The sequence below is a fragment of the Desulfosediminicola flagellatus genome (assembly GCF_005116655.2).
Classification (GTDB): Bacteria; Desulfobacterota; Desulfobulbia; order Desulfobulbales; family Desulfocapsaceae; genus Desulfopila; species Desulfopila flagellata.
On the sequence record NZ_CP050698.1, the window covers coordinates 4,380,001 to 4,495,343 of the forward strand.

Annotated in this window: 91 protein-coding genes (1 of these 91 running past the window's edge); 44 read left to right on the forward strand and 47 right to left on the reverse strand. The window is 44.2% G+C overall.

Going from position 1 to position 115,343, the window contains the following annotated elements:
* Positions 1–886, reverse strand: the 5' portion of a protein-coding gene (locus FCL46_RS18060) for a two-component system sensor histidine kinase NtrB (protein ID WP_136810396.1). 677 nt of this gene lie to the left of the window's left edge; the window shows 886 of its 1,563 coding nt (coding positions 1–886); the start codon lies at positions 884–886; its stop codon lies beyond the left edge, outside the window.
* Positions 887–2,100: 1,214 nt separating this feature from the next.
* Here FCL46_RS18060 and FCL46_RS18065 point away from each other — a divergent pair.
* From FCL46_RS18065 to FCL46_RS18075, 3 genes are all read left to right on the forward strand, one after another.
* Positions 2,101–3,660 carry a cytochrome ubiquinol oxidase subunit I gene (locus FCL46_RS18065; RefSeq protein ID WP_136810395.1) on the forward strand — a complete coding sequence of 520 codons (1,560 nt, stop codon included), beginning with the start codon at positions 2,101–2,103 and terminating at the stop codon, positions 3,658–3,660.
* Entirely contained in the window at positions 3,657–4,685 is a 1,029-nt protein-coding gene (cydB, locus tag FCL46_RS18070; RefSeq protein WP_136810394.1) for a cytochrome d ubiquinol oxidase subunit II, read from the forward strand. Before FCL46_RS18065 ends, cydB begins: the two co-directional genes overlap by 4 nt.
* A 273-nt stretch (positions 4,686–4,958) precedes the next feature.
* On the forward strand, positions 4,959–5,135 hold the full coding sequence (locus tag FCL46_RS18075) for a hypothetical protein (protein WP_153307151.1): 177 nt from the start codon (positions 4,959–4,961) through the stop codon (positions 5,133–5,135).
* Positions 5,136–5,685: 550 nt separating this feature from the next.
* Here the strand turns inward: FCL46_RS18075 and FCL46_RS18080 are convergent.
* From FCL46_RS18080 to FCL46_RS18095, 4 genes are read right to left on the reverse strand one after another with little or no spacing between them, the layout of a single operon-like run.
* On the reverse strand, positions 5,686–6,945 hold the full coding sequence (locus tag FCL46_RS18080; RefSeq protein WP_136810393.1) for a metal ABC transporter permease: 1,260 nt from the start codon (positions 6,943–6,945) through the stop codon (positions 5,686–5,688).
* Positions 6,945–7,712: a metal ABC transporter ATP-binding protein gene (locus tag FCL46_RS18085; protein WP_136810392.1), complete on the reverse strand. Its 768-nt coding sequence runs from the start codon at positions 7,710–7,712 to the stop codon at positions 6,945–6,947. The genes FCL46_RS18080 and FCL46_RS18085 overlap by 1 nt, the downstream gene beginning before the upstream one ends.
* Complete coding sequence (locus FCL46_RS18090) at positions 7,702–8,202, reverse strand: hypothetical protein (RefSeq protein WP_136810391.1); 501 nt, start codon at positions 8,200–8,202, stop codon at positions 7,702–7,704. Before FCL46_RS18090 ends, FCL46_RS18085 begins: the two co-directional genes overlap by 11 nt.
* 9 nt (positions 8,203–8,211) lie before the next feature.
* Positions 8,212–9,138: a metal ABC transporter solute-binding protein, Zn/Mn family gene (locus tag FCL46_RS18095; protein WP_136810390.1), complete on the reverse strand. Its 927-nt coding sequence runs from the start codon at positions 9,136–9,138 to the stop codon at positions 8,212–8,214.
* A gap of 278 nt (positions 9,139–9,416) precedes the next feature.
* Between FCL46_RS18095 and FCL46_RS18100 the strand changes: the two genes are divergently transcribed.
* Positions 9,417–10,682, forward strand: a complete 1,266-nt coding sequence (locus tag FCL46_RS18100; RefSeq protein WP_136810389.1) for a diguanylate cyclase — start codon at positions 9,417–9,419, stop codon at positions 10,680–10,682.
* An 85-nt stretch (positions 10,683–10,767) separates the two neighbouring features.
* Here the strand turns inward: FCL46_RS18100 and FCL46_RS18105 are convergent, their stop codons facing one another.
* The 5 genes from FCL46_RS18105 to tdh all read right to left on the reverse strand — a co-directional run bounded on the left by FCL46_RS18105 (position 10,768) and on the right by tdh (position 16,812).
* Positions 10,768–12,543 (reverse strand): amino acid ABC transporter permease, encoded by a 1,776-nt coding sequence (locus FCL46_RS18105; RefSeq protein ID WP_136810388.1) that lies wholly within the window; start codon positions 12,541–12,543, stop codon positions 10,768–10,770.
* Positions 12,544–12,620: 77 nt separating this feature from the next.
* Positions 12,621–13,448: a transporter substrate-binding domain-containing protein gene (locus FCL46_RS18110; RefSeq protein ID WP_136810387.1), complete on the reverse strand. Its 828-nt coding sequence runs from the start codon at positions 13,446–13,448 to the stop codon at positions 12,621–12,623.
* A gap of 87 nt (positions 13,449–13,535) precedes the next feature.
* Complete coding sequence (locus FCL46_RS18115; protein ID WP_136810386.1) at positions 13,536–14,264, reverse strand: amino acid ABC transporter ATP-binding protein; 729 nt, start codon at positions 14,262–14,264, stop codon at positions 13,536–13,538.
* A 290-nt stretch (positions 14,265–14,554) separates the two neighbouring features.
* Positions 14,555–15,784, reverse strand: a complete 1,230-nt coding sequence (locus FCL46_RS18120) for an aminotransferase class I/II-fold pyridoxal phosphate-dependent enzyme (RefSeq protein ID WP_136810385.1) — start codon at positions 15,782–15,784, stop codon at positions 14,555–14,557.
* Positions 15,781–16,812, reverse strand: a complete 1,032-nt coding sequence (tdh, locus tag FCL46_RS18125; RefSeq protein ID WP_136810405.1) for an L-threonine 3-dehydrogenase — start codon at positions 16,810–16,812, stop codon at positions 15,781–15,783. Before tdh ends, FCL46_RS18120 begins: the two co-directional genes overlap by 4 nt.
* A 270-nt stretch (positions 16,813–17,082) precedes the next feature.
* Here tdh and FCL46_RS18130 point away from each other — a divergent pair, with 270 nt between their 5' ends.
* The gene (locus FCL46_RS18130) at positions 17,083–19,317 is read left to right on the forward strand and encodes an ATP-binding protein (protein WP_136810384.1); all 2,235 of its coding nucleotides are present in this window, start codon (positions 17,083–17,085) and stop codon (positions 19,315–19,317) included.
* Between the two features lie 65 nt (positions 19,318–19,382).
* On the opposite strand, the gene FCL46_RS18135 is transcribed toward FCL46_RS18130, so the two are convergent.
* Both FCL46_RS18135 and FCL46_RS18140 read right to left on the reverse strand, forming a co-directional pair.
* The gene (locus tag FCL46_RS18135; protein ID WP_136810383.1) at positions 19,383–20,297 is read right to left on the reverse strand and encodes a homocysteine S-methyltransferase family protein; all 915 of its coding nucleotides are present in this window, start codon (positions 20,295–20,297) and stop codon (positions 19,383–19,385) included.
* A 300-nt stretch (positions 20,298–20,597) separates the two neighbouring features.
* On the reverse strand, positions 20,598–21,920 hold the full coding sequence (locus FCL46_RS18140) for an APC family permease (RefSeq protein WP_136810382.1): 1,323 nt from the start codon (positions 21,918–21,920) through the stop codon (positions 20,598–20,600).
* Between the two features lie 871 nt (positions 21,921–22,791).
* Here FCL46_RS18140 and FCL46_RS18145 point away from each other — a divergent pair.
* On the forward strand, positions 22,792–23,223 hold the full coding sequence (locus FCL46_RS18145; RefSeq protein ID WP_167506079.1) for a hypothetical protein: 432 nt from the start codon (positions 22,792–22,794) through the stop codon (positions 23,221–23,223).
* A 171-nt stretch (positions 23,224–23,394) separates the two neighbouring features.
* Here FCL46_RS18145 and FCL46_RS18150 read toward each other — a convergent pair whose 3' ends face one another.
* From FCL46_RS18150 to FCL46_RS18165, 4 genes are read right to left on the reverse strand one after another with little or no spacing between them, the layout of a single operon-like run.
* Positions 23,395–24,246: a metal ABC transporter permease gene (locus FCL46_RS18150; protein WP_136810380.1), complete on the reverse strand. Its 852-nt coding sequence runs from the start codon at positions 24,244–24,246 to the stop codon at positions 23,395–23,397.
* Positions 24,239–25,000, reverse strand: coding sequence for a metal ABC transporter ATP-binding protein (locus tag FCL46_RS18155; protein ID WP_228723245.1), 762 nt, complete (start codon positions 24,998–25,000; stop codon positions 24,239–24,241). The genes FCL46_RS18150 and FCL46_RS18155 overlap by 8 nt, the downstream gene beginning before the upstream one ends.
* A gap of 14 nt (positions 25,001–25,014) precedes the next feature.
* Positions 25,015–25,896: a metal ABC transporter solute-binding protein, Zn/Mn family gene (locus FCL46_RS18160; RefSeq protein ID WP_167506078.1), complete on the reverse strand. Its 882-nt coding sequence runs from the start codon at positions 25,894–25,896 to the stop codon at positions 25,015–25,017.
* Positions 25,897–25,918: 22 nt separating this feature from the next.
* Complete coding sequence (locus tag FCL46_RS18165; RefSeq protein ID WP_136810377.1) at positions 25,919–26,191, reverse strand: CopG family transcriptional regulator; 273 nt, start codon at positions 26,189–26,191, stop codon at positions 25,919–25,921.
* Positions 26,192–26,382: 191 nt separating this feature from the next.
* On the opposite strand from FCL46_RS18165, the gene FCL46_RS18170 reads away from it, so the two are divergent.
* Positions 26,383–26,853 carry an HAD family hydrolase gene (locus FCL46_RS18170; RefSeq protein WP_136810376.1) on the forward strand — a complete coding sequence of 157 codons (471 nt, stop codon included), beginning with the start codon at positions 26,383–26,385 and terminating at the stop codon, positions 26,851–26,853.
* Between the two features lie 258 nt (positions 26,854–27,111).
* Here FCL46_RS18170 and FCL46_RS18175 read toward each other — a convergent pair whose 3' ends face one another.
* From FCL46_RS18175 to FCL46_RS18190, 4 genes are all read right to left on the reverse strand, one after another.
* Complete coding sequence (locus tag FCL46_RS18175) at positions 27,112–27,627, reverse strand: hypothetical protein (RefSeq protein ID WP_136810375.1); 516 nt, start codon at positions 27,625–27,627, stop codon at positions 27,112–27,114.
* A gap of 268 nt (positions 27,628–27,895) precedes the next feature.
* On the reverse strand, positions 27,896–28,456 hold the full coding sequence (locus FCL46_RS18180; protein WP_167506077.1) for a hypothetical protein: 561 nt from the start codon (positions 28,454–28,456) through the stop codon (positions 27,896–27,898).
* Positions 28,449–29,012, reverse strand: coding sequence for a PspA/IM30 family protein (locus tag FCL46_RS18185; RefSeq protein ID WP_136810374.1), 564 nt, complete (start codon positions 29,010–29,012; stop codon positions 28,449–28,451). The genes FCL46_RS18180 and FCL46_RS18185 overlap by 8 nt, the downstream gene beginning before the upstream one ends.
* 55 nt (positions 29,013–29,067) lie before the next feature.
* A complete protein-coding gene (locus tag FCL46_RS18190) occupies positions 29,068–30,510 on the reverse strand; it encodes a vWA domain-containing protein (RefSeq protein ID WP_136810373.1) in 1,443 nt (480 codons plus the stop codon).
* A 227-nt stretch (positions 30,511–30,737) separates the two neighbouring features.
* Between FCL46_RS18190 and FCL46_RS18195 the strand changes: the two genes are divergently transcribed.
* From FCL46_RS18195 to FCL46_RS18215, 5 genes are all read left to right on the forward strand, one after another.
* Complete coding sequence (locus tag FCL46_RS18195; RefSeq protein ID WP_136810372.1) at positions 30,738–31,439, forward strand: response regulator transcription factor; 702 nt, start codon at positions 30,738–30,740, stop codon at positions 31,437–31,439.
* Positions 31,426–33,432, forward strand: coding sequence for a sensor histidine kinase (locus FCL46_RS18200; RefSeq protein WP_136810371.1), 2,007 nt, complete (start codon positions 31,426–31,428; stop codon positions 33,430–33,432). Before FCL46_RS18195 ends, FCL46_RS18200 begins: the two co-directional genes overlap by 14 nt.
* A 335-nt stretch (positions 33,433–33,767) precedes the next feature.
* A complete protein-coding gene (locus FCL46_RS18205; protein WP_136810370.1) occupies positions 33,768–34,670 on the forward strand; it encodes an ACT domain-containing protein in 903 nt (300 codons plus the stop codon).
* A gap of 2 nt (positions 34,671–34,672) precedes the next feature.
* Complete coding sequence (locus tag FCL46_RS18210; RefSeq protein ID WP_136810369.1) at positions 34,673–34,993, forward strand: P-II family nitrogen regulator; 321 nt, start codon at positions 34,673–34,675, stop codon at positions 34,991–34,993.
* A gap of 316 nt (positions 34,994–35,309) precedes the next feature.
* Positions 35,310–35,786, forward strand: coding sequence for a DUF8082 domain-containing protein (locus FCL46_RS18215; protein WP_136810368.1), 477 nt, complete (start codon positions 35,310–35,312; stop codon positions 35,784–35,786).
* 158 nt (positions 35,787–35,944) lie between these two features.
* On the opposite strand, the gene FCL46_RS18220 is transcribed toward FCL46_RS18215, so the two are convergent.
* Complete coding sequence (locus FCL46_RS18220) at positions 35,945–36,826, reverse strand: Tll0287-like domain-containing protein (RefSeq protein ID WP_167506076.1); 882 nt, start codon at positions 36,824–36,826, stop codon at positions 35,945–35,947.
* A 230-nt stretch (positions 36,827–37,056) separates the two neighbouring features.
* On the opposite strand from FCL46_RS18220, the gene FCL46_RS18225 reads away from it, so the two are divergent.
* Positions 37,057–38,103, forward strand: a complete 1,047-nt coding sequence (locus FCL46_RS18225) for an REP-associated tyrosine transposase (protein ID WP_228723246.1) — start codon at positions 37,057–37,059, stop codon at positions 38,101–38,103.
* Positions 38,104–38,348: 245 nt separating this feature from the next.
* On the opposite strand, the gene FCL46_RS18230 is transcribed toward FCL46_RS18225, so the two are convergent.
* Entirely contained in the window at positions 38,349–40,184 is a 1,836-nt protein-coding gene (locus FCL46_RS18230) for an SLC13 family permease (RefSeq protein WP_167506075.1), read from the reverse strand.
* A 1,190-nt stretch (positions 40,185–41,374) separates the two neighbouring features.
* Here FCL46_RS18230 and FCL46_RS18235 point away from each other — a divergent pair.
* Positions 41,375–42,427 (forward strand): GNAT family N-acetyltransferase, encoded by a 1,053-nt coding sequence (locus tag FCL46_RS18235; RefSeq protein ID WP_167506074.1) that lies wholly within the window; start codon positions 41,375–41,377, stop codon positions 42,425–42,427.
* A complete protein-coding gene (locus FCL46_RS18240) occupies positions 42,412–43,590 on the forward strand; it encodes a hypothetical protein (protein ID WP_136810364.1) in 1,179 nt (392 codons plus the stop codon). Before FCL46_RS18235 ends, FCL46_RS18240 begins: the two co-directional genes overlap by 16 nt.
* A gap of 244 nt (positions 43,591–43,834) precedes the next feature.
* Here the strand turns inward: FCL46_RS18240 and wtpA are convergent, their stop codons facing one another.
* Both wtpA and FCL46_RS18250 read right to left on the reverse strand, forming a co-directional pair.
* A complete protein-coding gene (gene wtpA / locus FCL46_RS18245; RefSeq protein WP_136810363.1) occupies positions 43,835–44,821 on the reverse strand; it encodes a tungstate ABC transporter substrate-binding protein WtpA in 987 nt (328 codons plus the stop codon).
* 435 nt (positions 44,822–45,256) lie between these two features.
* Complete coding sequence (locus tag FCL46_RS18250; protein WP_136810362.1) at positions 45,257–46,051, reverse strand: GspE/PulE/PilB domain-containing protein; 795 nt, start codon at positions 46,049–46,051, stop codon at positions 45,257–45,259.
* Between the two features lie 791 nt (positions 46,052–46,842).
* Between FCL46_RS18250 and serB the strand changes: the two genes are divergently transcribed.
* A complete protein-coding gene (serB, locus tag FCL46_RS18255; protein ID WP_136810361.1) occupies positions 46,843–48,066 on the forward strand; it encodes a phosphoserine phosphatase SerB in 1,224 nt (407 codons plus the stop codon).
* Between the two features lie 100 nt (positions 48,067–48,166).
* Here serB and FCL46_RS18260 read toward each other — a convergent pair whose 3' ends face one another.
* Entirely contained in the window at positions 48,167–48,778 is a 612-nt protein-coding gene (locus FCL46_RS18260; protein ID WP_136810360.1) for a fumarylacetoacetate hydrolase family protein, read from the reverse strand.
* A gap of 113 nt (positions 48,779–48,891) precedes the next feature.
* Positions 48,892–50,916: an NADPH-dependent 2,4-dienoyl-CoA reductase gene (locus tag FCL46_RS18265; protein ID WP_136810359.1), complete on the reverse strand. Its 2,025-nt coding sequence runs from the start codon at positions 50,914–50,916 to the stop codon at positions 48,892–48,894.
* Positions 50,917–51,084: 168 nt separating this feature from the next.
* On the opposite strand from FCL46_RS18265, the gene FCL46_RS18270 reads away from it, so the two are divergent.
* Positions 51,085–51,954 carry a radical SAM protein gene (locus tag FCL46_RS18270; protein WP_136810358.1) on the forward strand — a complete coding sequence of 290 codons (870 nt, stop codon included), beginning with the start codon at positions 51,085–51,087 and terminating at the stop codon, positions 51,952–51,954.
* A gap of 84 nt (positions 51,955–52,038) precedes the next feature.
* Here the strand turns inward: FCL46_RS18270 and FCL46_RS18275 are convergent, their stop codons facing one another.
* The 7 genes from FCL46_RS18275 to FCL46_RS18305 all read right to left on the reverse strand — a co-directional run bounded on the left by FCL46_RS18275 (position 52,039) and on the right by FCL46_RS18305 (position 59,684).
* Positions 52,039–53,283, reverse strand: a complete 1,245-nt coding sequence (locus FCL46_RS18275; RefSeq protein WP_136810357.1) for an OmpP1/FadL family transporter — start codon at positions 53,281–53,283, stop codon at positions 52,039–52,041.
* A 289-nt stretch (positions 53,284–53,572) separates the two neighbouring features.
* Positions 53,573–53,974 (reverse strand): acyl-CoA thioesterase, encoded by a 402-nt coding sequence (locus FCL46_RS18280; RefSeq protein ID WP_136810356.1) that lies wholly within the window; start codon positions 53,972–53,974, stop codon positions 53,573–53,575.
* Positions 53,975–54,303: 329 nt separating this feature from the next.
* Positions 54,304–54,615: a hypothetical protein gene (locus tag FCL46_RS18285; RefSeq protein ID WP_136810355.1), complete on the reverse strand. Its 312-nt coding sequence runs from the start codon at positions 54,613–54,615 to the stop codon at positions 54,304–54,306.
* A 55-nt stretch (positions 54,616–54,670) separates the two neighbouring features.
* Positions 54,671–55,585, reverse strand: a complete 915-nt coding sequence (locus FCL46_RS18290; RefSeq protein ID WP_136810354.1) for an electron transfer flavoprotein subunit alpha/FixB family protein — start codon at positions 55,583–55,585, stop codon at positions 54,671–54,673.
* Between the two features lie 9 nt (positions 55,586–55,594).
* The gene (locus FCL46_RS18295; protein WP_136810353.1) at positions 55,595–56,368 is read right to left on the reverse strand and encodes an electron transfer flavoprotein subunit beta/FixA family protein; all 774 of its coding nucleotides are present in this window, start codon (positions 56,366–56,368) and stop codon (positions 55,595–55,597) included.
* 59 nt (positions 56,369–56,427) lie between these two features.
* Complete coding sequence (locus tag FCL46_RS18300) at positions 56,428–58,407, reverse strand: heterodisulfide reductase-related iron-sulfur binding cluster (protein ID WP_136810352.1); 1,980 nt, start codon at positions 58,405–58,407, stop codon at positions 56,428–56,430.
* A 131-nt stretch (positions 58,408–58,538) separates the two neighbouring features.
* A complete protein-coding gene (locus FCL46_RS18305; protein ID WP_136810351.1) occupies positions 58,539–59,684 on the reverse strand; it encodes an acyl-CoA dehydrogenase in 1,146 nt (381 codons plus the stop codon).
* Between the two features lie 368 nt (positions 59,685–60,052).
* Between FCL46_RS18305 and FCL46_RS18310 the strand changes: the two genes are divergently transcribed.
* The 3 genes from FCL46_RS18310 to FCL46_RS18320 all read left to right on the forward strand — a co-directional run bounded on the left by FCL46_RS18310 (position 60,053) and on the right by FCL46_RS18320 (position 63,264).
* Positions 60,053–60,454, forward strand: coding sequence for a helix-turn-helix domain-containing protein (locus tag FCL46_RS18310; RefSeq protein ID WP_136810350.1), 402 nt, complete (start codon positions 60,053–60,055; stop codon positions 60,452–60,454).
* 316 nt (positions 60,455–60,770) lie between these two features.
* Entirely contained in the window at positions 60,771–61,922 is a 1,152-nt protein-coding gene (gene ercA, locus FCL46_RS18315) for an alcohol dehydrogenase-like regulatory protein ErcA (protein ID WP_136810349.1), read from the forward strand.
* Complete coding sequence (locus tag FCL46_RS18320) at positions 61,906–63,264, forward strand: hybrid sensor histidine kinase/response regulator (RefSeq protein ID WP_136810348.1); 1,359 nt, start codon at positions 61,906–61,908, stop codon at positions 63,262–63,264. Before ercA ends, FCL46_RS18320 begins: the two co-directional genes overlap by 17 nt.
* A 137-nt stretch (positions 63,265–63,401) precedes the next feature.
* On the opposite strand, the gene FCL46_RS18325 is transcribed toward FCL46_RS18320, so the two are convergent.
* Together FCL46_RS18325 and FCL46_RS18330 are read right to left on the reverse strand one after the other, a co-directional pair.
* On the reverse strand, positions 63,402–65,309 hold the full coding sequence (locus tag FCL46_RS18325; protein ID WP_136810347.1) for a biotin/lipoyl-containing protein: 1,908 nt from the start codon (positions 65,307–65,309) through the stop codon (positions 63,402–63,404).
* A 188-nt stretch (positions 65,310–65,497) separates the two neighbouring features.
* Positions 65,498–66,940, reverse strand: coding sequence for an acetyl-CoA carboxylase biotin carboxylase subunit (locus FCL46_RS18330; RefSeq protein ID WP_136810346.1), 1,443 nt, complete (start codon positions 66,938–66,940; stop codon positions 65,498–65,500).
* A gap of 445 nt (positions 66,941–67,385) precedes the next feature.
* Here FCL46_RS18330 and FCL46_RS18335 point away from each other — a divergent pair, with 445 nt between their 5' ends.
* From FCL46_RS18335 to FCL46_RS18365, 7 genes are all read left to right on the forward strand, one after another.
* Positions 67,386–67,949 carry a hypothetical protein gene (locus tag FCL46_RS18335; RefSeq protein WP_136810345.1) on the forward strand — a complete coding sequence of 188 codons (564 nt, stop codon included), beginning with the start codon at positions 67,386–67,388 and terminating at the stop codon, positions 67,947–67,949.
* A gap of 3 nt (positions 67,950–67,952) precedes the next feature.
* A complete protein-coding gene (locus FCL46_RS18340; protein ID WP_153307150.1) occupies positions 67,953–68,093 on the forward strand; it encodes a hypothetical protein in 141 nt (46 codons plus the stop codon).
* Between the two features lie 1,218 nt (positions 68,094–69,311).
* Entirely contained in the window at positions 69,312–70,967 is a 1,656-nt protein-coding gene (locus FCL46_RS18345; protein ID WP_136810344.1) for a hypothetical protein, read from the forward strand.
* A 687-nt stretch (positions 70,968–71,654) separates the two neighbouring features.
* Positions 71,655–72,083 (forward strand): universal stress protein, encoded by a 429-nt coding sequence (locus FCL46_RS18350; protein WP_136810343.1) that lies wholly within the window; start codon positions 71,655–71,657, stop codon positions 72,081–72,083.
* A gap of 279 nt (positions 72,084–72,362) precedes the next feature.
* Entirely contained in the window at positions 72,363–72,758 is a 396-nt protein-coding gene (locus FCL46_RS18355) for a pyridoxamine 5'-phosphate oxidase family protein (RefSeq protein WP_136810342.1), read from the forward strand.
* 208 nt (positions 72,759–72,966) lie between these two features.
* On the forward strand, positions 72,967–74,169 hold the full coding sequence (locus tag FCL46_RS18360) for an NAD-dependent epimerase/dehydratase family protein (protein ID WP_136810341.1): 1,203 nt from the start codon (positions 72,967–72,969) through the stop codon (positions 74,167–74,169).
* Between the two features lie 112 nt (positions 74,170–74,281).
* Positions 74,282–75,553 (forward strand): putative sensor domain DACNV-containing protein, encoded by a 1,272-nt coding sequence (locus tag FCL46_RS18365; RefSeq protein ID WP_136810340.1) that lies wholly within the window; start codon positions 74,282–74,284, stop codon positions 75,551–75,553.
* A gap of 43 nt (positions 75,554–75,596) precedes the next feature.
* Here the strand turns inward: FCL46_RS18365 and FCL46_RS18370 are convergent, their stop codons facing one another.
* Complete coding sequence (locus tag FCL46_RS18370) at positions 75,597–76,217, reverse strand: trimeric intracellular cation channel family protein (RefSeq protein ID WP_217909462.1); 621 nt, start codon at positions 76,215–76,217, stop codon at positions 75,597–75,599.
* Between the two features lie 463 nt (positions 76,218–76,680).
* On the opposite strand from FCL46_RS18370, the gene FCL46_RS18375 reads away from it, so the two are divergent.
* The 7 genes from FCL46_RS18375 to dsrP all read left to right on the forward strand — a co-directional run bounded on the left by FCL46_RS18375 (position 76,681) and on the right by dsrP (position 86,120).
* Positions 76,681–79,314 (forward strand): hybrid sensor histidine kinase/response regulator, encoded by a 2,634-nt coding sequence (locus tag FCL46_RS18375; protein WP_167506073.1) that lies wholly within the window; start codon positions 76,681–76,683, stop codon positions 79,312–79,314.
* A gap of 304 nt (positions 79,315–79,618) precedes the next feature.
* A complete protein-coding gene (locus FCL46_RS18380; RefSeq protein WP_136810338.1) occupies positions 79,619–79,867 on the forward strand; it encodes a hypothetical protein in 249 nt (82 codons plus the stop codon).
* A 7-nt stretch (positions 79,868–79,874) separates the two neighbouring features.
* A complete protein-coding gene (locus tag FCL46_RS18385; protein WP_136810337.1) occupies positions 79,875–82,193 on the forward strand; it encodes a molybdopterin-dependent oxidoreductase in 2,319 nt (772 codons plus the stop codon).
* Positions 82,190–82,855, forward strand: coding sequence for a nitrate reductase cytochrome c-type subunit (locus FCL46_RS18390; RefSeq protein WP_167506072.1), 666 nt, complete (start codon positions 82,190–82,192; stop codon positions 82,853–82,855). The genes FCL46_RS18385 and FCL46_RS18390 overlap by 4 nt, the downstream gene beginning before the upstream one ends.
* An 11-nt stretch (positions 82,856–82,866) precedes the next feature.
* Entirely contained in the window at positions 82,867–83,517 is a 651-nt protein-coding gene (locus FCL46_RS18395; protein WP_167506071.1) for a hypothetical protein, read from the forward strand.
* Between the two features lie 153 nt (positions 83,518–83,670).
* Positions 83,671–84,636, forward strand: coding sequence for a 4Fe-4S dicluster domain-containing protein (locus FCL46_RS18400; RefSeq protein WP_136810334.1), 966 nt, complete (start codon positions 83,671–83,673; stop codon positions 84,634–84,636).
* A 263-nt stretch (positions 84,637–84,899) separates the two neighbouring features.
* Positions 84,900–86,120 carry a sulfate reduction electron transfer complex DsrMKJOP subunit DsrP gene (gene dsrP, locus FCL46_RS18405; RefSeq protein WP_136810333.1) on the forward strand — a complete coding sequence of 407 codons (1,221 nt, stop codon included), beginning with the start codon at positions 84,900–84,902 and terminating at the stop codon, positions 86,118–86,120.
* Positions 86,121–86,222: 102 nt separating this feature from the next.
* Here the strand turns inward: dsrP and FCL46_RS18410 are convergent, their stop codons facing one another.
* The 9 genes from FCL46_RS18410 to FCL46_RS18450 form a co-directional block, all read right to left on the reverse strand.
* On the reverse strand, positions 86,223–87,401 hold the full coding sequence (locus tag FCL46_RS18410) for a 4Fe-4S binding protein (RefSeq protein ID WP_136810332.1): 1,179 nt from the start codon (positions 87,399–87,401) through the stop codon (positions 86,223–86,225).
* 206 nt (positions 87,402–87,607) lie between these two features.
* Positions 87,608–89,308, reverse strand: coding sequence for an acyl-CoA dehydrogenase family protein (locus tag FCL46_RS18415; RefSeq protein WP_228723247.1), 1,701 nt, complete (start codon positions 89,306–89,308; stop codon positions 87,608–87,610).
* A gap of 93 nt (positions 89,309–89,401) precedes the next feature.
* A complete protein-coding gene (locus FCL46_RS18420; protein WP_136810330.1) occupies positions 89,402–89,920 on the reverse strand; it encodes a DUF4442 domain-containing protein in 519 nt (172 codons plus the stop codon).
* The gene (locus tag FCL46_RS18425; protein WP_136810329.1) at positions 89,920–91,920 is read right to left on the reverse strand and encodes an oxidoreductase; all 2,001 of its coding nucleotides are present in this window, start codon (positions 91,918–91,920) and stop codon (positions 89,920–89,922) included. The genes FCL46_RS18420 and FCL46_RS18425 overlap by 1 nt, the downstream gene beginning before the upstream one ends.
* 3 nt (positions 91,921–91,923) lie before the next feature.
* Entirely contained in the window at positions 91,924–92,874 is a 951-nt protein-coding gene (locus FCL46_RS18430) for an MBL fold metallo-hydrolase (protein ID WP_136810328.1), read from the reverse strand.
* Positions 92,875–93,121: 247 nt separating this feature from the next.
* Entirely contained in the window at positions 93,122–94,900 is a 1,779-nt protein-coding gene (locus tag FCL46_RS18435; RefSeq protein WP_136810327.1) for an acyl-CoA dehydrogenase family protein, read from the reverse strand.
* Between the two features lie 88 nt (positions 94,901–94,988).
* Entirely contained in the window at positions 94,989–96,161 is a 1,173-nt protein-coding gene (locus tag FCL46_RS18440) for a thiolase family protein (protein ID WP_136810401.1), read from the reverse strand.
* Between the two features lie 62 nt (positions 96,162–96,223).
* A complete protein-coding gene (locus FCL46_RS18445; protein ID WP_136810326.1) occupies positions 96,224–98,611 on the reverse strand; it encodes a 3-hydroxyacyl-CoA dehydrogenase/enoyl-CoA hydratase family protein in 2,388 nt (795 codons plus the stop codon).
* A complete protein-coding gene (locus FCL46_RS18450) occupies positions 98,608–100,464 on the reverse strand; it encodes an AMP-dependent synthetase/ligase (protein WP_136810325.1) in 1,857 nt (618 codons plus the stop codon). Before FCL46_RS18450 ends, FCL46_RS18445 begins: the two co-directional genes overlap by 4 nt.
* 192 nt (positions 100,465–100,656) lie before the next feature.
* Here FCL46_RS18450 and FCL46_RS18455 point away from each other — a divergent pair, with 192 nt between their 5' ends.
* The 6 genes from FCL46_RS18455 to FCL46_RS18480 all read left to right on the forward strand — a co-directional run bounded on the left by FCL46_RS18455 (position 100,657) and on the right by FCL46_RS18480 (position 108,412).
* On the forward strand, positions 100,657–101,946 hold the full coding sequence (locus tag FCL46_RS18455) for a thiolase family protein (protein ID WP_136810324.1): 1,290 nt from the start codon (positions 100,657–100,659) through the stop codon (positions 101,944–101,946).
* A gap of 476 nt (positions 101,947–102,422) precedes the next feature.
* A complete protein-coding gene (locus FCL46_RS18460; protein ID WP_136810323.1) occupies positions 102,423–103,508 on the forward strand; it encodes an ABC transporter substrate-binding protein in 1,086 nt (361 codons plus the stop codon).
* The gene (locus tag FCL46_RS18465) at positions 103,508–105,841 is read left to right on the forward strand and encodes an ATP-binding protein (protein ID WP_136810322.1); all 2,334 of its coding nucleotides are present in this window, start codon (positions 103,508–103,510) and stop codon (positions 105,839–105,841) included. Before FCL46_RS18460 ends, FCL46_RS18465 begins: the two co-directional genes overlap by 1 nt.
* A gap of 159 nt (positions 105,842–106,000) precedes the next feature.
* Complete coding sequence (gene ybaK, locus FCL46_RS18470; protein ID WP_136810321.1) at positions 106,001–106,474, forward strand: Cys-tRNA(Pro) deacylase; 474 nt, start codon at positions 106,001–106,003, stop codon at positions 106,472–106,474.
* A 293-nt stretch (positions 106,475–106,767) separates the two neighbouring features.
* On the forward strand, positions 106,768–107,463 hold the full coding sequence (locus tag FCL46_RS18475) for a DUF554 domain-containing protein (RefSeq protein ID WP_136810320.1): 696 nt from the start codon (positions 106,768–106,770) through the stop codon (positions 107,461–107,463).
* A 19-nt stretch (positions 107,464–107,482) separates the two neighbouring features.
* Positions 107,483–108,412: an AEC family transporter gene (locus tag FCL46_RS18480; RefSeq protein ID WP_217909463.1), complete on the forward strand. Its 930-nt coding sequence runs from the start codon at positions 107,483–107,485 to the stop codon at positions 108,410–108,412.
* Positions 108,413–108,576: 164 nt separating this feature from the next.
* Here the strand turns inward: FCL46_RS18480 and rsgA are convergent, their stop codons facing one another.
* Both rsgA and FCL46_RS18490 read right to left on the reverse strand, forming a co-directional pair.
* Entirely contained in the window at positions 108,577–109,689 is a 1,113-nt protein-coding gene (gene rsgA / locus FCL46_RS18485) for a ribosome small subunit-dependent GTPase A (protein WP_228723248.1), read from the reverse strand.
* 225 nt (positions 109,690–109,914) lie between these two features.
* Positions 109,915–111,210: a TAXI family TRAP transporter solute-binding subunit gene (locus FCL46_RS18490; protein ID WP_167506070.1), complete on the reverse strand. Its 1,296-nt coding sequence runs from the start codon at positions 111,208–111,210 to the stop codon at positions 109,915–109,917.
* Between the two features lie 520 nt (positions 111,211–111,730).
* On the opposite strand from FCL46_RS18490, the gene FCL46_RS18495 reads away from it, so the two are divergent.
* From FCL46_RS18495 to FCL46_RS18510, 4 genes are all read left to right on the forward strand, one after another.
* Positions 111,731–112,180, forward strand: a complete 450-nt coding sequence (locus FCL46_RS18495) for a DUF1499 domain-containing protein (protein ID WP_136810318.1) — start codon at positions 111,731–111,733, stop codon at positions 112,178–112,180.
* Between the two features lie 654 nt (positions 112,181–112,834).
* Positions 112,835–113,767, forward strand: coding sequence for a universal stress protein (locus FCL46_RS18500; RefSeq protein ID WP_136810317.1), 933 nt, complete (start codon positions 112,835–112,837; stop codon positions 113,765–113,767).
* A gap of 4 nt (positions 113,768–113,771) precedes the next feature.
* Positions 113,772–114,245: a phosphate-starvation-inducible PsiE family protein gene (locus FCL46_RS18505; RefSeq protein ID WP_136810316.1), complete on the forward strand. Its 474-nt coding sequence runs from the start codon at positions 113,772–113,774 to the stop codon at positions 114,243–114,245.
* Between the two features lie 49 nt (positions 114,246–114,294).
* Positions 114,295–115,176, forward strand: coding sequence for a universal stress protein (locus FCL46_RS18510; protein WP_136810315.1), 882 nt, complete (start codon positions 114,295–114,297; stop codon positions 115,174–115,176).
* The last annotated feature ends 167 nt before the right edge of the window (positions 115,177–115,343 follow it).

Below are 115,343 nucleotides of genomic sequence, written 5' to 3' on the forward strand. Positions count from 1 at the left end.
AGTCATGCGCGATGCCTCCTGCAAGTGTGCCGATAGCCTCCATTTTCATGGCCTGTTGCAACTGACGTTCTAAAGTATCTTCTCGTGTTACATCCCGTTTAGTTGCAAAAAAATTGGTCACTTCACCCGCATTATTTACCAGTGGGCTGATCGTAGCTTCTTCTCGAAATAACATTCCATCTTTCTTTCGATTGGTAAACTGGCCATGCCAGACTTTACCTGCGAGTATTGCAGTCCATATTTCCTGATAGAATTCGCTATTATGAGCACCGCTCTTGAGGATATTCGAGTTTCTGCCTATAGCCTCATCCCTGCTATAGCCTGTTGTCTTGCAAAACTGCGGGTTCACATAGACAAGCAGACCATCACGATCGGTTATCATCACGCTGTCGTTTGACTGCTTAACAGCTTGCAGCAACAGATCCGTCTCATTATCTCCAGAAATTTTTAGTGAATTCTCGTGATTGGCTACTAGTGATTTTTCTTTTCCTCCCAAGCCTGTGTTAATTGCTATCCTCGGGTATAAGGACATAACCATCCTATCAAGATTGCCATTTTCCGAATTTAAAACAGGTTCCAGCACGAGCTGAAATTGTTTTTGCCCATCGTTCCCGTTTTTCAACCGGATATCGATAAAGATTGGTTGCGATAAATTTGAAACCAATTCAGAAAATAGCTGTTCTGCAATCACACTATTCTGCAACTGCCAGATATCTTGCCCAAGCTGCCCCCAATAAAGTCCATTGATATCAGCCGAAACAATCTTGGTCATCTGAGAATCACACCAGCTAACACAACCATCAGGTTGTAGAAGTGCAAGACCGATCTGAAACGTAGAATATTTCTGAGATGATTCTTCTGATGACATATTTTTTTCAGGTATCATTGAAATACCTGCCAAATTATTAACAGACGAGACTCTCCCTTCTACTTTTTGAGTTACGTATAGGAGCCTGCCGGATTGATCAATTTTTCGATTCCAATCAAGGTATTGTTCAAATCTTCACCACAATCACATAGCTCAAACCTAAGAGACAAATCTCCTCGGAATGTCAATTTACTAACGATAACAGATAGTTAAAAAAATCAGAGAGCAGCCAGACATCTCGTTGATTTTTCCTACTCTTTAAAGCTAACAAAATGGCATCTGAAAAATCAAATCTATCTTCGAAACAAACAACACCGATTTGAACAAAATTTGATAATCGCAACTGAGAAACTCAACATAAATATCTATTCCACTGACAATACACTGTCGCATTTACGTACATTCCTCTTCTGTAAAATCATCATATTCTTAGCCACATAGACAACAGGTATCGGCACCACAGGAACTATTCAACCAGCTATTGGAGGGATAATCATTTGAAGACATGCATAGTAACTGTAATAAAAACGTAATAATAGTGAGTTAATATCTATCTACAGTATTTGTCTTCAGATATGTCCGACAACGAGATCACAAAAACAACCACAGCTCCATATTACATTCAGAATTGAAGAATAAGGGAATACATAAGGCCATATCCCCCCCTGTTTCTTCTTAAAGGAAGGGTCAGCGCCGACCCTTCCTTTCTTATCTACCACTACCCTTCTTCATCACCTCGATTTCAGGTCATGTGAAGCCTAAGTAGCGTTGACTATAATTTTCCCCTAAGCAAGTGATTACCGAAAAACTGCTCTAGAGAATACTTTATTACTGCAAGTAGTATGTCTGTATTTGAGATTGTAGGGAGAACTTACGCGTCAACAATACAACCGATATACTACGACGTTTCAGCAACAGTCCCTAACTAGTTCTCATCCGAAAACAGTGCGTTACACCCAACTCTTCGTTACTCTCAAAATCTTATCCTTTCAATATCATGCATATGGCTGTGGTAAAATTTATCAAGCACCTTGATTTAGAAGAAAATCCCGCGTTTCGGGATGAAAACTAACTATATATCTGAATATACATACCTAATCAGATTTTTATTGGTAATACGGAAACCTTTACACATGCACCTACAATCAGATAGGATATACTACTTACAATTCATAAGCAATTTCAGCGTTTCATATTTTTCGTAACTGATATACCACTTTGGAGGAATCGTTATGGACGTTGTTCTCTTGTCACGATTGCAATTTGCTTTCACCATTATGTTTCACTACATCTTCCCTCCCCTGACCATCGGACTTGGGATCATTCTTGCTTACCTCCAGACCCGCCATTATTTTACGAAAAAACCTATATTTGCAGTTGCCTGCCAGTTCTGGACCAAAATTTTCGTTCTGAACTTCGCCATTGGGGTATCGACTGGCATTGTCATGGAATTTCAGTTTGGAACTAATTGGGCGACGTACTCCCGTTTTGTCGGTGATGTTTTCGGTAGTGCTCTTGCTGCAGAGGGTATTTTTGCATTCTTTCTCGAATCAGGTTTTTTAGCAGTAGTTGCTTTTGGCCGAGAACGCGTCAGCGCAGGTTTGTATCTCTTCAGTGTGTATATGGTGGCTATTGGTTCAGTGTTTTCTTCTGTCTGGATCGTGGTCGCAAATAGCTGGCAACAGACTCCTGCCGGTCATCATATTGTTGATATTCTGCGTTCAGGTACGCTTGCAGACGGTACCACCGGCATGGTCCCATGGGTTGTCGACGGGGTAGTCCAGCGACGAGCCGAAATCGTCAACTTTCTCGATTTGGTTTTCAACCCGAGCACTGTTCAGCGTCTTAGCCATGTATTGCTGGGTTGCTGTGCTGTCGGTGCATTCTTCGTGCTCTCAATATCCGCATATTACCTGCTCACTAACACACATAAAGAATTTGCCCGTCACTCTTTTAACGGTGCCCTTCTTTTTGGGTTGGCCGCCTCTCTAGGGCTTGGCATTAACGGCCATACACAAGCACAGAATGTCTACAAATATCAGCCGGCAAAACTTGCAGCCTTTGAGGGGCATTTCGAAACCGGACGGGGAGATCTTAACCTTATCGGCTGGCCAAACGCCAAAGAAGAACGTATTGATTTCGGGTTGTATATCCCTGGTGGACTGAGCTTTATGGTCTTTGATGACCTCACCTTCAGCAAACAGGTAGTAGGGTTGGATCGGTTTAAAGATGAAGATCAGCCACCACTTGTAATTCCATACCTTTCCTGGCGTTCAATGGTCGGCCTTGGCGGCTTAATGATCGCCATCTGCGGACTCGGCCTCTATTTCAGGGTTCGTAATCAGCTAGATGAAAAGCGCTGGTTACTCTGGACTTTTGTTTTTGCCATCGGCTTTGTAATGATCGCCAATCAATCCGGTTGGATTGCAGCGGAAGTCGGTCGCCAGCCGTGGACTGTTCATCCGCCCATTGTCTGGAATGAAGACGGTTCAGATCTTAAAACTGCCGAAGATGGTTTATATCAATACGATGAAAAGGAGGGGTTGCGAACCAGCGATTCCATAAGTGTTGCTGTCAGTGTATCAGAAGCAAAAACATCGCTTATATTATTTATGCTTCTTTACCTTTCTTTAGCTGCCGTCTGGATATTGGTACTCGACAGAAAAATACGTCAAGGTCCCAAACCACTCTCTGAGAGTGGAAAGGAAGAGCATGGCTTTCGACAATCGACAATTGATCGACAGCATGCGAAACTCAGCGAAGAACACAATTCTCGTGGAGGTGCAATATGAGTCCGGAAATACTCTCTATTATCTGGTTTATACTGCTCAATGTCCTTCTTATCGGTTACGCAATATTGGATGGTTTTGATCTGGGCGTGGGAATACTCCACCCCTTCGTTGCAAAAACTGACGAAGAACGCCGTCTTGTTATGAATAGCATAGGCCCCCTCTGGGATGGAAATGAGGTATGGCTTGTCACTTTCGGAGGAGCACTCTTTGCCATGTTTCCAAATGGTTATGCTTCTATTTTCAGTGCGTTTTATCTACCTTTCGTTTTCCTGCTTTTCGCTCTCATCTTTCGCGCTGTCTCACTTGAATTTCGCTCAAAACGCATCCACCCCGCCTGGCGGTCATTCTGGGATATTACGTTTTTTATCGGCTCAACCTTAGCAGCCTTACTATTTGGCATTGCAGTCGGTGCCCTTATGCAGGGATTAGAAGTATCCGCCCTCGGTGATTATCAAGGAACAATGCTTGATATGCTCAATGGTTTTAGCCTCTGTGTCGGTGTATTTACAGTTTCTCTTCTAGCAATGCACGGTTCAATATATCTCTATATGAAAACAGAAAGTGAGTTGCAGGACCGCCTCTTTGGCTGGATGAAACTTACGTATTATGTATATCTCGGACTTTTCATCCTGGTTTCAGGCTGGTCTACACTCTTTGTTCCTGCATCATTACAACACTTTGGTGATTATCCAATTCTGTGGCTCGTGCCCCTTCTCAACGTTGCAGCAATAGCTAATATCCCCCGGGCAATAAATCAGCGCCGTCCGTTATATGCATTCTTAAGCAGTTGCTGCACTATAGCAGCACTCGTTTTTCTTTTTAGTGCTGCGCTCTATCCGGACCTTTTGCCGGCTACCAATAACCCGGAATACAGTATCACTATTTTCAATGGTGCCTCCAGCCCACTCACGCAAAAAATCGGCCTTATCATCGTCGCTATAGGCATGCCTATGGTTGTTTCGTATACAGCCTTGATTTACTGGACGTTTCGGGGGAAGGTGCAATTAGGTGAGCATAGCTATTAGAAGGCTCTGGCTAGAATACCAGCCCAGGCGTAATGTCATTTTCTTCGACTCTCGCAACATTTTGGGATATCTCAATCATGAGATAGCATTTTCGAACATGAGCTACAGCAAATTCCCACATAAGGCAATATTATATAACCATTATACATATCATCACCTTGACATCTTCTTTTACGACGTGCTAAAAATAGTAATATTATATGAATATTACTCATTTTTTTTGCTACTTAATTTGGCGTAATGCCATAAATTATTCGATGACTGGAGGCTGTAATGGCTAAGGACAAGAAGAAAAAGGGCGATAAGGAAGACAGCAAGAAAAAAGATCTGAAGAAAGAAAAGAAGAAGAAGGACAAGAAGAAGGATTTGAAAAAAGCCAAAAAGAAAGATCTCGAAAAAGGTAAGAAAAAAGATTCGAAGAAAGAAAAAAAGGACAAGAAAAAGAAATAATTCTGCTAGGAGTCTGTCGGGGTATAGCATTTTTTCCACAGATCAAGGCATTTACGAAAAATCAAACACAGCCATATAGTTGATATTGCGAGTATTGATTTTTTGAAAATAACGCCGAGATGGAGAAAAAGAGTATAATCCGACAGGCTCCTAGACCTTTCATAAGATATACAAAATGGGCTGCCTCTCCGGCAGCCCTTTTCTCGTCAGTCTCTAGGAGTCTGCCGGGTTATAGCTATTTTTTCACAGATCAAGGCATTTTTAAAAAATCAAGCAGAGCCATATTGTTGATAATGCGAGCATTGATTTTTAGAAAATAACGCAGATATGGCGAAAAAGGGCATAATCCGACAGACTCCTAGCGATTCTTTGAATGTGTGCGTATCCCCAATCCTGATTTATTCGATTTATGTTATTCTATTTTCCTTCGTCGCCATGCCACACACGAAATTTTCACCCTGAGCCTGGACAAAAAACACGCTCTATTCTCAAGCTTTTTGAAAAAAGTATAACAATTAATAACAATCGGCCACTTGAAGCCAGCCCTATCTCAAGGTATCACCTTTCCATGGGGGTCTGTACTCGGATTACCAAGTTTCTCATCAAGATAATCAACAGTGCCACCTTCACGGATATGTTCAAGCTGATGGGCTGTTTTATGCAACTCATCTTCAGGTGTTCCTATCTGTTCAAGATACGCTTCCCATAGACGATGAGCTCGCAGTACCTTGTCGGCTTCTTTTCTTCCGTCTTCTGTAAGTTGATACCCCTCTTCGGATTCAATCAGAAAACCATCATGGACGATTCGTTGTAATGCTTTCGCGAGTTTCTTCGGCTCTTGTTCCACATATTTCTGGATAATAGAAATCGGCGTTACAGTGTCATTTCTAAGAATAGTTGTCAGAATATCTTCTACAACCTGTTGCGGGATAAGACGTTTTAAACGAAGCCACCGAGCCATTAAACCGTACTTAGGGGCAACAGCCAAAACCACTAAAAACTGCAAAGTACAAAAAAGCATAATCGCCCCGCCACCAGCGGAATCGAGCCACACACACAAATAAAGACCCCCGACAACACTTGTTACACCAAAAACGCCTGCAAGCATCATCATCCGGTCAAGCCTGTCGCAAAGCAGATAGGCAGTGGCAGCAGGAGTAATAAGTAACCCAACCACCAAAATTACACCAACCATGCTCACAGCACTAACCACCACCAGTGAAACACAGGTGGTAAGCACATAATCAAGTAACAAAACCGGCAAGCCAATTGAAGCCGCCATTACCGGATCAAAGGTAGCAATCTGGAAATGTCTGAAAAAGAGAATCAGGATAGTCAAGACAATGGCCGCTGTAAAAGCACTGACCCAAAGATCACTATCAGCCACACCAAGGATATCGCCCATAATAAAATGCATCAGGTCAATATGGATGTAGTGTCGAAATATCGATACAGCCACGACACCAAGAGCAAAGATACCGGTGTACATAATGCCGATGGTAGTATCCTCTTTAATCCGCGACACTCGTGATACAAAACTGATGAGCGCCACAGTGGTAATGGCTGCTATAAGCGAACCAAGCAGCATTCCGGGTGCATGGGCTTCATAGCCAAAGAGCATTTTCATTACCAGGTAACCACCGGCTACTCCTGCAATCATTGCATGCGATAGCGCATCGCCTAAAAATGCCATGCGCTTAAGCACAACAAGGCAGCCGACAACACCGGCGACAACAGCAACGATAGAACCGCCGATCAGGGCTTTCTGGAAATATGTTTCTGTCAGTGGAGCGATAATGGCTTCAAACATCAGCTTGCCCCCTTCTTTACAAGATCACTGAATATACGCAGACGTCCTTCATAGACTTTGCTAAGGAGCTCTTCCTGCAAAACCATTTCCGGGGTTCCATACGCATAGAGTCGCTGTTTAATCAGTAACAGTTTATCAAAATATTCTGCGGCGGTCGCAAGGTCATGATGAACTACAACGAGAGTTTTCCCTGATTCTTTTGCTCTTCCCAGAACTTCGAGAATTGCCCGCTCTGTCGCAGCGTCAACACCGGCAAATGGTTCATCAAGCAGGAGAATTTCGCTTCCCTGCGATAATGCTCTGGCAAGGAATACACGTTGTTGCTGCCCTCCGGAAAGTTCACCAATCTGTCGATCGGCAAATTCGGTCATCCGAACCATATCCAAAGCTTCCATGGCCGCTTGCCTATCTTTTTTTCCAGGGCTTGTGTACCAGGGTATTTTCTGATAGCGCCCCATAAGGGCAACTTCTTTCACCGTGATAGGAAAATCCCAGTCAACAGAGCCACGTTGGGGGACATAGGCCACCTGCCCTTTAACTTTCTGTACATTCATACCATTTATCTGAACTGTACCGATATCCGGCTTTACAAAACCCAGCACCGCCTTGATAAACGTCGATTTCCCAGCACCGTTCGGGCCAATAACACCTACGAGTTGATCCCGCTCAATAGATACCGACACATCCAGTAACGCTGCACGGGCATGGTAGCTGACGGTGAGATGGCGCACATCAATTGCATTTGGTCTATTATCTTTAGTGGTCATGCTTTTCGTCTTTTGTCTCAAGTTCGAAATGAATGGTTCCAGATACCAGCCCCCCCTGCCCCCAGACCGTATCGTCAACGGTTGCAACCCCTGCCTTCACAAGCTGAACCCGAACACCATGCTCCAGATCGCTTTCAGCTATTGGCGGACTCGCCTGCACATATATCTCGTTATTGCCGACAGCCAAACCATCAACTTTTTCCAGAACCCACGCTTTACCTCGTTGCATACTGTCGCTTTCAATCTGAATATCAGTACCGTTCAGACGCAGTTCAATTCCTGCTGAAGCACTATCATCGGTCTGCAGCGCAAATGGATCCGGCTCTATTGAAAACGTCGGAGTCACTCTGAGTGAATAGCGTTCTTCAACCAGTGCAATCTCAGGAACGTTGCGAACAATATTTGCCTCGGCTTCCATTCGTTTTTTGCTGTAGGACCAAAGACCACCGACAATGATCACCCAGATCAGAATAGTCAGAATAAATCTCATCGCGTCCCCTTATTTGAGCGCATTGACAATCAAAAGAACGTTCTCTCTCATCATGCCTATGTATGTTTCACCAGCACTCCCTTTCGGCCCCATCGAGTCAGAATACAGTTCACCACCGATTGCAACTCCTGTTTCCTGAGCAATCTCCCTAATCTGTTTAGGGTTAATCGTTGTCTCAACAAAAATTGCAGGAGAACCGGATTCTTTAATGGATTTAACAACCATCTTCCTGCGTTCCGGTGTAATACCTGCCCCAACCTCAGCACCTGTGGACCAGCCTACCGGAGCTATACTTAAAAAATCGTTGCTCGCGTTAAACTTATATTCCCTGCAAAAGTAATTAAACGCATCATGAGTGGTAACGAGAATACGTCGCTGAGGCGGAATACGATTCACCTGTTCACGTATCCAGGCATCAAGCACACGTAATTGCTGAAGATAAAGCTTGGACCGGGCTTGATATTCAGCTTTATAATCTGGGTAATATCCGGCCATGGCTTTTGTGATATTATTCACATAGAGCGCAACGTTCTTGGGCGAAAACCAGGCATGCGGATCAAGAACCTTCTGATCGTCATCGCCTATTTCGAGTGGTTGAAGACCGGTTGTAGCTGTAATAAGTGGTTTCTCTGCATCCTTGGCCAATGTTGCCATCCAGCTTTTACCCTCTAGATGGATTCCATTTTCGATACAAATGTCTGCCTGTAAAACAATTTGCACATCATCAGGTGTCGGTTGGTAGGTGTGGGGGTCGGCACCCGGTGCCAGAATAGAAACAACCTCAGCAGTATCTCCCATTATCTGTCTTGCAAAGTCAGCTATCTGTGTTGTTGAGGCAACAACCTTGATCCTAGTCTTATCAGCCATTGCCATAGCAGATCCAGCTACAGTAAAAGCAATATAGCACACCAGCAAAAGCAAAACGGTTCTTCTCATCTGACTCTCCTATAATGGTATTTTCAAACAAGATTTCAACACAGCAATTCAAGGTTATCATTCAAGAGTATAGCAGATATTTACAAATGAAAAGGTATCGCCTCGAAAATATGCAGGTTTTATAGATACCAGGCTCATTTGACTCAATCATATCTTTACGTCTATAATCGTGTTAGGGACCTGTCCGAGAATAGCCTTTTGCCAATTCTCTGACAGGTTCCAAGTCGTATGCTTCACTCCCTCTCACACTATGCATTGAACCTTTACCAGGCTGAAACATGGAAGGTCGAATCCTTATCGTTGAAGATGCAAAAATGTTTTCACGTATTATGAAAAATCGCCTAGAACAGCAGGGCTTTTCGGTAAATGTTGCTGAATCGATGCAGGAAGCAAAAGAACTCACCTCTTCAGAACCCAACAGATATTTTCTCGCTATCCTCGACCTTAATTTACCAGACGCTCCCAATGGAGAAGTAGTCGATTATGTGCTTGATCTTCATATACCTGTCATCGTTTTTACCGGTCTTTTCAGTGATGAAATACGAGAGATGATATTGAACAAGAAGGTGGTCGATTATGTCGTAAAAGATGATCCTTCAAGTATCGATTACGTTATCAGTCTGGCCTCCCGCATTCTTGAGAACCGGCATACAAAAATACTTGCTGTTGATGACTCGAAAACCTCAATCATGATGATATCCAATCTTCTTGAACGCCAAAAGTATCAAGTATTGAGTGCAATAAATGGTGTCGAAGCACTTGAGGTACTAAAGAAAAATGATGATATCAAAGTCGTTCTGACAGATTACATGATGCCGGAAATGGACGGGTTTGAGCTAACCAAAGCTATACGCCGCGAATATAGCCGAAATAAACTTGCTGTCATCGGTATCTCGGCCCATGACGATTCGAACCTTTCAGCTAAGTTCATGAAGCACGGTGCCTCTGATTTTATTTCCAAGCCGTTTTCTGTCGAGGAGTTCAACTGCCGGGTAAACCAGAATGTTCAATACATTTCACACATTAATGCGCTCAACGAGGCGGTAATTCGCGATTACATGACTGGCTTGCATAATCGTCGGTATTTTTTCGATCTTGGACAAAAACTCTTTGCTTCAGCAATAAAGAAGAACACACCACTAGCTGTTGCTATGCTGGACATTGATCACTTCAAGAAGGTAAATGACACATACGGACACGACGCTGGCGATACAACACTGATTGCCTTTTGTGAACTATTAAAGAAATACACGAGTGACGTAGATATTATCGCTAGAATGGGTGGAGAGGAGTTTGCCATGCTAATAACAGGCATGAGCAGAATTAAGATCATTGCTCTTTTTGAGACCTTACGTCAGGAGATAGAAGACATGACCATCAACTGCGGTGGAGTAATTCTCTCAATTACCGCAAGTATCGGTGTCTGCTGTCAGCAACTGGACTCTCTTGATGCGATGATTGCCAATGCCGATGAACTACTCTATGAATCAAAGGATGGTGGAAGAAATCAGGTGACACTGTCTTCACAAAATCCAGCATCCTGAAAATATGACACAGTCGTAAAAAAACAAAAGCGGGCCGAGGGAAAATCCCCTGCCCGCTTTTTATCTTCGCAATATTCAGCAATCTCTACATTGCCAGTCGAACACTTTCCGGACTGAGTTTTCTCTCAAGCCTTCGTGCATACAGACTCATCATATAACAACAGATGAAATACAATACAGCAATGGTGGTGTAGATCTCAAATGGGTACAGCATCAGGCGATTGTTAATAGAGTATGCCGCTGTTGTCAGTTCCATAACGCCGATAATATACGCAAGCGAGGTATCCTTGAATGCCGCAATAAAGAGACCGACAAGCGCAGGTAACATCTGCTTGAGTGCCTGCGGCAGGATAATTCTTCGCATGGTCTGATAGTAACTGAGCCCTGTGGACTTAGCTGCTTCAACCTGTCCAGGAGGAATGTTTTCAATACCTCCACGAACAATCTCGGCAATATACGCACCGAAGAAAACTGTCATTGCAAGTGTTGCTGACCAGAACACATCAAGCTGTATTTTCAGCATCGGGGGTACAAAGAAATAGACCCAGAAGATTACCATGATCAGCGGGTTACCGCGGATAAGCTCAATATAGAACAGGCACGGGATGTTAATCGCGCGATTTTTCGACGTGCGACCAATCCCTACAATCATACCAATGAAAAAACTCACCGAGATACAGATTGTCGCCATAACAATTGACATCGAAAGGCCGCCAAGCCCCATAAACACTTCTGACGATCCACCTTTAGGGAATCTCCAGACAAGCAATGCAAACAGATTATCCCATATAATCTGATAGTTAAAGGACGAAAGCCCTTTAAACACCTGATAACCCAGGCCAACCAGAAAAAGAACAAAAACAGTCTTTGATGCAAGAGTCGCAGCAGACCAGAGATTGGTGCGCACCTTCAGCCAGGCGGCAGCAGAAGGCGAGAGAGTACGCGAATCTACCGGTGCTTTGCCCAAATGCCAGAAGATATCTGAAAGCATCCCGGATATCTTCAGAAACGGGAAAAAGACAATATCAGCAACACGGCGTGTCATGGTGATACCGTCATTACCAATGATCTTCAATCTCGCATTCACCAGATTCAAAAAACCGGCGATAATCAGCGACAGAGTCAGGTAAATAGCGGTTGCAGCGGCAGTCGCCTCAAAACCGGAATAGGTAAGCGCTTCAACTTCCTGAGCCGACCAGCACACCTCAGCTACACCCACAGTCATAGCAAGCGAAGAGTTTTTCATATTGTTCAAAAACTCACTGCCAAGCGGTGGGATAATCTCTCTGAAAGCTAACGGTAAGATGACTTTACGAAGCGACTGATTAAAGGTGAGACCTGAAGAATAGGACGCCTCAAGTAAGCCTTTCGGTACAGACTGAATACCTGCACGGATAATCTCGGCCATAAAGGAACTGGTATAAATACCAAGCCCGAGGGTCGCTACCCAGAACTCGAAATCCAGCTCAAAAAGCTTCATTTTCAGTTCTTCAGGCAAACCGGCAGGCAGAGCAAAGTTCCAGAAAAACAGCTGTACAAGTAGCGGTGTATTCCTGAAAAATTCCACATACGCCGTGGCAAAACCGTATACAGGTTTAAAGGTCGAAAGTCGTGCGAGCCCGAACAAGGTTCCTAGACTTAAGGCAAGTATTGCCGAATATACCGAAATACTTACAGTGAGATTCAAGCCCTGCAGCAGCATCTTCCCCATGTTGCCGTATTCGGTTTCCGAATAGAGAACACTCCAGTTAAACTTGTAGTCAAAGTGGAAGATGAAACTGAAATAATAGGTGATCAGCCCAAGCATTGAGGCCAGGACCAGATTCTGTACCCAGGTCTTATTAAAATAATGATTCAGCATTGTTATCCAATAACGCACAAATCCCGGAGCGTTGACCCCGGGATAAGTAAAAGAAAAGTATCAGTGCCTATAAAGAATTAAGGCCACATTTCGATTTTTTCGGTCATCGGGAACGGAGTCTCTGTATCAGGTCCGAACCACTTGTTGTAAATCTCCATGTAGGTGCCGTCTTTCCACATATCCTGAACGGTGAAGTTGATAATGTCACGCCATGCAGAATCGTCCTGAGGCATACCAATACCATACGGCTCATCAGAAATGAACTCACCAACAAGCTCATATGTTCCAGGCTCTTTAGCTGCAAGAGCGATGAGCAAGGTAGAGTCAGTGGAGATCGCCTGAACACGACCTGAACGGAGTGCTTCGAACATCTCAACTTCGTTCTGGTAACCAGTTACTTTAGGCTCAGCATCACCCAGCTTCTCGAGATATGCTTTAGCGTTTACGATAGAAGTGGTTCCCTGCATAGAACCAATTTTCTTACCTGCGAGATCTTTAGACTCTTTAATAACACCAGTCTTCGCAAGAAACTTCTGACCATCAAAGAAATAGGTGATAGAAAAATCGATTTTCTCATCACGTACGCGCTTGTGGGTCATGTTGGACAGAACCATATCAACCTTAGGTGGATTGGTCTGTACAAAAGAGATACGGGTTTTGTTGTTAACAACAACCGGCTCAAACTTGGCACCAAGACGCTTGGCAATCTCTTTTGCCACGTCCATATCAAAACCAACCCATTCGTTCTCAGCATTGATGAAACCGAAAGGCTTACCTTTGTTGGTAATACCAGCTTTAACAACCTTGTCTGTCATAACACGGTCATAGGTTGGTCCTGCAATTGCCATAGTTGCGGAAGCCATACAGAATGCTGCCGCAATTGCGCTTACTTTAAATACCTTCATATACTCTCCTCTTGATATGATGTTTTGCGAATCCTGCCGATCCTCTCCAGCGAACTCTTCCTCTTGATCCCTGCCAAGGAACATGTCCTAATGGCTAAGAATTTTACTTAAGAAATCTTTGGTACGTCGATTCTGCGGATTATTGAAAAACTCTTCAGGCGTGTTCTGCTCTACCAGATTACCTTCATCCATAAAGATGACACGATCAGCAACTTCACGGGCGAAACCCATTTCATGGGTAACGCAAACCATGGTCATTCCTTCGAGAGCCAACGACTTCATAACATCCAGAACCTCATTGATCATTTCAGGATCAAGAGCACTGGTCGGCTCATCAAAAAGCATGATCTTTGGTCTCATGGCAAGCCCGCGGGCAATGGCCACACGCTGCTGCTGTCCACCGGAAAGCTGTGAAGGATATGAATCCGCTTTATCAGGGATGTCGACCTTCTGCAGCAATTCCATCGCAACTTCTTTGGCTTCACTTTTATTCATGCGGCGTACCAGAGTCGGAGCCAGCATGATATTTTCAAGAACAGTCATGTGCGGGTACAGGTTGAACTGCTGAAAAACAAACCCGACTTCAGCCCGAAGATGAGTCATGTTGGTGCGTGGATCATTTACATCCATACCATCAACAACGATATTCCCTTCCTGAATTGGCTCCAGTCTGTTTATACATCTGATCAGCGTACTCTTACCCGAGCCGGACGGCCCACAGACAACGACAACTTCACCTTGTTGTATCTCAAGATCAATATTTTTGAGGACATTGAAGTCCCCATACCACTTGTTGACCTTATTAAACGAAATCACTATTACCCCCGATTGATAGTATACAATAAACGAACACAGCCATTACTAACAAAACGCGCGTATCTGAGCAACGGAAAATCAGGCAGACTGACACCTTGCAGTATTTTTTTTAGCAGACCACAAAAAACAACCACGTTTTATTAGCCATACAATAGGAATTTGGTTAAGAAATTATCCCAAATCAACGAAACCAAGTTTCTCATTTGACACGAAAAGCCCTCTCCTAACGCATTAAACGGGTTTCAAAATTCAAAAATCAGACATTTCAAAGCCACAGCTTCCAACTCAGGCTAAATTGCCTCACTCAACACACCAAGAACATAATTGATATCAGATTCCGTATGTGCTGCATTTATCTGAAAACGAATTGACTCGTCGCCTTTTGGTACCACCGGAAAGGTGAGTCCTACCACCAGAACCCCCTTTTCAAAAAGACGATTCACCATTGCGTGGGTCTTTTCTGTGTCTCGCACCATAAGTGGAACCACAGGATGAGGTCCGTCAATAGATTCAAGACCAAGTTCCGCTAATCCTTTTCTGAACTGGTTGGTTCGCGCCTTGAGGTTGGCCAGCAGTTGCTCCCCTTCACTGCTGTCACAAATATCCAGCGCCCTGGTCGCCGCTGCGCAATCCGCAACACTCAAAGGATTGGTGTAGATGTAGGTATCAGCTTTCTGACGCACCGCCTCGATAACCGTTTCACTGGCTGCGATAAAACCTCCGTTCACTCCGAATGCCTTACCGAATGTCCCTACAATGATATCCGGTACGCCTCCCGCGAACTCAGGGGTACCACGGCCTGTTCGGCCATATGCACCGATTCCGTGTGAATCATCCACCACGGTTATCACCCCGTCTCTGAACCTGTCATTATACTCGGCACAGATCTCAAGAATCTTATCGATAGGAGCATAATCTCCACGCATGCTGAAGATGCCGTCAAAGATCACCACAACCCGCTCGATATCCTCACCAACCTCATCGAGGCAGCGACGAAGATCATCCATATCATTATGTTTGTATATTCCTTTATGGTTGCTGGGAACCCCGGAAATACGCATGGCCCTGATTATGGAATTGTGGTTGAGCTGATCGCCAATCCAGTGTGTCTGTTTGCTGCCGATTGCGAGAGCCAATCCGCAGTTTGATGTGTAGGCAGAGTTAAATATCTTTGCTGCCGGTTTATTGACAAAACGGGCAATACGATCTTCGAGAGAAGTGTGATAATGGTAGGTTCCATCAATAAACCGAACCGCTCCGGGACCGACCCCGCAACTATGAGTCGCCTCATCAGCTGCTTCAATGAGTGCAGGATGATTAGAAAGGGAAAGATAGGAATTTGAATTAAGACGTATGAATTCACCTTCGCACCCTTCAATTGAATAGCGCGGTCCGCGATCACCTGATGGCGGTATATACCTGTTGATCACCCTCTCTTTGGGTTTCGTACGACCCTCAATCTGCAAAGTCGCCAACTCCTGAAAAAGTGCCATATCGAGTTTAGCCAATGTTAACTTCATTTTTCCTCCCAATTAAGCACAATTTTTCCAGAATTCCCGGATCGCATTATCTCAAAAGCTTTTTCAAATTCAGTATAATGAAAACGGTGGGTTATTATCTCCGAGATATTCAGACCACTCTGAATCATGGTAGTCATTTTGTACCAGGTCTCAAACATCTCACGGCCATAAATCCCCTTAATGGTCAGCATATTAAAGATAACCTTATCCCAGTTTATTGCTGTATTTTCCGGAATAATACCAAGCATTGCAATCTTGCCACCATGACACATGTTTTCGAGAATTGAATTCAGAGCTGCCGGGCTGCCTGACATCTCCATTGCCACATCAAAGCCTTCCTTCATTCCGAGTTCTTTTTGCACATCCTCTAAATTTTCATTAGCGGCGTTCACAACCCTGGTTGCTCCCAGTTTCTTAGCCAGTTCGAGTCGATATGGATTGATATCTGTCACCACCACATATCTCGCACCCGCATGCCTGGCAATCGCTGCAGCCATACAGCCGATAGGCCCGGCCCCGGTAATCAGCACATCTTCGCCTAACACATCAAAGGATAAAGCTGTATGAACTGCATTGCCCAGCGGATCAAAACAAGTCAGTATATCAAGCGGTATGGAGGGCTCACAATACCAGACATTAGTTTGTGGAATTGAGAGATATTCAGCAAAACACCCAGCACGATTTACACCTACACCACTGGTGTTTGCACAGAGATGTCTTCTACCGGCAAGACAGTTTCGACAATGCCCGCAAACCAGATGCCCTTCACCGGAAACAAGATCACCCGGTTTGAAATCAGGCACATTTTCACCTATAGCCTCGATACGACCAACAAATTCATGACCGACAGCCATAGGTACAGGGATTGTTTTTTCTGCCCAGGCGTCCCAGTTATAAATATGAACATCAGTACCGCAAACAGCTGTTCGCATGATTTTTATCAGGACATCACTTTTACCTGGTTCAGGAATCGGAACATCCTGCAACCACAAACCTGGTCTCTTTTCTGCCTTAACCAGAGCTTTCATTGTTTTCATAGTATCCTCTTTGACAAAATTGCCTGTATAAGCAACACGTTCAATCAATTTGCTAAAAGTGTAACACATGGCGGGTGAATTACATACACGATAGTTCTGCAATTTCGACAAGCTATGCATTTTTGTCGAGTTTTTTATTTTGCTTCCTTCTACCTCTCTCGCATTTTTGATATGATTATTCAGTTGTGATTCGATCAGATTGACTGTACGTATTTTCAATGTATTGATATAATTACAATTAACATAACCTATTGAGATTACATGCCTGAATGTAGCCACGCTCAATCAACAATTGCCCTTTCAACATTTCTGGAGCTCACCCAAGAGCTAACCATTGGCCAGCGCTCTGCAGACTCACCGGCCCGTCTCCATGCTTTTTTGCACAGACGTATTTTCCCAAAACTCGGGAAATTTTCTATTGAACTTTACATCCGCAATGATGAAGGAGGAATTTTTTGTCCTCCCAAAGGAGCTGAACTGCATTTTCATTCAGGAGTTCCTGTATCTCTACCACTATACAGTAAACTCTTCCTCGGCATTTCAGGAACAAGCCAGCTGGTTGTTTTGCATAAATCAGATACACTCCCATGGTTTCTGCTCAACACCGGCAACTCGACCCACCTCCTCATCCCGATACTGGACCGTGGTTCTCTTGTCGGGGCACTCTATGTTGGTTCTGAAGAACCGCACTTTTTTGATGCTGATTATCTCAATGGCCTCAAGACGCTCACAACAATAATCGGCTCCAGACTTAAAAGTATGGAGACCATACAAAAACTCAAACATTCCATGCGAGCGCTCGAAAAATCAGAACAGATTCGCAAAGCACTCTATGAAATAAATGAAACGGCACAGAGTTCTGCGTCTATGACTGAACTCTATGCATCCATGCACCAAAAAGTAGCGAAACTGATTCATGCCAGAAATTTCATTATTGCTCTCGTTGAAAAACGCCACGACGGTACATTCTACAGTTTCCCATATTTTGACGACCAGTATGACTCCCATTTTCAGGGACGGGAAATCAAACTCGACCCGGACAGAAAAACGCTAACTGGCTATCTGCTTGAAAGCAGGAAATCGATTTTACTGAATCAGAAAACATTCAACAGTGTCTGCAAAAAGGAAAATATCAAGTTTGAAGGTACTCTTCCGTATTCATGGCTCGGAGCACCATTCTATCTGGATCATATATCAGGTGCGGTAATCACCCAAAGCTATGAAGACGTCATCTATACAGAAAAAGACAAACTGTTGATGTCTTTTGTTGCCCGTCATGTTGGCGATGCTCTTGCTAAAAGAAGAGCAATGGATCAACTGCGACAAGCAAAGGAGAGAGCCGAGCAGGCAGAACAAAACAAAAGCAGTTTCCTGGCCAACATGAGTCATGAGATCCGCACACCGATGAACGGCATCATAGGGATGACCAATCTGGCATTGGCCATGGACCCGCCTGCTGAATTGTCAGGCTATCTCAATATGGTGCGAACCTCTTCAAACAGACTCCTCTCTCTTATAAATGACATTCTCGATTTTTCCAAAATTGAAGCAGGAAAACTCGATATGATTTCAGCACCATTTCGACCTGAAGATGATATTCGTGAAACTATCGGATTACTCAGGATCTCTGCTGCTGAAAAAAATATTGCATTAGAGGTCAATTGCCACGATTTGCCGGAATGTTTAATTGGAGACTCAAGCCGACTCTGTCAAATCATCACTAATCTGGTCGGCAACGCCATAAAGTTCACAGACACGGGAACCGTTTCGCTATCAGTGAAAAAAAATCGGACCAAATTAGTCGATTCCAATTACGCTATCCTCTATTTTCAGGTCAAAGATACCGGAGTTGGTATCCCTCAAGACAAGATTGATACGGTTTTTCAGGCTTTCAGCCAACTGGGGACCACCCTTGACCACACCAACAGGGGAACAGGTCTCGGCCTTGTAATAGCAGCCGAACTGGTTGAAAAGATGGGTGGCAGAATCTGGGTAGAATCCACTCCCGAAAGCGGAACAACCTTTCACTTCACCGCCCGCTTTGAATTGGCACCATTTACAGCGGCCCTGCCGATGGCCCCGATTCATGTCGGCACATATTACCCGCAATTAAGCAATTCTCTTAGAATCCTGCTTGCTGAAGACGAGTATATTAATCGAACCCTGGCAACGACTGTTCTCGAACGCGCTTCATGCCAGGTAACAACTGTAGAAAACGGCCTCGAAGTTCTCGATATTCTGTCAGATAATCACGACAAATTCGACCTTATCCTGATGGATATTCAGATGCCCAAACTCGACGGTTTTGCAACCACGCGAACAATTCGCGAACGTGAAAAAAACTCTGGTAAACGTATCCCTATAATCGCCATGACAGCCTATGCCGTTAAGGGAGATCGGGAAAGATGCTTTGAAGCGGGAGTTGACGGATATATCTCCAAACCAATTAATTCGGATATGCTTCACTCCGAAATAGAGACAATTTTACGGCCGTAACAGCAGCATCGCTACTGTTACTCCGCACCACTTTCCAATATGCAGAACAGATGATAGTGCAAATATTATACTAATCGTTGTGCCACATATTCTAGATATCTATCATCTGTTCCGCAGCACCCTCCAAGAATTTTCACACCATATTGGCGGTTTAAAGAGACCATGAAATCGCCCCAATCCTCAAGTTTATCCTGCCTCAGATCGATCGAGCCATCAAGTTCTGCATGATTGAGCGAAGACGCATTAGCCTGGATTCCTACCAGCCTTTCAAAAAGTGATTTGGACTGAGTCTCGGCTGATATAAATGTAGGATAGACACAATTAACCATATATCCTACAGGGTATTTATCCGTTTCTGCATCAACCATTGCTATCGCCTCGGCAATGGATGTTCCATCAAGAACCTTACCGTCTCTATTTATGACAAAGCTCATTATACAGATCACGCCTGCGCTGGCACACGCCCTGATAACACCAAGTGCTTCTGAAATTGCAGGGAAGGTCTGGGCGACTACCACATCGACACCCGCCTCTGCCAATTCTCCAATCTGCCATGCGTGATATTTTTCTGAGTCTTCAGCAGATAAGGCTTCTGATGGTGAATAACAATCATTGGCCGGCCCTACCAAGCCACCCACAAAGACCTGCGAATCAGTATTCTGCCAGCTCTTCTGTAATCCACGCATAAAGCTGACAGCATCCCTGTTGATAGATGTCTTCTGCCGTGCAAGGGTAATCCGGCTGCGATCTACTCTCCAGGTTGGCGCGCAGATAAGCATTGGCAGTCGTGCACGTTGAGCTATCCCAAGATACTGGCCGTAAATTTCTTCTAAGCAGCCTCTTCCATGTTCGTCGTAGATGAGGGGAGTATTAAACAAAACTGGATCCAACGCCACATCATCTCTTCTTCTGAGTCGCTCAGCGATGGCGGCTTCTGTCAAGATTGCCGGACTGTTTTTCAAGGTATCTGTAAAGTTCATTGTCTGTTTTCCAGATTACATTCCAAAGTGGAGTTTCTTCCCGTTATTCGATTGGCCCTCCTTTTTTGTTACCAGTGATTCTCTGAGTTATCAACTCATTGCCGAGAATGTATAAAAAAATCCGATTACCACTGAAACTCAGCAGAGTGAAGTGAGGGGGGAGGAGTAACACCTCACGCCTCTCTCCTCACCTTTATAAGCTGAAGATTAATGTTAATAAGATAAAAAAAAGGGTTATGACCGGTAACCGGCCATAACCCTTAATGTTTACAACGTATTAAAGCCGAATACTGGTCTGGACTATTTTCTTGCAGTCTTCATGAACGGCAGTCCCACAGCAACTATCACCAGCGACAGCAGGAAGAAATGAATGAACATATCCTTCTGAATAGCACCCCAGATAATATAGAGAGAACCGAGACCTGCAAAGAACGGCGCACCATAGCGACTAATTGGGCCAAGAGTAACGAATTTCATCATTACCCAGATATATAACGAGATATAAATCACATACAGAAAGGCAATCGGTAACTCGGAAATATCCATGAATTTGCCGAACCAGCCTGCAAAATTACCGTACCAGACCAGCAACCAGAATGCGGACAGAATCGCACCAAGCAGTGCTGAGTTTTTGGTGCTGTTGGTTTTCGGATCAATTTTACCAAAAAATTCTGGATTCGGACCAAGTCCACGGGAAGCGATAGAAAACATCCCGCGTGATGAGCCCATGACAAGACCGTTCAACGTCCCAAGGCAGGAAATAATTACGAAAACAGTAAGTAATGTTCCGCCCATATTTCCAAAAATAACGGAGATAACTTTTACTGGGGCCGCATCACCGGCAGCAATGATCTCATCATTTGAGAGCACACCGGAAATACCGAGATAATACAGCATATAGATGATCACCACAGCACCGGAACCAAAAAACAGCGCCTTTGGCAATGTACGTTTAGCATCTTTCAACTCAGCGTTGATAGAGGTGGCAATAATCCAACCCTCATAAGCAAATGCTGTTGCAAGCGTGGCTACAGCCAGTCCGCCACCACTTGATACCATCTGGGCGGAATTGGCAAAACTGGACATTGTCTGTCCACTGGCCAGTCCGCTGAACAGACCAACAATCGCCACAAGTCCCAACGGAATCAGTTTGATTACCGTGGCTGATACCTGCCATTTCCCTGCGAGGACTGGAGAATAGACATTCAACAGGAAGAAGAAAACCATATAGATGCAGGAAAGCAGCCAGACACCATTTTCCAAACCAAGCAAGCCGATCGAATATCTGGCAGAAACCCAAGCCAGTACAGCAACCAGGGTCGGATAATATATAAAAGTCATAAACCAGGCGACCAGATAACCGGCACGCCAGCCATATGCTTCTTCAAAATAATCAACCAGACCATTAACCTTCTGGATTTTTGTAGCAATTTTAGCAAAAACAAAGGCGGTTACCACCATAATTGAACCACCAATCAACCAGGCAAGAAGTGCAGTGGGCAAACTGCCACCCGATGCCTTCAGTACATCATCAGCCTTAAAAAACACACCGGAACCAATGACGATACCAACAACCATAGCAGTGGCTGTCCAGATTCCATATTTTTTTTGTAAATCTTCCATATTATGCCCTTAATAGTTTATCAACACGTCAATTCTAGACACTTTTGCTTAACAAAACGTCAACACTAAGCCTGATTACCTTATTTAAGCGCAAATTTCTAGTCACAATAAACTTTTTTTCGTCTTTATAAACACCAGTATTTCCTAACACCAATAAGCATTACATTCTGTTTGCCAATATGAGGATTTAATGATCAACTATTCAAATCAGCAATGATTACCACTACTAATACAGCTATCTTTCCGGCCTTTTTTTAGTCACCTATGATCGTCAGCCTTGTACTCACAAAAAAAGTTACACCTCCCTCAGGGTCCACAACCAATTGACATGCTTTTATTAATTTTTTGTTATTTCAAAATTTCTTTCAGAACCACTGATATTGCGTTTTTTTTGAGGTTGAACAGCAGGAAATCTTAAAGTAGCTTTGCCGGGATTCCTTTGCCGGGGGGCTGGGATTCATCCGTTTTAAAAAAGTAAATCAGGAAATTGTAAAACCATTTTCTAAGGAGTCAGCAAAGGAGTCTAACAGGCTTACTGGACCAGTGTGTACTGACCCAGTCGTCTCTTCTCTCGTTTCTCTTTTGTTACAGTTGTAAATTGTGGACGTTCATCGCGTCAGGCGAGAAAGATGTTTGCCAGCAGGGTGTAGGAGAATAGCAATTACAATCATAATCGGGACATTTTCACAAAATACGCACAGCCATACTGGCTATCGGAGTCATGGCATATTGGCGAGCAGTATTTATTGAAAATCCCGAAGAGATTGAGGATAAGGTTATTCTTGAACAACCTCTCAGGACATTTACGTGGGGATGTTCCAGTGATTGTAAATAGTGTCAGATGTATATTTTTAAAAGTAATGTATTTCTTATGGCGTCATTTTGTGTATTGTTTTTAGCCACATGCAACACTAGTCAGGCAATCGAAATTGCAGGAAAAAAGTATACGCTTCTGCAGTATGAGGAGGATAACACCTACGTTCTGGTAAAAGGCAGATTTGCCGATGGTGGTCCGTTATGCTCATACGACGATATGCTGAGAGTGGGTTTAATTGATGTCCCACCTGAAACCACGCGATTTCATAGTCGGACAATCGATAAGGAATCTGCCCTTATTGCCCATATTGAGAGCGGCAGGGATATTCATTATGTCTATTACTCCAAAAGTGATGACTTTATGAATCGTGGGCATGAGCGCGGAACTATTCGCGGTGGGATTCGCGACTATTCTATTGGCGAACACAACGTGGTCGATGGTAAACAGAGAGCGAAGCGTAAGAAACACTTCTTTGCATTGTTTTAATCCGCCTCAGACTAGTGTCATGTCATGTGTCAAATGTCGTAATAATGTGAAGCTTTTTCTCTTCCTGCAAGGCATGACAGGACACTAAAAAAAAGAAAAAGCGATTGAACATATAAACAGTTCAATCGCTTTTTCTTTATTGTAACACGCCGTATTCTTGAGCGTAATTATTCATGAAGACCTGGCAGGTAGAAATTTCATTCCCACAACCACGCAAAGATAAACCGCTGCTGCAATAACAATTATTACAGGTCCGCTGGGAAGATCCATTGAATAGCTGGTGCTAAGTCCTGCCAGGATAAAAATTCCGCACAGGAGTGTTGCCAGTACCATCATCTGCTTGACACTGTTTGCAAAATTCCCGGCAATGGCTGCAGGTAGCGTAAGCAGCGCAATAACCATGACGATCCCTACCACCCTCACAAGCAACACAATAGTCAGTGCAGTCAAACACAGTAGAATCAGGTAAAACCAGTGGGTGTGAATGCCACGAAGTCCTGCATACTCTTCATCGAAGCAGACCCCCAGAAAGGTGTTGTAGAAGATCGCGATCACGCCTACCACCAGTACATCAAGAGCCAGCACAAAATAGATATCTGACTTTGTAATCAACAGGATATTGCCAAACAGATAACTCATCGGATCAACATAGCCCGGAGTTTTCGCAAGAAAGAGCAAACCAATACCCATTCCTGCAGCCCATAATGCACCTATTACACTGTCTTCACGCTGCTTGGCAAAAAGACTCACTAAAGAGAGAATCACCGCAGCCAGAAGGGCCACGATAATAGCCCCGTGCAGTGGGCCGAACCACGTTACTCCCATGGCGTTCTGCACATAAAGCCCAGCACCGACTCCACCGAGTATACAGTGGGAAATTGCTCCGGCAATATAACTGATACGGCGTACAACGACGAACGTTCCGATAATGCCAAAGGGAATGGCTGAAAGCAGTCCGGTAATTACTGCATAGCGAACAAACGGCAGGTTCGGATCTGTGAGGGCCGCAAAAAACTCAATCATGATGATGCCCCTCCTCACTGCATGTGTGATCATGGCGGATCATCTGAAAGTCACCACCATACATTTCTTTAATAAGCTGCCCGGTCAGTTCACTGGTCGGATGGATCACAACACGTCTATTTACGCATGCTATTCTCTTGAAAAACTTGGAAGCAAAGCCCACATCATGAGTTACCATCAGGATAGTCATCCGCTCGTTCAGTTCTCGTAGCAGTTCAAAAAATTGAGATTCAGATTCCTGATCTATATTGGCGGTCGGTTCATCAAGAATGAGTAACTCCCCGCCTGAAGCCAGTGCCCTGGCAATAAGTACGCGTTGACGTTGCCCGCCGGAAAGTGCAGAAAAAGGACTCTCCGCAAACGACTCAAGTCCTACCTCTGCCAAGGCATTCATTGTGTGCTCCCAATCCACTTTGCTATAACGACCAGTAAACGAATTACCTAATCGCCCCATACATACAACTTCTTTCACCGAGATAGGAAATTGCTTATCGTACTCCGCATACTGGGGCACATAGCCGATCTTTTGCTTAGCATCTTCAGGCTTATCACCAAAGATTAGCACCTCACCTCTAACCGGATTAAGCAACCCGATAATGAGCTTCATGAGGGTCGTTTTACCACCACCATTCGGGCCGACAATGCAAATAGAGTCAAACGGTCGGATAGTCAGATTAACATCTGTCAGAATCTCCCTGCCGCCATAATTAAATGCAAGATCGCTAATGGTAATTGCAGCCTGTTCTTTTTCCATTGTATTTCCAGCCATCACTTTGCCAGCGCCGCCTCTATTTTTGTTGCCATGATTTTGAGGTTACCTGCCACATCAGCCGCCAACGCATTAAGCGGAACAACTTCACCGCCAATGGCAGCTGCAACAGCCCGAGCACTCTTAGGATCAAACTGTGGTTGTACGAAAATCACCTTCACCTTTTCCGCCCGCGCCTGTGCTATAAGTTTTGAAAGCTGGCGTGGCCCTGGCGATTTCCCGCCTGTCTCTACCGCTTCCTGCTTCAAACCGTATGCAGATGCGAAATAGCCAAAGGAAGGATGAAAGACATAAAAAGAATTACCGCTGTATGGTGCGAGTTTTTTGCTGTTTTCTTTATGCAACAGTAAAAGTTCCGCTTTCACGTCTGCAAGATTTGCAGAATAGACAGACCTATTGGCAGTATCTACTTGAGCAAGTGTTTCTGATATCTCTTCTGCCATAATCATCAGATTAGGAGGCGAAAGCCAGACATGTGGATCCTTAGCTTCATGGTCATTATGATCATCATGACCGTGGTGTTCCTCCCCATGCTCATCTTCTACCGCGCTTATTTTTTGGACATGATGAGCGATATCTATAATTTGCAGATCAGGTGCCACCTGTTTCACCTTTTTTACCAGCTGCTCTTCGAATTCCATCTCCATAATGAACCAGATTTTCGCCCTGCTGAGAGCAGCCATCTGTCGTGGCGTCGGCGAGAAAGTATGTGGATCCTGCCCTTCACCGACCAAAACCCGACTGGTAACCTGCTCACCTCCGACTTTATCCACAAGCCATTTCTGAGGTGGTATTGATACAAAGACTTCTACTGCGGCATAACTGCTGCTTCCTGCTAAAAAACAGAGCGATATCAATAATAATAATAGAATTTTTTTCATCGTTACTCCTTTGGTCAATACATCAGTGCAGCGAGTCATCTTCTGCAGTTTTGCAAATAAAGTGGACAGCATCACACTGTTGACATTTCTGCAGTGGATGGACCGTAAGAAAATGCTGCATGTGTCTATGCTGGGCCGGCGTAAGCGACCCGGTGCCATTACAGAGAGGACATTTATTATCGAGAGCGATCTCAATGGCCTTACGGATAAATTCCGACTTGTTCGGTATCATATCGAGTATTTCTGCGAGTTCCTCATCTGTCTTAAAGGTGAAAACCCGTTCTTTTTTCTTCATTTTTCCTCCGTCACTCATAATGTAATACTAAGTAATACTACAACCGAATGAGGTCAAGATGCAAGCGGCGGATCTATTTTCTTTTCAAAGACGTATGTGGTTTTTTCAGTGTATCTTGATTGCAGGTAGTCTGTAGATTGTGTTCTAATAGACGGTTAGCAATTCACCTAATAACTCAATGAGAAATCACAATGCTTCAGATTGACATCCCGGGCCAAAACACATTCATATTGAAACACCTTGTTCTTGATTACAATGGCACTATTGCTGAAGATGGTGAACTTATCATCGGCGTTTCCAGCCGTTTGATAGATCTCAGCAATTCACTCACCATTCATGTAATTACCGCTGACACCCATGGGACTGTTATGGCTAAACTTGCTGGTCTACCTGTCAAAACCACAGTGATCGGAGAGGGAACGCAGGACAAACACAAAGAAGAATTTGTTAAGCAGCTTGGTGTAGATTCGGTAATCGCAATGGGAAATGGCCGAAATGATATACATATGCTGAGCGCCGCAGCAATCGGAGTCGGTCTTATGCAAAAGGAAGGGTGTGCTGCAGCAGTTAGCCAGTCATCAGATGTACTATGCAATGATATTTGTGATGCTCTAGATCTGCTGCGTTTTCCGGACAGACTGCGAGCAACATTACGAAACTAATAGGTTAAATGGCAGGACGGTACGAGTCAAAAAATCATTGCTTTATACCACCTCAACTCAATCGTAGATAGAGAGGTGTAAGGAGTGAGGCGTGAGGTAACAACTGCTGACAACGACATCAGTCCAGAAAAAATTGGCAACTCGCTGTGCCTGCATCAATACTCAGTGGTCAGATTTTGAAAGGTTTTATACTCCTCACACCTCACACCTCACACCTCACTGTACTAGCTGAGGATTAGGGGTAATCAGAGATATTTATCAATTAATTTCAGCAGAGCGAATCACTGTATCAAATATTTTTTCATACTTGCCAACGCTTGGCTCAGCACAGGTTGCAGTGAGGATGTAGACGTCATCAGATTCAGCCAGCATATAGGTGAAATGTATGACCGGAATTTTTTCAACATTTACCCTCCCCGCCATACTCTTCGAAATATTTACTTTTCCTGAGCGAAGAAGCAGTTCTTCCTGCTTGACCAGGTAATCTGGATAGACCCGTTTTTTTTCTTTCAGATAGTCTTTAAAGACGCTTCTGTAATCGGTATTAGCACTTATACGTTCCAGTTGAATATTCGGCTTAATTCCATAATCGATATCAGTAAACAACGTGACATAATCATTGCCCGGTATTTTAGTCATGAGCCAGTTTTCAGGCGGAGTGAGGGATAATCTGGAACCTTCAAAGCTGAATCTGCCGCTCGGGATTTTTTCACCTGAAGACGTACATGACACACATGTAAACAGAATTACCAGGAGAAGTAGCAATCTTTTCATAAATACCTTTCTTTTCGAACATCAAACATAATCACTCGATGCTAAATCACATCGGCATGTTAAGACCAAATACCCCTAACAATACCTGTAACTTTCAACTCTAACACAGAGTTACGATAAAAGTGTAACATCCTCAACAGTTGAAAAAGAAAAATCTACAATCATCGCTGATCGCAGATTCCAAGAAGACAAACAGGAGGGTTTTAACCCTCCTGTACCTAATGATATCAAGCAGCAAAACTGTAAACTGCATTTTCTTGTTATACCATTACCTTCCAAATCCATTTGAAAATATTTTCTCCATCTCTTTAAAAGCATGCTCAAAAGGTTCTTCGCGTATGTGCTTTTTACAGGATGGTACACAGGCAGGGACAAGATAGAAATAGAGCGTCTGCATCAGAAAAAACAACCAGATTCCAATAGACAGGCCATATGTCGTATGAGGAATCATCAAACCGATTATTAGCACGAATATCGTAAAGATCAGTCCCTCAGCCAGGATTGACCTGAGAGGTGTATCGGTAAAACATATTCCGCTGCGAATCCAACAAAATATCAATAAGATAAAAACGATACCAAGAAAATATCCAGTATAATAGATTGGCATTACCATCATCACCGGCACCAGTGCCAAGGGAAAGAGTACCTTAATCAGAGCAGTTTGAGACCAGCGACAAAGCAATATAGAGTAGAGAACAAGAACTCCCCATATATACAGTATTGACACCATTGACCAGCTCATATTCGATACAGGCAATGAATCAAGTAATGCTGCGCCAAGTGCACTGATGACGCCAAAGATCAGTGTTGTTCGTACTTGCTTACTCATAATTAGCCTCCCCGCTCATCGCCTCTTTTCTGCGCATAAGTTCAAGCTCTATCTCGTTATCATCTATTCGACCACCTACAAGACTATTATGAGTATTTGAGAAAGAATCGTTCTGCTTTCTCATCTCCGCATCTCGACAATATGCCTCGGTTTTGGCTCTCATAGTCTCGTATTGCAGGCGCTGTTCTTTTAGACATTCAAGCAGGCTTGTCCGATCCTGGTCCAGATCCTGTTGCTGCCGTTGCATTTCCTGCAGGTAGACTTGCTGGCTCCGTTGCTTACGAATCAGCAGCCTGGCGATCTCATCATTTTCTTTTCTAAGAGCCAACTCGAGATCTTTCTCCAGCTTTTCTATCTCAAGCGCGCATTGGTTATGAGCATTTTCGATTCGTTTAAGTGATGCAGTTATACTTTGAACTCTATTTTCTTTCTCATCAAGCGACGATTCCATCTCCCGTAAATACTGTTTTAAAAGTAGTTCCTTATCTTCGAGTTGATCCATGACTCCATGAATATCCGCTTTCCAAAGCCTGAGTATGCGTGTCATTATTGCCATTCTTTCACCTGAATGTGTTGGTTATCAGTCAAAATCACTGCGTCATTATCACTGGTTATTTCTTATCCCGTCGAATCTGGTAGCTCTCGTACTGCAGTATTTTTGCCTGATTCTTTTTCTTCTCGGCAACTGCGGCCGGTGCACCGGTAAAGGTGTCTTCAACACTCTGTTTGAGCGACTGAACCTCACCTTCAAGATTTTCGGCTACAGCCCGGGACCCAACACTGCTATTCAGGCTTCGATTTCTTACTTCATATTCTTCAATAGTTTTCAGAGCTTCTTCTTTTCTCCCTTTACGGATAGAGGACGCCACATTGTCTTTAAGCTTGTTATAGTCTTCTTTAACAACCTGCTCAGACCACGCCTCTTCATCGATACTTGCTACTACCGCTTTCTGATCCTGCACGCAAAATACTGTTAACAGTTGATTATTGCTGACGCCCTGTTTCACTCCATTATGAAGGTAGTTAACGTGCACGCTTCCTAATGTGTAACTCGCTGCCTTGTGGCTGGGCACCTGATAGGTGAGAAATATTTTGCGTTGCTGACCCGCGAGAAGATCACCCGGTTTAATAACTGCGTAATTTCCTTCACGTGAAATAGGATAACCACCTGCATCAATCAGCTGCACACCATCACCAAGAGGAATCCGTATTTCCAAACCACCCGCTACGATATTGCGTGTCATTTCAAATTCTTTTTCGAACACTCGAGCAAAGGCTATAGGATTTTCAAGAAAGTAATAGTTTCCTGCACCGTGATCGGCAATGGTCGTCATCAGCAGTTCGTTAAACTCATTACCAACCCCCACCGTGCTTACGGCAAGACGAGATTCTGTTCCGTTTGCTGCCATGCGTCCAAGTGAATACGGATCGGTAACACCCTGATTAGCAAGACCATCTGATATGAGGATGATTTTTCGTTGTCTGCCTGCGTCATCGGAAGATTTAACTGATGAAAGTGAAGAAAATGATGAAATACCAAAATCAAGTCCGGCTCCAAGATTTGTTCCGCCGCCGGGTCGAATCATCCGTACTCGTGCTGCAAGATTTTGCCTGTTGGCATTCGTCATATAGGTAAGGGGTGAAACACGCTCTACTCCATTGGAGTACGTTATTACCGCCATACGATCACGTGGTGATAATCGCTCCATCAAGCCTATTACCGCCTGCCTCGCATCAACTATTTTCTGTCCCTCCATTGAACCACTACGATCGAGTACAACCACCAGATCAACCGGTTGCTGCTGAACATCAATCGCATTCTCAATATTTGCCCCCGTAAGGGTCAGGGCAACCGAGACCGTGCCATCCGACCCCTGAAGCACTTTATCCTGAATCAATTTGGTATCTATCACCACAAGTTCATCGTTTGATACGGCCGGTACAGGTATAACCGTGGCCACTGCCTGGTTCTTATTCTCTACATAGACCAGCGCCAGTGTGGTAACTCCGATCAACATCACAATTGTCAAAAAGCCTTTATTCAATGGTTTCATTTGCCTACTCCCTATTCGAGATTTAATCGCGGTATTGCTTCCCCCTTTCCTCTATGATACGGTTTCTCTGAAATAGGACAATTCAAACAAATGCAAATGGTTAAGCGTATTTTTTTACATAACTTTTACTTTGACTGCAGCCTGGTGTGATGTAAGGTTTAGAACAGGAATCAGCCACAACTCAGTCGAACACGCCATGCAGGATAATCCGAACAAGGGAAGCACAAATGAAACACGCCAAAGCACATATACTTATCGTTGAAGATGATCAGGCCATATTACGCGGCTTAAGTGATGTGCTTGTATTTAACGGGTACTCTGTTGAAGCTGCTGAAGATGGTGGTAAAGGGCTTGAAATGATATTGAATAATCAGTTCGACCTTGTCCTGCTTGATGTGATGTTGCCAACCATGGATGGTTTTTCTATCTGTAAAGAAGTGCGGCGGAAAAAACCTGCTCAACCGATCGTGATGCTCACCGCTAAGGGATCTGAAGATGATATCGTCACCGGATTTACCGCAGGGGTTGATGACTATATTTCTAAACCGTTCTCCCTGCGTGAACTGATTGTTCGCGTAGAGGCTGTACTTCGCAGAAGTGGTAAGCATCTGGGAGATGAACGAATTGAGTTAAGCTCTCTGGTATTTGATGGGAAAAATCTCCGCGCCAGTTGTAATCAACATGTTGTTGATCTTACCCGTCGTGAGATGGATATAATCGTCTATCTCTATCGCCATCAGGATAGAATTGTTTCAAAAAAGGAACTGCTCATCGAAGTGTGGCACTATGCCGATGCGGATATCGAAACCCGAACAGTAGATATCCATATGCTGAAGCTAAGAAAAAAACTCCATTCGCTGGATGCTACAACAGATCTGATTCAGACAATTCGCGGCGAAGGTTACAGGTTAGAATATGAGCAGGCTTAAGCTTTTTATAGTTCTCTTCTTTGTTACAGTCTCTATTCCTTTAGCTTTTGTTATCTGGCAGACATACTCAGGTTTGGAACAGGAAGAAAAGGGACAACTACGCTTTTTCTCAGAAGCGATGTTTGACCGGATGGAAGCAGAGCTTGCAGATCTTGTACAGGTTGAAGAAAACCGTGCGGTTGATGAGTATGGATATTTTCTTGCATCATCAACAGGATCCGACGGCAACACAAAGCTGTCGCCACTGGCTACGCAGGAGTATCAGAATTATATCCTCGGCTATATGCAGAACAATCCTGATGGCTCCTTTCAGACGCCACTTGTTGCTGATACAGATAGAAATAGCGACACAATTCAACCCTCCCGAATAGAACTTATTTCACAGCTCGAAGAAGCGAACAGGATATTCAACCAGAAGAAATTGACCGTTATCAAACCAGTCTCGCCGGCTGTTGCTACTGCGGCAAAACCAATTGAAAAAGAGGCTAAAAAAGACAGTTTTTCAGAACGCTATCTGACACAATCCAAAACAGCGCCGAGCAAAATATATCTTGGTAAAAAACAGCAACGAATCGAAGAGGTGACAGCTGAACAGGTAATCAACATTATGCCTGCTGATGAAGGCCTTAAAAAGTACACCTACGAACAACAAAAGATACAACAAACCCAGGCAGAGAACAGAGCTATTGGGGAGACCGGTTCTGCCGCTGATTATGAAGTTGAAGACAGCTCGACATATCGTGACAAAATTTCAGACAGTAAAGGGATTTTGAGCTCTCTCCGCCGCGATAGATCGGAGCAAGAGCCAGATCGTAAAGAAGAAGCGCTACAACCAGATACAACAGGGTTTCAGGTTGAGGTCGCGCCATTTCAATCTGTTTCTATAAATGAAGAGCTTGTATATATATTCAGACGGATCGCTATAAACAATCAGATCTATCGCCAGGGATTTATCCTGAAAGTTGAGCCGCTGTTGCAGTATCTGGCCTCAAAACATTTTGAACAGCAACCTCTCGCCCAATATGCAGCGCTTACTCTTCAACGAAGAGATAGTGGTGACAATAATACTATCATGCAGATTGGTTCAATTGATGGTTCTGCAGATTTTTCGAATGAGCGGGTGTTCCCTCCGCCATTTAATTTTTTAAAAGTCAGCCTTAATGCTTCCACCGTTCCGGCTTCTCCGGCCAGAGGATCGCTTAATATCGCGATTATCGTCCTTACTCTTTTTATGTGCATTGGCCTGATCGCCATCTATCAGAGCGCCTATACAATAGTGGCAATGTCTGAGCGCCGCTCACAATTCGTCTCTTCTGTCACGCATGAGCTGAAAACTCCTCTCACCAATATCCGTATGTATATTGAAATGCTTGAACAGGGGATCGCGGCAACACCCGAACGCGAACAGGAATATCTGGCCATTGTCGGATCTGAGAGCACACGACTTTCCGGTCTTATCAATAATGTTCTGGAACTGGCAAAACTTGAGAAGAAACAGCGACAGTTCCATATACAGCCCGGATATCTTGATGATGTATATACTGAAGTAGCAGCAATAATGGCAGAAAAACTCAAACAGACAGGATTCACATTAGCTATTGAGCCAGGGAAAGATAATGAAAACATTCCTGAATGCAATTTTGACCGTGAAGTAGTCATTCAGATTCTTACCAATCTTATCGAAAACAGCATCAAATTTGGTCAACATGCTGATTTGAAAAAAATCACAATAAGAACCACCTCGCACGATGGCTCCGTCCGTGTTGATGTTTCCGACACAGGCCCCGGCATCCCGCAACATGCTCTCAAAAAAGTATTCGATGATTTTTATCGGGTGGATAACGATCTGACTAGATCTACCGGCGGCACAGGTATTGGTCTTGCCCTAGTTAAGAAATTTATGAATGCTATGGGTGGGAGTGTTAAAGCTGCTAATAACCGCGATTCAGGTTGTACAATTACTCTTCAGTTTCCTGCTGGAGTCTCTCAATAAAAATGAGGCCAAAGTCAACCTCCCCAGCTTCACCTAAACTTTTTCGCCCCCCTATTCCGCTAACCAGTACTGTTAAAAAACACGTCTGCAAAGATTGGATTTGGAGCAGTTACAAAGCAACCCATTTTCCATTCTTGTAATATCTACAAACAAATATGTCACATACCACTTAATCACCTTCGCCTTTGTAACTAAATATCACTATCAAAGACTGATCTGACAAGATCGTACTGCCACCTCCATACGTATTGGATATTTTTTTACAAACAGGCACTCTATTTGCGTGTCGCATAACAACTAGCTAATTTCAACAAATAGAGGCCTACTTACCCATTATGGAACTACACAAATTTGAGATTCAAACCTCAGAGTCTGATTTCGACAAACTACGTTTACTTGAGGATTCCGGAGTAGCAATTATTGGTGGCATCAGCCAGCAGCGTTTTTCATCATCGCCTGGAGATGGTTCAACCGGATTAGCACAAGATGATTCTGATCAACCGGTCAAAGTCGAATTATTCACCTCCACACCGCCGGAGATACTGCTCAAAAAGCTCTCCATCTTCACAAACAGCCGAACTGTTAGCATTTCGAAATGTTCCAGCCTTACTTTGGAGACACGTCCAGATAGCATTCATAAAAATAATGAACTTCCGGTAAGAGCAGTCGAACAACAGCCACAAGCTATAGTGGAAGATGGGCTAAGTTCTTCGATTGACTTTACCCATCCAGACGTCATGCACCTTAAGGTGGAAGCTCAAGCGACCCCAATCTTACTCAACAGGGTATTTGCAGCAGTCTGCCAATTTGACATCATCTTGACAAGCGGACGCAAGTTGAGGCAAGGACAACGTGATTTCGCCATGCTCTCCTTTAAAGGGGTCAATCAGGCATTGCAAAAGCAAATCAAAGACAGGTTTAACCTTGCCATCAAACCATTCTATATTCCAAACGATTCCGAGATATTTTCGCAGTTTGTTCTAACTAACGACCTTCAAATCAGCCTGCAGCAAAAAGGACCCATGACAGCTATGAGAGTGTTATGTGATAGACCGACTCCTTCTTTCAGGTACCAGCTCCTCAGTCATCTGGCATCATTCAAAATCGATATCCCACTTGCCAGAATGTCTACCAGAAATAACACAATTGAAGATGTCTACCATCTAAAACCAATATCAAGTCAACTGCTTCCCCCTGAATTGGCAGAGGCTTTGCGACAAAAACTTACAAGGATATAACCATGAAGAAAATAGAAGTGTTTTTCCCCTCACAAATAAACACTGACAAACTCGAAGACAAACTCTATCCTGTAGGCGCCAGGTCACTATCTCTGGTGGAAATGCGTGTACTTAACCAAGGGCCAGCGAAAACCGAAAAATACCGTGGGGTGGAACGTACCATCCGCTACAGCAGCAAAATTAAGGCCGAGATTATCGTCGATAATGACGATTTGAACAGAATAATATTACTTTTGAGCGACTTTAAAACAACAGACAATGAGCGACCGCAAGCTTTTATATCAGAACTCTCCGCAGCAGATAAGCCAGCAATGACACTCTAAGCAGAATTGGTTACAGCAAAATGTATAAGCGGTCACTGTAAATTTAAACCCACTATTTACTTTTACTCTGGCCTCTTATATTACCATTTTTATTACACTGAAAAATACTAACCGGTCTTTATCTGCAATCAGTTTATTCTACTTTTACATATAGTTTATAACAACTTACCCAACCATCCTTGTTAGGTAAACAAGTTGACCTTTAAAAAAAATAGAGGTATTAACACTGTTAGGATGCTGAAGAAAGTCGACTGAGATTCAAAGGAAATTCTAACCACCGGCTCCATAGCAGTTATCTTATAAATCATATCTAAACATGGATTTTCAAAAAACAGGTAAGAAAATGGATAGTTCTGCTCTACCAACCAAATGCATTAATATCACGGATCTCCCAATCAAGGACGTTAAGACGAGAAGACTTTTCATTCTCGCTGACGGCAAGCGGTCTCTACAAGAAATCATAAAACTCTCAGGAATGTCTGAGGAAAAAGCTCTCGACAAATTGCAAGACATGGTAGATGGTAATTTTATCAGTCTCGAGAAATTAGATACAAACCAAAACTCTCCCCATTTCACTGCCAATGATAAAAATCATAATTTTATTCAAGAAGTCACAGAAACTCTTGCTGAATATATCGGCCCATTTGCAACTGTAGCCATGAGTTCGTTTACAGCCCCAATCATATTACCAAGTGATAAACAAAAGATTATAAATAGAGCAAGCATGGAAATTGAAAGCACAGATGCTAGAGAGACCTTTCTCAATTCGCTCAAAGCTTCAGGGATAATCTAAAGAACATCGGTAGTTCTCATCCGAAAACGATTTTTTTCTCAAACTCATCGTTTCGCATCAACTCCTGAAACAATATCCTTTTATATCAATTAGCAGGCAGGCAAATCCGCCTGAAAATATTGAAAATTTCTCAGGCGGGTTGTGAGTTAAAAGAAATACTACGAATTCTTTTTATAATGCTCCATCAGTTTAAGCACACTAATCCGCAATCGTTCAATTGCATTCCCTAGCGAACCGATTTCATCGCCTGAAGTAACAATAATTTTTTCCTCAAGTTTTTTTCCCAAACTGATTTCCGAGGTTCTCTTTTCAAGACGTACAATCGGTGCAATGATCCTTTTTTCAAAGAAAAACCAGATAACCCCAGAAAGACAAACGATACCAGCAAGACCATAGCCAAACAGGGTCAGTGCTGATTTTTTAGCCGCATCTACTGCTGTCTTTATTGGCACATAAGTGATGTATGTTGCAACTGTCGCCCCATCAACCCAGTGATATCCGTTTGTTGTTCCATACAATTTACGTTGTTCCTCCGGTGCATCCTTAGGGTCCCCGTGACACCTGAGACATTTCTCTTTAACTGTTATTGGTTGAGCATAATAGAAAAACTTTGCACCTTTTTTTTCAATGATCCCTTCTTTTTTCTTCAATATTTTATTCGCATCAAATTCCTGAATGAGTTTCAGTTCATCAGAATCAGCCTTGTTGAGTGGATAAAGCGGATCGATGGATGCCTGCTTAAATTTATAATCAGGGAGTTTACCACTGAATTCTTCCCAGACTCCCCTGGTTACTGTAAAACCTGACATAATCTCAGGATAGAACCGCTCCTTATCAACAATGTCCATAATCAATGGACGCTGTTTTGTTCTATAGAAACTTCGTGATGCCTCTAGAAAGGTCGAAACAATCTCACCTTTGTTTCTGGCTTCCTGAAGAGAATTTTTATAGGTAAAGCTATAACTTAACCACGCAAACCCACCTATAGCGATAAAACTGAGTGCGGCTATCACCACAATAAAACGAATGCGAATACTCATAACTTGCAACTCCCCCCCATTAATAATCATTTCTTAAATTCATAACTAACATTCAACTACATCCACCCCCTTGATCATCAAGCAGTAGGCAGGAATAATAATAATTCCGAAGATATCGGATACTAACAACTTAAACCATCAATTTAAGCAAAACAAGAAATAATAACAAGAAAGGAGGGTTACACGTTGATTTATTACAACTTTTGTGATTTCCAGAGAACATTGTCTGCATGGGAAAAGAAAAGGGGTCAAGTCCGCTTTTGACTTTTATCCTTTTAGGCGTTAGAGTAATCACTATGTCTAGACCATTACGAATAGAATACCCAGATGCTTGGTACCATGTCATGAATCGTTGCAGGAGGGGTGAGCAGATTTTTTTCACTGACGGTGATCGTGAAGAGTTTCTGAAAGTGCTACAAGAAGCGGGTGAGTTATGGGATCTCAGGATATCAGCCTATTGTTTAATGCCTAACCATTACCATCTTTTAGTCCACACTCCCAAAGGTAACCTATCACGTTGCATGCGCCACATAAACGGCGTTTATACCCAACGATTTAATCGTCAACATCACAAAGAAGGGCAATTGTTTAGAGGGCGCTATAAAGCTGTTCTTGTGGATAAGGATAATTACCTATTGGAAGTTCTAAGATATATCCATAGGAATCCTCTTAAAGCTGGACTTGTGAAGACACTGGATCAATTTTCATGGAGTAGTCACAAGGCATATTTATCAAAGGCAAAGAAATGGTCCTGGTTGCAAAAAGAACCACTCTTAGCGCAGATTACTCCTATCGTTTCCAGACAAAAAGCAGCATATCTAGATTTCGTTTCACTGGGAGAGTCTAAAGAACTTGAGAGATTTTACTCACTGAAAAACCTGCCATCGATGTTGGGAAGTTCCTCTTTCAAAGAGTACATCAAAGAAAAGTTCATGTCCCTGGCTAATAGCGTAGAGATACCTGAATCGAAAGCGCTGGCACCAGACATTGACAAAGTGATAGCTTGTGTTTGTGAACATTACAGCGTGGCACAACAAGATCTGCTGTATTCAAAAAGAGGTACTGCGAATACTGCAAGGGATAACGCAATTTATCTTGCCCGGCGTCTATGCTGTAAAACATTACCAAATGTGGGCGCAGCATTCGGCATCGCTAATTACAGTACCGTGAGTAGTGTGATTCAGAGAGTGAAAAGACGCATTGAGAAAGACAGCACCTTGGTAAAAGAACTGAGCATTATTGAAAGAAAAGTTATCAAAAGTCAAAAGCGGAGTTGACCCCTCATTTCCTATTTTCTCTACACTGCTCTTCTGAGCCGTATGCTTTAAGAAACTTTGGCAAGCTGTACCCTTTTTGGAATTGAACCACAGTCTTTACCATGTCATTTCCTCCTGATGTTATGTTTCTAAGGAGTACGACATACGTGAGGAATCATATGGTGACGACCCTCCGACTTTTTTTTGCTAGCTGAAATTCAGGGGTAATAAGAAAAATATTTAAAAAATAAACAGTGTGAACCTGATCAGTAAAAGACTGCAAGCATGGTCATGAGAATTACAATAAAGAGTAGCATAAAACCACTGCCCACGCGGATATAATCAGTGGTTTTGTAGCCACCTGGCTGCATGATCAGGGCATTAACCTGGTGCGTAGGCAGGATAAAGGTATTGATGGAGGCAACAGCCACAACCATACCGGCAATTCTTGGGTCAGCACCTACCTGAGATGCCATATTCATGGCCAGAGGTACTAGCAGAACCGTAGTTCCGACATTGGATACAAACATACCAAAAAAAGAAGTAAGCACGATCAGAATGAAATAGAGCAACATGGGTGTTAGATTATCAATATGCAGCAAAACAGTTTTTGCCAGAAAATCTGCCGCCCCTGTTTTTTCAAAAGCTGCTCCCAAGGGGATAAGACCTGCAACCAGAAAGATGGTCTTCCACTCAACAGCTTTGTATACCTCGTCAATGTGCATTACTTTACCGATCAATATGACCATGAGCGAAACCAGGCCGGCTACAGACAGTGAGAGACCTGTTCCAAGGGCAAGGGCAAGGAAGACGGCCAGGGCAATAAGCGCCATAGTTGCCTTGCCTTCTCTGACCTCTTCGCCTCGCAGATTTTCGGTATAGATTATATCGGTCTTCTCCTGCAGGGTGCGGAGGTGAGCCCATTCGCCATGAAGAAGGATTGCATCACCGGGTTTCAGTGCAATATCAACCAGCTCTTTAATATAAATTTTATTGCCGCGCATAATGGCCAATGGATTGATGAGATAGAGATTTCTCACGGCCAGCTCTTTCATTGTATGTCCATTCAGAGCTGAGCGAGAGGAAATAATAGCCTCAACTACACCGTATCTTTCTGGTGACGATTCTGCTGCAAAGGTCTGAAAATTCTCCCTTGGCTGCCAGCCAAGATCACTGGTGATTTTTTGCAGGGAGTCTTCACGGCAGGCAACAACAATAATATCTCCCGGACCCACGACTGTTGTACCCAAAGGAACCATAATTTTGTTGCGTCCCTTATTCTTGGCTACTGCCAACGCAGTGGCCTTGTATCTTGCACGTAGATCGAGCTGTTCAAAAGTCTGTTCAGGAAAGTTTTCGGGCACAATACACTCGAACCCTTTTCCTACTTCTTCCCCATAGAGTGCACGAAGTTTGGCACTGACGACACCGCCTTCCTCCTCTGCTGACAGGGTTGGAAGCAGCCGGCAACCGATCAACAGAAAAAAGACAAGGCCGCCAAACACCATGGCAATACCGATGGGGGTAATATAAAACAGGCCAAGAGGAACAAAGTCCCCTTCTGTTGCACCATTTCCTGTCCACCACTTAGCCATCACATCGTTGAGAATAATGAGTGGGGTCGAGCCAACTAAGGTAAGATTTCCACCCATATTAGCGCAAAAACCAAGGGGCATAATGATCTTCGAGGCTGGGATTTTGCTTAATCTACTGACTTTAAGAGCGGCAGGAAGCATAAGGGCAACAGCCCCTACATTGGACATGATAGCAGAAGGAATAGCCACGGTGAGACTCAGCAGAGTAACCACTCTGGATTCACTGGTTCCGGCTACCTGCATTATTTTTTGGGCAATTTTTCCTACAACTCCGGTCTTCTCTAATGATGTGCCAAGTACCATGACGCAGATGAGAACAACAACGGCATTGGACCCTAGCCCGGAAATCGCCTCCTTTCCGGAAAGTAGACCGGTCAGCGGGAGTAATGTCATAACCAACAGTCCGACAACATCCACACGGAGAAGATTAAATACCAGGAGAATAACGACCAGACCAAGCAAAGAAAAGGCCATTATCATTTCGTTTGTGAGAATAAGAGGATCCATAGCTTTTTCCGGAAATATCAGGGTTGATAAATTATAACTCAAGGTTTCAAGTTTCATCGGAATAATTAGAGGATACACCCAAACCTATTTGATTGGAATACTGATTTTTCCAGCTGGCCTAATGCTCTGTAAATCTTTAAATGTCGCAAAGATTGTTCGGCAATTTTAGTTCACTGCGAGGCACGAATGAAGGAACATAGCAGCGATATGTGACTGAATGAGAAACGAAGTCAGTGTGTTCAAAGGGCGAAGAATATCCGATAGGTAAAGGTTTACAGAGCACTAGGAGTGCTGTCCGAGAATAGGGGTTTTGGTCAAAATCGAGAGATTTTCAAAAAATAAGCACAGCCATATAGATGATATTGCGAGCATTATTTTTTGAAAATTCCGAAGAGTTTGGGTAAAAGCCATTGTCGGACAGCCTCCTAGTTTCCTCCGCCTTTAATTTTGGCCACATAAATTTCAAATTTGCAGCCCACAGCATGTGCCAAAAACTCTTTGGGTCGCAACAAGAAAAGGGAAGAAAAGGGGTCACCCATAATTTTCTTTCATCATGGCAACAGCCAACTTGGCACCAGTCCCGTTCAGGTGGCCGGTGCAAAGGATGTCTTCCCTGTTGGACCTGAGGTGTTTGATAACAAAGGGGATTCTGGCCTTTCCGCATTGGGTACCGGGACTAACCCTAACATAGTTCGCAGACTGGACGCCAACATGCCCCCCCCTAGTCGATGTGTTGGCGTGACAGGGATACCTAACTTCAGTAGTACCCGGGTTTCAATAGAAAAATCAGTTTAACGTTATCTTTAGCCAGATCTGGTCAACATCCTCCCACCCTGCTTGCTCACGTCTTACACGACGTCCTCATTAAATTCGCCACCACTGCATTTTTCCAGAAAGGATCTTACTTTGTGTCTATCAGGAGGACGGCTAAAACTTACAGACTCGAGTTGTTAGGCAGGCAGATACATATTATATGTTTAGATGGAAGTGATTCTATTTACTGATCGGATTATGCACTTTTCCCAACCTCAGATTCACAACAAGAAAATTGATGCTCGCAGGTAGCGTAGACTCAGGTATCAACTATATGGCTCCGCTCAATTTCCTCAATCTTGGGTAAAATGCCTATAATCCGACAAGCTCCTAGACTGAAATATAACTCACTGCGTTTTTCGGTAAAAACTGCAAACATGATCGAGATTTCAACAAATACAGAAAAGAAACAATGGAATCAATACGCAGCTGAAAATGTTGCGGCCAAATATTCCCATCTATTCGATTGGGGTGAATGTCTTGCTACGACTTATAGCGTGCGAATCTTCCGGCTGGCAGCAATAAACACCCAGACCAACCAAATATGCGGCATCCTTCCTCTCGTTCTTTTCGACCCGCCTGGCAAAGACAAACGATTGATTTCACTTCCTTATACTGATGCGGCAGGCATACTGGCAGACGATTCGGAGAGTGGACGTAGTCTTCTCCTGGCAGCCCTTACGCTCGCCGACAAACTTGGAGCAGACCATGTGGAATTACGTCAGGATAGAGCACTTCAGTCTTTTTTTCAGCAGCAAAAGACAATTGATTCATGGTGCTATGCACCCCATCATTTCAAGACGGGGCTCCTCCGACCGCTTCCGGCATCAGTGGATACACTATGGGCTGATCTTTCCTCAAAAGTTCGCAATCAAATCCGTAAGGCTGAACGATGTGGTTGTATCGCAAAAGCAGGTGGTGTCGAACTCCTTGCTGATTTTTATGCTGTTTTCTCAGAAAACATGCGTGATCTCGGCTCACCCGTTCATGCACCTGAACTCTTTCAAAGCCTTATAGACAGCGAGTCTCTGCGAACCGCAATAATTGTCATCTATTTGCATGCCAAACCTGCTGCAGCAGCTTTCGTCCTGTTGCATAATGAGACTCTCTACAATCCCTGGGCTTCATCCCTGCGAAGGTACCGGCAATTTTGCCCTAATATGCTGCTTTACTTGTCAATGCTCGAATATGCGGTCAATAATTACTGCACGTGGTTCGATTTTGGTCGTTCCTCTCCCGATGCACCCGCCTGTCGGTTTAAACTCCAATGGGGAGCAAAGATGGAACCACTTGGCTGGCATGTTTTTTCACGAAAACCACACGACTGGGATCCCCGAAGGGAATCTCTGGAATACGACAACTGGAAAAGTATTGATCTTGAACGTTCCCGGCAGGACGGGCCAGCAATCAGGCGATGGATCAGCTTGTGAGGCAGGAGATGAATTATCTCGCGTATAAAAATGTCGAAGTCTTTTTACCTCTACCGATTTTTCCGATTATTGAGGATGTTGGCTGGTGGCGTGGGGAAGATGGCTCAGCCTTTCAGCAACCGTATCGTAACGCATTTCCCAGACGACACTGTCTGGCAGATTACCAGGCCCTCGTCCGGTTAGCCAGCAGACTGGGGGTACGTATTGGCTTAGGTATGGTGCTCTGTGAATGGGACAGAAACAATTCGCTCAAAGACATACCCGGTGCCACCTGGATGGGCCGCCATTGGAACAACCACATCAATCAGGGTCCGTGGCTCGATGAAACGGCCGACTATCTGCTCCACAATCAGGATTCCCTTGAATTGGGCTTACACGCGCTTTGCCATGAATTCTGGAACGAGGGGAAAATGGAACGCTCCGAATTTCACGACCGGCACGGTTTTATGCGATCAAGTCAGGTGATCAAATCTCACCTTAATGCTTTCGGGAGCATCCTCGAACACAACGGATTTTCAGAGTTTCCTCGTCTATTTTTCCCTCCGGCTCTGAACCACAGTTTCGGCAACGGTCAAGAATCAATACAAGCACTCCTGTGCAATTACGGTATTCGCTATGTGATAACCCGCTTTTCCAGAGCACGACGCTTTGCTCCAGCGCATCATGAAAAGATCACCTGGGAGTGCGGCGTCGGTCTCTTGGAACGTGGACTTTCACCTGTCCCCTGGAATATGTCTGCCTGTCCGCCAAGTTGGGATTTTTCCGGGCCAATCCTACCTCTACATTGGGGAAACTTACTCCACCCTAATCCTGAACAAAACACTGATATCATTGATGGTTGGGCAGAAATGTTGCTTGCCGGGACAGCCGGTCCAGAGTTCATTTTGGCCGAAAATTATGATATCTGCTGGCGTCAGGCGGCAATCTCCTATTTCGGCAGACTCTCTCTTGATGCTGGGGCTATTGTTGTTGATCTACGTGCACTTCCAAAAGACATGCCGAATAGCAATGGGTCGTTCTTTGTTAAAATACAGGGCTGCCAGACAACACCGTTACGTTTTCAGGGAGTGCATATAGTGGCAGATCGCTTTGCTGGAGACATCCGTACGTTGCAACTTCTGCCGAAAAACGGAAGGCAAAGAATACGGCTTCTTTTGACTTGATGGCGTCGTAAAATTCGTCATCTCCTTCGTTATAGCAAGATATCTACCATTACGATGGAGCTTCGAAACCAAGGGCAGTTCCAGGAGACCTATCCGAGAATGCAAGACTGCAAAGGGTTCAACGACAATCCCTCAAATCGACACATACATTTCAAAACACTAAGAAGTATAGAAGCAATTAGGGATTGTGCTTGCTCTGTTGAGCATCGAATTGCCAAAACGCAAGCACAACCCCTATATCCCACTACGACTTCACTTCAACCAGCTTTGCCAGTTTTTCAGGCAACTGTCGTTGCATCATTTCAGTAGGTACCCGAGCCGGGTTAAAGGCTGGTTGTCCCATTTCATCCAACACTTTGAGACCATTGTCACCAGAGAGCATAAATTGCAAAAAGGCTTCTGCCGCTTCTTTGTTCGGAGCATGTTTGAGCATGGTGACGCCATAGGTGATTGATTTGCCTTTTTTGTCGATAAAGGTACCTGGCTTTTTGCCTGTTACAGTAACTTTGGCAGTTGAATAGAGGGTATCGTAGGCATAATTACCGAGATTCACTTCATCACTTAGTTCCAGGTAATTGAGCTTATGTTGAACTGCTACAGAGAGATATTCCCAACCGTAATCAAGATCTCCGGATTGTAACATCTCCACCAGTTGAATCGCTTTCGCTTTAACATTCTTCAGTGGCCTGTTGGCCAGTAATTGGTCATACAGTCCATCTATTCCATAGTATCTTTCTGCGAGCTGCATAACCATCAGACTCCTGTAGCCACATGGGTCCAGGTTCGGATCTGAATGCCCCCATTGTACCTCCGGGGTGCGTAAAATATCATACCAGTTGTCTTTTGTAAGCGTGTCGCTGTTCTTGCTTTTATCGGTATAACAGAGAACAAGCCGGTTAGATGCAAAACGGATGTTCCAATCTGCAAAAGCAGGGATCAGGTTATTGTCGATAACCATATAGTCAGCAGAAGCCATGATATCGGCCATCTCACCTTTTTCGGATATCAGTCGCGCCATCTTAGTGCTGCCACCCGCTTTTGTGATAACATTAACCTCAGGGTAGATCTGGTTAAACTCTTTAATCATCTGCTTGAGCGGGACTGTCAGACTGCCAGCATGATAAATGGTCAGATCGCCCTGCGGTCCCGCATGAGCCATCGCCGCAAAAAGCGTGAGTAAAAGTGCACATCCGAAACGGATCAGCCATGAAGATTTTCTTGTATTTCTCATCTTTGCTCCTTGGTAGGGTATTGGTTTTGAATAGAAAAAAACACAATAATAACAGGCAAGGAGATCAAAGGGTACAGGAGCACAAATACAAACGAAAACTGACCTTAAATGACTTGAGGGTTTCAGGGGAATTGCGGGAGAGAGTCAAATTAGATAGTGTTTTTCAGGTTACTCGCCCTTATTTACCCATGCCGATAATCCATTGTGATTAGTCTTCAACAAAACTTCCTGCAAATAGCATAAAAAAATGGGCTTCAGCAATGTTGCTGAAGCCCATTTTTCGTTTCTCTACACATCACCAGGGTAATCTTCCCAAAAGGATCACAACTCTGCTTACAGATCTACTGTTGTTAGCTTAGCAGCAAGAAGATTCTGGTTATCTACAGTTCTCTGTCGAACCGACATCATGCATTTTGTATCCGATCAATGCTATGCTTACTTTTTGCCGGCTTTATCCAGAGCCCAGGTCAACCAGGTTTTCTGTTTATCAGATAAATCATTCGTTCTTGCTTCAATAAATGAAGAAAGATTATTGATATTTGAAAAACTCACGTTGTAGGAACCTTCAGAAAATGCGCCACGTCCTCGCAGAGAATAACTTCCATTTTTGTCAACACCAATAGCGATGTCATGATTTCGATACCACGTGAAGTCTTCTGAGACAGAGATAGTGCCTTCACGTGCTGTTTTTAGATAATTGTACGTATCATATGCCACAACAATAGCAAAAACTACAGCAAGCAAAACAACAATTTTTGTCATCATGCTGCTGGCTTTTGGGGAAAATATATCTTTGATCCCGATTGGAACACGTTGCCGAATTTCCTTTTCGACCTCTCCCCTGTTCACCCACAGAGGTTCAATGATTTTCCCAGTATAATGCGAAATATCAGCTATGGCATCATTGTCAGAGGGATTAGCCATAGCCAACTCCAGAATGTTATTGCTCTGGAGCCTGAGTGGCAAAACTTTGTATTTCCAACACAGGTATCGTGGAAGCAATTTGACAACTTCTGGCGTATGTCTGTCAGCTATCCGTGCACTCGGTATGTCTAACTGATCTGCAATAACTTTATCTAACGTATCCTTGCTGATAATATTCATACTAACAAGTATATCGCCAAGCTGTTGTTTTCCGGTTCTTTGGATCTGAAGAGCTTTATCCACTAATCCCTGTGAAACGTCATATTTCTCGACGAGCAATTCTCCCAAAAGCGGTTTACTAGTCATTTCACTTCCTCCAGAATGTCACGGGATGCATTTTTAAATAGAATGATACGAAATAATAAACATCTTCTGTTATTACGCATCATGGCTTTATGAGTATTTTGTAAGATAAAGCCAAGTAAGCATTCAGTAAGGTATTCCATCAGATATGCTGTAATTCTCGTTAACCCTTAAGAATACAGAACGTTAAAGATCAAAGCGTATCGAATAACAGCTGAATTCCAGCTACGTTTTTTCTCCGCCTTTCATTTTCCGCACCAATAGAAACTGCACTTAACAGATAGGCTTCATAAGATAGTATAGCGTTAATTGCCCGTTTATCAACCAAGACAGTATATTTGTTGTAAAATGCAATTTTAATACACTGCAAATTGTGAATGAAGAGGTATAACAGCACTATTCGACAAAATAAGAGACGAAGTCATTCCCACTACATTCACATACAATATCAAGCAAGTAAAGAGTTACAAAGCACCTTTATGCTCACAACACCACGACTGTACAAGAGCTATTTGGTCTCTCTTGTTTTGAAGGTCTGTTTGATGGTTGGGGGCTGTTGTTGCACAAGGAAGGGAAAATTGCCCTGCATCATGCACGAGAATCTCAAATGATATGCCAGAGGACTTCGCCGGAACCACAAACAGACTTTCCAGTCTCAATGCATATCATTAATTTGAAATATATAGAGATAATTGCTACATTTCAGGCCGCATACGAATAATCCGGCATCCCGTTACAATATGAATAACTCCCAGGTAATCTCATAGATTATTAAACGACCTGAAGGATATATAATGAGTGAAGTTATACTGATAAGTATTACAGGAAAAGACCGAAAAGGACTTAACGAGAGATTTACAAATATTTTGGCACAACACTCCGTCAACATTCTCGATATTGGTCAATCTGTAATCCATGAACACATCTCTTTAGGAATTCTGGCAGAAATCCCGAATTCAAAAGACTTTTCATCAATTTTCAAAGACATGTTGTTTGAGGGTCACAACATGGGGTTGAAAGTTGACATTGAGTCGATTTCCCCGGATGCATATGAAAAGTGGGTCCACGCACAGGGTAAGGAGCGCAGGATTATCACGCTATTGGGCAGAACTCTTTCCGCTCAACAGATTTCCGCCGTGTCCTCTGTCATTGCTGAAAACCAATTAAACATTGATGGTATAACACGATTAACCGGAAGAATTTCCCTCAAGACACCTCAAAAGAACCCAAGAGCCTGTGTACAGATGGCTGTGAGTGGAAATCCAGTCAATATTCTTGATATGCGAAAGAGATTTATGGAGATTTCCCAGGAAACCGGAATTGACATCTCATTTCATGTCGACAACATCTATCGTAAGAACAGAAAATTAGTTGTATTTGACATGGACTCCACCCTGATCCAGGCAGAGGTGATCGTCGAATTAGCCAAATTAGCCGGTGTTGGTGAGCAGGTAGACCATATTACAGAATCCGCAATGCGAGGGGAGATTGATTTCAAGGAGAGCTTTCGGCAACGAGTTGCACTTTTAAAGGGCATACCGGAAGAACAGCTTCAGGGATTACCCAAGAAACTACCATTAACTGATGGTGCCGATCTGGTTGCCAAAACGCTGAAAGGTCTTGGCTATAAGCTGGGTATTTTGTCTGGTGGGTTCAGTTTTGTGGGAGAGTATTTAAAGGATCAGCTCGGCTTTGATTATGTCTATGCAAATGAGCTCGACATTAAAGATGGTGTAGTAACAGGTGAGGTAGTTGGTGAGATTGTTGATGGCGAGAAAAAAGCGCAATTATTACGGCACCTGGCCCAAAAAGAGAAAATTTCCCTCGAACAAACCATTGCCGTTGGAGATGGGGCGAATGATCTTCCCATGATCGGCATTGCAGGCCTGGGAGTTGCATTTAATGCCAAGCCAATAGTACGGCAAGAAGCCTCCAATGCCATATCAAGTGTCGGTCTTGACGGTTTACTCTATCTGCTTGGAATCCATGACAGGGAAATTACCGAAGATGTGATTTAGATAATAGATTGCTTTAGAGGAAGTTGCGTCTGTTTGGGCGCAACCTCCCAAGCCCCAAGAACAATATTTTTTCGTATTAATGCCTTAGCTGACCAACCCTCTACTCAGCTACCCAACGTGTATGTGTTAAGACCTGATCATCAAGCAGAACCCGGCACGCATACGTTGCGCCCGCAACCACCTCGCCTACTCCTGCCGGGGTACCCGTCATAATAATATCACCATCAACCAATGTCATAAATTCCTGTAGCTCTTTAAGAATTTGATCGGGCTTATACATCATCTTGTCTATTGTACCGCGTTGTCGCAAGTCGCCATTCACATCAAGCTCAATAATGAGGTTGTCACGATTTTTCGGTAGCCGTACAAAAGAGCTGAACAGTGCTGCACCGTCAAAACCTTTAGCTCTCTCCCAGGGAAGTCCCTGTTTTTTGAGTTTGGTCTGCAACGCTCTTTTGGTGAGGTCAAGCCCGCACCCTACACCCGCAAGACCTCCATTCTCAATCATAAAACAGAGTTCCGCCTCATAATGTAACGGTTCATGATGGACAGCCTTCAATACATTGCTGATTGCAGAATTTGGTTTGCTGAACACCACCATACTCTCTGGAATTTCATTACCCAGTTCAGTTATATGTTCTACGTAATTGCGACCCACGCAGATAATTTTTGAGGGTGTTACTACTTTGCCTTCAAAAGATACTGTGTTCATATATCTTTATAACTCCAATCATTTCAATTTATTACTGATAATTTTACTATTCGTTATCAGCACCGAACCCCACTGCCCGCTAAGCATGGTAATCAGAAAGTCCCAAACGCGTATTACAGCGAATCAGCTACCTCTGTCCCTTGAGCGATAGCTCGCTGTGCGTCCAACTCTGCAGCCTCTTTTGCCCCGCCGATTATATGATAGGCTATTCCGGCCTCTTCAAGTTCATTTGCCAGGCTCAATTCCGATTCCTGCCCCGCACAGATAACTATGCTATCGACTGCCACCAGACGATCTTCATTATTCTGGCTTATCCACAATCCGTTCTCATCAATGCTTAAGTACTCAACACCGGTCCAGAATTTCACCCCGTTTTTCTTAAGCTCCAACCGATGAATCCAACCTGTAGTTTTTCCCAGATTAGCACCCGGTTTTGTTTTTTTCCGCTGAAACAGATGTACTTCGCGCGGTGCTGCCGGTATCAGGGGTACTCTAAGGCCTCCTCGCTGGGTATATTCTCTGTCAACGCCCCACTCCGACAGAAATTCAGAAATAGGATCCTGATTGCTTTCCTGATGCAGCAGGAAGGCAGCCATATCAAAACCGATACCTCCGGCTCCGATTACTGCCACTCTATCGCCAACAGTTTCAGCTCCAGTCAGAACATCACTGTATAGAACAACATGATTTAACTCTGCCCCGGGAATAGACACGTTTCGTGGAACTACTCCTGACGCCATAACAATCTCATCATAATCACTGAGATCATCTTTAGTTGCACGATATCCGATACGGAGATCAACACCATGACGCTCAATCTCGTGACGATAATATCTGAGCGTTTCACTAAACTCATCTTTTCCCGGAATATTTCGAGCCAGCAGAAACTGCCCGCCGAGCTGATCGTTTGCCTCAAAAAGAGTAACCTGATGCCCCCGGGCTGCAGCTGTCACCGCACACGCCATACCAGCCGGACCAGCACCAACAACAGCTACTTTTTTTGTAATCTCAGCAGGAGTAAAGGGAATTTCAGTTTCTCGACAGGCACGGGGATTAACCAGACAGGTTGCAGATTTTCTTTTAAAGATATGGTCCAGACATGCCTGGTTACAGCCTATGCAGGTGTTAATTTCAGCGTCCCTGCCTGTAGCAGCTTTTACAACCCAATCGGGATCGGCCAGAAACGGTCGCGCCATACTCACCATATCGGCACATCCTTCCGCCAGTGCCTTTTCGGCGACCTCAGGCATGTTTATACGATTTGTGGTGACGAGTGGAATGTTCACCTCACCCATCATTCTTTTGGTGACCCAGGTAAATCCTGCGCGCGGAACCATTGTTGCGATCGTTGGAACTCGCGCTTCATGCCAGCCGATTCCGGTATTTATTATAGTCGCTCCAACTTTCTCAATTTCTTTAGCAAGCAGAACTACCTCATCCCATGTGGAACCATCCTTTACCAAATCGAGCATTGATAAACGGTAAATGATGATAAAATCCTGACCTGCTTTTTCGCGTATTGAACGAACAATCTCGAGCGGAAAACGTATCCTGTTTTCAAACGAACCACCCCAGTCATCTTCACGCTTGTTAGTCTTTTGCGCAATAAACTCGTTGATAAGATACCCCTCAGAACCCATCACCTCAACACCGTCATATCCGGATTCTCTGGCAAGCAGAGCACACTGAGTGAAATCATCAATAGTAGACCGTATACCTTTTTCAGAAAGCGCCCATGGTCTGAACCTATTAACAGGTGCTTTAAGACGGGATGGGGCAACACATAGCGGATGGTAACCATACCTCCCTGAGTGGAGGATCTGCATGCAGATTTTTCCACCCTCATTATGAACACGGTCAGTTATCAATCTGTGGTTGGGCAGTTGGGTAGAGCTATGAAGGCGAAGCGAAAAAGGAGCGACCCATCCGGCCCGGTTTGGGGCAACACCACCGGTCACGATAAGGCCGACACCGCCTGCCGCCCGTTGACCATAATATTCAGCCATACGGTGAAAGCCGTCTTTTTCTTCTTCGAGACCGGTATGCATCGATCCCATCAATATGCGATTTTTAAGCGAAGTGAAACCAAGATCAAGCGGTTGAAACAGATGGGGATAACGCGAGGTTGCATCATTCATTCGTACACTCTCTCATCTTTTTCTTTATCATTCCACTGACCACCGTAATCTGCTTTTCCTTGTACGGTGATCCTTCATCAGACAGGAATTCTTGTTGCGCTTCAATGTAACTGGTAATATATAAAATGTAAAAGACTTTACCATTACGTACACGACAAGGAGCTACTCATGCAATATGAAGGAAATATCTTCAGGCCACCAAGCGAAGCATACAGCATTCTGCTGCAGGTAACGACAGGCTGCTCTCATAATAAATGCACCTTCTGCGGTATGTATAAAGGAAGTCGCTTCTCCATCAAAGACGATTCCGCCATAATGGCGGATATCGAATTTGCGTCCCTTCACTGCAAACACCAGAACAGGCTCTTTCTCTGCGACGGAGATGCACTTATTATCCCGCACGAACGACTCGTGAAAATACTTACCACAATTCGTAAAAAACTGCCGTGGGTTGAACGGGTTGGTTCTTACGCTAACTCAAAAAGTATCAAAATGAAATCAGTCGAGCAGCTTCGTGAATTACGTGATCTCGGCCTGACCATTGCGTATATGGGGCTGGAGTCTGGTGATGATGTAACTCTCAAGAAGATACAAAAAGGTGCTGACTCAGCGAGAATGATCGAGATGGGTAAAAAAATCAGATCCGCAGGAATTAAACTCTCAATAACTGTACTACTCGGAATTGCGCAAAAAGAGCGTTCTCTTATACACGCACAAGAAACAGGCAGGGTGCTTTCGGCGATTGATCCTGAATTTGTAGGTGCACTCTCTTTGATGCTGACACCTAACACTCCTGCATTCCAGGAGCATAAAAAAGGAAACTGGTATGTGCCCGGCCCGGAGGAAATGCTTGAAGAGCTCGGAGTCATGCTGGCTTCAACTGAATTAACCAACGGCTATTTTCATGCCAACCACGCATCAAACTATCTACCAATTAAGGCTAAAATGCCTCAGGATAAAGCAAAGACTCTCGAACTGATTAGTAAAGCTCTTAAAGGCAAGGTTAATTTGAAACCTGAGTATATGCGGGCGTTATAGTTTATTCACTCCAACCAATCACCAAAAAAGCCCCTTGGTACAAGTACCAAGGGGCTTTTACTATAAAGCTCTCTTCCTCTTTCTCTAGAACTTATAGCTAGCTCCAAGACTGATCAGGAATGCAGATGCATTGCTGAATTCACCACTGACGACATCATTTGTAACCGTTCGTTCTTCCTTATAATCATATAATACAGCTACACCGAATTCCATCTGCTCGCTGTACTTGTAACGAACACCTGCAGAAAACAACCATGCATCAGAGTCTGGAAGTTCAAAGCTCAAGTTTTCATCGGGGACAGGATTCTCATCATAAGCAATACCACCAAGCAAAGTAATGGTTGGATTTAAGCGATATTCAACACCAAGGCGAATACAGGTGGTGTCATCCCAGTCTTTGGCTACAGGAGCGTCAAATGCTGCAAATAAACCACCCGCAAAGTACGGATTGGAAGGATCAGTGAGGTCACCAACCGCATAATCGAAATCAAGCGATTCATATTCAGACCAGAAAGTCCTATCAATGGTTAAATCGAAGGTCCATTGCTCCCATGTGTACGCTGCTGAAAATGCTAAGACAGCAGGTGCTGGAACAGAAACAGTCCCTGTTGTGTCAATAATTGTCGCACCATTTGCATTCAATTCTACATCACCCTCAAAATCAAGATCGATGTTAGAACGATACGTAATAGCAAAATTTAAATTATCATTTGGTTTAACGTCTACTGCGAGGTTATATCCCCATTCTGTTGTATCGCCATCAATGAATCGTCCAGGAGCTACTGGGGCTAAGCCAGTAGCATCACTAGCGACAGTCGCCTCGTTATACAAAAAGCGGACACCACCACCAATCGAGAACATATCATTAATTTTATAAGAAACCGTCGGATTGAATTCAAAAACTTTTAAAGAAAACTTTTCAGCAAAAGCTTTTGGGTATCCCTCTTTCCAGCGTTTTTGTAATCCATAAGATTCTGTCAAAGAGAAACCAAATCTAAAATTGTTGTAATCGGGCGAAACAACAAAGAAGGTCGGCAGGAGAAAATCCTCTTTTTCTCCAGTAGCATCAAACCCGGGACGGGTGTCATCATATTCAATTTCTGATAGGCGAAGATAAGTAGCGGTACCCTCAAAATGCCAGGTATCCTCAAGAAGGGACATACCTGCAGGGTTGTAATATGTAACATCAGCTTTGTCAGCTGAAGCAATGTTCGCACCGGCCTTAGCTGTTGAATCCACAGACTGCTCAGGTATACGATACCCAGATGCCATTGCTGAGCCAGCAACAAACAATGAAGCTACGGCTGCTACAGAAATAATTTTCCTCATTCTCATCTCCCTTAAATCATTTGTTTTCGTATATCCGTATCATATGTATACGGACACTCCCGACTTCTGCTGTCTCTCTCATTCCAGCAGAAAAACAACAAAACCTAACCTTTACGTACGAGTCAATACACTGGATACATAAACGCCTAATTTTGCTCTTACATTTGTGTAATATAAATCTCACAAATGTCAACCATAAACAACGCTGAAATTTGAGTAAACCTATTGGATCGTCAAGGTTTTTTTGCGTTTCCGCCGCCTTTGACGTTAATACCTAACCAAGGGATTGTTACTTTCCTAAAAATTCAAGCTCATTACGAATATCACCTTCAAGCACAACCGACTTGCCGCTTTTATCAATAATTACAAAGGTGATAGATGCATCTGCCGCCACCTCGCGGGTTTCCTTAAAGAGGATTTCCTGCTTTAGCACAGCACTTTTAGTATTAATCTTTTCTATTTCAGTTGTGACAACAACAGTTTCACCAACCTGAACCGCTTTACGGTAATTAACGTTTATATTAACAACAAGAAAGCCCAACCCCCTGGCTGCCCAATCCCGGAGATCGATCTTTGATTCCATCTTCGCCCAACGATCTTCTTCAAAAAATTCAAGATATCGCGCGTTATTAACATGACCATAAAAATCGGCATGATAACCGCGAATTTTTATTTCAGTTTCCTTTTCCATGTACACAATTCTCCCACAGAAATTCCTGTATTTTAAATCTGAAAATTCCCAAACAAAAAACGTTGTTTCAAATAACTACTTCAAATAATAATCAAATTTTAATAATTCCAGAGAAGCATTAACCACAATACGGAAACCAGGTTTCTATCAGTGGCTCTATAATTCCACTTCCAGACGATCGTGAATAAACATTAGTAGATATCCAACAACACTTGCGCGAATTAGATTCGCGCATCTAATTCGCGTAACATATCAACACGAACAAACACCTTCCCTCCGCAAAATTTCACAAATCGGGAATATTAACATTTACAGTAGTTATTTGAAGTTCACCCCTCTTTCCCGAAACATTTCAAAAAAGTCTGCAGTGAACCGGGATTGTTCGATTTGATTGTCCCTGAAAGAAAATCCTTCATACCCGGGCGATACCCGTCCTGCCATATCTTCACAAAAAATTCAGGACTAGTCTTACAAACACAGTCAGCACTGTCGATTGTTTTACCATCTGACACAGAACAGTTGTCAGGCGAAATCATCACGGTCTTTTTGGTATCACCAAGCGAAAAATAGAAACTCACAGGTTCCTGAGTTGCACCAGCAACAAAGGCTTCCGGCAACTCTTGAAAGATATCATTTATCATTGTGCATTATCCTCTTATGGGTACCTTGAATAGTATTTCAAGGTACCCTTCTGGTTTATAACGCCGCGACTTTTTCCTTTAACAAAGGAATGAACAGTTTCAGGTCAGCAACCACCAGTACATCGGCAACCTCACCAATTGGCGCATCTTTATCGGTATTGACCGCTACAACAAACTCAGATTTTTTCATACCTGCCAGATGCTGGATAGCACCGGAAATACCGCAAGCAACATAGAGTTTAGGTGCAACAGTCTGGCCGGTTGTACCGACTTGACGATTATGCTCGACCCATTCACTATCGACAACAGGGCGACTGGCGCCATATTCGCCACCAAGAGCTTTGGCAAGATCGGCAATCATAGCAACGTTCTCAGGCTTACCAATACCGCGACCAGCACTGACAATGATCTCTGCTTTGGAGAGATCGACACCACCACTCTCAGCTTCTTCATAACCGGTAAAGACGATGCGCCCTTCACCATCAACGACTATATTCTCAACAGCAGGTGAGCCGCCTGATTCAACCGTACTGAAAGCACCAGCCTGAAGTGTTACCACGGTCTGCCCAGTGTTACATTTCACTGTACGTCTCAACTTAGAGTTACATACAGGGACAACCATCATATTATCTTTAACCTCTACAACTTCAGATACCTGAGCCGCTTTCATTGCATAAGCAACGCGTGGCGCAAGGTCCCATCCGTATGAGGAGTGCGATACAACAACCATATCCGGTTGCTCTTTCGCCACAATCTCCATAATCAGTTTCTTGTGCAGGTCAGGATTATATTCGCCGCATACTGCTGCATCAGCGAGATAAAGTTTCCCGTCATACTTGGGTAAGGCACCGTCGTTACCAGCGAGAAACATCACCGATTCAGCACCCATCTTCTCCGCAAATCCGAGTAACTCTGTGTAACCCGAGAGTAACTTTCCGTCCCTATATTCAGCAATCAGCAATAATTTCATGATCTCCTCCTATTTCAGTACGGTGGTTTTGTCTTTGAGAATACTGATCAGTTTATCTGCCAGCTCTCCCGCCTCACCTTCCAGCACCAGGCCACCGCCCTTCTTCTCCGGAAAGTACATTTCCGCAGTCTGCTGACGCGCATCCACTTTCAATAAATCTGCTACCGGAATGGTAAGCAGCTCTTTTTTCTTAGCCTTCATGATGTTTGGCAAGGTCGGGTAACGTGGAGTATTCAATCCAAGTTGGCAGGTAACAACCGCAGGGGCCTTAACTGTTACATTGGCCTTAATACCGCCTTCAAGTTCCCGCTTTGCTTTAATGGCACCATCTTCGTAGACGAAATCAACGATGGTGGATACGCTTGGCAACCCGAGCATCTCTGCAACCAGCACGCCAACCTGTCCACTACCTCTGTCCTGTGACTGCATACCCGTAAAAATAACATCAAAACCTTTATCGCCTGCATATTCAGCGATCACACCGGCTATTTGATACGGTTCTTTATTCCACGATTCATCATCACCAATATGAGCACCACGGTCACAACCCATAGCCAGCGCTTTTTTCATCGTTTCTTTGACTTTATCCGAGCCGATACAGAGAACAGTTACATCAGCGTCTTTAACCTGCTCTTTAAGACGAACTGCCTGCTCAACACCATATTCATCATACTCATTCATTCTCCAGGCCAGGTCCTGATCGTTGTACCAGGTACCGCCATCAGCTACTTTAAACTTTGATTCCATATCTGGAACCTGCTTTATACAAACCAGAATCTTCATATTCTTCCTCCAGTAGCAAGTATGGGAGTCTACTTCACATGTGGCCGTCCAGGAAAGTCCTAGAGTCGTTCAGCCAACAGCTCAGCAATATCTTTCGGTTTCAATTGTTCTTCGACTTCTGCACCTTTCACACCATCCTCAAACATTGTCAGACAGAACGGACAGTTAGAGACAAGTACATCTGCTCCGGTCTCGACCGCCATGTTGACACGTTTAATATTAATTCGTTCACCAATTTTCTCTTCCGCCATGATGCGTCCACCACCGGCACTGCAACAAAAACCCTCACTGCGATTTTTTTCCATCTCGGTGATTGTTCCACCTGCTGCTTTTATCAATGCTCGTGGAGCATCGTAAATATCATTATGCCTGCCAAGATAACAAGAGTCATGATAGGTGCATGACAGTCCTTCACTCTTGATCTTCAATTTGCCGGACGTAATAAGTTGCTCAAGAAATACTGTATACGTCTCAATTTCTGCATTGAGTTCGAAATCACGGTAATCTTTTTCAAGCGTGTTGTAGCAATGCGGGCAGGTTGTAACGATCTTTTTGACCCCGTATCCGTTGATCAGCTCGACGTTTTCCATGGCGAGACTCTGATACAGATATTCGTTACCCATTTTACGCATCGGCTCTCCGCAGCATTTTTCTTCTTTACCGAGAATACCAACCTTCACACCAGCAGCCTGACAAAGCTTCACAAAGCTTTTGGCTATAGCTATATTGCGTTTATCAAAAGAACCGTAACAACCAACAAAGTAGAGAATGTCCACGTCTGGATCTTCAGCGAGTGTTTTAACTCCCATCTCCTCAGCCCAGTCACCACGTGTGGCATAGCCGATTCCGAGTGGGTTACCGTTCACCTCAGTGGCTTCCATGGCTGCCATGACCTCTTCACCCGGGAACTCACCTTCCATAAGCACCATGGATCGGCGCAATTCTACAATTTTGCTTACATGTTCAATTGAGGCCGGACATATCTCCTGACAAGCCCTACAGGTTGTACATGACCAGAGAACATCTTTAGAGATGGTATCTATCAAATTTGCATCAGGTGTATTAAACGCCACCTCACCAATCTGATTGACAACCTTCATCGGTGAGAGCGGTTTATCTGTAGCCCATGCAGGGCAACGATCCTGGCAACGCTTACAGAGCGTACATGCATCGGCGTCAAAAATATCTTTCCAGGTCAATTCTGCAACGGATGTGGCACCGAATGTCTCAGCATCCTCATCTTCAAGGTCAAGTGAAGTGAGCTTGCCCTTTGGTCCACGATCGGCAAAGAAGTAGTTTGCACTGGTGGTGAGGATGTGGCGGAACTTTGTAAACGGGATAAGCGCTATAAATCCCATCACCAACAAGAGATGGAACCACCAGGTCAGCTTATGCATCAACCTCAGACTGTCTTCTCCCATCCAGGATATAGACTGTGCCAGCAAATGCCCGACCGGAGACCAGGCTGCCACAGGGGTGCCGAGTTCGGTAACTGCCATACGGCTTCCCTCGATGACAAAACCGGTAAGCAAAATGATGGTCATCAAACCATGCATTATTGCGTCATCAGTTTTAGTCTCAAGCCCTTCGGGCCTGAAGAAATAGCGCCGCACAAACAGGGCGCTGAGCATGACAATCGAGACAACTCCTGCAATATCAAGAGTTATCGAAAATACTTTATAAAAATTACCTACCAGAAACTTATAACCAAAAAGCAGGTCGGTAAAATCAGCCTGAAGAACAATCAGGGTCGTACCTATGAGCAACGCAAAAAATCCCCAGAAAAAGAGGCCATGAAACATTCCCGGAACTTTTACATTCGTTACCTTTTTCTGCAGTAAAGCATTGACCAGCATATCACGAACACGTTCAGCCGGTTGATCGATCCGATTAAGAGGCAATCCCTGTCTGTACACTTCACGACGTTGCAAAAACATTTTTACAACAACTCCGATTGCAACGATCACAAGAAGATACATAGGGACTAAGGTCCCGGCTCCGTGGCCTACATTCCAGTATATCTCGCGTGTAAATTCCATTATATTCTCCATTCAGCTCCGTTAACTCTTCCGCCCACTCTCTTTGCCACACGGACGCCTCGCAAACGCCCGCCAGTACTCCTGAAGACAAAAGCACTTTCCATTTCTTCAGGTTAACAGCTTAAAAAATACTATCGAGTAAGTGCGGAGCCTATAACAAGCCTCTGAACCTCACTCGTTCCTTCATAAATTTCAGTGATTTTCGCATCCCGCATCATACGTTCCACTGGAAATTCTCTCGTGTATCCATACCCGCCGAATATCTGCACAGCCTGTGTTGTTACCTTCATGGCGGTTTCGCTTGCCATCAGTTTTGCCATGGCTGACTGCTGTGAATAACTCTGACCGCTGCTTGCCCGATAGGCCGCGTTATACACCATCAATCGTGCAGCCTCTATCTGGGTTGCCATGTCAGCAAGTTGAAACTGTACGCCCTGAAAACGGGCAATCGGGCTGTCAAACTGCTTACGCTCTTTGGCATAATCGACTGCAGCATCAAGAGCTCCCTGGGCAATTCCCAGAGCTTGAGAGGCAATACCTATACGTCCGCCATCAAGTGTCTTCATTGCCACCCTGAATCCATCGCCCTCGTCACCGAGAAGGTTCTCAAACGGTATCCGGCAATTTTCAAATACAAGTTCAAGAGTTGGAGAGGAGCGGATGCCCATCTTCTCTTCTTTTTTGCCAAAGGTAAATCCCGGTGTTCCTTTCTCAACAATAAAGGCACTGATACCGTGATGTTTTTTCGCCTCTTTATCTGTTCTGGCAAAAACGATGTATGTATCGGCTTCTCCGCCGTTGGTAATGAATATTTTGGTGCCGTTCAGAATCCACGAGTCATTATCACGCACTGCTGTGGTTTTAGTGCCACCGGCATCAGATCCTGCAGCTGGCTCAGTAAGGCCGAAAGCCCCCATTTTATCGCCCGCAGCCAGGGGAACAAGATATTTCTTTTTCTGATCTTCTGTGCCAAACAGAAAAATAGGATTTGCTCCAAGAGAAAGATGGGCAGAGAGGGTGACTCCGGTTGATGCACACACCCTTGAGAGCTCTTCAACAGCAATGGCATAGCTTATATAGTCTGCACCCGCCCCGCCATATTCTTCTGGGAAAACAATTCCGGTCAACCCCAATTCAGCCAGCCTGCCAAACATCAGCTCGCGGTCAAATCGTTCCAGCTCATCGCGCTCTCTGGCAGACGGTGCGACTTCTTTTTCGGCAAACTCCCGAACCATGCTGCGTATTAGCGCCTGTTCTTCAGTTAAATCGAAGATCATATCTTTCTCCTGAGAGTAATAAGAGCTTCCAAGCCTATTCTGTCCATCTTATTGACCTATATAAACAAGGCTTACGTAAAGGTCAAGTGTTTTTCTTTGTACCTCTTTTTGCATAAGATCGCTTAATGTATATAAAACAATTCGATTATCCATTTTTGTTTGACATCAACAGAAAGCTTATGCTACTTTGAACTCGTGAATTACGTAAAGGTCAATCATCACTTTTGATCTTACCAGAGAATCCTGCCAGTTCTACTCAGAAATCCGGTTTGAACTGACTGTGATGCCCTCACTTACGCGGGAAAGTCCTCATCAGGTTACACCAATACGGCAGAGTAGAATTGTCCCTGCCCATAAAGGAAAACAGCATGACCAGTAAAAACGAAGCATCGACCCAAATAGGAGAACTCGCCAAACAGCTAAATATCACTACCCGGACAATTCGCTACTATGAAGAGATCGGGTTAATGGGAGCGACAGAACGACTGGGAGGCGGTACCAGAACATATAATGTAAACGATGTATTACGCTTGAAATTCATTCTCAAGCTCAAACAGCTTGGAATTTCTTTAAAAGAAATCCAGGAACTCTCTGATATATTCGATATTAACGCCCAAAACTTCAAGACCATAACCCCCAAACTGATTGAGATTCTCGACCAGCATATCTCAAAAGTAGACGCTAAAATGGCCAGCCTATCGTCTCTTAGGCAGGATATTGTTGAATATCGTGTACGAATCACTGATATGCTCGCGAGCAGACAGCAGTAGCCCGAACATCGTACATTACAAGCACAACTTACAAACCCGGTAGTCCCCACCACTACCAGTGTTTATCAGTCATAAATATTACTACCTGCTTATGTTGTATTAATGATCTTTTGACAGCTGTAACCTTTACGTTCCTTTGTCGTTCCGTCGCTTTTTGCCTTACCTTTTCTCTTATCATTTTAGTCTTAACAATTACTACACGCCTTAGCTTCCAACGTCTCTCATTTGACAAACCCTATCTGGAAGCTGATAATTAAGTACTACTTATAGATTTATCATCATCCCTCTACGTTAATCGAAAGATTGGAGCTATTTTGTGCTGGAACTTCGTAAATTTGTAGCACCTGAATATATATTCGGTGCAGGCGCTATCGATCTGGTGGGTCAATATGCTCATAATTTTGGTGCAAGAAAAGTTTTCATAGTCACAGATCCGGGTGTTATTAAGGCTGGCTGGCTTGAGAAAGTCCAGACACGTATAGAAGCCGAAAATATTCGGTGCTGCATTTTCTCAGACATATCACCTAATCCACGGGCAGAAGAAGTAATGGCCGGTGCAGAAAGGTATGCTGCCGAGAATTGTGACGTTATCGTTTCCGTTGGAGGAGGAAGTCCAATGGACTGCGCTAAAGGTATAGGCATTGTCGTAAATAACCGAAAGCATATCCTCACATTTGAAGGGATTGATATGGTGCCTATCCCCGGGCCTCCGCTTATTTGCATCCCTACCACTGCAGGAACATCAGCCGATGTCTCACAGTTCGCAATCATCAACGACACACAGAATCGAGTAAAGAAAGCAATCATAAGTAAAACCACAGTTCCGGATATTGCTCTCATTGATCCTGCCACAAGCCTCACTATGGATCCCTATCTTACATCCTGCACAGCCATAGACGCTCTCGTACATGCTATTGAGGCCTACACTTCAACTGCCAACGCTCCGATGTTTGATCTACACGCACTTGAAGCAATACGGTTGATTTCATCAAATCTTGAAAAAGTACTTCAATCACCTGACGACCTTGAACTACGTAGCAGAATTATGCATGGCAGTCTCCAGGCAGGCCTCGCATTCTCAAACGCCAGCCTGGGTGCTGTTCACGCAATGGCTCACAGTCTTGGCGGATATCTTGATCTGCCACATGGAGAATGCAATGCAATTCTGCTCAATCACGTCATGGAGTTCAATTATCAGCAGACGTATGAACGATATGCTGACATAGGCAGAGCCCTGGGACTGGACCCGGGCAAAAGAAACAAAAAAGAGGTAAAAAATTCAATACTTAATGAAATAATACGGCTCAAAAATACTGCCGGAATAACCAGAACGTTAAAAGAACGAGGTACCTCAATATCAGACATTCCTCAACTTGCAGGAAAAGCAATACATGACCCCTGCATGGTTACCAATCCCAGAATGCCGGTGCAACGCGATATAGAGGTTATTTATGAAGAAGCCCTCTGATGATCTGCAGCGAGAACAACTGCGTCAGCGCATCATAGGGTTAGGTGAAAGATCTCTGAAAAAGAGTTACTACCCTGAATTGCAGAAACAGATCAGAGAGCTGGAGAAAACAAACGAAGAATTAAAAAAGCAGATAGCAAAACGAAAAAAATCTGAGGCTATCAGAACCAAGCTTGAATCTCAACTTCGACAAGCACAAAAAATGGAAGCGATCGGCTCCCTGGCCGGTGGCATCGCGCATGATTTCAATAATATTCTCTCGGCCATAATCGGGTACACCGAACTAGCTGGAATCCATCTGCAACAATATGACAAATCTAAGAAGCCTACCGTAACACATGATCTTGAAGGTATTCTGCGAAGTGCAGACAGAGCTAAACAACTGGTTCAACAGATACTCTCATTCAGCAGCAAAAAGACCGGAGAACTGGCTCCGGTCGATATCAAGAGTCTCATTGTTGAAACATCTAAAATGCTACGCGCCCTCATCCCGACAACGATTTCAATCGAACACGACTTTCAAATTGCTAACAGCACAATCCTGGCTGATGAAATCCAGCTCAGCCAGGTTATCATGAACCTTGGTACAAATGCATATCAGGCCATGCGCAACACAGGTGGCACATTGCTGTTTGAATTAATGGAAACTGCAATTCAACACGATGACATTTTCTATTCCCATCTGGGATTGCGTCCCGGCCCCTATATCATTTTACGCGTAACAGATACCGGCTGCGGTATGAATAAAAAGACCGTTGATAAAATTTTCGACCCGTATTTCAGCACAAAGAGAAAAGAGGGAGGCACAGGGCTGGGCCTGTCTGTAGTGCATGGAATTATCACTCAGCATAAAGGTCACATTTCAGTGTATAGCGAGCCAGGTAAAGGCAGCACTTTCTGGATCTATTTGCCAACCATGCAGAACACAGAGATATCAGACAATCCAACAGAAGAATCAGCAAAACTGCAGATAGGCAGCGAACGAATTCTTGTAGTAGATGACGAAGTCCAGATTCTTGAAATCCTGAAAGGATTACTGGGTAACCTGCACTACGTTGTCACCACGTCATCATCCCCGGATGAAGCGCTTTCGATATTCTGCAACGCACCGGAGAGTTTTGACCTGCTTATCACTGATATGAATATGCCAAACATGAATGGTGCCGAATTAATCAAAAGTGTGCGCCAGATCTGCCCGGAAATTCCGGTCATTCTCTGCACCGGCTTCAGTGAATTTATGAATACGGAAAACACCGAAGCATTAGGTTTATCCAGATACCTCATGAAGCCAGTTACACTCAAACAATTAAACACGGCGATCCGGGGCCTTCTTGACACCTAAGGCATTTAAAAACGGAAAACCAACAATCTCTTATACCAGTGTATAGTGTCGTAGTAGCCAGTTCCGCCGTCCTTTGCTTCTTCTCTGCAGAACCTAAAACATATCTCAATCCACTAATGAATTGCAGAAATGTCGTTCTATATGTCTTTATCTACTTTGAGGATTTTATCCCCAGGACGTAAAGCCGCTCCTTCCTTTGCGGAAATAGCAGTTACAATACCGTCGATCTCTGTCACCACCGGAGTCTGCATCTTCATAGCTTCCATTACGGCTACCCTGTCTCCCGCCTTTACCTCCTGACCTTCATCTACTGATATTTTTACAAGATTGCCTGAAAAAGAAGCACGGATATCACCTGCCATCGCCAAATCCATTATTTCTTCTTTATCCAGTATCGCGGCAACAGCCTCACCACCAATTATATTTTCAGGGGCAAACCTATACATCCGGGGATAATGATCAACAGTCAGATAGACTACCGTCTCTCCGGTATCCACAACCGGTGAAGGTCCTATCTCTACAATATGCTCCTTGCCCAGCATGTCTGTAAAATTAAGTGTGTCCCCTATCTCAAAGCCTCCTTGACGATAAAAAATTGATGGAGGAAGCACATGGGCCATACCATAATCTTCTTCAAACTTAATAAAATCTACGGCATCTTTAGGGTGTTGCAGATACAGCACCAGTTGCTGACTGTCCGGCTCTCTACCAATTTTTTCATGTAGATCCGCTTTCTCCTGGGCTAGATCAATATCAGGAATATCTTCAATACCACCTTCATCCTCCAGCACCTGCCGCCAATCCTCTCCCAGAACTTTTTCATAAATCCATTCTTCTGGGCGATAAAAGGGGAATGGCCCATATTTACCAAGCATCAGGTTCCTCAGATCACCAGAAGGAGTACCATATCTCTCCCCCCCAAGGACATTAGAAACAGCGGTTGTCCAGAGTATCTGTGATCCGGGTGTAACAGACCAGAAATTTCCAAGCTCCTGTTGTACCCGTGGCAATTCTTTATGGAGAATCTCTGACACTCTATCCAGAAAGCCACCCTTTGCCGCCTGCTCAAGACTTGATCCCATGGCGCCACCCGGCAACTTATGAATCTGCACTGTAGGTTGAAAACCCTTTATCTGCGATTCAAATTGGCTGTAATACTGTCGCTCGTCCCGTAGCACGTCTGAGGTTTCAATTATAGCTTCTTCGTCAATGCCAATTGCCTCAATACCATGCTCTTTCAAAACCTGAACGACTGTCAATACTGGCGGCGGACCATAAAAACCTGTAAAAGCGGAGTCAGCTGCATCAACAATAGTTGCCCCGTTGAGTACCGCTTCTGTAATACGTCCCACATCATTACCATCAGTATTATGCCCATGATAATGGATAACCAGATCAGGAAACCGCTGCTTGATAGCATTTACCAGTCGACCTATCCGGCGCGGCGTACCAAGACCACCATGATTTTTGATGCAGAGAACTATATCCTTCCCGGTAACATCTATAATTTCCTGCACCTTTCCAAGGTAGAATGTGTCGCTATGCTCCGGCCCTGTAGAGAAACAAATGCACGGTTCATTGATCTTCCCGGCCAGTGCCACCTCTTCTAAAACCGCCTGCATATTGGGTACATGATTAAGAAAATCGAACGTTCGCCAGACATCAACATATGGTGCAAATTCGCGTACAGTAAAACGGATCACGTTTTGCGGGTACGGCCGATAACCGAAAAGGTTTACTCCTCTGCACAAGGTCTGGAACATCGTATGCGGCATTTTTTCTCGCAGGAGTTTCAACTTCAAAAAAGGATCAACCTGCTTTCGCATCATATCCACGTGCACCGAAGCTCCTCCGGTAATCTCAAGTGAATAGTACCCGACCTTATCCCGTTTCTCAGCCGCCAGTAAATCTGTATGCAGCAGAATCCTGTTTTTGAAGTCAGATTGAGACAAATCACGAGCGGTGTTTGTTATATAATAGCCATCCGCCTGACGAAGTTGTGCAATTACATCAGCTGCTGCTGTTCCCTGGTAAATACGTTCCATAATGTATCCTTAATCGTATGTAGTAGCCGACCGGAAACCGCCATTTTCCTCATGTTCTTCGTTGGTCTCAAATTTTAATCCTAAAAATACTTAATGTATTCTTTCGTTTAAAATTATCGACCGCCTTGAACTTGAAACTATTTGCAGATTTTCGTTCAGACACTATTCAGTCCTGGATTTGTAATCCATTACGATGCAAACGGATTTTCCCCACAGTGATGAATCTCGGCAATCAATCGGGCAAGTTTTCCGGCCTCGCCGATCTCTTCGTCGTAATGAAAGAGATGCGGATGTGTATCTAAATATGAAGTATTGAAGTCGCCGCTTATGAAATCCGGGTCGTCGGCAATGTTGAGATAAAAGGGGATTGTGGTTTTAGGGCCTACAATGGCAAAATCTTTTAAACATCTTTTCACCCGTTCTACTGTTTCATCCCATGTAAAACCGTGTACGGTAAGTTTTACCAGCAAACTGTCATATACTTCAGGAATATCATAGCCCTGGTAAACAAAACCATCAAGACGAACACCAAATCCACCGGTTGAACGATACACACGTACCTGCTTCCCACCTTCAGGCATGAAATTATTCTTCGGATCTTCGGCATTAATCCGCATTTCGATTGCATGTCCACGTATCTGCACATCGCTCTGACCAAAGGAAAGCTCGTAGCCGAATGCAAGTTTTATCTGGTTACGTACGATGTCGATTCCGGTAATCATCTCAGTAACAGTATGCTCAACCTGGATTCGAGTGTTGATCTCCATAAAATAATAATTGAAATCGTGATCAATCAGAAATTCAACAGTACCTGCATTAAAATAGTTGGCCGCTTTAGCAGCTCGTACCGCGGTTTGGCAGATTTCCTCCAGCAGTTCAGGGTTAGCTACACGGGATGGTGCAATCTCAATCAGCTTCTGATTTCTGCGCTGGATTGAACAATCACGGGTTCCGAGATGAAGTGTTTTACCGGTTTTATCAGCAATAACCTGTACTTCAACGTGTTTCGGTTTCAACACCACTTTTTCGAGATAGACAGAGTCATCATTAAAAGCTGCCAGTGCTTCTGCTCGTGCCGCAGGAATTTCTTCCACGAGCTGGACTTCGTCGTCTATACATCTGATCCCCCTGCCTCCGCCACCGCATGTTGCTTTCAGCATCACGGGATATCCATATTCACGTCCAAATTTTTTGGCACGTTTGAACCCTTCATTTCCCGGGGGCAGATCCTCAGTTCCGGGAACCATCGGGATACCAGCTTCAGCCATGATCGATCTGGCCACAACCTTATTGCCAAGATCCGCAATAACCTTTGATGAAGGGCCGATAAAAATAATCCCGGCATCTTCACATGCCTTTGCAAAATCAGGATTCTCAGCCAAAAATCCATACCCGGGATGGATAGCCTCTGCTCCACTTTTTTTGGCGGCTGCAATAACCTTTGCTATATTGAGATAATCAACTCGAGGACCATCACCCAGCAGAATCGCTTCATCAGCCAGACGAATATGCCGTGATTTGTCATCAGTCTTTTCATAGACTGCAACTGCCGTGCAGCCTAGCTCATGTATTGCACGAATCAGCCGAATTGCAATCTCGCCCCTGTTTGCAACAAGTATTTTTTTCTTCACTGCCAGCTCCAATTTTTCGTTGATTGGAAGTGCACAACCAGACATACGCTACAAGCTCCCCATGCATATCTGGTTGCAGGATTGGAGTCGCCAGGGGTCCTTGTCGTACCTGCGAGTAGTAACTTTTCGACAATAGCGTCGGGTGGAGGAAATGACATCGCTCCGACAGACTCCTGGAAACTGAAACCAAACACCCTAACTAATTATAACCGCATTTATCCAAGGAACAAGAAGTCCTGAGCACAAAACATATCTATTTCGCAACAATTCATGAATGTGGAGATGAATCTGAATTCCAGTCTTTCATCTAACACAATGGCAGATCACACTGTGTATTGTAGCCCTTCAGTACACCATCCCCTTCAACAATTATTCACGAAGTGATAGAATTCTGCCAAACTAAACGTAGCATACTGTCTCATCACTCAAAGCTGTGCCTTCACTTATGGTTGCTGTAAATTCAACTTCGAAAGTTAAAGTCGATATACCTAAAAACAGAATACTTTTTCAATTTTCCGGCAAGATAGACAAGAAGCAACTCAATAGTATTTATACTGACATTCGCTTTTGCGTGGCCGACCTGAAACCAGGATTCCATGTAATCACTGATCTCTCAGACTGCAGAATCGGCCATCGGAACTGCCTCCCGACCTTATCTAATATTCTGAATTTTCTTATCGAAAGTAAGGTAGGTGAAGTAATACGTATAACAAAAAGAAAGAGTCGTGTTCACAGGCAGATCTTGAATTTTTCAGCAAGACGCCAGGGCTACAAACCTGTCTATGTTGCAACATTTGAAGAAGCCGAACAATATCTGGAAAATTCAGACAGGGATAACCGGACCCGGATAGGATTTCAAAACCTCAGCGTCAACTATGCAATTCATGGTACTGAAAGCACCGGAACACTCCACGAGTTATCAACAGATTGCTGTGCAATAAAAACAGGGAGCATCACACCAGCTATTGACGAACAGTTATCCATCCAGTTCGAATTGCTGCAAACGTAAGACATGCCGATAAAATTCGCAATGCAGGCACAAGTTACCGGTGTAAAGGACGAAATTATCACCTGCGAATTCACTGTTCTTTCAGATGATCGTAAAAAAGATCTCTGGCAATGTCTCGTTTTTGAAGCAAAACGAGAAATCTAGTCCGTGTATTTCACGTGTTTGTTGAATCCACAATCGAGGTATAAAAGGCGCAACCTCAACAATATGCAGTAGGTTACATATAATGAGGAATATTTGGTCAGCAGCAGAGCATGAAGGGTGAATAATCCTACTCACAACTCAAAAGTACAATGTGAACAAAAAACCGGGCTGTTCGAGGGGTTAAACAGCCCGGCTAAAGCGGAATGATTGGGAGGCAAACCTACTTTTTTTGACTAATTCTATAATAATCCCCTCGTTGTTTATCTAAACGCTCAAGTAGATAATAGGTTACAGATGAAGTCGATGAAATGTATCTTTTCTTAAATTTACTGATAATATCTGGCGATTAGCAACACATACTCTTAGTAGACACAGCCATTTTTTGTTTCAATACGTTTCGAAAGTTTTTAGAAGCAAGGAGTCTGTCGGGTTGAACATCTTTCAGCTCCAATCAAGACACTGCTGGAAAATTGAGCACTGCCGTATACCTCATATCGCAGTTTTCGCCTACCTTCGAGAGTTATTTTTCAACGCAATAATGATGGATTGGATAGGCAAGCGAAAACTCAGCAGAAAGGGTTCAGCCCAACAATGGCCTTTTCTCAAACTCTTCGGAATTTTCAACAAATAATGCTCGCAGATAAGCGAACGAAGTGAGACTTCGATATCATCTATATGGCGTTTTAAATATCTCGATTTTGACCAAAACTCCTATTCTCGGACAACCTCCTAGTCCGTATATTGATTCAAGCACCTTTTCATTATTTTATCCCGCTTGATGATAATTCCCTTCACAATTGAACTAAAAAATATCCCATTACGTTCTATAGTTGCTTAGCAATACACTCAGCAATTCATTACGCCAGGATTGTCCTCGCACCGACTCTCTACCACACGGTAGCATTGCTTATCATCAGGCGAAGACCTACAATTTACAAGTATTAATGGCTACAAACTCCTGTTTTGGCCATGCGCTTTCGCTTCGTTTTTGTGCAAATTAGGCAATGATTTTCTTAAAAGTCAAATGTTAAAATATTTATCGTATTTCCATACTATTTTCTTCATTGATATCTGTTTGTTTCATGGCATGCCTGGGGGTAACAAATCAATCTGCATCGATTTATCATCTCTTACAACAACTAATCATGACAGCAAAATGGCGAAGATATGACAACTTACACATACAGAAAAACTCACAAGCTGATATACCCACTTGTTATGATATCAGTATTTTTTTCCGCATCCGAAGGATACAGCAGATTCGGCCCTGGAAATGTACAGGATGACCAGCTTTTCACATCATCGCAATCCTGTTCAAAATGTCACAATGATCTGTTCTCTGCTGACGAGGAAGTTGATACATCATATGTAAGTCGCTGGGAAACAACTATGATGAGATTCAGCTTCTATGATCCTTTCTGGAGAGCCAAGGTCCGGAGTGAAACGATACAGAACCCGGAATACCAGGAGCAAATTGAAAAAAAATGTTTACCATGCCACGCACCTATGGCGTATAAGCAAATGGAAGTGGATGACTCGCCGCAAAGTCTATTTGATTCTGGTGGGCTCATAGACAGCACCAACCCATACCACAATCTGGCAATGGAGGGAATCAGCTGCACTCTCTGCCATCAAATCATGGAGGACGAAACTCATTCAGGCTCTTACTCTATTGCCGAAAACAGGGTTGCTTGGGGCCCATACAATCCCGATTATCAAAATATGATGAATCGATTAAGCGGATTTACCCCTGAGCAATCATCTCATCTGAACGGACCCGGATTTTGTGCTGCCTGCCACGAACTATACACTCCATATTTTGATGAGGATGGTAATTTCATCACAGATGATCCTTTTCCTGAGCAGACCCCCTACGGCGAGTGGCTGGCAAGTTCATATTCCGAGGAAGGAGGGGAAACGTGTCAAAGCTGTCATATGCAGAAAGTTCCGAGCTCAGTAATATCAAAATTACCGGATCAAGTTACACAGCGAGAAGACGTTTTTGTCCACACCTTCTTTACAGAAAACACCATGATGCTTGACATCATCACCTCTCTAGCTGAGGAAGAGGGACTTGACATACCCGACATAACAGATGCAGTGGATGATGGTCGCGATTATCTGGAAGGTGCTGGAGAAATTGAAATAACCCAATCAGGTTGGCAGGATTTTGATATGGATGGCTTGAAGAACGATCTTACAGTTACCCTCGAGGTAATAAATAATTCGGGTCATAAATTACCCACAAGCATCCCCATCCGAAGGGTTTTTATTCATTTTGCGGTATATGGCGTTCAGGACAATGGTAATGAAGTAGAGGTATTCAGTTCCGGCAATACGGATGAGGAAGGACGGATAGTTGGTGTCGAAGCAGATGACAACAACCTCGCCTATGAACCGCATTATGATCAGATCACAAATGAAGAACAAGTGCAGATATATGAAGGTATTATGGGCAGAATTGAGGGTGAGATCCCAATCGTAACCTATACCTTGCTACAAGCTTCAATGTTTATAAAAGATAACAGGTTATTGCCTAAAGGGATGGACCCATTAACTGCACCGGAGGATATTCAACCCAAAGGTGAAGAAGTTGTAAACGATGGGAATTTTACCGGTGGTAAAGACACCATAGTATACATAGCGCGAAACCTTAAAAATATGAATGACAATGCTAAGCATAACTTCAATACGTTCAGGATTGAAGCTGAATTAAAAGACCAAACCCTCTCATACCGCATGATACATGAGCTTGAGGACGTTGTTGATGATGATAGCGGCGTAATTGAACGTTTCCTCGAAGAACATCAGCATCACAAATTGCAGTATGAATTAATCCACCGTGATGAAGAGTATATATCTGCAATAGAGTAAATGCGTACTAGTGCTCTGTAAACCTTTACCTATCGGATCTTGTTCGCCCTTTTAGCACACTGACTTCGTTTCTCATTCAGTCACATAGCGCTGCTATGCTCCTTCATTCGTGCCTCGCAGTGCACTAAAATTGCCGAACAATCTTTGCGACATTTAAAGATTTACACAGCACTAGCATCTTTACGTGATCAGCATTCATAAGGAAAAAATGGCAGTACCGATCGTCTGCCCGCAACAGATTCAATGTACATACTGAGTGCCTACGAGAACGTTTAGCTCATGCTTCATGCTCTCCATAGACTCTCAGTTAATCAGTCTCATAAATATCTGTGAAAATGAAGGAGCTACGAACTCCGCTTTGACAGAAGAAAATTATCCATGTCACATCACCTGACAAGTGCTTCTACCTCTGCAATAAATACAGGTTTTTTCTCCAGTGAAAAGCCTGACTCGTTTGACATTAACTCCAGCCCTGCCGTAAAATAGTAGTAGGCGGAGTGGAAGATATCTTTCGTGTTGCTCACCTCCGGTTTTTCGAAAGTTTACGATGCCCACCTGAACCTGAGACATAAGGTGCTTTTAGAGGTTAGGGTAGTCGATATCATAGATGACAAACTGGTTTGAAGCAGGAAGCGGGTTGTTCCCAGCTCCATTGCGAAATTACGCACACCAAAAGGAGGTTGTGTTATGAAAAAATTCAAAAAAATTCTTCTCCCCGTCGACGGTTCCAAACACTCTTTACTCGCCAAACGAAATGCTATAGCCCTGGCAAGCGCAATGGATGCGGAAATATTACTCGTCTATATCACTGGAGCAATACCCGCAATCATTACAGGTAAACCACGTGAAGAAGCAGTCAAATCGCAACAGGAAGAAGCGGATGTTGTCTTGGCTCCATATCGCAAGTATTTGATTGAGCATAAAATCAATTTCAACGAGATTGTAACTCCTGCTTTTAACCCAGGCAATGAAATTTGTAAAATCGCCAGAACAGAGAATTGCGACCTGATTGTTATCGGCTCCCGAGGTCTCAATGACATGGAAGGATTGGTAATGGGTAGCGTGACCCACAGAGTACTTGCCCATTGCGGAATCCCTGTACTCGTTGTCAGATAGCTTGTACTACTCAGGCACACTATGGGGCTGCTCCTAAATATTGAAAGCTGATTTTCTGAACGTTTTGCTCGTGCAGGCAGCCCCAATTATCTGAAAAGATATCACTCCTGAGTTCTCATTCAGATCATATCATCCGATCAATACATACCATCGGTTGCTTTAGATGTGTTGTGTCTTAGTATCTTACAAATACACATAAACATGAACATATCAGATTGATAGCAACTGAAACACTACCTATAATTTGCAGTTTCACATGCAACTACGGAGATATGAATAATGACATTAAAAGAATATTTTGAAAATAATCAGGGACGCGGCATTGTATCCACCGCAGACAACAACGGGAATGTAAACGCTGCGGTATACGCAACGCCTCACTTTCTGGAAGAAGGTCAAATAGCCTTTATCATGCGAGACAGGCTGACCCATAAGAATATCACCGAAAACCCGAAAGCTGCATATCTGTTCATAGCAAATGGAGATGGTGTAAACGGTATTCGTCTATATCTCGAAAAAACGGGCGAAGAGCAGGACTCTGCACGACTCAACGAACTCCGGAGAATGAAAAGTAGCAACAGCGAAGATCAGAGCCCGAAATTTCTTGTCTATTTCAAAATAACCAAAATCCTGCCATTGCTGGGAGATGGTGATGCTGGCGTCACAATAGAGTAGTTAATTCAAAACATTACCCTTCTAATAGAGACTATGTATCATGTAATAGTTTCTTTAGAAGGGGGAATACAAACACCTCAATATGAAAAAATTCCCCACGAACATTCATCAGTTATATCGAGCAATATGGACAAACACACCATTTTTGTATTAGATTGCATCATGAACTCCGGCTTTTGCGAGACAAACTTGACAGACGGGGAAACACATGAGCATCAGAAAATCAGCAGGTGAGACAGGTCGTCTTGGTATAGTTATAGGTGGTTCGGGGCTGGTTGGTGGAACAATTGTCAACTACTTCAAATCCAGAACTACCGCTCCTATTGAAGTCCGCGCACCGAGCAGTAAAAAACTTTCCATCCGCGAGCCTACAGATATCCGCAATTATCTTCTTGCGAGTAAGCCCGATTTCGTCATCAATGCTGCCATTGCCAACATCAACGCTGACGAACAGCTCTCGTTTGAGGTGAATTACCTCGGGCCAATTAACATTGCTAAAATTGCGGCCGAACTCAACATCCCGTACATTCATATCAGTTCAGCAGCAACCCTTGAGCTTGGCCCCGACATCACAGAAAAACAACACAAACAATTCACTCCCGGCCTGAGTAACTATACACGCTCCAAGCTGATGGCAGAGAAAACGCTTCGCCATTTGTCTCAGAATGAAGGCCTCGACTATACACTTATCAGGTTGGCTGCGGTATACGGCAATCACGATCATAAGATCCAGGGTATTCATCGCATGCTTTTTTCAATTGCCGATGAGTCGATGCCTGTACTCTTTACCAAAAAGGGAGTTCTGCACTCTTACTCAAACTGCAGAAAACTCCCCTACTTCATTCACCACATACTCAATAACAGAGAGGAATTTACTGGCGAAGATTATAACTTTGTGGATAAATATGGAGTTGAACTGGCCGATTTAATCATGACAATTAAGTCATATCTTCAGCTTAACTATCCAAAAGAAATATATATTCCCTACCCTTTGGCAAAAGCTGGAAAAAGAAGCGTAGCCGTCATTTTAAAACTGCTCCGTAAGTTTGGCCTCAAGGCTAACCTGCCGTCTGAGCTTGTTTTCCTGAAACAGTTTTATGTCACACAGACCCTTAATTGTGACAAATTACATAATTCAAGTTTTGTCGATCCATTTCCTGATGAAACCATTTACAGCAGACTGCCTGAATTAATCATTTACTATCTGCAACGCTGGAGTCACGAGAATCTGATTTCCACCTTTGAGGAAGAAGTCACAATTGATCATGCGTTTAAAGATAGGTTTGTAAACAACCCCGAAGAACTGCTGGAATCAATTCACAATGGCAGCATGAGTTTTTTTCAGACCACACACGTTATCCACGGTCAAGAACCTGACAGCAACGAAGCTACCAAACCACTTCAGACGTGAATACACCGGCACCACCCCTTTGATGTGGACACTAAACGGATGTTTCGATTATATATCCGACAACATCACTAAAGTACCGTAATTATCCTCAACACTTGACCATCGTAACACTATGTCTAACCACGCCTACAAACTGAGATCCGGTTTTATTGATGAGCTGCTGCAGCGCATGAACCGCCTGATCGAATCGGATACTCTCGCCAAAATATTCGGTGATTTGTTCAGCGGACATGAAGCCGTTCCTGCCAGCGGACATCTTGAAGCGATTATAGACAGTGCTTTCTGGACCAGTTTCTCAAAAGATGAAGGCAATGAGGTTACTGTTTCACTTTTTTATACCCAGGCTGAACAATCATTTGATGCCTTCCTGTTTGATAATCCCATCCCGTTCGATGTAAAAACCTTAGTCAAACTCGGTGCAGCACTTGAGAATCCGCGAGCTGATATCGGTGTCTGGCCTGATGAAAATGGGGAACTGAAAATATGGGGTTTTAAAACCCGCTCCGAGAATGTGATCATTGCCAACCTCTGGATACAGGCTTTAGGGCCTGGTAGAGTCCTGATAACCTTTGGTGGCAAAAGCCTCGGTGCCTTAATCAGTAACAGAGCTGTTTTTGTTGATCATTCAAACCTGATGCGAACTATCATTCCTCAATTAGAGCTCCCGACGGATTTACAAACAGATAAAACAATGAATATGCTTCGCTACACTTCATTGCTTACAACGGCACGGGCAATGCGCGGGCATGGCCGTGGCGGCACACTTCTGGTGGTACCGGATTCTGAAGCATGGCGAAAATCAGTTGATTCTCCCGTTCCATACACTGGCGGAGCCAGCTTTCTGGAAAGCGACTATGATGTTACCAAAAAGCCGACGCTACTTGCACCTGTTACAGATTTCATATCAGCCCTGATTAAAACAAAAGAAGGGAGCCAAAGAGAGAAATACTCAAAAATGAGGGCTCAGCTCGAGCAGCAATGCCGACATATTGCCCGACTAACTGCCGTTGATGGGGCACTGGCAATGACGTTTGACCGTTTCGTTTTCTGTTTCGGTGCAAAGATTATTGCGGCTGAAGGTCAGGAACGCCCTGCGACCATCCGGATACTCAAACCTGTGGAAGGCCATGTCAGCAGTGTTGTCAACTTCACGGATATTGGTGGCACCCGCCACCAGTCTGCAGCACTTTTCGCCCATGCCCAGCCGGGTTCGGTGGCTATTGTGGTTTCTCAGGATGGCGATGTCACCTTCTTTACAACCGATCCCGAAAACAATGAACTGATCGCTGTTCAACAGGCTGAACTCGCTGTGCTCTATGAAGGGCTGGGCGCAGCTTTCTGGAACATTTCAAGAGTTACAGAGATGGAACTATTAAAAGCTTGAATTTCACTTCATATTAAGTATTTGACTATATCGTTCGTCATTTCTACTTCGTATTTTCTCCACTATACGTAAGCCATCCCGGATAATATATCCCCCAATGGATCGCCATGATCCTCAGCAGCAAAATGATACCAACAGCATAAATCCTGTTAAACTCATGTTCCGGAAGAATGTTATTGAGGATTACATACGCTATCGCCCCTATCAGTGCCGGAGTTGCATAAAACTCCTTTCGTAAAAGCATTGGCATTCGAGCGGTGAGGATATCACGTATCATCCCTCCTGTAATACCGGTAATTAAACCCATCAAAACAGCGATAGTGCTGTCAAACCCAAGTTTGATAGTATTTTCTGTGGCAAGTATTGTGAACAGGGCAAGACCAAATCCATCAATATAAAGGAGCAGCGTATAAAGCCTGGAAATCAACCTGACACAAAAAAAGGTTATAACCGCTGCAATTACCGATACCCAAAGGTACGAGGTGTCCGCAATCCAGAAGACCGGGCTCGTATCAAGGATAATATCCCTCACGGTTCCGCCGCCTATTGCAGTAACAAACCCCAGCAGAACGATACTGAAAATATCCATATCCTTCTTACCGGCAGCAAGCACTCCGGTAATTGAAAATGCAGCTATCCCAATCATCCCAAGATAATAGATCACAAAAGTTCCCTCGTAATTCTCTTCATTAAGAGCGTGCTATCGCAATTAAACATTTTTCATCACATAATTTGCATGAAAGATTAAGGCTAACCTCTCAGCATATTTACAATCTGCCCGACAGTGCCATAACACATTCAAAAAAAAACTGACAGTAGCTTTTGGAGCTTATGGAAGTTTTGTGATACCATATTTTACAAGTTCTTTTTCTCGTTAATACAACTACTTTCACGCATTGGTCATTACGCTATCATTACAACTCTAGAGCAATCGCTTTGGATACGGGTATGACGATGTGCACAACGAACTCTTTAATTCCCAGGTTATGATCCAGTCCATCAAAATATTCATACTATGCACCTTTGTAATTCTCTTGGGATTACCTGCATATACTCAAGGAGCAAACCAGAAAAACATTCTCGTCCTGCATTCCTACCATCAGAATTTCCCATGGACCGACAGTATTATGAGAGGGATCAACACGGTAATTAACAGCAGTGATGAAACGATAGAACTGTATGTTGAATACATGGATGTAAAGCGTCATCTGGCAGCTGAAACCTTACCGTACCTTGAATCCCTTTACCGCTACAGATATCGTGACATAGAACTGGATGCTGTAATTGTCTCAGATGATTTTGCCCTCGATTTTGTTCTACAATACCGTGAGAAATTGTTCAGCAACGTTCCGGTTATTTTTTGCGGTATAAACACCTACACTCCCACCCGGCTGCTTGGGCAATCAGGCATAACAGGTGTTGTTGAAAATACCGATATTACAGGGACCATTCAGCTTGCCCTATCGTTACACCCGACAACAAAAAACATTGCTGTAATATCTGATGGAACATCAACAGGAACCCTAATGATGAACCAGGCTAAAACAGCTATAAACCAGTTTGCATCTCTCACAACTATTGAACTGTTTGACCTGTCGGTCCTCGATTTAACAAAAGCGCTTATAGACCTACCAGCACATACCATTATTTTGCATCTGCATTATTACACTGACAAAGGCAGTGGGAAGTCACTCTCAGTTAGAGAATCCTTTGCCGCTTCAACCATTAACAGAAAAATTCCGGTCTATACCGCCTGGGATTTTCAGATAGGATACGGTGCAATCGGCGGCCTGGTTACAAACGGCGAGCGGCAGGGTAGCTCAGCTTCGGAAATGGCAACACACATCTTGAAAGGGACATCAGCTGATGATATTCCAGTGATGATTCAAAGCCCCAACACCCCGATGTTCGACTACCGTCAGTTAAGCAGCCATGGAATTGACACAAATCAGCTTCCTGACGGGAGTTATATCCAATATGAGCCGCAATCTTTTTACTACAAAAACCTTAAGGCGATATGGTCAATCAGCGTAACTATACTTGTCCTTGTTGTTTTCAACATCTTCCTGTTTCAAAACGTCCAAAAACGAAAACGGGTTGAACAAGAACTCAACAAACACAAGGAAAACCTGGAAGATATGATAAAAGAACGAACTGCAGATATCGAAAAGGCTATGACAGAAAGCCTACAGGCGCAGCACGAACTCAAAGAGAGTGAAGATCGATTTAAAATGCTCTTCCAACAGGCACCCGTCGGTTATCAGTCTCTTGATGAAAATGGCAATTTTATAGACGTTAATGACAACTGGCTTGAACAGCTTGGCTACACCCGCCAGGAAGTAATTGGCAAATCTTTCGGCGATTTCCTCGACCCGGAGTGGAAGTCACACTTCAAGGAAAACTTTCCACGCTTCAAAACCATTGGTGAAATTCTAGGCGTTGAATTCGAAATAATCAGGAAAGACGGTTCGCATGTCTTGATGTCCATCAATGGCAAAATAGGCAAAAATGCCGATGGTAGTTTCAGACAAACGCATTGCGTTCTACATGACATTACCAGCCAGCGCGCAGCTGAAGAGGAAAAGGAAAAACTGCAGGAACAACTCAGACAAGCCCAAAAAATGGAGGCAATTGGTACACTTGCAGGTGGCATAGCTCACGACTTCAACAATATACTCACAATAATACAAGGTAATACCGAACTGGTGCTGCAAGATTTACAACCAAATAATTTCAGTAAAGAGTGCTTGGGCGATATCCTTAAAGCTTCGCGTCGAGCCAAAGATCTTGTTCAGCAAATACTGACTTTCAGTCGAAAAAAACATGTTGAGAAAGTCCCCATTAGCCCGTACACGCTGCTCAAAGAATCACTCAAAATGCTTCGCTCAACAACTCCAACCACCGTTCAAATAATCGACCGTGTTTCAAGTGAATGCAGATCGATAAAGGCTGATCCGACCCAGCTCCATCAAATCATCATGAATCTATTCTCAAATGCGGTTCACAGCATTGATGAAAAAGGTGTTATCACGGTGAGCCTGGATGAAGTGGAACTGAGCCGGGATGACCTGAAGACCTATGAAAAGTCGGGCCTACTCAATAACAACGCCTCAAGTTCCTATGCACAACTCTCTGTTATCGACAATGGAACCGGCATGACCCAGGAAACAATTGATCGGATCTTTGATCCGTTCTTTACAACCAAAGAGTTTGGTCAGGGGTCAGGAATGGGGCTCTCAGTAGTCCATGGAATCGTCAATAGCCATGATGGTTTTATTACCGTTGACAGCACCCCCGGCATAGGAAGCGCATTTCATATATTTTTCCCGATAGTAAAAGATCTTGAAGACACCGAAAAGCAGGAAGAATTTCCCTTCCAGGGAGGATCAGAACATATACTCCTCGTTGATGATGAAGAGCAGATACTCGAGTTGACTAAACGACTGTTGCATAGCCTCGGGTACACAGTTACGTCGACAAATAGCAGCTTAAAAGCACTGAAAATATTTACTGCGACTCCTGACAAATTTGATCTGATATTATCAGACCAGACTATGCCGGAAATGGCCGGTACTGAACTGATCAGTGAGATCCTTAAAATCAAACCGAATTTCCCTTCAATAATCTGCAGTGGTTTCAGCTCAAAAGTATCAAAAGACAACATTGAACAAAGCGGTATATCAAGATATATCGACAAACCCTATAGCAAGCGCGTGCTGGCAGCTACAGTCAGAGAAATTCTTGATAGTAAACCGGTGTGAATAGTTTTTGATTTTTCCGTCTTTTTAAAATCGGGGTAGGACGTTGCTATCCCAAGGAATCTAATTCATTTGCACATTACACATTACACACTGCTGAACAACTCTCCTCCGCACGATTCTTGCCTAAATAATACTACTATTCTCATATCCTCTCATTTCATCACTAAATACCTGCAAAGGACAAATATTGACCTAAGTCAAGGAAGAGGGTCTTCCAAAATGCCACAATGTGACATGAGCTTTCTAAACGCCCCGACACATCAGTCTATCGTTTGTGAATATCTGAATTGAGGAGAGATAAAAAATGCCTGTTTTCGGTTATCTGGCTATTCCCACAAAGGGAGCAATAGCTACATTATGCGATGATTTACGCTCCATACCTTATTGCGAAATCATTCCGGCAGACAACAGAGATATTCTTGTTCTGGTTACCGACACACCGGATGATCCAACAGAGATAGCACTTCAGCAGCAGCTGAAAGGTCTCAGCTCATTACAATCCCTGAGCATGACCTTTGGCCAAAACGATGAACAGCAACCTGAAAGTGAGTGAGACAACTATGAAAGTTAACAGAAGATCGTTTATTAAAGCTGCTGCTGCAAGTAGTGCAATAGCAACCGCAGGCTCAATGTTTCCTGGTATTTCATTTGGTAGCTGGAACAATCAGGAAGGTGCTTCCGGAATGATTGACTGGAAGAAATCTCCCTGTCGATTCTGTGGTACCGGTTGTGGTGTGTTGATTGGTGTGTCAAATGGCCGGGCTGTCGCTGTAAAAGGCGACCCTAACTGTAGCGTTAACAAAGGTTTATGCTGTGTTAAGGGATATCATTCTATCCAGGCACTCTACGGTAAAGACCGACTGACAACAGCTCAGGTTCGAAGAAATGGCGAGATGGTTGATGTGCCCATTCAGGAAGCACTCGATATTATCGCAGAAAAAATGAAGGATACCATCGAAAAGCACGGTAAGAGTTCTGTGGCTATGTATGGTTCCGGCCAGTGGACAATACCTGACGGATATGTGGCGTCGAAACTATTCAAGGGCTGTCTTGGCACCAACAACGTTGAAGCCAACGCCCGACTCTGTATGTCAAGCGCCGTCACCGGCTTTATGACCTCATTTGGCATTGATGAGCCAATGGGCTGTTACGAAGATATGGATCATGCCAATGTCTTTGTAACCTGGGGTAACAATATGGCCGAGATGCATCCGGTATTGTTTTCACGCATGCTTGCCAACAGAAAGCGTAGAAAAGATGTAAAGATCATCGATTTCGCCACCCGTATCACCCGCACCAGCCAGGCTGCAGATAAATCCATCCTTTTCCGTCCTCAAACCGATCTCGCAGTAGCCAATGCTATTTGCTACGAAATTATCCACAACGGCCAGGTTAACTGGGATTTCGTTAATAAGCATGTCTCGTTCCACTCAGGCAAAACGAATATCGGATATGGTACTGAAGATCATTTTTCTTTCACGGATAAAGCTGAAGATATGTCGTTTGGAGAGTTCAAGCTTTTCCTTGATGATTACACTCCGGAAAAAGTAGAGAAAATTTCCGGCGTTTCTGCCCAGGACATTAAGTATCTCGCATCTCTCTATGGAGATCCATCCAAGAAAGTCACCTCATTCTGGTGTATGGGTATGAACCAGCACACCCGTGGCACCTGGATTAATAACCTTGTCTACAATATCCATCTTCTGACTGGTAAGATTTCCACTCCCGGCAACAGCCCGTTCTCCCTGACCGGCCAGCCAAGCGCCTGCGGTACTGTTCGCGAAGTAGGCACCCTCACCCATAAGCTGCCACACGGTGTAGTTATGAATGAAGGGGACAGAAAAATGGCTGAGGATATCTGGGATCTTCCTGCAGGATCAATCGATCCTAAGCCGACCTATCATACCGTTGAGATGTTTCGTGCTCTTGATCGCGGTGATATCCGGTTTATGTGGATTCAGGTTACCAACCCGATGGTTACCATGCCAAAACTCAAACGGTATCGTGATGGCTCCTTAAAAGAAGATCGATTTATCGTCGTTTCAGATGTCTACCCAACCCCGACCACCGATGTCGCAGACGTTATTCTGCCTGCAGCTATGTGGGTTGAACAGGAGGGAATGTACGGTAACTCAGAGCGCAGAACCCAGCACTTTGAGCAGATCCTGCAACCACCGGGAGAGGCAATGTCTGACACCTGGCAGATTATTGAAGTTGCCAGAAGACTTGGTTTTGAAAAACAGTTCCCATGGTCTGAAGAAAACTATATTGAACATATCTGGGAAGAGTACAGACGTTTCCATTCAGGACCAAAGCATGAGATGGCACCATATTCCGTATTGCAAAAGCGGTCTGGTGTGCAGTGGCCTTTTGTTAACGGTAAAGAGACCCGCTGGCGCTTTAACTCTAAATATGATCCGGCCTGTAAGAGTGGTGAAGACTTCCACTTTTATGGCAAGAAAGACAACACAGCATGGATCTGGGCCCGCCCTTACGAGCCGGCAGCCGAATCTCCGGATAACGAATACAATTTCTGGCTCAACACCGGTCGTGTTATTGAGCACTGGCATACAGGCTCCATGACCAGACGCGTTCCTGTACTGCACAATGCTGTACCTTCATCGTATGTAGAACTCAACCCTGATGATGCTGCCGATCTCGGTGTCGTCAACGGTGAGATGGTCAAAATCACCTCACGACGTGGTTCTATCGAGATGCCTGCCCAAATCAAAGGTCGCGGTGTACCACCACGCGGCATGGTCTTCGTGCCATTCTTTGATGAAAAGTATCTCATCAACGAGGTGACACTCGACGCGTTCTGCCCGATTTCCAAGCAGCCTGATTACAAAAAATGTGCCGTCAAGGTGGAGAAAGCATGATGAAAACTAAGAAAACATTTACAGCTTCCAGCCTCTTGAGCGTAGCTGCCGCCTGTTTTCTTGGTGCCGGAATCCTCCTGTCTGCAGACTCTGATTCACATGCAACAGACATGGATTTTGACTCAAAAGGCCAGGAAATTTTCAAAAGCTACGATAACACTCCGGATTCGTATATGGCTGCAGATTCAGGTGATCGTAACCTGAACAGCTATTACGAACTTCGCCAGTATCCCGGTTCGCCACCACGCATCCCGCATTCGGTTGAACCATCGTTTAGTGATATTGATCAAAATTGCCTTTCCTGCCATGAAAAAGGCGGGTTCAGCCCGGTAGATGAAAAGTTTATTCCGGTAACACCGCATCCTGAAAAAACGGCATGTTACCAGTGCCATGTGCCGCTACCGGAAACAGATAAACCTTTTGTTGAGCATGACTGGGAATCGATTCAACCTCCTCGTCTCGGCAGATCTGCACTTGGCGGCTCACCACCGACAATCCCACATAGTCTGCAACTTCGTGAGAACTGTATTGCCTGTCATACAGGCCCCGGTGCGGTTATTGAAATCCGCGTAGAGCATTCTGCCCGAGGCAACTGTCGACAATGTCATGTACCGCTAGTGAGTACAGAACCGGTGAAAAATTTCACCAGAACCAGCAACTAACAGGTCTGCCTATGAAACTGATTACTCTATTCAGCCGCAGCCACTGTTCTGGTGATGTTCTGAGGGTGCTGAATGTTGTCATGCTGCTTACGGTCTGGCTTATCTACCAGCCGGATACAGCCAACGCTTCAGGCGGTGAAAGTGTGCTTGATCGCATTGGGCATGCAACTGAAAAATACGATAGCTATGCAGTCAAAGCTGTTCAGCCACTCCCGGATGAAACCGTCCTTTCAAAAGAGCGCTATCAGGGAGGAACATTTCGAGTTCTGGCGCGTAAACAGGAAATTAAACGTTTTCGCTGCAGCAGTTGCCATAACGAAAAACCGGTTACGGTTAACAAAGGTGTCGAACTGACCCATGGCGATATCAATCTCAGCCATGGGCAACCGGGTGCCCTTTCATGTATTGATTGCCACCATCCTGAAAAACGTGATTTTCTTGAAGACAAAAAAGGAAACACCATTGACCTCGATCATAGTTATCAACTTTGTGGTCAATGTCATTTTCGACAGAAAAGTGACTGGTTAGGTGGTGCACATGGTAAGCGAACAAAATACTGGGCAGGCGAACGGGTGATTTTTAACTGTACAACCTGTCACGATCCACACTCACCCCGATTTGAAAAGCGTTTCCCGGCAACGTATTCCCCACCAATTAACTAGGAGGCTGTCCGACAATGGCTTTTGCCCAAACTCTTCGGATTTAAAAAAAAACAATGCTCGCAATATCAAACATATGGCTGTACTTATTTTTTGAAAACTTCTCGATTTTGACCAAAACCCCTATTCTCGGACAGCCTCCCTGGAGGGAATCGTATGACTCACCGCAAATGTGAAGAACCCAAGGGAAAGGACGATATTGTGAATAATAAGACAAGCCGCAGGAATTTTATAAAAGGGCTGTCCCTTGTCGCTGCAGCAGGTAGTGCTACGCTTATGACAGGCTGTATTCCTGACGTCAGTTCCGCCTCGAGTGAAGAACTCAAACTCAAATGGCAGGAATATTTTAAAGAGCATTACCGGTTGATGACACAGGAAGAAAAGGAAGCCACAGTTGCCAGGCTCGAACAATTAGCCAAGATACGTGATGACCTCGACGTCCAGATGGACACCACCCCACCGCAGGAAAATGTATTATACGGTTACGCCTTCAACATCAGTCGCTGTGAAGGCTTTATGGAATGCGTCACCGCCTGCACCAAAGAAAACAACCTCGATCGCAAGACCGATACCCAATACATCCGTATCTTCGAAATGGAACCGGGCAAGCTCGATCCAAGTACCGGTGACGGCAAGTTCTATCATGAGGTTCCTGTAGAAAATAAATTCTACATGGGCACCCAGTGTTTTCATTGCGAGAACGCCCCCTGTATCAAGGCCTGCCCGACCAAGGCAACCTGGAGGGAGCCGGATGGAATTGTTGTCGTTGATTACGACTGGTGTATCGGCTGTCGTTATTGCCAGGCTGCCTGCCCGTATTATGGCCGAAGGTTCAACTGGGGCAAACCTGAGATCCCGAAAGAAGAGGTCAATCCGAATCAGCATTATCTCAGCAACCGGGTACGTCCTAAAGGTAAGATGGAAAAATGTACATTCTGTCTGCAACGAACCCGTAAAGGGAAATTGCCTGCCTGTGTTGAGGCCTGCCCGACAGGGTCCAGAGTGTTTGGAAACCTGCTCGACCCCGACAGCGAAATTCGTTTTGTGCTGAAACACAAGAAAGTGTTCAGGATGAAAGAAGAGCTGGGGACCGATCCGAAGTTTTGGTATTTCATTGATTAACCTGGATATTTCACGAGTCAGGTGAGGGCATAGTCGAGGCATCAGAGACGCTGCTGTAGTAATTTACCGCAAGTCTTTGATAACGAAGAATATGACCTCAGCAGGCTCGCCCGAAGGGTGAAAAAGATTATGGAATTCTTTTAAAGTTTCAAACTGTACCTGTAATATTGATTATCAATCATTTCTATAACACACTGATATTGTGCTTAACTTTTTTTGGACGTTTTTCATGAAATATTCAGGTTAACTCTACGAGGTTTACTATGCAAACGACCTCTCGCACAGGTTTTCGCGCATTTCTATTTGATGTTTTTCGCTGGAACATTCAGGGCGGATTCGGCTTACAGTTTTTCAGGCTTCTATTACTTGCCGGTATAGGTGTCGGCATCTATGCCTACTCGTTTCAGGCGCGTTACGGCCTTGCAACAAGTGGCATGAATGACATTGTCAGTTGGGGTTTATATATATCCAACTTCACGTTTCTGGTAGGTGTTGCCGCGGCTGCAGTAATGCTCATTCTGCCTGCATACGTTTTTCATGATCCGGGCTTTCATCGGGTGGTAATTATCGGTGAAGGTGTTGCGGTAGGTGCGCTGATTATGTGCCTGACATTTATTATGGCGGATCTTGGCGGTCCACTGCAGGCCTGGCATCTTATTCCCGGAATTGGTTTGTTTAACTTTCCGTCATCAATTCTGGCCTGGGATGTTCTTGTAATAAATGGCTATCTCCTGCTCAACGCTTTCGTACCGATGTATATTTTATACAATCACTATCATGGTCGTCCTGCTGATGAGAAAAAGTACCGGCCATTTGTTTTCCTGTCGATCTTCTGGGCATTTTCTATCCATATGATCACAGCCTTTCTATATGAAGGATTACCGGCACGACCATTCTGGAACAATCCGCTGATGGGACCACGCTTTCTCGCCTCTGCCTTTGCTGCAGGGCCTGCGCTTATTACCCTTATCCTGGCGGTTATCCATAATGTGACCAGTTATAAGATCGAAAGGCAGGTATTCAACAAGCTGCGACTGATTATTGTCATTTCAGCCATTATCAACCTGATAATGCTCTTTTCAGAAATATTTAAAGAGTTTTATTTTACTACTCACCATTCCATTTCCGCCGTTTATCTGTTCTTTGGACTGGACGGACATGACGCACTGGTTCCATGGATATGGACCTCAATCGCTCTAAACATCTTTGCAACACTTGTGCTGGCCATAAATCCCGGCAAAAATAATCCACGCGTGTTACTGCCTGCTGCCGGTTTATTGTTTATTGCGATCTGGATGGAAAAAGGAATTGGGCTCATTGTACCCGGCCTTATCCCCTCACCTCTTGGCGAAGTGGTGGATTATCTGCCGAGCTGGGTGGAATTGTCTGTGACGTTAGGAGTGTTATGTCTTGGTATCAGCGTGGTAACCTTTTTGATCCGGGCTGCGCTTATCATCGAACAACGCTATGAGCAGAATAATTAAACCCGCTGCGATGTGAAAAATCCCATCTCTCTGTAGGCAGGGTCGTGTTTCTCAACCTCACACGGCCCTGTCTACTCTTGCATTACTCTTCCTGAAATTTTATCAGCTCATGCCTATCTTCCGCATTACGGTATTTTTGACACCCTGAATAACGTGCGGAGTGAGACGCTTCTTTTCTTTTAGGATCTGCTTAAAGAGGTCTTTTTTCTTTTCAGGCGTCTCAGGTTTCTCTACTGGTAACATACTCAGAGACTCAGTCTTACATGCAGAGACGCAGGCGCCACAACCAAGACACCGTTCAGGGTCAACTGTCATTGTGTATTTTGGCTTGCCAGCCGGATTATCAACCTTTGTCAAAGCTTCAACGTTACACGCCTTCTGGCAAAGACCGCATCCATTGCAGCTCTCGGCATCAATCTTTAGAGTAAATCCCGCCTTAGCAACACCGTTTGGAAAACCACGCAGCACACCACCAAGCAGTTCACAACAACATGAACAACAGTTACAGATAAAGGACGGCTTATGGCGAATATTGTCTGTAATGTGAGTAAGGTTTAAATCGCGCGCTTTATCAATTACCGCGAGCAATTCATCAACACTCTTTTCTTCGGCAAAGCCTCGACGAACCATAAACTTGGCACCACTACCTAAAGAGATGCAAATACCTTCGGTGGGAGCATTTTTATCGCACGTTTGGTTGAGATGTTCTTTTTTGTGACGGCAATAGCACATACCAACCGCGCCATAACCTGCCTTTTTAATAATCTCTCTGGCACTCTCGTATGGGGTAACTTCTGAATGAACCGGAATATGCTCTTCGTAAGCAAGAGATCTGGTAAGCGGTGTCTTGCTCGCAAACATCTCATTGCCCATGGAGTCATCGGGATCTTCAAAGAGGTATTCGTGCATCAGTTGCGCAAGCTCTTTAACCGGCAGATCCTGACGCTGTTTCATAAAGGTCAGCTCGAAAAAACCGATCAGTCCGGGCATCAGTAGCCAATAGGTCCTTCGACCATATTTCATGTCCATGACCAGACCTTTCTCGGCCATCATATCGAGCACTGGTGCAAGTTTTTCTTCCTCCCAGCCTGTAGCCCGAACGAGCTCTTTCATTGTCGCTTCCTGAAGCGGAAAGCGCGAAGCAACAAAGGCCTCATCTTCAGAGAAAAGAATTGCCAGAATCTCCCGCAACTTCTCATTATCCGGTAGACCGATCGGGTATTTATTCAACCTGTCAATCAGTGGAACAATGCTGCCTTTACCGTTTATATGATGACCCATTTAGACCTCCGGGGTGTAGTCGGATGCGCGTTAGCTGCTTTTTTGTGTTTCTATTTTTTCAATTGAAACTCATCAATTGAGTCAAGATCGAGGCACGTGTTAGGTTTTTACCGCAAACATATAGTACATATGTCTGAGTCTCGTTCCTCGCTTACATGAGGATGAAAAATTCACACGCAACGCTGAGCTTGTGTCAACTTGTAGTTTCAGCTGTTCATAACATATGTATCACGCAAAGCATAGACCTGCTCCTTCCAGACAGCCTCAAAACCATTCGTATCAACAACCGGTTTTTTTAGCATTTCCCTATAAATCTCTTCCTGTTCATCAGTGTTGTCAAAACCAACAATCATCTGCAAAGCTGCTCGTGCGTAATCCTGAATGAGGAAGGTAAAGATCTGTTCCAGCAGCGCTTCATCTGTGCCTTGAATTTTAGCATTCTCCAGAATTAACTGTGCATACACTGAGAGAGTAAAAAGTTCACCGGCACTCAACATATAATCGATATTTGCAGCCTGCTCTTTTGTCGGTGGCGCTGTTACCAACAGCTTTCTGAACAACTCCATCTGAGTCCTGAAGAGCTTAACATTTGGAGAATCTATGTCTTTATAGGCAAGTCGGTAATCAGGGAATCGTACACTAGCCAGTTTCCCGGTCATCTGATTAAAGAGATACTCATCATCTCGTGCTTCATGCTGCTGTGGTATTGCAGGATAATTTGCTGGCTCAAAGAAATAATTTTTCACAAACTTGATGATTAGCGCCATGTTCACATGCTCGGTGCCTTCTAATTTGGGAAGCATACCGATATCGCGGATAGCCATCTCAAAATAGGTGTCCTGCTCAAATCCTTTTGCAGCGATGACCTCATGCAACAAAGCAACCACCTTCTCGCCCTGCCCGGTAACCTTCATTTTAACAATAGGGTTAAAGAGCAGATATCTGCGATCGTCGTCAGAAGCGCAACGCAGATAATCGGCCGAGCGGTATGCTACAAGCTTCATTGCGCAAAGACGAGCATAACTCTCAACAAACATTTTTTTAACATGAGGGAAGTCTGTAACGTAGCGCCCATATAAATTACGCGCTGCTGCATGATTTAGTGCCTCATAAAACGTATGGGTGGTAATACCAATTGAAGCACAGCCTAGCTCAAATTTACCCACATTAATGGTATTGAGTGACGAGTTCCAGGCATGATCACCTCGTGAAAGGATATCTGCCTCTGTGATTGGATAATCTTTAAGGGAATACTCAGCAACATACGCCTGCCGCACACCTGACGTGTCGATTTTCTTGTCACACGAATATTGGGGATGATCAGGCTTAACAGTGAAAAACACATACTCACCCGTGCCCTCAATCTTGGCAAACGTTGAAACAAGCGCCGCACAATTACCATTGCCGATATAATATTTTGAACCATTCGCCAGATAAGTGCCATTATCCTGTGGAGAAAGTATCATCTCTGAAGAATACAGATCTGCACCATGGGTTTTCTCAGAAAGACCAAAAGCAAAGACCCCGCCATCTGCAAGCAGCTTCGCGGTAAGATGCTTCTGCTCTTCATTTTTCCCCATCCAGATCGGGCCAAGCCCAAGAATGGTCACCTGCCATGCGTACCAATAACACAGCCCGTAGAATGCAAGGATTTCATTATATTCGCTAATACGGTACATATCCCAACGCGTCTCATTCTTCCCGTATTTCGCCGGAGTCAACAGCTGTGAAAAGACACGTTCGTTCTTTATAAACTCAAGAAAATCCTCATACCAGACCATCGACTGATCATCTTCTTTAATGCTCTTGAGACCTTTCTCCTCAAAGAAGTTAACAGTCTTTTCGACAAGCTCACGATAACGGTCATCTATATGTGGACGATCATATTTCTTCGGATTCAGCAGCATCACAATCTCCTGGATTATATAAAAAGGGACATTTCAACCACGCTCTTCCCTCTGACACCTCACAACTCAGTCCTATTTCCTTTAATCTGTCTTTTAAACCTTCGTCCTCACTACATCCCACCTCTTAATCTGCCATGTCGTTTTCGCCAGAGCAATGTCATTGCCAGCTGCATCGACCACCTTGCTTTCCATAATTACAGTGACAAGTTCCTGATCATTCAGCGGCTCAACGACTTCCTGATCAAGACGCTCACTACTGCACCTGGATTCTGAAAAAATGTCATCTTTTGCCTGATAGAGATATTCCACCTCCATATTTGACATGATCAGTCGGTACTGGGCCGGATGAAGCTTTGTCATCAACAGAAAGCCTGCCGAAAACTCAGCAATAGTCGCTATCGCACAGGCATGGATTCCACGTATATGATTAAAGTTGCTCTTTTTGTACCTGCTTCTGGTGCGGATGAAATCCTCACCTATCGCCTCAATGCCAAAACCATGAGGCCTGTTAAACGGAATTACTCGTCCGATAACAGTGTTTAAGACCCAGAGCCAACCTTGTGATTGTCTTGCTCTGGTAGTTAGCGGTGTAAGCAGGTTAAAGACGTTCATCAGATACTCCTTCCACTGGAAAAACCCTGATGATTCGCTTCAAAGACAGTTCCCGGTTCATTAGCATCACCGACAACCTGAAAGTGGATTCCCAATTCAGCCGCTGCTTTTTTCAAAGAATTTTCAGATCTGGTGCCGACTGCCAGTACAATAGTGTCAGCAGAAATTTCACGAATTTCGCCACCGATTTCAAACCGTATTCCTGCCGGTGTTATCTCAATAACTTTGGCACCAACACATGGTTTGACACCAAAACGACTGACATCCTGCAACATTCCCCAGCGAGTGGATTTACCAAAATTGGTGCCGAGTTTGTCTATCAATTCGATCAGAAAAACTTCCCTGCCACCATCCGTTGCCAGCCGTGCAAGTTCTGCAGGATCTTCGGCCTGATTAACCAACAAAAACTTTAATTCTTCACCCGAAAGAGTACCTTCTTCAGCCAGCATCAGTGCAGTCTCAACACCAACGGCACCTCCACCGATAACTGCAACTTTTCGGCCAGCCTGTGTTTTGCCGGCAAGCACATCCCACGCCTGCACAACATTGGGTAGATCGACACCAGAAATTGAAGGAGTTACAGGGCTACCACCTGTTGCAATAATAAGTGTATCCGGGTTGAGTTCAGCCAGTGTTTCTCTTGTCACTTCGGTATTCAAAACAACCTGAACACCAGCCTCTGCCAGTTGCCTGGTCATATCATTTGCGAATACAAGAAACTCACCACGACCTGGAGGTGCTCCAGCCAGATGTAACTGACCGCCAAGCCGCATGGACTTCTCATATAATTTCACACGATGACCTCGCTCAGCTGCAGCTATAGCAGCAGACATACCGGCGACACCGCCCCCAACCACCATCACCTGCTTCAGCACTTCAGGGTTATCCTGTTTCAACTCACGTTCATGACCAGCCCGAGGATTACAGACACACTCAACAGCTTTCATCTTAAAGATATTGTCAAAGCAACCCTGGCCGCAGGCAACACAGTGAACAATCCGGTCCTCTTCACCACGTTCAGCTTTTGCCGGAAAATCAGGATCTGTAATCAGCGCCCTGCCAATTGCAACTGCATCGCAGTAGCCGAGTGAGAGAAGTCTTCGTGCGGTTTCAGGATCATTTATTCGATGGGAGGCAATAACAGGTACCATCACTTTATCCCTGATTTCCCGCGCCATATAAGCGAAAACCCCGCGTGGCACTTTAGTGACGATCTGAGGCACCTGTGCCTCATGCCAGCCGACATTGATACAAAGAGCATCAGCACCCGATTCTGTGAGAGCCAACGCAAAGGTCTGCAGATCTTTAGCACCGATTCCGCCTTTCATAAAATCATTACCATTAATACGGACAAGCACCGGAAAATCTTTACCAAGTCGATCTTTTACAGCTTCAATCACCTCGCAGCCAAACCGCATACGGTTTTCCAGGCTGCCGCCATACTGATCAGTTCGCTGATTGGTAAAGGGTGAGAGAAAAGCACTGATCAGATAGCCTGTACCAGCAAGGATCTCAACAACGTCAAACCCTGCTTCCCGCGATCGTTCTGCAGCATCTGCAAAACGGATAATGGTTTCCTTAATTTCCTCAACAGCAAGCTCGCGAGGCGTTTCTTTTGTCAGACGCGAAGGCACCGGAGACGGAGCAACCGGCTTTTTGCCGCCAAGAAAGAACGAGGCGTTATAGCGTCCGGCATGGTTGAGCTGGATAGCCGCTTTGGCACCACCCTCTTTTATCGCTGAAGCAAGACGGGCAAGCCCCGGAACAAACGCATCGTCATGCGCCCCAATATTTAGGGGTGTTCCGGATAACTCATCAACAGTGGCGTAGCCCACACTGATAAGCGCGGCTCCCCCTTCGGCTCGTTTGCGGTAAAAATCGATCAGCTGATCTGTAACCTGAAAATTTCGGCACATGTTCATATGCATGGCAGGCATAAAAATGCGGTTTTTTAGCGTCAGCGTCCCGATAGTCCAGGGCTGAAACAATGGGTCGTACATATATTACCTCCCGGTTACATGATTAAATTGATCAGCGACGCTGTCGAACAGGCCTGTTGCATGGAGGGAATCACTGAGTTTCTCAGGCGCTGCAAGAAAGTCCTGCATAAACAGGATCTCTGAACCCTTGAGATAAATGTGAAAGACATCGGTCATGGAGTTGTTAAAGAGTGTCTCAATAATTTTTGCCACATTGCGCTCATCCGCATACGGCTTCATCTGCTCTACCCGAATAAGCATTTTGCTTATATAAAAAAGCAACGTATCATTGATGCTCTCAACCGATTTTCGATGACCCGGCAACACTGTCTTGCCATTCAGAGACGAGAGTTTTACGATCGATTGGCAATATGCATCATAGTTGTTAAAACGTTCACCGGTAATCAGATCAACATCAAGCAGCGGAGATTGAAAAATCCCCCGCAACAATGTGTCACCTGATACTACAAAATCATCAAACACATAGACAACATCACTCTGAGAGTGCCCGGGGCAGTTTATAACCTCTATACCAATCTCTTCCGGGATATCTTCCTCTGCTATTTTATAATTCTCCGGAAAAGCCGGAAAAAGCACCCCGCTATCAAAGATTTCCCGCAGCTCATCAAGATATTTTTTCGAGAACCCTATAGCCAGCAACAAGGTGTACATCTGTTGCATTCGGTAGTCATGCTGGGTGATCTTTAACGAATCGCGGTACGGCAGATAAACCGCCGCTTCAGTTTCCTGCTCAAGCCAATGTGCAAGCCCGTAATGATCGATATGACAATGGGTAATAAAAACATGTTTGACCCGGGCCAGGTCGACTGAATCTTGGAGATAATTCTTTGCCTCCCTGATGGGCGGCCCGGTATCAAACAAACACAATTCCCCATCCCGCTCAACAGTGTAACAATGAACAGGACCAACTAAGTACGGAGTATCAATGGTGTGTTGAACAGGTTTACTCTCCATAATCAGCTGTCTCGTAATTAGAAAAAGTCTCAAAAAGGTTCTGCTACAGACTGCCCTCGACAGGAAAAATGAGAAGTTTCGTCTAAGATTGAGGCATGGGTCGGGAAATTACCACAGGCGTATATTTAATACGCCGAGGATAATTTACCGGCACATAACAAAGATATTAGGCGAAAATCCTCATTTTAAAAGAGCACTCTCCGGGGCGCGAGGTTTAAAAAACAATTCCCCGGAGAGCGCGGAGCTGTTAGAAGAGATATTTCTCTTCTTCACAGGCAGTTTTAGCCAGCAGACGCTTAGCCTGAAGCAGGCCGGATGCATCATACTTAGCAAATCTTCTGATACCGGACAGGATCATTGTAAGCGTATCACCTTCTTCTACATAGAAGGCGCCCTGCTTGGCTGCACGGCTCACTTCCTCTGTCATGGTGAAAGCACATACTTTCACTGCGGCTTTGAGCAGTTCCTGCTTACGCTCGCTTGATGTCGGCAGTACCTTCTCTGCGCGAAGTACAGCACTTTCAAGTGCGTAGATCTGGATTGCGATGTCAGCAGCGGCCATCAGGATCTCCTGCTCATCGGCGATTTTGTCCATAAACTTCTGAACGCCGGCACCAGCAAGGATGAGGAAGATGGTTTTCAGGTTACCGATAAGCGCTTTCTCAGCAGCAAACGGTACTGAATCATCAATCTCTTCAAAGCTTGGAGTCATCAGCTTCTCAAAGGCTTTCATTGCTTCGGCCTGGAGTGGAAGCTGACCTGTCATCGCTTTTCTGAGGATCATGCCAGGAATAAGCAGACGGTTAATCTCGTTGGTACCTTCGAAGATTCTATTGATACGTTCATCACGATAGTATCGTTCTGCAGGATAATCGCTTACAAACCCATATCCGCCATGAATCTGCAGAACCTCGTCAACTGTTCTTGCCAGAACTTCACTACAATACACTTTGGCAATACCGCACTCCGGAGCATAATCTTCAATGGCCTTCAGGTACAGTTCGTAATAGTTATCGGCAGATCTATCGATCTTTTCAATTTTCTCATCAAACACACCGGCCATCCGATAAACCAGCGACTCAGAGGCGTAGATCTCAGCAGTCATGTTGGCGACCTTCTCACCGATTGCACCAAAGCTACTGATCTTCTTACCAAACTGAGTCCGCTCATTGGCATATTTGATGCCATCTACCATTGCCATTTTGGATGCACCGCAAACACCTGCACCAAGCTTGAAACGTCCAATATTCAGAACGTTAAAGGCAATTTTATGACCTTTTCCAATCTCACCAAGTAAATTTTCAACCGGTACCTTACAGTTATCAAGAATAATCTGAGTGGTGGATGACCCTTTGATACCAAGCTTCTTCTCTTCAGCTCCGACTACAAGACCTTCAAAGCTCTTCTCTACAAGAAATGCGGTGAAATGCTCTTTGTCAATCTTGGCGAATACGGTGAACAACTCAGCAAAACCACCATTGGTAATGAATTGCTTGGTTCCATTTAAGATATAGTGTTTTCCGTCTGCAGAAAGTGTCGCGGTTGCGGCTGCGCCAAGCGCGTCACTACCAGAACCAGGCTCTGTCAGACAATATGCTGCAGGCCATTCTCCAGATATAATTTTTCCCAGATATTGTTCTTTCTGAGCAGGAGTTCCGTAATAAACAAGGGGAAGAGTTCCAATACCAGTATGGCAGGTATAGGCAACTGAGAATGATCCTGCCTGTGAGATCTTTTCTGCTACAAGCATTGAAGACGCTTTGTCCAGCTCAAGGCCGCCATACTCTTCAGGAGCGTCCATCATCAGCAGACCAAGCTCACCGCACTGGCGCAGGCCTTTAACCACGATATCAAAATCCTGCTTCTCTATTTCTTCGAGATGCGGGAAGATCTCATTTTGTACAAACTGCTCTGTGGTTTCAGCCATCTGGCGATGTTCATCGGTAAAATCTTCCGGAGTAAAAACATCAGCACATGGCGTTTCAGCTACCAGGTATTCCCCACCTTTCAACATATTTTTAGACATATTCTCACCTTATAATGTTATGCGCTATCATCTCTTCTCTGAGAGCCTATTGGAGAAAGCCTTTTACCAATAGGCTCTTCAATTGCGCTTACAGTTTTTCAAAAATACCGGCTGCTCCCATACCACCGCCGATGCACATGGAAACCATTCCGTACTTCGCCTTACGACGTCCCATCTCATGCAGAAGGGTCGCGGTAAGCTTAGCACCGGTACATCCAAGTGGATGACCGAGAGCAATTGCACCGCCATTTACGTTGACAATTTCAGGACTGATCTTCAGTTCCTGCATTACCGCCAATGCCTGGGCAGCAAACGCTTCGTTCAGCTCGATCAGATCGATGTCAGCAAGTGAGAGACCTGCCAGACGAAGAGCCTCTGGAATTGCTGCAATAGGACCAATACCCATAAGCTCAGGAGGTACGCCATTGACTGAAAATGAAAGGAATCTGCCAAACGGGTCTTTCTTGATTTTCTTGAGATAGTCTTCAGAGACGATCAGGGTGGCGGCTGCGCCATCAGTCATCTGTGAGGAGTTACCCGCAGTAACCGGCCCACCAACTTTGAATACTGAGCGGAGTCTGGAAAGTGATTCAACGGTGGTTCCGGGACGAACACCGTCATCCACTGTCACCATTTCTTTCACTCGTTTAATTTTATTACCGTCCAGAAATGTATTTTCGATCTCAACAGGGATGATCTCATCAGCAAAGGTACCGTTCTGAATAGCTGCTACAGCTTTGGCGTTACTTGCGGCTGCAAAGGTATCCATCATTTCACGGTTGATGCCGTATTTCTCGGCAACCAGTTCTGCTGTGGTTCCCATGGAGGCGAACGCCTCAGGCCAGTCCACCATCATACCCGGGTTGGCAGCATACTTAAGGCCACCCATCGGTACGCTGGACATGGACTCAACACCACCTGCGATGATACAGTCGGTAAAACCTGCCATGACACGTTCAGCGGCAATGGCAATACTATTTAAACCAGAAGAACAGAAACGGTTGACGGTCAGCCCTGGAACCTCAATGGGCAGTCCTGCTTTCATTGCAGCAATTCGTCCGACATTCATTCCCTGCTCTGCTTCGGGGAACGAACAACCGAGTACGACATCACTGACAGTCATCGGGTCGATCTCGGTTCTTTCAACAAGTCCCTTGATCGCTATCGCGGCCAGATCATCCGGCCTCATATCTTTGAATTTTCCTTTATTTGCTCGGCAGCCTGGAGTCCTGTAGCTTGCCAGTATATATGCTTTTTTCATCATGGTCCTCTCTATGGATAAACGTATTAACCAGTAAGTGTGTTTTATCTTTTATGGCGGTACTAGTTTCTCAAAGGCTTGCCGGTTTTCAGCATATGCTGAACACGCTCGCCAGTCTTCTTGTTGCCACAGAGTTTAAGGAAGTTCTCTCTCTCAAGTTGTAGGAGATATTCTTCACTGACGATTGTTCCAGGATTAACATCACCACCACAGATAACCTGAGCGATTATAGTTGCCATTTCATACTCATACTCTGTTATGAAATTACCCATCTTCATGTTCCAGAGCTGGCTCTTGATAGATGCCGCGGTGCCACGTCCCGGTGCTGCTATGTCTGTACGAGGAGTCTTTGGCCGATAATTCACAGCAAGTCCGAGCACCTTCTGCTTGGCATCACCGATAAGCTTATCGATGTCCATTGTGATGGAGTCACCCTCACGCATATAGCTCATGCCGTAGAGTTCGGCTGCGCCCATGGACACTTTTGCCATGGCAATCTGCTCGAAATGCTTGATGATAAATGGCTGAACATCGGTATTGTATTTAGATGCAAGATCAACCGCACGTAGACACAATTCCTTAGTACCACCACCAGCAGGCAGTAGACCAACACCGATCTCAACCAGCCCCATATAGGTCTCGGCATAAGCGTTAACCGCATCAGCGTGGATGGAGAACTCACAACCGCCGCCAAGTGCCATGCCAAAAGGTGCTGATACAACAGGGACCTTTGCATATTTAATTGCCATGGTTGCGTTCTGAAAAGAACGGAGCACCATGTTGATGTCATCGTACGCGCCTTCAGCCATGGCTACTGCCAGCATCATCAGGTTAGCACCAACCGAGAAGTTCTGTCCTTGATTACCGACTACGAGGCCAACACCTTCTTCTTCTGCTCGCTTGACCGCTTTATGGGTCATTGCCAGGATGTCGCCACTGATGGCGTTCATCTTTGAGTGGAACTCAAATCCGAAGACACCGTCGCCCAGATCGATGATTGAACAGTTGGAGTTCTTTTCAACAACCTTGCCTGCTCTCTTTAAGATATCAAGCTTGATCTGACCTTCTTTGGTCGGTACAGCTACATACTCGCCCTTAATAACATCCCAGTATTCCTGAGAACCTGAAGGGGCAAATCTGTAAAAAGACTCAACCGCTTTCATCTTTTCAGGTACGGCAACACCATCTTTTTCTGAACGTTTGATAAATTTTTGAACGCCGATGGCATCAAGCATCTCGAATGGACCGATTTCCCAGTTAAAGCCCCACTTCATGGCGTTGTCGATATTGACCACGTCATCAGCAATTTCAGGAATTCGGTTGAATGCGTAGATCAGGGTGTCGCGAATTGATTTCCAGGCAAACTCTGCACCTTTATCAGCGCCGCCAATGATCATTTTGATTTTCTGGGCAGGATCATCAACCTGCTTCACCATACCGACAGAAGCGAATTTTGGTTTTTGAATAGGTTTGTAGTCGCCTTCTTTATAGTCGTAATAGAAGATCTGACGTTTACCATCGACCATCGCCTTCTTATAAAATCCCTGCTTGCTCTTATTACCCAACCAGCCGTTCTCGATAAGCTTGGCCATGAAATCAGGCTTCTTGAATACATCACGCTCTTCATCGTCAGGAAGCAGATCGTAGGAGTTTGTTCCTACATGGGCCAGAGTATCAAGACCAACAAGATCAGCAGTTCTAAAGGCTGCACTCTTTGGTCGTGCAGTGGCAGGGCCGGCAATTGTATCAACTTCTTCAACCGTCATGTCCATCTCAACCATATGCTGCATGGCCTTATAGATGGCGTAGACACCGATACGGTTGCCGATAAAGTTTGGTGTGTCTTTGGCAAAAACAATTCCTTTACCAAGACGAGTGCCGATAAAATCAGCCATACCGGTCATAACTTCAGGGTCGGTTCCCGTGGTTGCAACGAGTTCCATCAAGCGCATGTAACGTGGCGGATTGAAGAAATGGGTAACCAGGAAGTTTTTACGAACCTCGGCAGGAAGCACCTCAGCCATCTCGTTTGCAGAGAGTCCACTGGTGTTTGTGGAAAGGATTGCACCCGGTGCCAGATGAGGAACCAATTTTTTGAGCAGATCAAGTTTGATCGGCATATATTCAACAACAACTTCGACAATCCAGTCACACTTTGTGAGTTTTGGCAGATCGTCTTCCAGGTTACCAACATCAATCTGTGCTACGTAATTTGTTAAGAAAAACGGAGCCGGTTTCATCTTTATCAGAGCGTCTCGACCAGCCTGAGCTATACGATTACGTACCTGAGGGCTCTCTAGGGTCAGTCCCTTTGCCTGCTCTTGCTCGGTAAGTTCCTTAGGGACGATATCCAGCAAAAGAACTTCAAGTCCAGCATTGGCCAGATGGGCTGCGATGGTTGCTCCCATAACTCCGGCGCCAAGTACACCTACGCGATTTATCTGCCTCATTTTGTCTCTCCATTATTGGTTTTCGGCCGGCCTACTAAACCGTTACCAGCTTTCATATACAACTCTTCGATGCCGTCTTTGTACTTGTTGTAGATTTCTTTACGTTTGAGTTTTAAAGTTGGTGTTAGTTCTCCACCTTCTATCGTGAATTCCCGTGGAAGGAGGACAAATCGTTTTATCGTTTCATAAGGCGGTAATGTCGCATTCAGCATCTCAACACGTTGTGTGTAGAGTTCCATTACCTTGTTATGTGTAACCAGTTCTTCCATATCGATGTAGTCAAGCTCCAGCTCACGGCCCAGATCAATTAATCGCTCAAGGTTAGGGGTAAGTACCGCAACCAGGTACGGCTTTTTGTCACCATAGACATAAGCTTGAGAGATATACTTATCGAGCTTGAGTTCATTTTCGATTGGCTGTGGTGCTATGTTTTTTCCACCGGCTGTAACGATGATCTCTTTTTTGCGGTCAATAATATAGACGTAGCCCTGCTCGTCGATACGAGCGATGTCACCGGTCTTAAACCAGCCATCTTCAATCGTCTCACGGGTAGCATCATCATTTTTATAATATTGGCCCATTACCTGTGGTCCCTTTACGTAAAGCTCACCGTCTGCAGCCAGTTTCACCTCTGTATCTTTCAGTGGTTTCCCCACCGAGTCGAAACGAATAACATCCAGGCTTGAGAGTGTAATCGCCGGGCTTGTCTCAGTTAAACCATAACCATTAAAGACCGGTAGTCCGATAATCCACATGAATTCGTTGATAGTTTTGTCAAGCGGCGCGCCACCACAGATGAAATATTTAATCTTTCCACCAAATCGCTCCCGCACTTTCCTAAAAACCAGTCGATCAAAGAATTTATACTGTAATTCCAATATACCAAGTGGTTCATGGGTGACATATTTTTTTTGGACATATCTCCGACCCACTTCCACGGCACGATGAAACAGATTGCGTTTGAACGCTGTAGACTGGTGAACGTTTTCGTAAACTCTTGAGTAAATTTTCTCGAACAGACGCGGCACACTCACCATATTGGTTGGCCTGATCTCAACCATATTCTCCATTACTTTCTGCACGTTCTCGGCAAAGGCCACATGGTTGCCGCTGAGCAGGTTGGTATAATACCCGCCTGTTCTCTCAAGCACATGACTTAATGGAAGAAAACTTAAAAATGTTTGTTGAGTCTTAAGCTGTCCAATCCTGGCAACGCCATGCTCGGCGTTCACCATGATATTTCGCTGGGTAAGCAATACACCTTTTGGCACACCTGTTGTTCCTGATGTGTAAATAATGGTCAGGATATCTTCCTGTTTGATGCGCTCAATCTCTGCCTCGATCTCTTCCCGTTCGCTTTCCGCCAGAGGGGTAGAAACTTCTGACAACTGGTACTGGGTGTAGACGGGGAAGGACCTGTCGCCCATGAACCGTTCGTACGATATTATCAACTCTACATTTGGAATCTGGTCACGAATTGAAAAAAGCTTCTCATATTGTGACTTGGTTGAAACAAAGACAACCTTGGCTTCGCTATGATTGATTACATACGCCGCCTGCGTGCCGGTATTGGTTGCATAAATTGGAACGGTGATTGCTCCGGCCGACTGGACGCCAAAATCCGAGATAGCCCACCCCAGCCTGTTTTCGGAGAAAATTGCTACCCTGTCTCCCGGTTTTACCCCCGATTTTTTCAACCCTCGGGCGAGCATTAAGACACGCTCATAAAACTCTTCATAGGTCAGGGATAGAAATACCCCACGTTTCTTGTAACTGATCGCCGTCCTGCCGGCGAATTTCCTTGCGTTATCCTTGAGAATTGCAGGAATCGATTGATATGACAAAAAGTTCATAAGTCATCTGCTCCAAACTAATTTTCGGACCGACACTATTGCCCACTCTTACGCGGAAAACTCTTGCATTAATTCCTACATAGCGTACCTTTACGTTTAAGTCAACCATTTTATAAACCGGGTTTATACTTTCTACTCAAAGAAATCAATGTTAGTTAGACAGACATACCCAACCAACTGGAGGCTATTATTATGAAGGAAGTAGTTATAGTTAGCGGAACTCGAACGCCTATCGGATCATTTGGTGGATCATTAAAAAATGTATCAGCTGTTGATCTTGGTTCTCTAGTGATTGGAGATGCTTTACGTAAAGTCAAGCTTCGTCCTCACCCTGACAAACAGACACTGGAAAATGGTCCAAACACTCTAAAAAATTTAGAGAAAACTGAGCTGGAAATACGCTATGACAACTGGGATCAGAATCACTCCCCCGTACATGTAGATGAAGTCATCATGGGTAATGTCCTGCAAGCAGGCCTTGGTCAGAACCCTGCACGACAGTCTACAATACGATCCGGTCTCAATTTTGAAACCCCCGCCTTTACCATGAATAAAGTTTGTGGATCAGGCCTTAAAGCCATTGCTCTTGCCGCCTCATCAATAATGACAGGTGAATCGGAGGTTGTAGTTGCAGGTGGTCAGGAAAGCATGAGCAATACCCCGATGGCTCTCTCTAAAGCCCGCTGGGGACACCGGATGGAATTGACAGGAGTTGGAGATATTCACGACCTGATGGTATTTGACGGCTTATATGAAATATTTTACGGCTATCATATGGGTGTAACCGCTGAAAACATCGCAAAGATGTATGATATCAGCCGGCAAGCCCAAGATGAACTTGCTGTCCTCAGCCATAAACGCGCACGCACCGCAATCGAAAATGGAATCTTTGCTGAAGAAATTTCTGCTGTCACCATTCCCCACAGAAAAGGCGATATAGTTGTCGACACAGATGAGCGCCCTATGGAGACCAGCCTTGAAAAAATGGCAAAACTTCGCCCCGCCTTTGACCGTGATGGTACCGTCACCGCCGGTAATGCCTCAGGCATCAATGATGGCGCGGCTGCTGTTGTGCTGATGAGTCGCGATAAAGCCAAACAGCTCGGCCTCACACCACTTGCAAAAATTTCAACCTGGGCATCTGGTGGTTTAGACCCTGCATATATGGGCCTTGGACCGGTCCCGGCAATCCGCAAAATTCTGGCATTAAAAAAGATGTCGATCTCTGATATCGAGATGATTGAGCTTAACGAAGCGTTCGCCTCACAGGCAATCGGCTGCATGCGTGAGCTTGGTATAGATACAGAAAAACCCAATCAGCTTGGCAGCGGAATTTCTCTCGGGCACCCCATCGGCTGCACAGGAGCCCGCCAGATGGTTACGGCGATTCATCAGATGCAGAGGCATGACTATGCGAATGGACTCATCTCAATGTGCATTGGCGGAGGTATGGGCATGGCAATGCTGATTGAAAGAATCTGATCAACTCCTGCACAGGGGTCGATAGCCTGATTCAACAATCAGGCTATCGACCCGACCTTTATGTCCTGTCATACCTCAGATGTCTAATTCTGCTCGCCCTTTTCACTTCCTGACTTCGTTACGTCTTCTGTTACATAGCGCTGCTATGCTCCATCAGTCATGCCTTGCAGGAAGAGAAAAAGCTTCACAGTATTACGACATCTGACACATGACATGACACTAGTTTTTTTCTCTTCCAGATATCTATTTCTCTGCAAAATATCACTGACCTATTTTGCAGTTCGTTACTTGTTTCCTCAATCTTGCAAAGATATACTGTAACCAATGAATAGGTATAAATCTGAATCAACACATAATCTACAATCTGGTAACTATCCGTTCAACTACACATTAAAATCCTGTCAGGACAAATAACTACCCCATAATTATTCAATTAATCCTGCTGTTATTACTCACAAATAACCAAGGATAATTTCATGAGGAACATTGTGTTCTCCTTAATATTTCGGTTAGTCCTGTTGCCGACTGCACTGCTCACTATTTTGTCAGCATCACTGTATGCAGAAACGCAAACACCGGTACAGGAACTGACATTCCTCAACTGGGCAGACTACATCGCTCCTGAGATTGTAGAAAATTTTGAGAAAAAGTTTAATGTGAATTTACGGATAATCACCTTTGAAAGTGATGATATTCGCACCCAGATGATCCTCTCAACCGATGGAGAAAATTTTGATGTCGTGCTTGTCGATGGCAACAGTCTTGAAGCGTACTCACGCCGAAAATGGCTAGCACCAATCGACAAAGATAGTTTACCGAATTTAAATAAGTTATATCCACAGTGGCAGACGGCATACACAGGTTCTGCTGAATTTGCAGTACCCTATTTCTGGGGCACGACCGGTATTGCCTACCGGGCAGATCTTGTAAAAACACCTATTACCAAATGGATGCAGTTGTATAATCCGGCCAACGAACTTCAGGGAAAAATATTTATGCTTCCGCAAACCCGGGAGTTGATAGATATTACCTTAAAAACACTAGGACATTCGATAAACAGCACAGATAAAGAAGCATATAAACAGGTTCATAAATTACTCCAGTCCCAAAAGCCTCATGTAAAAAAATACGACGTGCCGGCTGTCCATGAGAAATCCGCATTAATCGACGGATCAGTAGTCGCTGCTATGACCTATAATGGTGATGCACTCATGCTCAGAGACATCAATGAAAATATCGTATACACCGCTCCTGAAGAAGGAGGAGTGCTCTGGGCTGATTATCTTGTTGTACTTGCCAAAAGCAACAAAAAGAAACTGGCTTGGGAATTCATAAATTTTCTCAATGAACCGGAGATTGCTGCTGAGCTCGCTCAGTATACTCATTACGCAACGCCTAACAAGGCAGCAGAGAAATTGCTCCCTAAAGAATTCCTGAAAGACACGGCAATCTACCCACCAAAAGAAATTCTACAACGTTATGAGATTGATGAAAAACTCCCACCACGAATAGAAAAACTTCGTTCATCAATTTTTTCTGAAATAACCCGCGGCAAGATCTAATGAAAATCAGTACTAAAATCATCATATTTTGTCTTCCGGTTATTATCATTCCACTCCTACTACTGGGGGCAGTCAGTTACATTAAACTGCAAGAGGGTGTAAGAGATTCTATCCTCAGCGAAAGAGCCAACCTTCTCGCCCAGATGACTGATCAGGTTGAACGTACTATTCAGACCATTGAGTCCAACACGCAGTTATTTTCCGGCTCCAAGATCTTACATAAGTATTTGCTCATAGAAGATGATTGGGAAAGATATACACTGTTTCTTCCATCACTGACAGCAGTGTTCCAAAACTACCAGGTTGTTTATCCGGAATACTTTGAGATCAGAATTCTACTACCGGATGGTTACGAAGATTGTCGTGTAACAACTAACACGACTGTCAACATCTCTGATGATGAAGCTGAAAGCAGCTATTTTAAAGATATCGTTGCTCATAATGAAGACACCTATTCAACATTTTTTGAAAACAGTGATACAGGAGAGCCAGCGTTTTTATCGAGTAAACGAATACTCCTCATAGACGCAAGCTCTCATGAAAAGACGACTGCACCCAAGTTACGCGGTTATCTGGTCTTAACAGTAAATACAGATTTTCTATCAAGGACCATCAAGAAACTCAGCCCTACTACACGAGGGCACGTTTTCTTTATTCTACCATCCGGATCAGTCGTTTCTAACGATGCTAAGATTGCAAATCACTTCTACTCCTCTATAGACAATATTAAACGACTAAAAGATGAGGAACTCAACAGATTGCGTATCAAGGAAGAAGAGGATGGCAAGGTTTACTACCAGTTCAGGCGTGTACACCGGGATCTTATTATTGTGAGTGTATTGCACTCTGGAGATATCATTTCTGAGAGCCTTTCGCTTGGAAAGATCATTCTTACTCTCACCTTACTGACAGGACTGGTTAGTTGCATTCTGCTCCTGGTGGTAATCAGGTACCTCGTTCTCAAGCCGATATCGATACTGAGCAATGCTGCGACCTCTATCGGCAGCGAACATATTGTAGTTAAGGAACTGGACATCAAATCTAAAGATGAATTTGGTGAACTGGCCGGAAGTTTTACCTCGATGACAGAACGGCTGGCAGCCTATCGCCTGGAGGTGCACCAACATCGCCAGGATCTTGAACATAAGGTTCAGGACAGGACCAGAGAACTCCAGATAGCAATGAATGAAGCTCAAGCGGCAAATACAGCGAAATCACAATTCATCGCTCAGATGAGCCACGAAATTCGCACCCCGATGAATGGAGTGCTGGGTATTGCATCATTATTACGAGACACCAGCCTGTCCACAAACCAGTTGGCCCTTCTTGATACGATAGAACAATCAGGAAATGCCCTGCTTACCATAATTAACGACATTCTTGATTTCTCTAAGATTGAAGCTGGAAAGCTCGAACTCGTCCATGAGCCGTTTCCATTGTCTGGATTAATACAAGATACCATCGATATGCTTTCAGGAAATGCTCGCAAAAAAAATCTCGCACTGACTCAATCAATCCCCCCGGAACTCCCTGAATATGTACTGGGTGATAGTGATCGCCTTCGTCAAATTCTCGTTAATTTACTGGGTAACGCCATTAAATTTACTTCAATAGGAGGTGTGGCGTTACGAATTCGACTCGAAAAACAGTCGGCTGATTCAGTTGACCTGCGCTTTGACATTACAGATTCAGGGATAGGTATAGCCACAGAGAAACTTAACGATATTTTCTCACCTTTCGCACAGGCCGATTCAACCATGACCCGCCAGTTTGGAGGTACAGGCTTAGGTCTCACAATCACACAACAACTCGTAAAAATGATGGGCGGAGAAATCGGCGTTAAGAGCATATTGGGTAGTGGTTCAACGTTCTGGTTTACAGTGTCTTTGCCAATAGCCGAAGCCCCTCAGGAAATCGAGCAGCGCAACCTTCCTGCACACCATACTCAGCAACTGTCCGGCCGGGTGCTGGTAGCTGAAGATAATGAAGTTAACCAGATCGTTGTCGAAGGAATATTGCGAAAGCTTGGACTACAGGCAACTTTAGTTGAAAATGGCAGGCTTGCTGTTGAAAAACGTGAAACGGAAGCTTTTGACATCATCCTTATGGATTGTCAGATGCCCGTCATGGATGGCTATCTGGCAACTCGAAAAATACGGAAATATGAAGCCAATTCCGGTGCTGCACCTATCCCGATAATCGCGCTTACAGCCCATGCAATTCTAGGAGAAAAAGACCGCTGTCTTGCATCGGGTATGAACGACTATCTCAGTAAACCCTTCACCCAGGAGCAACTCGAAGAGCTGCTGCTTCGCTGGCTGGGTTCCATATGACAAGCTCATTTCGATTGCAAAACCAGCTAATCTACTAATCCCTTCAATTATCCTGAGACTGTTATATTTATGGACACAGGTGTATAACGTGTAGTAAAAATCCAGACACTCCACATTCAATCTATTACTGTATCCTTGAAATTCCTCTAATAACGACCTATGACACCAGCAATAAACATCCTCAAGAAAAAGAAAGTTACGTATACAGTTCATTCCTATCAGCATGACAGTGACCACGCATCGTATGGCTTGGAAGCAGTAGAGAAACTAGCATTAAACCCTGATCAGGTGTTTAAAACTCTGGTTGCAAGTCTTGATGACGGCAGTCTTGCAGTCGCCATTATCCCTGTTGCACATAAACTGAATATGAAACTGCTCGCCAAAGCGGCCGGGTCAAAAAAAGCGGCCATGGCAGATAAAGCGATTGTCGAAAAAACGACCGGATATGTACTCGGTGGAGTCAGTCCTCTTGGCCAGAAGAAACAACTTAAAACCTATATAGACGCTTCAGCCGCTGAATTATCCTCAATGTTTGTCAGCGGTGGCAAACGTGGATTAGAGATAGAACTGGCACCTCAGGATCTGGCAACCCTTACGCGCGCCACATTCGCAGAAATATGTCAACACGAGTAACCCCCAGCTAAAGCTCTCTTTTTTTTAAAAGGGTGCTTAACCAGGAGGCATTCTGACAATAACCTTTCGAAGTCTACGCTATCTGCCCAAGCTTTTAGGAATTTTCAAAGAATACTTCTCGCAGGTAAACGAAGGCTCCAGTATTCGGCATATGGCATATGGCTGTGCTTAATTTCACAACATTGCCTTGACCTGAAGAGAAATTTGCTCAATCCGACAAACTCCTAAGGCCAACTTTATCCTGATAGAGTATATCCTTTTCTGTAACCATTAATTTTAACAGGGAATATAAGGTGTTTGGGACAATAGTAAATTCACTGGCCATAATTATCGGCAGCCTTGTCGGGCTGCTGCTCAGCAAAGGCATACCGGATAAATATAAAGAGATTATCCTCAGCGCCGTAGGCTTGTCGGTCATTCTCATTGGTGTAAAAAGTGCTCTGGTTTCAAACGAGTTGATGATCGTTATATTTTCGATGATTTTCGGAGCACTGTTGGGTGAGGCTCTGGCCATTGAAAGACGACTGGAAGCTTTCGGCAGGTTTCTGGAGCGAAAAATCGTCGGTGCATCCAGCGATTCAAGTTCATTCGGTCGCGGCTTTGTAACAGCCAGCCTTGTGTTCTGTGTTGGTTCCATGGCAATTGTCGGCTCCCTTGAAAGCGGGCTCACCGGCAACCATCAAACCTTACTGGCCAAATCTGTACTTGATGGATTTACCTCTATCGTATTCGCCTCCACTATGGGGCTCGGAGTAATGTTTTCAAGCCTTGCTGTTTTTCTATACCAGGGCATGATCACCATGACCGCAATATTCATGAAAAGCTTTCTGGTACCCGAGACCATTGCCCAGATGACCTCTGTCGGTGGTCTGCTAATCGTGGCCATTGGCCTTAACATGCTTAAGATTACAACGATACGTGTCGGCAATATGATTCCGGCTATTTTCCTTCCACTGCTTTATTTTGCTCTTTGTCAGTGGTTTATCTGATACATGCCGGGGTTGTACTATGTTGAGCCTTTTTTTTGTTTTACTGGGGAAAATTTTACCGCTGTATATCAGCATTTTATTAGGCTTCCTGTCTGTTCGATTCCTAAAAGTTGATAAAGGTGTTATCGCAGCGCTCCTGTTCTATATAATCGGGCCTGTGGTGGTTTTCAGTGCCACCTTATCTGTCGAGATAACGCCCGGCGTGCTTTTCCTGCCAATCTTCTTTTATCTGTTCAGCTCTGCAATCGCCTTTATCACCTTATATATCTGGGGTAAACAATGGCCTGATGCCACCGGCAATATCCTGGCGTTTGCGACCGGTACAGGCAATACCGGGTATTTTGGTATAGTCCTGGCACTCATTCTGTTTGAACCTCAGGTTGCTGATATTTTTATTTTTGCAATGCTTGCCTCGCTCTTTTATGAGACAACAACAGGCTATTATGTCACTGCAAAAGGGAGTTTTACAGGCGCCGAGAGTTTACAAAAAGTGCTGCGACTCCCTGCTCTTTATGCATTTATATTGGCGCTGGTTCTCAATGTGGCGGATGTGAAACTGCCTGAAGTATTACAGAGCTATACAGGTCAGTTTAAGGTAGTTTTTTCAATTCTCGGAATGATGCTGCTCGGGATGGGCTTTGACCAGTGGAAGAAAAGTAAAGGGATTGATTTGAAGTTTCTCTCTATATCCCTTATCGCAAAATTTATATTCTGGCCTTTAGCCATATTGTCACTCATTCTTCTGGACAAATCAATTACCCAGTTACTGAATGATGATCTCTACAGAGTGATGTTTCTCTTTGCCATCGTCCCCCTTGCCGGGAATACGGTTACACTTGCGGTTCTTCTTAAGGCACAGCCCGAGAAAGCGGCATTTGCTGTACTTTTATCAACGGTAATTTCGATATTTTCTATTCCGCTGATGCTCTCACTCTATGAGCTGATTTAAGGAGAGTAGAAAAAAGTGAGGCGTGAGGTGTTAGGAGTGAGGGGGAAAAACACTCACAATCTGGAATAATTCATCAAAGAGTTTGTATTGAAAAGGCATTTAACTGGAGCCAATTTAAAGCGAGCAACTTGTGTAGTTTTCGCCTCATACCTCACGCCTATAGCCTATGATCTTTTCTTCTGTCTGATTACCTGTGACACACCACTTTCAATTTTTTTGCCTTTTTTACGACGATCAGAATAGGACATTTCGCTTTGTTCTGATTCTGTTTTTAATTTCATATAATTAAAAAATCGTTCGTTTGTCAGCTCTCCATCCTCAATCGCCTGCTGAATTGCACATCCGGGCTCATTACTGTGGCCGCAATTGGCAAAGCGACAAGACAAAGCGAGATCATTGATGTCATCAAAGTTATCATCCATGACGTCACTCGCAGTAGCAATGATACCGACTTCCCGCATCCCCGGCGTGTCTATTAACAATGCGCCATCGCTTAATGCAAAAAGCTGACGACGAACAGTTGTATGCCTGCCTTCGCCTGAGTTGCTTACCGATTGTGTTCGCATTGTATCTTCGCCGGTGAGGCGATTAATGAGGGTACTTTTGCCAACTCCTGAAGAACCGACAAGACAGTAGGTATTTCCCGGCTCCATTATTTCGCTGATCTGGTCCAGGCCGGAACCGGTCACATTGCTTAGCGCAATAATTTTGGTGGTAATCCCTTCATTGCGAATTTCGGCTATCAGTTCAGTTAGCTGGTCTTCAGAGATCAAATCGGTTTTGGTCAGAATCAGTACAGGTTCTACGTTTCCTTCATTAGCCATCACCAGATAGCGCTCAAGTCTGCTTATATTGAAATCGTAATGACATGACTGAACGATAAAAACCAAATCGATATTAGCCGCGATCATTTGCAGCCTGTTGCTTTTACCTGCAGATTTGCGACGCAAAAAAGACTTTCGTGGAAGGATTGTATGGATGCTCGCGTACGTGCTGGATTCCTGATAGTCCATGCAGACCCAGTCACCTACGCAGGGCATATCTGCTTTGGTTTTATTGATCTTCTTAATGAATTTGCGTGTTGCCTTGGCAGGAACTTCACCCTGCTCATTCTGGACACTATACTGGCCACGATCAACAATCATTACTCTGGCAACTTCCTGTCCGGGCTTACGCAATTCAGCAACTTTTTCAGTAAACCAGCTATCCATTCCGAGTTCTTTCAATTCCATAAAAACAACATCAATTTTGTAATCTGAAGGTTCGTTTATGCTCAACCGTTAAACCAGCTGAGATCTTTTCATTCTTCGACCAAACCCGACCGAAGTGTTCAGTATATATAAATTCTAGCGCCTGCGCTCAGGCTTTATCAATAGCTTTGTTAAAAACAGGCTGCAAATATTCTGCGGCAATCTCGATTAGAATACAACTGATATCGCAAAATAGTAGTTTCCCTCACTCCTACATCTGCAAGCACCCTATCTGATCAACGCTCAGGACGGTTATCGTTTTTCTCTGAGCTGTTTCCGTAGGAGATCAATATGTAATCGCAAGCTGTAAAGCTCCTGGTCATAGGAGAGGGGCACTTCAACCTTGCGTACCTCGTTCTCCATTCTATCCAATTCATCCAGGCTGACCTGCCGACTTTCATCGTCTTTGGCGGCTGCTTCCAGCCCATGCAACTCCTCATACCAACGATAGATACGTGATCGTACCCGCCAGGTATAAACAGGAGGAAGCACTTTAGCCAATGGGATAATCAGTGCCAAAAGAGGAAGCAACATGACCTTTAAGCGGTCCACCAGCGTTGCTGCCCAGAACGGCAGGTATTTTTGTAAAAACGGAGGACCGTTTTCATAATACCGTTCCGCCTCACTACTTAATGGATAGTCGAGATTTGCCGGATTAGGAAACACTCCATAACCTGTGAGCAATGAGCCTGTGGTATGGACAGTATCTGCTACCTGCATTAATTGGTCAATCAATGCGGGATGCAGACTTTCATGAATAACCAGCGTTGCCGACGGCGCTATCAGGTGTATGTCACTTTCCGGCACATTTCTTACCATATCAACGACACCTTCCGGAATGATCACATGGGTAAGATATGGATGCAATCTGCTATAGGCTTCGGCTCTCTTTATGTTCATCAGTTTAAAATCAGGAACAGCAACCAGTTCGGCAATAATTGACGTTTCTGCCTGCGTAACGATGAAAAGAGCATCAATAGTACCGGATTTTAACGCTTCCTCCCCATCAGTTGCAGAAAGTGGAAGTAGGGTGACAGAACCTTCATCCAGATTACTATCCGCAAGAAGTTGCTTTGCTATAGTTCTTGTCCCGCTTCCTTCAGGCCCCACTGCCAGCGTCATTCCAGCCAGATCAGCTATCCGCTCAGGCGCATCGGTATTACGGGTGAAAATCCATAGAGGCTCCAGATACAGGCTGGCTAGTCCCAACACCTCCTGATTCTGATGGGCATTCCCCACACCACCCTGCACAAATGCGGCATCAACTTTTTTCTCGCGTAAAAGCTCAAGGTTCTCGACTGATCCGGAAGTAGGCACGACCTCAAGATCAATCCCCTTCCTGGCAAGCATACGTTTATATGTAAGCCCAAATTTATGGTAGGCACCAGACTCACTGGCCGTTGCGATTTTCAGGGTATACGGTGGAGCCGGTTCGACGAACTGATATGCCACAAACAGCACAATAGCAGCCAGCACAATACCAGCGCCATAAACCTGGAAATAATTTTTCAAACTTTGTGCAGTACCGGGGCTGATTTTGGGGCTCATTTTCATGCTTGCTCAAAATAGAAGGAATCTGTAATTCAGCTAAATAAAAATACAATCAAATAGATACAGTTATATACACAACCGATACACCTTACAACAATCTTCCTACCCATTTCGTATGAATGTATATACGAAGAAAAAAACTCAACCCAAAAGAATAGCGGCTCACAAAAGGCGTTATCTCAGCCTGCGTATATTTGAACCGATATTTCTTGCAAACTTTCTATTCGATTTCTTTAAATGGCAGCAGGAAGTTTAGTTATAATATCAAGCTATTACATATGTCATTTCATGAATAGCTTTACGCCTCACACCTATCCTCTCTCGCCTCACCTTTTTTCCTAATGATTAGACGGGTAATCAGAAATAGTTATATACTCTACACATATCAGGTGAGAACAGTATACTACAAGCTGTACAGCAGTAATCGCCATATTGCCTACGGAGCACACACTTTTAGCATACTGACAAAATACATATTACGTTTACTTCTTTCTCATCAACTCCCAGGACGTTAACTATGAAAATCATTGGCTTACTCCTAACTATAGCTCTAATTGCTCTATCATTCATGATCATGCAAAACCTGAAAACTCCCAAAGAATTAGGCGTTACAAACGGTAAACTGGCACCTTTACCGAGCACGCCAAATGCTGTCTCCAGCCAGACTGAAGATAAAGAGCGCTATGTAGAACCATGGCCAATCACAACAAACACTACAATAACAAAGGCTAAGCTCCTCAAACTACTCTCAGCTATTGAGACTATTACGATACAGACAGAGACCGAGAACTATATTCATGCCATCAGTGTTTCAGGCAAGATGCGTTATCGTGACGATCTTGAGTTTTTCATAGACGAATCCGAAAATGTTGTCCATTTTCGTTCAGGCTCAAGAGTCGGTTACTCCGACATGGGGCTTAACAGAGAGCGATATAACACGCTGAGAAAGAAATATAATGAAATGTAACGGTTGGATAAATCGTTCTGCTCTTTCAAGCATCAGGAATCACCTGCAGAAAACTCCATGGGTCGCTTATGAACAATGCTAATACGTCTCTTTGGTCTGTTATTATGATTGGTGTCACCGGCGCAGTCGGAGGACACACAGCTCCCACCTTCGCCACGTTTCCACAACTTGAGCGCTTAACACTACTTTACAACCGATCCTAATTGGTGGATTACGAAAATTTCGAGGAATCCCCATTGAACAACTCGGTAAGGCAATTGCCAATAATACACTTACCGGAAAGTCCGGAGTAGAGATGCTGCTATGGGATGATTTTATGGCAATCAGAACTGACGACCTAAACCCTCTAAATCGTCGCGCATTTTACCACGTAGCGGCATATACGCTATCAAAATTCAGGTCAAAACCGGAATACATTAAAAACTCAAAGTTAAGCGGTGTTTCTCTCACTCGTCCTTAATATCCTTGATCAAATCAGGAGTTAATTCTGGAATTAAACAATCAAGACAAACAAATAATAGTCTCAACTATCAATCCCCCCCCACCATGCACTCATTGCACGACTTGATTTAATTCTTATCGTAGTTGTGACATAATACGTTATAAAATTTCTGAGGCTAATAATAAAAAGTCAAAACATTGGGAAGTGTCCGAATGAAAAGATTCAAGAACATACTCTATGTCATGGACGGAAAAACACTTGCTCAGCAAGACAGTGCTGATAAGGTTGCTACTCTTGCCAGGCTTAACGGCGCGCGTGTATCCGCCATAATAGTTGATGAAACGACCCTCATTGATGACCTGAGCCTAAAAATAAGTGGCAGGTATGCTGAAATAAAACAGGCTATCCTCCGCCAAAACACTGAAGATCTCAATCGCTTTATACGTCATAAACGGTGGAGTGATATCGATATCAGTGCCGACCACAGCGAATCGGGCAGTTTCATTGCAATTATTCACAAGGTATTGCGAGAGGGTCATGATCTGGTGATTAAGGAAGAAACTCTCGACCGCGGTATTGATCAACTTGCCATGCGCCTTATACGGAAATGTCCATGTCCTGTATGGGTGGTAAAGCGCGACTCAGGTGATTTTAAGCGAATTCTTGCAGCAGTGGATGTTGGTTCAGATTATCCTGAGACAAAAGCATTGAATAAAAAAATTGTCGAATTGGCGCATTCACTGGCCCAGAGGGAACAGGGTGAAGCACACTATCTACACGTCTGGCGACTCGCACATGAGGTAACGCTGCGTGGCCCCCGGTTTAACGTTTCCTCAGAAGAAATCGCTGCTATGAAAAAGAAAATCAGTGAAGAAAGTTTGGCGCAATTACATTCTTTGCTAGATTCAAATCACATTCCTCGCAAGGATGACAATACCCACTGCAGAGAGGGGAGAAGTGAAGAAGTGATAAAGAAGTCCATAGATGAATTAGGTGTTGATGTAATTGTCATGGGTTCAGTTGGTCGTTCCGGAGTCCCTGGGTTGCTGATTGGCAATAAAGCAGAAGAAATACTTAATTCGATTAATTGCACTGTACTCACTGTAAAACCTGATGGTTTTATCTCACCGGTAACCCTTCCTTAAGCTTATGAAACTCGTAACAAAAGAAGAAGATCGTTTTCTCTGGCTTCTCAAGCGAATTATCCACATAAGCTTGAAAATATTGGGAATACTGATGGTTGTCGTTATCATTTCCGGTGTTGTTGATGTTGCCTGGACTATTTATTTGCGTTTTGCTGCCGAACCTCGCTTTATTCTTACCATGGGCGATATTTTGGCAACATTTGGCGCTTTTATGGTCGTGCTTATTGCCATTGAGATTTTCCAGAATATCATTCTCTATCTCCGGGATGATGTTATTCATGTCAAAATCGTGCTGGCAACCGCTCTGATGGCGATCGCCCGAAAGGTCATCATTCTCGATTACGATGAACTGGAGCCTATGTATATTTTGGCAACTGGCGTCGTACTACTAGCGACTGGTATAACCTATTACGTTGTTTATAAACTTCCGGATAAGGAACAAATAGAGTCAGCTGAAAATACAGAAGAATCGTTTTAGTCACTACTGTACACTACAACTTCATTTACCTAAGCACCGAGGGAAAATAATGAAAAAAAATTTTTTGGTTACTGTAAGTGACGATTATGAACATCTTACAGGCGTAGAATTCATATGTTCATTTTTCAAGAAACTGTCAGAACATGAAATAACGCTGCTACATGTCTGTAGGCGTGATGCCAGCGATATGAATAAAGCTCTAATGGAATTGTGGTCTAGTCCCGACGAGAAGGTCAATGGGACCCTTACAGTTGGTGCTAGAAAAGCGCTTGATAAAGCTACAGAATTACTCAGTCAAAGTCACATGTCTGTAGATCAGATGATTACAATAACCTGTGCTGAACGATATGGTAAAGTAAAAGATATTCTCAGTCATGGCTCACAAGGGCTATATGACGCTATTATCCTTGGAAAAAGAGCATCATACACCTTGCAATGGTTCTTTGAACGTCCCTCCGATGAGACTGCCCAGTCGATCCTTCGAGACAACCTTTTGTCTTCACCTCTGTGGATATGTCCAGAGTTTGAGACAGGAAGGAAAAATGTGCTTGTCTGCGTTGATGGTTCGGAAGATTCTCTCCGAGCTGTAGATCACGTAGGATATATTCTATCCCGGCAAGATCAGCATTCAATTACTCTTTTCTATGTTGAAAATGGAGCCGGTCTTGATTCAGATACCATATTTGAGACAGCCATTGAAGTTCTCAATAAACATCACATTTCACCTGAAAGGATTACACGGGTGTCGACTTGGGGCTTAAATGCTGCTCGAACCATCCTGAATTATGCAGAAGAATTTGGGTTTGCAGCGGTTGCTGTTGGTTTGCATGGTCTAAACAAAGGGCTTTTAAACCGTATTAATCTCGCCGGTAGTACCGCCTCAACCTTGATTAATAAAACTGAAAAGGTTTCATTATGGTGCTGTCCGTAGAACAATTGTTCTCCACTGGAACATAAAATTACGGAGCAATATAAAGACATTCCATCATTGGCGTGACACGAGGAGGCTGTCTGACAATGGTCTTTCGAAGTCTACGCTATCGGCCCAAACTCTTCGGAATTTTCAAAAAATAATGCTCGCAGATAAGCGAATGAAAT

Excerpts from the sequence above, each read along its gene's own strand:
- FCL46_RS18110 (WP_136810387.1), bottom strand. The coding sequence starts at position 13,448 with ATGAAGGTATTTAAAGTAAGCGCAATTGCGGCAGCATTCTGTATGGCT.
- FCL46_RS18465 (WP_136810322.1), top strand. The coding sequence starts at position 103,508 with ATGAAAATCAGTACTAAAATCATCATATTTTGTCTTCCGGTTATTATC.
- FCL46_RS18200 (WP_136810371.1), top strand. The coding sequence starts at position 31,426 with ATGAGCAGGCTTAAGCTTTTTATAGTTCTCTTCTTTGTTACAGTCTCT.
- FCL46_RS18375 (WP_167506073.1), top strand. The coding sequence starts at position 76,681 with ATGAGAGGGATCAACACGGTAATTAACAGCAGTGATGAAACGATAGAA.
- FCL46_RS18140 (WP_136810382.1), bottom strand. The coding sequence starts at position 21,920 with ATGGAAGATTTACAAAAAAAATATGGAATCTGGACAGCCACTGCTATG.
- FCL46_RS18290 (WP_136810354.1), bottom strand. The coding sequence starts at position 55,585 with ATGAAATTATTGCTGATTGCTGAATATAGGGACGGAAAGTTACTCTCG.
- FCL46_RS18260 (WP_136810360.1), bottom strand. The coding sequence starts at position 48,778 with ATGAACACAGTATCTTTTGAAGGCAAAGTAGTAACACCCTCAAAAATT.
- FCL46_RS18390 (WP_167506072.1), top strand. The coding sequence starts at position 82,190 with ATGATGAAAACTAAGAAAACATTTACAGCTTCCAGCCTCTTGAGCGTA.
- FCL46_RS18165 (WP_136810377.1), bottom strand. The coding sequence starts at position 26,191 with ATGAAGAAAAAAGAACGGGTTTTCACCTTTAAGACAGATGAGGAACTC.
- wtpA (WP_136810363.1), bottom strand. The coding sequence starts at position 44,821 with ATGAGAAATACAAGAAAATCTTCATGGCTGATCCGTTTCGGATGTGCA.
- FCL46_RS18340 (WP_153307150.1), top strand. The coding sequence starts at position 67,953 with ATGCCGATAAAATTCGCAATGCAGGCACAAGTTACCGGTGTAAAGGAC.
- FCL46_RS18215 (WP_136810368.1), top strand. The coding sequence starts at position 35,310 with ATGGATTTTCAAAAAACAGGTAAGAAAATGGATAGTTCTGCTCTACCA.
- FCL46_RS18145 (WP_167506079.1), top strand. The coding sequence starts at position 22,792 with ATGGCGTCATTTTGTGTATTGTTTTTAGCCACATGCAACACTAGTCAG.
- FCL46_RS18095 (WP_136810390.1), bottom strand. The coding sequence starts at position 9,138 with ATGAGAAGAACCGTTTTGCTTTTGCTGGTGTGCTATATTGCTTTTACT.
- ybaK (WP_136810321.1), top strand. The coding sequence starts at position 106,001 with ATGACACCAGCAATAAACATCCTCAAGAAAAAGAAAGTTACGTATACA.
- FCL46_RS18495 (WP_136810318.1), top strand. The coding sequence starts at position 111,731 with ATGAAAATCATTGGCTTACTCCTAACTATAGCTCTAATTGCTCTATCA.
- FCL46_RS18285 (WP_136810355.1), bottom strand. The coding sequence starts at position 54,615 with ATGATAAATGATATCTTTCAAGAGTTGCCGGAAGCCTTTGTTGCTGGT.
- FCL46_RS18490 (WP_167506070.1), bottom strand. The coding sequence starts at position 111,210 with ATGAGCCCCAAAATCAGCCCCGGTACTGCACAAAGTTTGAAAAATTAT.
- FCL46_RS18305 (WP_136810351.1), bottom strand. The coding sequence starts at position 59,684 with ATGATCTTCGATTTAACTGAAGAACAGGCGCTAATACGCAGCATGGTT.
- FCL46_RS18275 (WP_136810357.1), bottom strand. The coding sequence starts at position 53,283 with ATGAGGAAAATTATTTCTGTAGCAGCCGTAGCTTCATTGTTTGTTGCT.
- FCL46_RS18210 (WP_136810369.1), top strand. The coding sequence starts at position 34,673 with ATGAAGAAAATAGAAGTGTTTTTCCCCTCACAAATAAACACTGACAAA.
- FCL46_RS18235 (WP_167506074.1), top strand. The coding sequence starts at position 41,375 with ATGATCGAGATTTCAACAAATACAGAAAAGAAACAATGGAATCAATAC.
- FCL46_RS18190 (WP_136810373.1), bottom strand. The coding sequence starts at position 30,510 with ATGAAACCATTGAATAAAGGCTTTTTGACAATTGTGATGTTGATCGGA.
- FCL46_RS18120 (WP_136810385.1), bottom strand. The coding sequence starts at position 15,784 with ATGAAGTTAACATTGGCTAAACTCGATATGGCACTTTTTCAGGAGTTG.
- FCL46_RS18225 (WP_228723246.1), top strand. The coding sequence starts at position 37,057 with ATGGGAAAAGAAAAGGGGTCAAGTCCGCTTTTGACTTTTATCCTTTTA.
- FCL46_RS18195 (WP_136810372.1), top strand. The coding sequence starts at position 30,738 with ATGAAACACGCCAAAGCACATATACTTATCGTTGAAGATGATCAGGCC.
- FCL46_RS18400 (WP_136810334.1), top strand. The coding sequence starts at position 83,671 with ATGACTCACCGCAAATGTGAAGAACCCAAGGGAAAGGACGATATTGTG.
- FCL46_RS18350 (WP_136810343.1), top strand. The coding sequence starts at position 71,655 with ATGAAAAAATTCAAAAAAATTCTTCTCCCCGTCGACGGTTCCAAACAC.
- FCL46_RS18230 (WP_167506075.1), bottom strand. The coding sequence starts at position 40,184 with ATGGATCCTCTTATTCTCACAAACGAAATGATAATGGCCTTTTCTTTG.
- FCL46_RS18240 (WP_136810364.1), top strand. The coding sequence starts at position 42,412 with ATGGATCAGCTTGTGAGGCAGGAGATGAATTATCTCGCGTATAAAAAT.
- FCL46_RS18455 (WP_136810324.1), top strand. The coding sequence starts at position 100,657 with ATGAAGGAAGTAGTTATAGTTAGCGGAACTCGAACGCCTATCGGATCA.
- FCL46_RS18180 (WP_167506077.1), bottom strand. The coding sequence starts at position 28,456 with ATGAGTAAGCAAGTACGAACAACACTGATCTTTGGCGTCATCAGTGCA.
- FCL46_RS18065 (WP_136810395.1), top strand. The coding sequence starts at position 2,101 with ATGGACGTTGTTCTCTTGTCACGATTGCAATTTGCTTTCACCATTATG.
- FCL46_RS18420 (WP_136810330.1), bottom strand. The coding sequence starts at position 89,920 with ATGAACGTCTTTAACCTGCTTACACCGCTAACTACCAGAGCAAGACAA.
- FCL46_RS18510 (WP_136810315.1), top strand. The coding sequence starts at position 114,295 with ATGAAAAAAAATTTTTTGGTTACTGTAAGTGACGATTATGAACATCTT.
- tdh (WP_136810405.1), bottom strand. The coding sequence starts at position 16,812 with ATGAAAGCTCTGGTTAAGGCAGAAAAGAGACCAGGTTTGTGGTTGCAG.
- FCL46_RS18380 (WP_136810338.1), top strand. The coding sequence starts at position 79,619 with ATGCCTGTTTTCGGTTATCTGGCTATTCCCACAAAGGGAGCAATAGCT.
- FCL46_RS18325 (WP_136810347.1), bottom strand. The coding sequence starts at position 65,309 with ATGGAACGTATTTACCAGGGAACAGCAGCAGCTGATGTAATTGCACAA.
- FCL46_RS18130 (WP_136810384.1), top strand. The coding sequence starts at position 17,083 with ATGCCTGAATGTAGCCACGCTCAATCAACAATTGCCCTTTCAACATTT.
- FCL46_RS18395 (WP_167506071.1), top strand. The coding sequence starts at position 82,867 with ATGAAACTGATTACTCTATTCAGCCGCAGCCACTGTTCTGGTGATGTT.
- serB (WP_136810361.1), top strand. The coding sequence starts at position 46,843 with ATGAGTGAAGTTATACTGATAAGTATTACAGGAAAAGACCGAAAAGGA.
- FCL46_RS18170 (WP_136810376.1), top strand. The coding sequence starts at position 26,383 with ATGCTTCAGATTGACATCCCGGGCCAAAACACATTCATATTGAAACAC.
- FCL46_RS18445 (WP_136810326.1), bottom strand. The coding sequence starts at position 98,611 with ATGAGGCAGATAAATCGCGTAGGTGTACTTGGCGCCGGAGTTATGGGA.
- FCL46_RS18500 (WP_136810317.1), top strand. The coding sequence starts at position 112,835 with ATGAAAAGATTCAAGAACATACTCTATGTCATGGACGGAAAAACACTT.
- FCL46_RS18205 (WP_136810370.1), top strand. The coding sequence starts at position 33,768 with ATGGAACTACACAAATTTGAGATTCAAACCTCAGAGTCTGATTTCGAC.
- FCL46_RS18460 (WP_136810323.1), top strand. The coding sequence starts at position 102,423 with ATGAGGAACATTGTGTTCTCCTTAATATTTCGGTTAGTCCTGTTGCCG.
- FCL46_RS18335 (WP_136810345.1), top strand. The coding sequence starts at position 67,386 with ATGGTTGCTGTAAATTCAACTTCGAAAGTTAAAGTCGATATACCTAAA.
- FCL46_RS18105 (WP_136810388.1), bottom strand. The coding sequence starts at position 12,543 with ATGCTGAATCATTATTTTAATAAGACCTGGGTACAGAATCTGGTCCTG.
- FCL46_RS18480 (WP_217909463.1), top strand. The coding sequence starts at position 107,483 with ATGTTGAGCCTTTTTTTTGTTTTACTGGGGAAAATTTTACCGCTGTAT.
- FCL46_RS18365 (WP_136810340.1), top strand. The coding sequence starts at position 74,282 with ATGTCTAACCACGCCTACAAACTGAGATCCGGTTTTATTGATGAGCTG.
- FCL46_RS18435 (WP_136810327.1), bottom strand. The coding sequence starts at position 94,900 with ATGTCTAAAAATATGTTGAAAGGTGGGGAATACCTGGTAGCTGAAACG.
- FCL46_RS18155 (WP_228723245.1), bottom strand. The coding sequence starts at position 25,000 with ATGGAAAAAGAACAGGCTGCAATTACCATTAGCGATCTTGCATTTAAT.
- FCL46_RS18430 (WP_136810328.1), bottom strand. The coding sequence starts at position 92,874 with ATGGAGAGTAAACCTGTTCAACACACCATTGATACTCCGTACTTAGTT.
- FCL46_RS18310 (WP_136810350.1), top strand. The coding sequence starts at position 60,053 with ATGACCAGTAAAAACGAAGCATCGACCCAAATAGGAGAACTCGCCAAA.
- FCL46_RS18150 (WP_136810380.1), bottom strand. The coding sequence starts at position 24,246 with ATGATTGAGTTTTTTGCGGCCCTCACAGATCCGAACCTGCCGTTTGTT.
- FCL46_RS18160 (WP_167506078.1), bottom strand. The coding sequence starts at position 25,896 with ATGAAAAAAATTCTATTATTATTATTGATATCGCTCTGTTTTTTAGCA.
- FCL46_RS18280 (WP_136810356.1), bottom strand. The coding sequence starts at position 53,974 with ATGGAAAAGGAAACTGAAATAAAAATTCGCGGTTATCATGCCGATTTT.
- FCL46_RS18220 (WP_167506076.1), bottom strand. The coding sequence starts at position 36,826 with ATGAGTATTCGCATTCGTTTTATTGTGGTGATAGCCGCACTCAGTTTT.
- FCL46_RS18355 (WP_136810342.1), top strand. The coding sequence starts at position 72,363 with ATGACATTAAAAGAATATTTTGAAAATAATCAGGGACGCGGCATTGTA.
- FCL46_RS18085 (WP_136810392.1), bottom strand. The coding sequence starts at position 7,712 with ATGACCACTAAAGATAATAGACCAAATGCAATTGATGTGCGCCATCTC.
- FCL46_RS18440 (WP_136810401.1), bottom strand. The coding sequence starts at position 96,161 with ATGAAAAAAGCATATATACTGGCAAGCTACAGGACTCCAGGCTGCCGA.
- FCL46_RS18265 (WP_136810359.1), bottom strand. The coding sequence starts at position 50,916 with ATGAATGATGCAACCTCGCGTTATCCCCATCTGTTTCAACCGCTTGAT.
- FCL46_RS18385 (WP_136810337.1), top strand. The coding sequence starts at position 79,875 with ATGAAAGTTAACAGAAGATCGTTTATTAAAGCTGCTGCTGCAAGTAGT.
- FCL46_RS18425 (WP_136810329.1), bottom strand. The coding sequence starts at position 91,920 with ATGTACGACCCATTGTTTCAGCCCTGGACTATCGGGACGCTGACGCTA.
- FCL46_RS18415 (WP_228723247.1), bottom strand. The coding sequence starts at position 89,308 with ATGCTGCTGAATCCGAAGAAATATGATCGTCCACATATAGATGACCGT.
- FCL46_RS18505 (WP_136810316.1), top strand. The coding sequence starts at position 113,772 with ATGAAACTCGTAACAAAAGAAGAAGATCGTTTTCTCTGGCTTCTCAAG.
- dsrP (WP_136810333.1), top strand. The coding sequence starts at position 84,900 with ATGCAAACGACCTCTCGCACAGGTTTTCGCGCATTTCTATTTGATGTT.
- FCL46_RS18320 (WP_136810348.1), top strand. The coding sequence starts at position 61,906 with ATGAAGAAGCCCTCTGATGATCTGCAGCGAGAACAACTGCGTCAGCGC.
- FCL46_RS18080 (WP_136810393.1), bottom strand. The coding sequence starts at position 6,945 with ATGTTTGAAGCCATTATCGCTCCACTGACAGAAACATATTTCCAGAAA.
- FCL46_RS18250 (WP_136810362.1), bottom strand. The coding sequence starts at position 46,051 with ATGACTAGTAAACCGCTTTTGGGAGAATTGCTCGTCGAGAAATATGAC.
- FCL46_RS18135 (WP_136810383.1), bottom strand. The coding sequence starts at position 20,297 with ATGAACTTTACAGATACCTTGAAAAACAGTCCGGCAATCTTGACAGAA.
- FCL46_RS18075 (WP_153307151.1), top strand. The coding sequence starts at position 4,959 with ATGGCTAAGGACAAGAAGAAAAAGGGCGATAAGGAAGACAGCAAGAAA.
- FCL46_RS18360 (WP_136810341.1), top strand. The coding sequence starts at position 72,967 with ATGAGCATCAGAAAATCAGCAGGTGAGACAGGTCGTCTTGGTATAGTT.
- FCL46_RS18345 (WP_136810344.1), top strand. The coding sequence starts at position 69,312 with ATGATATCAGTATTTTTTTCCGCATCCGAAGGATACAGCAGATTCGGC.
- FCL46_RS18090 (WP_136810391.1), bottom strand. The coding sequence starts at position 8,202 with ATGAGATTTATTCTGACTATTCTGATCTGGGTGATCATTGTCGGTGGT.
- FCL46_RS18410 (WP_136810332.1), bottom strand. The coding sequence starts at position 87,401 with ATGGGTCATCATATAAACGGTAAAGGCAGCATTGTTCCACTGATTGAC.
- FCL46_RS18175 (WP_136810375.1), bottom strand. The coding sequence starts at position 27,627 with ATGAAAAGATTGCTACTTCTCCTGGTAATTCTGTTTACATGTGTGTCA.
- FCL46_RS18450 (WP_136810325.1), bottom strand. The coding sequence starts at position 100,464 with ATGAACTTTTTGTCATATCAATCGATTCCTGCAATTCTCAAGGATAAC.
- FCL46_RS18295 (WP_136810353.1), bottom strand. The coding sequence starts at position 56,368 with ATGAAGATTCTGGTTTGTATAAAGCAGGTTCCAGATATGGAATCAAAG.
- cydB (WP_136810394.1), top strand. The coding sequence starts at position 3,657 with ATGAGTCCGGAAATACTCTCTATTATCTGGTTTATACTGCTCAATGTC.
- FCL46_RS18185 (WP_136810374.1), bottom strand. The coding sequence starts at position 29,012 with ATGGCAATAATGACACGCATACTCAGGCTTTGGAAAGCGGATATTCAT.
- FCL46_RS18300 (WP_136810352.1), bottom strand. The coding sequence starts at position 58,407 with ATGGAATTTACACGCGAGATATACTGGAATGTAGGCCACGGAGCCGGG.
- FCL46_RS18270 (WP_136810358.1), top strand. The coding sequence starts at position 51,085 with ATGCAATATGAAGGAAATATCTTCAGGCCACCAAGCGAAGCATACAGC.
- FCL46_RS18100 (WP_136810389.1), top strand. The coding sequence starts at position 9,417 with ATGGAAGGTCGAATCCTTATCGTTGAAGATGCAAAAATGTTTTCACGT.